We start from the raw sequence: 113529 nt of genomic DNA on the forward strand, positions 1-113529 counted from the left end.
GCCTCGGTGCCGGGCGCCATCTGGAACTCGATCTCGACGCCGTCGATGGTGTGGGTCTCGCCCGTCACCTTGATGTCGAGCGTCGGCACGATCAGTGCCACCTCACCCGTCGACCCGACCTGTCCCAGGCCGCAGCCGACCTGCCCCTGCGGACCGCGGTCGAGCGCCGCGCCGTACATGTAGCCCGCCCGCCGCGCCATTGCCGTTCCGGCATAGACGTTTTCCTGTACCGCGTGCTCGGTGAAACCCTCCGGCGCGATGACCACGACGTGGCCGGCGTCGACCTCGGCCTGCGACGTCACGCCCAGCACGCCGCCGAAGTGGTCGGCGTGGCTGTGCGTGTAGATGACGGCCCGGACCGCACGGTCACCGCGGTGCGCGCGGTACAGCGCCAGCGCCGCCGCCGCGGTCTCGGTGGAGATCAGCGGGTCGATGACGATGATGCCGGTGTCACTCTCGATGAAGCTGATGTTCGACAGGTCCAGGCCGCGCACCTGATAGATGCCCGGCACCACCTCGTAGAGGCCCTGCTTGGCGCACAACTGCGACTGCCGCCACAGGCTCGGGTGCACGGTGTCCGGCGCGTCGCCGTTCAGGAAGTTGTAGGAGTCGTTGTCCCACACCACTCTTCCGTCGGCCGCGGTGACGACGCACGGTTCCATCGCGGCGATGAAGCCGCGGTCGGCGTCCTCGAAGTCCCGGGTGTCCGCGAACGGCAGCGTCGCGGTGTGGGCGCGGTTGGCGGCGGCAATGGCATCGGTGGGCGGCTTCTGCTCCATGCCGACCAACCTAGCGTCAATTTCCCGCGGGTCAGAGCTTATGAAGCACTACGTCCGACAACGTGCCATCGCCGACCGAGGCCGTCATGTAGGTGCAGTGCGGCTGGCGTCGGCGGTCGGTCGGCGAGCCGGGGTTGAGCAGCCGCAGTCCGGTTGTCGCGGTGCTGTCCCACGGAATGTGGCTGTGCCCGAACACCAGTACGTCGGTGTCGGGGTACAGCCGTGCCATGCGCGCGTCGCGGCCGGCCGACGCGCCGGTCTCGTGCGTGACAGTGAACCGGACGCCCTCGAGCGTCACGTCGGCCCGCTCGGGCAGACGGGCCCGCAGGTCGAGGCCGTCGTTGTTGCCCCAGCAGCCGACCAGCCGTGTCGCTCGCAGCTCGAGTTCGTCGAGCAGTGCGACGTCCACCCAGTCGCCGGCGTGCAACACCACGTCGGCGCGGGCCACCTCGTCCCAGACTCGCGCCGGCATGTCGCGGGCGCGCTTGGGCACGTGGGTGTCGGAGATAAGTAGTAGACGCATCCCGCTGCGGCTCAACTGATCTCGCCGCCGAAATACCGGCGTGGATTATCGACCAGCATGGTGGTGAGCTGTTGGTCGGTGACGCCGCGTTCGCGCAGTGCGGGCAGTACGTCGTCGCTGATGTGCGTCAAGTTCCAGTTGGGCACCGCGGCCAGTTTCCCCTCGTGCGAGAACCAGTCGATGAAACACGAACTGTCATGCGCCAGCACCATCTTCTCGGCGTATCCGCGTCTGGCGAGTTCCGCCACGGTGTCGACGCGCTGCTCGAACGGCAGCAGGATGTCGAGCCCGAAGCGGTCCATGCCGAGATACGAACCGGCATCGGCGAGCGCGCACAGGTAATCGAGATCGGTGCTGTCGCCCGAGTGCCCGATCACCACCTTCGTGAGGTCGACGCCCTCCTCCCCCAGCACTTTCTGCGCGACGAGCCCGGAGCGGCTGTGCACGTCGGTGTGCACGGTGATCGGCGCGCCGGTCTGCACGTGGGCCTGGCCGACGGCGCGCATCACCCGCTCGACGCCCGGCGTCAGTCCCTGATGCTCGATGGCGCATTTCAGGAAGGCCGCGCGCACGCCGGTACCGCCGATGCCCTCCCGGATATCCCTGACGAACAGCTCGACCATCGGCTCGGGGGTGTCGAACAGCAGGCCGGGACCGGTGTGCAGGAACTGGAACGGCACGTCGTTGTAGGTGTAGATGCCGGTCGCGACGACGATGTTGATGTCGACCTGCTCGTTGACCCGCTGAATCCGGGGCAGGTACCGGCCCAATCCGATCACCGTCGGGTCGACGATGGTGTCGATGCCACGCGATTTGCATTGGCGCAGTTGGTCTATCGCGTCGGCGACGCGGGCGTCCTCGTCCCATCGCGACGGATAGTCCGGGAAGTTCTGCCGGATCTCGTCGCTCAGGATGAACACGTGCTCATGCATGAGCGTGGCCCCGAGGCGGTCGACGGGCACCGGGCCCCTGACGGTCTGCACGTGCGTCATCACGGCCAGTCTGTGTCATGAGCGGTCGAGCATCAAGACCCTATATCAACTGAGTTGACAAGTACCGCGTGTTGCCAGTTAGCTGAGGTAACGTCCCACCCATCTGCGAACTGCAAAGGAGTGCCCCATGGATTGGAACTTCCTCGGCACCGACTGGCACCTGTTCGGCAAGCTGGCCGACGTCGCCCTGCTGACGCTGCTGTTCGCCGCGACGGTGATGTTCTTCTACATCCAGCGCCTGCGGAAACAACCGCAGTTGCCGATCGCCGAAAACGTCCGGGCCAAGCAGACGGTGCTCACGAAGGTCCGCAAGCGCCAGCCGATGACCGCTGAAGAGCTCGAATATGCCACCCAGGTGATCGACAATCAGCGGACGTTGATGACATTCGCAATTCCCCTGACGATCTTTTCGCTGGGGTGTTTCTACGTGCTCGGCAGTCTCGAGCAACTCCACGGCGCAACCCCTTCGGAGCGCACCTTTCTCGGGGTCATCGCCATGATCTCGTCCATCAATGTGACCACCCAGATCTTCCGCGTGATCAAGCTGAAAAAGCGGCTCGGAAACGTCACCTTGGTGGATTCTGGGAATTAGCTGGACGCTCTCACCTCGTCTTTCTATTCCACGGAATATGTGGAAAGCCGTGCGTGTCCAATCACTGATAGTGTTTACGCCGATTCATCTCAAGTTAGTTGATATACAACTCGCCGACGTCGAAAGGTGATCGAGTGAGCCAACGCTCTACCGCCCGACGATTCCTCGCACGAGCCTGGATGCCGTTGATCGCCCTCATCGCGATCGGCGTCGGCGTGCTGTGCATGGTCAAGGTCCACGAATTCTCCGAGCCTGGACCGGTGCTGGCCGTCAACCCGCCGCAGGCGCCCCCGGAGTTCACCCCCAAGACGCTCACCTACGAGGTGTTCGGCACCCTCGGGTCCGGCGGCCTGCTTTCGTACGTCGACATCAGCGGACACCCCCACAAGGTCGATCTCACCGAACTGCCGTGGTCGCACACCGAGACCACGACCCTCACCGTCGTCTCCGGCAGCATCTCGGTCCAGGTGCACGGCGGCACCGTCGGCTGCCGGATGAAGGTGAATGACGTTGTCCGCGACGAACAGTCCGACGAGCACGGCAACGCCGACGTCGCCTGCCGGGTGAAGTCCGCGTGACCGACACCGACACCGCCCCGATCGCCCGCCCGGCGCACAGCGCGGCCAAGCGCCCCTTCGTCCCCAGAATGGTTCGCCTGCTGGCGATTCCGATCATCGTCTTCTGGGCCCTGCTCGCGGTGGTCACCAATACCTTCGTGCCGAAGATCGAAGATGTCGCCGAGGAACTCGCCGGCCCGATGGTGCCGACCTACGCGCCGTCCCAGGTGGCCATGCTGGCCATCGGCAAGGAATTCCACGAGTCCACCTCCACCAGCCTGACGATGCTGGTGCTGGAAGCCGATCGCGGCCTGACCGAGCAGGACCGCGACTACTACGCGGGCCTGGTCCGCACGCTCAACGCCGACACCACGCACGTGCAGTACGTCATGGACACGTGGGGCAAGCCGATCACCGCCGCCGGCGCACAGAGCCTCGACGGCAAATCCGCCTACGTCCTGCTCCGCCTCGCCGGCGACATCGGGCAGATGGAGGCCAACAACTCGGTCGACGCCGTCAGGAAGATCGTCAAGGACTCCAATCCGCCTGCCGGACTGAAGGTTTACGTCAGTGGCGCGGCGCCGCTGGCGGCCGACACCGTCGAGATCGCCAACTCCAGCCTGAACAACATCACCATCGCGACGATGTTCCTGATCATCTTCATGCTGTTGCTGGTCTACCGCTCCGTCGTCACGATGCTGGTGCCGTTCTTCGGCGTGATCCTGCTGATGTTGTCGGTCAAGGGCGTCATCTCGGCGATCGGGCACTACGGCTTCATCCCGCTGTCGTCGTTCGCCACCAACATGGTCATCTCGCTGACCCTCGGCGCGGGTACCGACTACGGCATCTTCCTCATCGGCCGATATCACGAGGCCCGCCTGGCCGGACAAAGTCGTGAGGACGCGTATTACACCGCCTACAAGGGTGTTTCGCATGTCATCGTCGGCTCGGGTCTGACCATCGCCGGCGCCTGCGCGTGTCTGACGTTCGCTCGGCTGAACTATTTCCACACCATGGGCCCCGCCGTCGCGGTGAGCATGCTGATCACCATCGCCGGCGCCCTGACCATCGGACCCGCCCTGCTCAGCGTCGGCAGCCTCTTCGGGCTCTTCGACCCGAAACAGGAAGTCAAGGCGAAGCTGTACCGGCGCATCGGCACCGCCGTGGTGCGCTGGCCCAAGCCGATCCTCGTCGCCAGTGTCGCGGTCGTCTCGGTCGGCGCGGTGTTTGTGCCCACCTACCGCGTCAGCTACGACGACCGTACCTACCAGCCGCCAGATGCCCCGGCCAACCAGGGATTTCAGGCCGCCGACCGGCACTTCCCCAAGAGCAAGCTGTTCAGCGAGATGCTGATGGTCCAAGCCGACCACGACATGCGCAACTCGGCCGACTTCATCTCGCTGGACCGGGTGGCCAAGGCCCTGATCCGTCTGCCCGGTGTGGCGATGGTGCAGAGCATCACCCGCCCCATGGGACGGGCGCTCGAACACGCCTCCATTCCTTACCTTTTCACCACACAGGGCAGCGGCAACGGTCAGCAGCTGCCGTTCACCCAGCACAACAACGAGAACACCGCGAAGCAGGCGAAGATCACCGCGCACAGCATCGAGGTGCTGAAGAAGACGGCCGACCTGACCCAGACCCTCGCCGACGAGCTGCACAACACCGTGCTGACCCTCGAGGACATGGAGCAGGTCACCAACGACATGCGCGACGCGGTCGCCAACCTCGACGATTTCATGCGCCCGCTCCGCGCGTATTTCTATTGGGAACCACACTGTTTCGATATCCCGGTGTGCTGGTCGTTCCGGTCGCTGTTCGACGTGATCGACAAGGTCGACAACCTGGCGGCCGACATCGGCAAGGCCGTCGGATCCTTCGAGGTGATCGACAGCCTCATGCCGCAGATGGTGTCGCTGCTGCGCCAGACGGTCGCCGACAATCAGGCGTTGCTCGCGATCATCGTGAACAACTACGGCCCCACCGACATTCAGAACCGGAATACCGACCAGACCTTCGACGACATGATCAACGTCGGCAACGACTTCGACGCGTCGCGCAGTGATGACTTCTTCTACATTCCCCGCGAAGCGTTCGACAACGACGACATCAAAATCGGTATGTCACTGATGATGTCGCCCGATGGGCATGCTGCGCGCTTCATCGTCACCCACGAGGGCAACGCGATGGGGCCCGAGGGCATCGAGCACGTCGAACAGTTCCCCGACGCGATCAAGATCGCGCTCAAGGAGACGTCGCTGGCCGGGTCGAAGATCTACATCGGCGGATCCGGGTCCAACAACAAGGACATCCAGCTGTACGCCAAGAACGACCTGATGATCGCGGCCATCGCTGCCTTCGTCCTGATCTTCCTGATCATGATGATCATCACGCGATCCCTGGTGGCCGCCTTGGTGATTCCCGGCACGGTGGCGTTCTCCTACGCCGGCGCGTTCGGGCTGTCGGTGCTGATCTGGCAGCACCTGATCGGGCTACCCCTGCACTGGCTGATCCTGCCGCTGACCTTCATCGTGCTGGTGGCCGTCGGCTCGGACTACAACCTGCTGCTGGTCGCCCGGCTCAAGGAGGAAATCCACGCCGGCCTGAACACCGGCCTCATCCGCGCCCTCGGCAGCACTGGCGGCGTCGTGACCTCCGCGGGCCTGGTGTTCGCGTTCACCATGCTGGCCATGCTGTCCAGTGATCTGCGGACCATCGGCCAGATGGGGTCGACGGTCTGCATCGGCCTGCTGCTCGACACCCTGGTGGTGCGGTCGTTCATCGTGCCGTGTCTGGTGCGACTGCTGGGCCCCTGGTTCTGGTGGCCGACATTCGTCCGGCAGCGGCCGCTACGTCCGTACACGCCGGCCACCTTGACCCCGGCTAACACTGTGTAGTTGTCAAGGTGCGCAATGCTTTAGGTGTTATGCGGCTGTGTCGAGGCGCATGGTGCGGCGGTTGTATGCGGGGATCGGTTTTCGTTGCGGGTCGACGGCCGCGGGTGGGACGAGCCAGGGGTGTTTGTCCAGGCCCATGACGACGTCCCAGCCGTCGTGGTGGACGTTGGCGTGGCAGGCCGGGCACAGCAGGCAGCCGTTGGCTAGTGATGTCTCACCGTGGTGGGTCCAGTGGATGATGTGGTGGGCGTGGGTGCGTCCGGGTGGTGCGCCGCATTTGATGCAGCACTGATCCCGCAGATACAGCGCTTTGCGCAGGTGCGCCGGGAACAAACGTTTCTCCCGGCCCATGTCCAGGGGTACCTGTTCGCCGTCGACGATGATCGTGGTGACGGTGGTGTCGCAGCAGATTCGTTCCAGGGTCATGGTGCTGATCGACCCGATGAATTCCAACGCCGCCAGGTCTGGAGTGTCGGCGGGCACCGTCACCAGTAGCTGCGTGCGCGGCGCGGAAGCGACGTCCCCGCCGCGGGCGGCGATGTCCAACACGGCCTCTAACGCATCCGCCCGCCGCCTGCCCGCCGTGCGGGTGTCGGGGGTGCCGTCGGGTTCGGGCCGCGGTGCCGAGTGTTCCTCGATCGCTGCGACCAGCTTGGCGCCCACCTCCACGTCCAAGTCCGCGCGCACCTGCACCCGACCATCGGAGGTGACGCGGTGCTCGACGGTGTTGATCGACCGGTCCTCCGCGGCCGGCAACCCACCTTCGGCGGCCGCATGCCGGTTCCCCAAACGCCGCGCGCGTTTGTCGATGTCGGCGGGGGTGGCGCCAGAGAAGAACTGCCCCAGCAGATCGGTCACCTGCGCGAACCGGGCTTCTTCGTCTACCTCACCGGGTGCGCGGGCTTGGATGTGGTTGATGCCTTTGACGATCGCATCGACATGCTCCCCGGAGATCGCACCGTCGGCGGCATGGGCCGTGAGCGTGGGTAACGCCGGCAAGGCGCCCGATACCCGGATAAAGCGCTCGGCCACCGATGGCGCACACCCCAACGCCATCAACAACTCCCGCGACGTCCGGCCCTGCGCCGCCGCCACCCCGCGGCGATCCAGCACCCCGGTCAGCATCGCTGCCAGATGATCGATCACGCCACGCAGTGTCAGTAGCGTCCGCAGCACACCAAGTGCGGCATCCCCGGTGATGTCTTCGGAAATGACCACGCCGCGCAGGTGGTCGAGGAGAGCTTTGAGATCCGGTGCGATTCCCATAACACATCGTATCGAACATACGTGCTACTCCTCACCTTCTCGTGGGTAGCTGAGGGTGGAGCCCGCCCAGGCAGAGATAGATCATTGAGGTCAGTGTTCGGGCGGAGTGGTGGCCGTAGCCGCGGGCGTTGATGAGTCGGATTTTGGCGTTGATGCCTTCGAGGAGGGCGTTGGAGATGCCGAGTTCCACGGCGGCGATGACGGCGTCGAAGTGTTCCTGTAGTCGTTTGCCGAGTTCGATGAAGGACGGGATACGGCTGCGTTTGGCGGCGGTGATCCAGGCTTTGAGTCGTTGACGGGCGACACCGGGTTCGTGTGGGAGTCGATACAGGTCGCGCAGCTGTTCTTTGAGGGCCCAGGCCCGGCCGACGTGACGGTTCGCGCGGGCGATCTGGTTGACCAGTTCACGTTTGTTGTCGGTGAGTTTGTTTTCGCCGGTGCGCAGCGCCCATCGGGTCTGGCGCCACTGCGCTGAGGTCATGGCGACTTTGTCCGGTCCGCTGGCGGCGGCGGCGAAGACCCGGTCCAATGCCCGGTTGACCCATTGCATGATGTGGAACGGGTCAAAGCAGATGGTGGCTTCCGGTAGGTGGGTTCGGGTGGCTCCGCGGAACGCCTTGCTCACGTCCATGCTCACGGCGGTGATCGTCTCTAGTGTCGAATCAGGTTGTTGTTCATAGAATTTCGATAGCGATTCTTCACTGCGTCCGGGCTGGACTCCGATGACGGTGCCGGTGTCGTGGTCGCCGACGATGGTCAGATATTTGTGCGGGTGGCGGTAGCAGATTTCGTCGACGCCGATCCGGTACAGGTCTGTGAGTCGTCGTTGGTCGAGCAGTTCGTCGACACCGCGGTTGATGATGGCGGTGACCGATTCCCAGCCGCACCGCATGAGCGTGGCCACGGTGGTGCGGTCGGTGCGTTGGGCCAGCCAGAGCACCGTGTCTTCGAAGTCTCGGGTGAATCGGGCACCGGGACGAGCCCACGGCACCTGCTCGGTGACGATGCCGCAGCGTGGGCAGTTCGTGCGGCGGATGTCGTAGACCAGCCACAGTTTCTTGCAGGCCAGATCCACATGGCGCCAGCGCCGGCGCCGGCGGTCATAACCGGCCCGCACACGTTTGCCGCACGGGCAGCGCATCGAGCGGGCTTTAAGGCCGACGGTGACTTCGATATCGCGGTCGCCGATGGTGACATCGGTGACGTTGGCTCCGGGGACCTGAAGTATTCGGTTAAATGCAGTACTGACGCGCACGCGGATCGTTCCTGGCGGTTGAGGTTGGTGTGGTAACCCCGAAACCTAGAGGGACACCGCGTGCGCGTCCTTCAACTCGCCGCCGACACGCTCAAAACCCCAGGCGCACAACCTAAAATAGCCCCTGAACAGCGCAAAGGCGCCCACGAAAACCCGTGGAGCGCCACATACGTTCGAAAGGCAACGGATCTATCGCTCCGAACTTTCCGGCATGCCAGAGGGCGAGCCGCGAAGTGGCGGCTAGGTCACTGCGCGCTAGGCGAGAGAGCAAGCGCCGATCGCGACGCCCAACCGGCCTAGCCGCCGACCGCTTGCCGCAGCAGCTGCGGATCATGGGCGTTGACGAGGGACATATCAGGTTCATCCGAAGCCCAAAGTTCGCTCAGCCGTTGATGATTGGCCTGCACCTTCGCCCAGTCGAAGGCAACTGAGCGTTCCATCAGACGCAGGGCCCGCGGCGCGGTATTGCTGCCGTCGAGCTGGCCACGATGGTAGAAGCTGTCGCCGGCATGCAGAATCCAGCGGTCCCCCGCGTCGACGGCCACCGCGGCGTGCCCGCGCGTATGCCCGGGCAGGCTGATCAAGACGATGCCGTCAGCGATCTCGGCCAACTCTTTGGCGCCGGGGAAGCCGCGCCACGACTCCGAGGCCGCGGGCGAGTGCTCGACCAGGATCGGGCCGTGCGCGTGACCGGCCGGCAGGTAGCGCTGTTTCTCCACGAGCGTCTTCGGATGCAGTGCCGCGAATGCCTCGGCATCGGTGAGATGAACCTGCGCCCAAGGGAAGTCCGCCAGACCTCCCACGTGGTCGGCATCGAAGTGGGTCACGACGATGTGCCGCACGTCGCTGGGCTCGAACCCGAGGCGGCGAATTTGGTTGATGGCGGCTTCGTTCGGATCGAACACCGGGCGGACGTAGAAGCGGGCCGGGCCGAAGCGACTGCCCGGCGACTCGGCATCCCGCAGCCCCAACCCGGAGTCGACAAGCACGAGACCGCCCGGCGTTTCGACAAGGAGTACGTGGCAGACCAATCCGTCGGGCACGAACCGCGGATGCATGGTGCCGCAGTTGAGGTGGTGGACCCTCATGTCAGGTCAGCCGGGGCCGTCCCGATGAGCCGGGCATCGGGTTGGCTGGACATGGCCAGCAGCCCCCGCAGTCCGCGGATGACGGCGGGCCAGTTTCGCGGGTCACGCAGATTCAGGCCTCCCACAAGCTGTTTCAGCATCGTCAGCGTGTCGAAGTAGATGCGTTCGGCGACCAGGTCCTCGTTCTCGTCGAACACGAAATAGGCCGTCATCCGGGTGCGGTGCCGCGAGCCCGTCGCCGGGATGCCGCCGAGCGGGCCGAGATGCGTTCCGAGGAGCCAGAATTCGACGATCACGGCATCGGCGCTGTGTCGCAGCGCGATGATCTCGTGGTCCTGATCGGGAAACGCGACGCGGGTGTCGTGATAGTAGCCGCGCACATCGGCGTCACCGTCGTGGATGGTGAGCGTCGGGATGATCTCGTAGTGCGGATGCGGGAAGGTGGCCAGCACGTCGTCCCAGTCCTGTCGGACCTCGTCGTGGAAGTGGTCGAGGACGAGCTTTTCGCGCGCCTGCAACACCTCGACGGAAGGGATGGCGAAGCGGTGCGTCATGGCGTCCTCCTCGAACTGCAAAGTATTTCCACACCGTGGGATTAATCTGACGATAATCCCACGGTGTGGAAATTCGCAAGGGTCTGGGCCAGAATGAGGCCATGAGCGCGGCCACCCCGACTCCCCGCCGCGGACGGCCGCCGAAGGCGCTGGCACAGCTGACGCGATCGACGATCCGGGAAGCGGCGCTGACCGTCATCGACCAGGACGGCATCGCCGCGGTCAGCATGCGGTCCGTCAGCCGCCTGCTCGGCGTCGACGCCAAGAGCCTCTACCACCATGTCGCCGACAAGGACGATCTGCTGGACGCCGTCGCCGAACATCTGCTCGGGCAGCTGCGACCACCGGCACCCACCGGCGAGTTGCGGACCGACCTGCGGGCCCTCGCCTACGAGTTCCGGCGCGTGACCCTCGCCCACCCGGAGGCCGCGACGCTCGTGCTGACCCGGCAGATGACGACGCTCGCCGGACTCGCGCCCGTCGAGGCTCTCCTGTCGATCCTGCATCGGGCCGGCGCCGCCCCCGAGCTCGCCGTGCGACTCACCCGTGTCCTGGTGGCCGCCGTCGTCGGGATGCTGCTGCGCGAGGTGTCCGCCGGCCCCACCTTCGGCAGCGGAAAGTCCGCCGACATCGCTGCCCGGCAGGCCGAACTGGAAGATTCCGCGCTCCCGGAAGTGGTTGCGTGCGCACCATTTCTCGCCCGGTTCGACCGGGACCGGGAATTCGCGTCGGGCGTGGACTTGCTCGCGGATTTCGCCGCATTCCAGCTGGTGAGCCTGACATAGTGCTGCCATGCGGTTGCTGAGTGCTGTCGACACGATGTTCTACCGGATGGAGTCCGACCGGACGCCCATGCACATCGGCGCCCTGCTGACGTTCCGGCTGCCCGACGGCGCCGGGCCGGACTACGTCCGCACCCTGTACAACGCATTCGCCGAACTGTCGTTCCTGCCGTTCCCGTTCGACAGCGCCGTCGTCGACGGCCTGCTGCCCGAGTGGCGCGAGGTCCGCCCGGACCCGGAGTACCACGTCCGGCTGTCAGCGCTGCCGTACCCCGGAAGCGAGGCCGATCTGGGCACCCTGGTCGCCCGGCTGCACGCGCACCCGCTCGACATGCGCCGGCCACTGTGGGAAGCACACTTCATCGAGGGCCTGTCCGACGGTCGCTTCGCCATGTACTTCAAGGCCCACCACTGTGCGGTGGACGGCATGGGCGCGATCAACACCATCAAGAAGTGGTTGAGCACCGAGCCGGACCGCTACGTGCCGCTGTCCGAGGCCGGACCGAAGGCCGAGGTGCCCGACCGCAACCGGGTCGCGTCGGTCGCCTACGAGCTGTGGAACCGGACGACGGACGGCGTCGCGGGTTCTGCCGAGTTGGTGAAGAGCCTGGTCGGCATGATCGGCGGCGACAACAGCCACGTCGGCGCCACGCTGGGCACGCCGCGCGCGCCGTTCAACGCCACCCTCACGCCGCAGCGCCGGCTCGCGGTCGAGGTGCTCGAACTGGGCCGCCTCAAGGCCATCGCCAAGGCCACCGAGACAACCGTCAACGACGTGACACTCGCCGTGTGTGGCGCGGCGCTGCGCCGCTACCTCGACGAGCAGGGCGAGCTGCCCGAGCAGACGCTGACCGCCTCGGTGCCGGTGGGCTGGGAGCGCGACGAGGACACCTTGAATGCGGCCGCGGGCTTCGTCTGCCCTTTGGCGACAACAGAATCGGACCCGTTGCAGCGGCTGGCGGTGATCAACGCCTCGACCACGCGCGGTAAGAAGGAACTGCTCGCGATGTCACCGAATGCCCTGAACCACTACACGTTGATGGGGTTGCTGCCACTGACGATCGGGCAGAAAACCGGTGCGCTGACCAAGATTCCGCCGTTGTTCAACCTCACGGTGTCCAACGTGGTCCTGACCAGAGAACCGCTGTACCTCGGTGGCGCACAGCTGGAATTGATCGCTCCGGTCTCTTTCCTGTGCGACGGCTACGGACTGAACATCACCCTGGTCGGCTACACCGACAAGGTCATCCTCGGCTTCGTCGGCTGCCGAGACACCATGCCGCATCTGCAGCGCCTGGCGGTCTACTCCCGCGAGGCGCTCGACGAATTGGAGCGGGCCGCCGCATAGGCCGCTGATAGAATCTCGATCCGTGATCGAGTCTTCGTCGGTGAGCCAGCCGGCTGTTCGCACCGCGGTGCAGCGCCGCGGCATCGAACGCACCCAGGCGATCCTCGATTCCGCCGAGACGATCCTCGCCGAACAAGGTTATGCCGCAGCAACTCTCAAGGCGATCGGCGAGCATGCCGGCATCCCGACGGCATCGCTCTACCACTACTTCGCGGACCGGAGGCAGGTCGAGGCCGAGCTCGTGCGGCGCCACATCCCGGTCATCGACGAGCGCTTCGCGGCATCGCTGTACGGCAACAAGATCCGGACGCTGCGCGACGGCGTCGACGCGATGATCGACCCACTGCTCGCCTACTTCCGGGAGAATCCCGGATTCGTGCAGCTGTGGTTCGCGGGCCGCAGCGCGACACTGTCCGAGCTGGGTGGGTTGTTCGACGAATCCTGGGCAGACAAGCTGTGGCACTTCCTCATCGAGCACGAACTCATCACCGCAGCGACCCCGTTGTTCGCCGTCCAGTTGATGTTCGAGGTCGGTGATCGGCTCTTCGACGTGGCGTTCCAGCGCTCCCCCAAGGGCGATGACGCCACCATGGACGAGGGTCGGCGCATGCTCACCGCGTACCTGACGACATTCGCCCCATCAGGTACCAGGTCCGCATGACCCCCTTCCCCTTGACCTCGACGGCACCCCGCTCCTCCAGCACGAATGCGTCCTTGAGCCGCTCATAGACGTTGTGCGGCACCTGGATTCGACCCTCGACATCGGTGGTTTCCATGCGGGCGGCGACGTTGACCGCGTCGCCCCACACGTCGTAGAAGAACTTGCGTGCGCCCACCACACCCGCGACCACCGGTCCGGCCGCCAGTCCGATGCGCAGTGGCACCCGCCGCCCGTTGGGGTCCGTCAGCTCGGCCACCGCGCCGACCATGTCGAGAGCCAGATCGGCCAGCGCCTCCAGATGGTCGGGCCGCGGCTCGGGAACCCCGCTGACGATCATGTAGGAGTCGCCGCTCGTCTTGATCTTCTCCAGGCCATGGCGGTCCACCAGGGTGTCGAGGTCGGTGTAGAGGCCATCGAGGAACCGGACCAACTCGGTCGGCGTGGTATCGCTTGCGCGCTGGGTGAATCCGGCGATATCGGCGAACAGCACCGAGGCGTCGTCGTAGCTGTCAGCGATGACGTCGCGGTGCGGATCCTTCAACCGCTGAGCGATCTTCGAGGGCAAGATGTTGGCCAGCAGCGACTCGGAGCGCTCGTATTCGGCAGCCAAAGCCGATTCCGCGCGGCTGATTTCACGCAGTGCGTACCAGACGGTCGCGAGGACGAGCACCCATGAGGAAATTACCGAGATGAGGAATCCGGCAGTCGTGACCCACAGCGGCTGGACACCGGTGTCCGCGGGCACCAGGTACTGGAGCGCGATGATGAGTGCCGCACCCACCGCCGCCACCGCCGATGCCACCACGATGTGCTCGATCCCCAGGATCAGCACCACCAGCGAAGCGGCGACCAGGAAGTACAGCTGCTGGCCGGAACCTCTTCCGACATAAACGGTCACGAGCGTCGTCAAGGAGTACGCGATACCGATGAAGGTCAGCGGCGCGACGAGTTCGCCGTACCGGTACAAGCGGGGAATCGCGAGATAGACCGGGGCGCACACGACGGCGAGGCCACCGATCCAGATGCCGGCCTCGCCGGCGAGCATCGACAGCGTCCCGAGGAACGCGGCGACGACGGCACCGATCCTGGCGGCCACCGTGAGGACGCGTCGGCGGCGCGCCAGACTCTCGGCGGACGCAGCCTTCGGCGACATGATCCGCAGCCTAGCGCCGAAAGCGCACGTCACCGCGGGCATTGACAGTGCATCCGCGCGAAACCTAAACTCGATTTCGATTCGATATTGGCTTTGAGTATTACAGGGCGATCCCCATCAGAAGGAGAAGAACATGGCCAACACCCGACGGCGGGTCGTCTTCATCGGCGCGGCCGGTGAGATGTGTCGCCTGGCCATCGAACGGTTCGCGGTAGCCGCCGGCGACTGGGAGCTCGCGCTCTACGACATCCGGCCAGAACTGCTCGAGCCGCTGATCAAGAAGCTGCCGAGTGGGCTGGCGACGGCCGCCCGGCTCGATCTGTATGACCGCGACGGCCTGCGCACCGCCATCGACGGCGCGGCACTCGTCGTGCTCGGCGCCGGCCCGTACAACCGCACCGCCGGTCCGGTGATGGAAGCCTGCCTGGCCGCCGGGGTGCCGTACCTCGATTTCGATGACGACATCGAAAGCACCTTGCACGCACTGACTCTGGGCGACGCCGCCAAGGCGGCCGGCGTTCCGATGTACATCGGCTGCGGCGCCTCGCCCGGCATCACGAACGTGCTGGCCGCCGACGCCGCCGCCGAACTGGACACCGTCGAGAACATCGACGTCTATTGGGTGGTCGGCGACGAGCGTGGTTCGATCGGTCGCGCGGTGCTCGACCACATGCTGCGCGTCGCCGCGGGTCCCTGCATGACGTGGGAGAACGGCGGACCGGTCATGCACCAGTCCTGGCTGGAGACCCGGTGGACGGACCTGGGCGGCGGGCTGGGCCTGACGTTGGTGCACGAGACGGCCCATCCCGAACCCGTGACACTGCCGCGGAAGTACCCCGATGCCAAGAACATTCGTTGTTTCGGCGGCCTGGACCCGGCGCCCTACAACGGCCTGGTCCGGGGCGTCGGCCTGGCCGTGCAGAAGGGTCAGATACCCGTCGAGAAGGCCATCGACTTCCTGGAATCCCTGCTCACCGGCGGAGTGGGCAGTGTCGCCGGCTGGCGCCACGGCCTGGCGGGAATGTGGGACCTGGTGCGCACGGGTGAGTCGACGCGCCTCGAGCTGCTCACGTTCCTCGCCAAAGCTGCAGCGGGCCACACCTTTCCGTACAAATCTGGGCTGAAGGTCGAGGTGACCGGCCTCAAGGACGGCATCCCCACCGTCGCCAGCCGCCGCACGCCGGTCGCAGGCCCAGGCACCTATCTGTTCACCGACATGGCGGCCGCAACGGGCACCGCGTGCGCCGCGTTCATGGTGGTGGCACTCGAATCCGGCAGCCGCGCCGGGGTTTTCACGCCCGAGGAATGGGCCGAACCGGCGCAGTTCTACTCGGCACTGAAGCGGGTCGGCACGCCGAGCGCCGAACTTCCCGTCGGCGCGCACTAGAGGGGCTGGTCATGGATCTGAAGACCGCGTTGTACGCACTCGCCGACATCTTCATGATCGTCGCCGGTTTCACGTACGGCTTCAAGTTCATTCGGAACTACCAGAACTACCTGCTGGGCCTCGAGTGGATCATCGTCGCGTCGTCCGGCACCAACTTCCTGGTGTATGGGCTGGTCGGCGCCGACGAAACCAGTCCGATGTTCCACGCGGCGTTCTTTCTCGACGCCTTCTCGCGGTCGATCGGCATCACCGTGATCCTCGTCCTGGGCCTGATGAAGGTCACGCACGGGTACCGGCCGTCGATCGCCGTCGACATCGGAGTGTTCGGGCTCGCGGTCATCGGCGGACTCGTGATGTCGTTGTTCGCCGCGGATTTCGGCGTGGCCGGGGCCATCTTCTACGTGGTCATGAACGCCCTGACGACGCTGTTCCTGTTCTACTTCGCCTGGCGACTGTGGCGGATCGGCGCACAAGGTAACGCGATGGCCGTCGCCGCCGTGACGATCGCGGCGGCTGCCATTGCCGGAATGTACGACTTCTACCGCATCCCGGGCGACGATCAGCACCACACGGTCTTCTACATCCTGGCGCTGACCACCTGGGCGGCGCAGATGACGGTGTATTACTACGGTTACCGCGCGCTGGACAATCACACCGCGCGAATCCCGGCCGAAAAGGCTTTTACCGCATAGCACTTCGCAGACAGTGACGGCCCGCGGGTACATCCCGCGGGCCGTTTCTGCACTTCGTCAGTACGCGCCGTCGGCCAGTCCGGCAGCGATGCTCCGGGCCGCGTGCGCACCGGTGTCCATGGCACCTTCGATGGCGCCGGCCTCGACCCCGGCAATGTCGCTGCCGGCGAAGTGGATTCGCCCATGGGCTTCCCGCAGCTGCGCGGCACCGCCGGTGAAGTGTCCCGGCCGGTGCACCATGAATCCGCCCTTGGAGAATTCGTCGGTAACCCAGTCATGGCAGGCGGTTTCGCGCACCTCGATGTCGGCAATGAACGCCCGCAACGCCTGCTGCACCGCGGCGGGATCGTTGGCGTCGATCGCGGCGCCCGTGGAGCACAGACACATGATGAACGTGTCGCCGTCTTCGTGGTACTCCACCCGTGCGGCGTTGATGGGGTTCTGTCCCAGCGGCGCGACGGCCTGGAACGGCTCGAGTACGCCCTTGGCCCGCACCCAGATTTTGGAGCCCACGATCGGATTCTTCTCCTCGATCATGCGACGCGACGCCGCCGGGACCTCGGGGGTGATGGCGATGTCCCCCAAGGTGTTCAGCGGCACCGCGACGACGGCCGCACGCGCCCGGATCCGCTGACCGTCTCGCGTGGTGACGGTGACGCCGGCACCGTCGTCCTCGACTGCGGCGATCGGAGTCGACAACCTCACCTTCGCCGTCGACTCCGCCATGATGGCGTCGAGCAGCCTTCTGGTGCCGCCCTCGATGGGCCAGGTGCCGGCTGTCTCGAAGAACGCCGCCCAACTGCCGAAGTATGTCGCCACGCACGAAAGGAACTGGGCGACACCGTGATCTTCGTAGGACGTCACCAGCGCAGCCATGGCACCGTCGAGCAGGTCATGCTCGTAGGGCGGCAGATTCAGTGCGTTGAGCCGGTCGGCAATGGTCTCTTTCTCGATTGCGCTGGTGTCAACGAGGCCGATTTCGAACGGTTGCGGGAACACAGCACGAGCGTCGGCGAAGAACTGATTCATCAGCGGCTCGAGCGCCGCGCCGTACTCCTCGGGTAACGCCGAATGCGTTGCGCCTTCGGCAATCCAGTACATCGTGGTGGGCACGACAGGGATCTGGAGTGGAATGTTGTGCCGCTGCAGTTCCTGCCACATGTTGGGCTGCGTCCAGTGCACATAGGTGCCCCCGTACTCCAACTGCCGGCCCAGGCCGGGACCGGTCCACGTGCGGCCGCCGACCCGGTCGCGTGCCTCGAGCAGCACCACCGAGTGCCCTTTGAGGCTCAGGTCGCGCGCCGCGATGACGCCGGCGAAGCCACCGCCGATCACCGCGACGTCGTATTGATCTGTCATTGTTGCTCCCATCAAAGGCGAATTCGATTCGTGTTCGACTTTAGGTAGTGCGCCGGGCGCCGTCAATGAAGGCGGCTATGCTCTCGAAAGATGCCCACCACCCCGCCTTCAAGCGCCGGACGGTCCCGTCCGGCAGCAGTTCAGCGCCGCGGCGTGGAGCGCACACAGGCGCTCCTCGACGCGGCCGAAACGCTGCTCAGCGAGCAGGGCTACGCGGCCGCCACGCTCAAAGCCGTCGGCGAGCTGGCCGGCATCCCGACCGCGTCGGTCTACCACTACTTCGCGGACCGTCATCAGCTCGAAGCCGAACTCGTGCAACGGCATATCGCCGCGCTCGACGACATCCTGACGGCTGCGCTCGAGCGCAGCCGCGCCCGCACCCTGCGCGGCGCCATCAACGTGCTGATCGACACCATGGTCGACTACTTCCGTGAGCACCGCAGCCTGATCGCGCTGTGGTTCGTCGAACGCACGTCTGCCGTTGGCGAATCCGCCCGCGCTGCCGACGAAGCGTGGGCCGAACAGTTCTGGCGGTACCTCATCGAGCGCGAGCTGTTGCATCCGGACACACCGGTCCTGGTCGTACTGCTGACCTTCGAAGCCGGCAACCGACTTCTCGACGTCGCCTTCCGACAGTCGCCGACCGGCGACGAGGTCGTCATCGATGAAGTGCGACGGATGAGTACCGCCTATCTGGAGACCTACGCCCCCACCAAGCGGGCGCGCTGAGTCAGCCCGCCGCGGCCGCGATGGCGTCGCTGAGCATGCGCGCGCACAGCGCGATGTAGTCCGCGCGGGAAATGACGACGTCGCCGGCAGCGAGCGCGACCGCGGCATCCACCTGGCCGCCGACGAGTACCCGCGTCGCCATCGCCAGACGGCCGGTCGTCCGGTCGTCCATGGGGCCGACGACGGCGGCCACCTGCTCGGTCACGAACGCGACGTACTGATCGGTTGCCACCCGCTTGCGCGCCGCGACAGCCGCGACGCCGGCGGATTCGGCGTACAACCGCGCCCTGGGTACATCGCTGATGATGACGTCGTAGAACACGGCCAGCGCGGCGCTCGCCCGCTCGACGATGTCGGGCCCGCAGGCGTCCACGGCCGCCAGCGTCTGCGTGAAAACGTCCCGCATCACGTCGTCGAACAGGGCGGCGAGCAGCTCGTCACGGTTCGCGAAATGCTCGTAGAAGTACCGCTGGCTGAGCCGCGCCCGCCGACAGACGGTGTTCATCCGCAACCCGGCGACGCCCACCTCCGCGACTTCGTCCAGGCCCGCCGCGATCAGGCGATTCCGGCGTTCCTGCACGCGCTGATCGGCCTTCACACCACGGAAAGGCCGCGTCACGGTCGTCATATCTCAATCTTGACACAGCGCTGTTCCAGGAACACCATTGTTCCTACTTCGGGCCCGAACCGGCCACCATCCACAGCACGCCAAGAAAGGCCGCCGATGAACCTCACCGACCGATTCCAGGACCTGATCGACCGCGGCGTCGCCCCGACGCTCGACCAGCTCGACGCGCTGTACGACGACGCGTCCGCCGTCGGCGTCGACGATGTGCTCGGCGAATGGGCGGGCGGCGTGTTCGGCCTGGGCCACCCCGCCGAAGCGCAGCTGGAGGCGATCAAATGGGCCGGCAAGTCCTTCGGCGCCGCCGATGACGTCGCACCGATCGTCTGCTTCGACGACGCGGGACGCCGTTTCGTGAACCCCATCTTCGGGGGCGCGAGCCTGCGGCTGACGGACTACCGCGGCAGCGCAACCGCCACGATGACCTACCACGACCTGCCGATGGCGGATCATTTCCGGAAGATCTCCGACACCATCCTCATCGGGGCGATGGAAGCGCCGGGGCAGAGCCGGGCCGGCTACTTCTACCTGACCCGGATGGACACCATCGAGCGGCCGCGCAATCCCGAGTTCGTCTCGTGCGAACCGGCCCGCACCGCGGACGCCGCTGTCCTGCGCGCACCGGGCCAACCGTTCGAGGTCACCCAGGTCGAGCTCGAAAGTCCGCGCCCCGACGAGGTTCTCGTGCGTATCGAGGCGGTCGGCATCTGTCACAGCGACCTCGTGATCGCCGGAATGGCTCAGCCCCAACAACTTCCGATGGTTCTCGGCCATGAAGGCGCGGGCGTCATCGAGGCCGTCGGGACCGATGTGACGGACCTCCAGCCCGGCGATCACGTCGTGCTCAGCTACGCGTGGTGCGGCGAGTGCACCAACTGCAGACGCGACCGGATGGCGTACTGCTCGCGGTCCAACATGCTCAACCTCACCGGCGCCCGGCTCGACGGCAGCGGTGGCATGCGGATCGGCACCACGCCGGTGCATGCCCGCTTCTGCGGCCAATCCTCTTTCGCCACATACGCTCTCGCCGTCGCTCACACCGTGGTACGCGTCCCGAAGGACGTGCCGTTCGACGTACTCGCTCCCCTCGGTTGCGGCGTCCAGACCGGCGCGGGCACGGTACTGAACGCGCTGCGCCCCGAGCCGGGTTCATCGATCGCGGTGTTCGCCGCGGGCTCGGTGGGGCTGTCGGCCATCATGGCCGCGAAGGTGGCCGGCTGCGAACGGATCATCGCCGTGGACCCCAAACCGCAACGGCGGGAGCTTGCGGTGTCGTTGGGCGCCACCGACGCCGTCGATCCCGCCTACGCCAGAAGCGCCGTCCGGTCCGGCGTCGACTACGCCGTCGACTGCATCGGCAAACCGGAATCCGCGCGCGCCGCAATCGCCAGCCTGGCGTCGCCCGGCGTCTGCGCCGTCGTCGGCCTGCAGGGCCTGAGCACCCCCATCCAGGTCGACCTCGCGAAGCTCGTCGGCAAGGGTCAGACCCTCTGCGGTGTCGTCGAAGGCCAGGCGGTGCCACGCCGCTTCATCCCGACGCTCATCGACCTGTACCGCAGCGGTGCGCTACCCGTCGACCGCTTGATCACCACGTTCGGGCTCGACGAGATCAACGACGCCATCGCGGCGACGCAACGCGGAGATGTCGTCAAAGCCGTGTTGCTGCCGGCGGGACCGCGTCGGTAGCCGGGATGTCTGGTCACCGCCCGAGTCGTCGCAGCAAGTTCGTTCAGCGTCTGCTCTACATGTTCTTCCGGCCGATGTTCGTCATCGGCGAACCCAGCGGCATCCAACTGGCGGCGTTGCGGTTCGTGGTCGAACAGTTCGCTCCTCGGCCCGATCGCGGCACCGACGTCGAATCGACCGTCGAAAACGGCGTCCGTTGCGCCTGGGTCACCGCAGACGGCGCCGGCCGCGACGGCGTGGTGCTCTACCTGCATGGTGGCGGCTATTTCGTCGGCTCCGCACACGCAGCAGCCGGGACTGCCGCGCGGATCTCTGCTGCCAGCGGACTACGCGTCTGCGTGCCCGACTACTGCCTGTTGCCCGAACATCCGGTCCCGGCTGCGGCTGATGACGCTGTCGCCGTCTACCGCGCGCTGCTGGCAGCTGGTGTCGACCCCGCCACCCTGGTGGTGGCGGGCGATTCGGCCGGCGGCCATCTCGCGGCGTGCCTGGTCAACGAGGTGAAGGACAGTGGATTGCCGCTGCCGCGAGCCGTGGTGCTGTGGTCGCCGGTGATCGATCCGCTCGGCCAAGCGGCCATCGCCGCCGACCGAAGGCGACGCGACGCCGTTCTCGCCGTCCCGTTCTGGGCGCCGGCGTTGCGAAAGCATCTCACCGATGCCCGCGAGGCCACTCGCATGAACCCACTCGCCGACGTCGACCACCGGTGGTCGCGGTGGACGATGATCTACGAAGCGCCGCAGGGCAATTGCGTCAGGCGGCAGCACCAGGGGACCCGCTGGAACGCATCCAGTCGTACACGGCGGCCTTGATTGACTGGTTCTGCTCAGGCCTCATCGTCACGCCGTCCGACGAACTCGTCGCGCCGCTGCGGGAGGCCATTGCACACGGTTGCCGATCCGGCTGCGTCTCATCGCGCGATCCAGATGGCGACGCGCAGGCCATATTTCATCTCGTCCTCGGCGTGCTCGTCACGCACACCACCATCGGCCGGCCGGCGTCCCGCAAGGAACTCGAAATGGCGGTCATGGGGACAATCAGGGGCGCCCTCAGGGTGCGCTGACGAGACCGCACTCACCCGCCAACGACAACAGGCCAGAAGCGTGAGCTTCTGGCCTGTTGTTTGTGGTGCGCCCGAAGGGATTCGAACCCCTAACCTTCTGATCCGTAGTCAGATGCTCTATCCGTTGAGCTACGGGCGCATGGGTACAACTATTCAGTTATGTGGCGGAGGCGAGAGGATTTGAACCTCCGGTCCCCTGTAAGGGGGACAACTCATTAGCAGTGAGTCCCATTCGGCCGCTCTGGCACGCCTCCTGAACGATCCGAGGGTACCGGACTCTTGCACCCCGGAACCGCCGAGGGCATACGGTACACAGTCAAGGCCGTCGATGGCAAAGCGCGACGCCAGGGCCACATTCGCCAGACACCTAGACTGTCCCGGGTGACCGCCCGTCTGCGCCCCGAAATGGACGCCCTGCCTGCCTACACCCCCGGCCGCACAGTGCCCGGCGCCATCAAGATCGCCAGCAACGAGACGGTCGACGGACCGCTGCCCAGCGTCCGGAAAGCCATCGTCAAAGCGATGGACAACATCAACCGCTACCCGGACAACGGCTACGCCGCGCTGCGGGAACGGCTGGCGGCCCATGTCGGGTTCGCGGCCAACCAGATTTCGGTCGGCTGCGGGTCGGTGAGCCTGTGCCAGCAGCTCATCCAGATCACCGCCTCGGTCGGCGATGAGGTGCTGTTCGCGTGGCGCAGCTTCGAGATCTACCCACTGCAGGTCCGCACCGCCGGGGCGACGCCGGTGCCCGTCCCGCTGGCGGATCACACGCATGATCTGGACGCCATGCTGGCCGCGATCACCGACCGCACGCGACTGATCTTCGTCTGCAACCCCAACAACCCCACCTCGACGGTCGTCGACCCGGTGAAACTGGCCGAGTTCGTCGCCAAGGTCCCGCCGCACATTCTCGTCGTTCTCGACGAGGCCTACGTGGAGTACATCCGCGACGGCCTGCTGCCGGACAGCCTGGCGCTGGTGCGCAAGCACCCGAATGTCGTCGTCCTGCGCACCTTCTCCAAGGCGTACGGGCTGGCCGGGCTGCGCATCGGCTACGCCGTCGCCCAAGAGGACATCGTCACGGCCCTGGGCAAGGTGTACGTGCCGTTCACGGCGACCAGCGTCAGCCAGGCCGCGGCCATCGCCTGCCTGGACGCCGCCGACGAACTGCTGGCGCGTACCGACGCGGTGGTGGCCGAGCGGGCCCGGGTCAGCGCCGCCCTGCGCGACGCCGGCTTCGAGCTGCCCGATTCACAGGCCAACTTCGTCTGGCTGCCCCTGAGCCCGGAAGACACCGCCGACTTCGTCGACGCCGCCGCCGACAACAAGCTGCTGGTGCGGCCCTACGGCGGCGAGGGCGTGCGCGTCACCGTCACGGTGCCGCACGAGAACGACCTGTTCCTCGACTTCGCGATCAGGTGGCGCGGCGGCCGGTGAAGCCGATCAGCTGATCCAGTGCACTCGCGTCGGCCGGTACCTCGACGGGATCGTCGAACCCGACGGCCGCGCGCGCCGCGGGGCTGATCGCCGCTCGGGTCAACCCCAGCACGTACTCGGCCAGGTCGTCCGGGGCGTCCACTTCGCGGCCGACGGCGGTGGCGTAGTCCCAGGCATGGACCAGGAATTCGAGCGGCAGGATGCCGGCGATCATGGCGGCGGGCATCTCACCCGGCCCCGCCGCGACGGTGCCCTCCAGCCCCCTGCTGCGCCACGCCGCCAGTGCGGGCCGCGCCGCAGCGCTCACCTGGTCGATGATCGGGGCGCTGGCGTCCCGCTCGGGCAGCTGCGCGCCGGCGATCCCGCCGATGACGGTGATCGAGTTCATCAAGTGGTCGGTGAGGGCCGCCACATCGAACTCGGTGCACGGTGTCTGCCGTGTCGCATCGTCAGGCCCGAGACCGGCCAACACCCGCTCGAGCACGTCCAGACTGGCCTCACCGGCCTCGATCACATCGGACGGAATCGTCATGGACGAGACGCTACGCCCAGGTTGACCGGCTAGCCTGCCGATCATGGCTGAAACCCCGGGAAGCTTCGAATCGCTTTCTATCGAGACCAAGGACCACGTCGCACAGGTGACACTGCTCGGCCCCGGCAAGGGCAACGCCATGGGCCCGGCCTTCTGGGCCGAACTGCCCGTGGCATTCGCCGCCCTGGACGCCGACCCCGACGTGCGGGCCATCGTGCTCACCGGGTCGGGCAACAACTTCAGCTACGGACTGGACCTGCCCGCCATGGGCGGCCTGCTGGCACCGCTGCTGGCCGGTGGGCTGGCCAAGGAACGCGCCGACTTCCACACCGCGCTGCGGGCCATGCAACAGGCCATCACCGCCGTCGCCGACTGCCGGACCCCCACCATCGCCTCCATCCAGGGCTGGTGCATCGGCGGCGGCGTCGATCTGATCTCGGCGGTCGACATCCGCTACGCGAGCGCCGACGCCAAGTTCTCGGTGCGTGAGGTCAAGCTCGCCATCGTCGCCGACGTGGGCTCACTGGCCCGGTTGCCGCTGATCCTCAACGACGGACATCTGCGCGAATTGGCGTTGACCGGCAAGGACTTCGACGCTGCCCGCGCCGAGAAGATCGGCCTGGTCAACGACGTCTACGCCGACGCCGACGCGTCGCTGGCCGCCGCGCACGAGACCGCCCGCGAGATCGCCGCCAACCCGCCGCTGACGGTGCGCGGTGTCAAGGATGTGCTGGATGAGCAACGCACGGAACGGGTTTCGGCCAGCCTGCGGTACGTGGCGGCGTGGAACTCGGCGTTCATCGCGTCGAAGGACCTGAGCGAAGGCATCACCGCGATGTTCGAGAAGCGCGCGCCGGAATTCAAGGGCGAGTAGGGACCGATCACCTTGAGCCTCAACTACATCGAAGCGATTGTGGTCGGTGCGTTCCAGGGTGTCACCGAGCTGTTCCCGGTCTCGAGCCTGGGCCACTCGATCCTGGTACCGGCCCTCGTCGGCGGTCAATGGGCCCAGGACCTGAGCATGACGGCCGAGAAGTCGCCCTACCTCGCGTTCCTGGTCGCCGTGCACGTCGCGACGGCCGTGGCGCTGCTGGTGTTCTTCTGGCGGGACTGGGTGGCGGTCGCCGGTGGTCTGGTGTCGTCGATCAAGAACCGGAAGATCACCACGTCCGCCGAGCGACTGGCGTGGCTGCTGATCCTGGCGACCGTCCCCGTCGGCATCGCCGGGCTGGCGCTGGACCACGCACTGCGCACAACGCTGGGCAAGCCGATCCCGGCCGCGGCGTTCCTGGCGATCAACGGCGTCGTTCTCTTTGCGGGCGAACGGCTTCGGCACCGCACGGCCTCGGCCGTGCCCGCCGCCGAACATTCGGAAGGCCTCAACGACTCCGACGAACGGTTGGCCCGGCTCCCGATCCCGGAGGCCATGGGCATCGGCGCGGCTCAGATTCTGGCGCTGCTACCCGGCATCAGCCGGTCGGGCGCCACCATGGTCGCCGGCGTGCTGCGCGGTTTGTCGCATGAGGACGCCGCACGGTTCTCGTTCCTCTTGGCGACGCCGGTGATCCTGGCCGCGGGGGCGCTGAAGATTCCGGAGCTGTTCGGACCGGCCGGCGACGGCATCGGCGGCCAGGTGCTGGCCGGCAGCGCGGCCGCTTTCGTCGCGGCGTATCTGTCGGTGCGGTTCCTGGTGAAGTACTTCGAGACCCGCACGCTGACACCATTCGCGATCTACTGCGTGGTGGCCGGACTGGGCAGTTTGGCCTGGCTGACGCTGCACTGAGCGCGGTCGCGTTCCCCACCTGAAGACGAGTTGCCCTGGGCTGTAACCCGGCTGCCTATCTGTCAGTGGCAGCCAGCCCATGGCAACTCGTCTCGAGGGGAAAGAGAACCGCAGTGCCCCAACTCAATCGCGCGTGCGTCGTCACCATCGTGGTCGCGGGAACCGCATTTCTCGGCGCCTGCTCCAGGGTCGACGCCGCTAAGCCGACGTCCACCCTCGATCCCACCACCCCGCCTGCGCCCGCGAAGCTGACGAGCGCGGACTTCATGGCCGTGTGTCAGGGCGCAACACAATCACGCGCCGCCAGCTACCGCCCGGATACCAAGTCCCACAAGACGATTCTCTTCACTCCGCTGGGCCACGACCTTGTCGAGGACACCAGCACGTTGCCGTCCGACTGGACGGTGCAATTCGATGCGGACCGCAACACCTATGCCGCCATCGACACCGTGGTCTGCGTGGAAACCAAAACCGAGCAATCCGTCAAGGAATGCACCGGCTACCAGGACAACGGGCGCCCGACCGCCAACAAGGTCGACCTTCGGACCACCGTCTACGCCGTCTCGGTCCGGGCGGCCGCGACCGGGACAGAGCTCGGCAGCACCGAGTTGTCCGATTCGGACACCACCTGCCCGATGTTCATGTCTTTCGATGACGACACGCAGACCAAGACGTACAACGTGCCGCCGCCCAAAGACGACCTGATCGCCTTCGCGAAGCCCTTCGTCCAGCCCTGAATTCTCCTGCAGCACAATCGGAGTACTCGCATGCCCAAAATCAGCCGGGCGGCCGTCGGCGCTGCCGTGGGTGCCCTCATCGCGGCGGCGACAGCGGTGGCCGGGCCGGCCGAGGCCATAGGTGGTCCCGGTGGCTTCGGCAACGCACAAGGCACCATCAATGCGCTTCAGGCGCAAGGGTTCACCGTGCTGCTCAATGGCGCCGCGGTCTATCCCCTATCCGGATGCAAGGTCCTCGGCATCGAGGGGCTGCGCAACGACAACGTCGATTCCGCGGGCGCCATTATCGACCGGACGAAGATGACCGTTGCGTGGGTGGACATCTCGTGTAAGGGCGGCTAGGAGCGTGGGTCGGTAACGGCTCGGGTGGGGTGTAGCGCGAGCGTGCGGTCAGATCGCAAATTCGTGGGCAGAGGCGCTCTGGTTGCACCGTCGGATCGCCAAGTGCTGGGCACTTGACAAGCAAATGTCTTGTGGACGTTGACTGTGCACTGCCGTAGAAAAAGTACGAGTACCCAACTGCGTAGACGCACAGTCATCCGCAAAAATCGATGAGGACCCCATCCTTATTACCGACCCGCGTCCCTAATTCACCGACCCGTGCAGGTTCTTCGCCGTGGGGCTGGTCTCGACGGTGGCGGGGTCCGGATAGGTGCCGAGCACCCGATCGGAGGTGCCCGACGTCGTGACCGAGAACCAGTAGTGCTCGTTCTTGAAATGGTGCAGGCGATGATTGCGCCACACCGCCTTGTAGAAGCGATGGCGCGGCTTGTAGTCGGTGTGGACGAGGTAGTGCGTCCACTCATAGCCCATCAGGATCAGCGATTCGACCACGATGAACGACAGCGTGGCCGAAACCGGCGCACCCACCAGGGCGCCGATGCCCAGCGGCAACGCCACGATCGCCGCGATCAGCCACGGCAGCGTCGGGGTCGGGATGAACACCAGGTCGATCTCGCGGGGATTCGCGTGGTGCCGTCGATGGTCGCGGGCGACGAGGGTGTCCACTGTTACGCGGCCGAGTTTCCGAGGTCGCCAGTGCAGGATGAAGACGTGAATCACCCACTCCACGAACGGGAACAGCAGCGCGAGTACCAGGGGCGCCCACAGGTCGCGTAGCGCCAGGCCGCCGACGGCGATCCGCGCTGCGACCGCCCCGACCACGAGCGTCAGGATCATCCACGGCGTCGGATGACGCCAGAACTCGCGGGCCGCCTGGCCGAGGGTCACGCCCCGGGTACCGGTGATCGTCACTGCGCCTCCATCTGGTCGAGAAATTCGGTGAGCACCGTCGTGGCGCCGCCGAGCACGGTCGACGCGGCTCGGCGCGCTTTCAGCGCGGAGCCCGACGTCACCGCCTCGGCGAGCTTGCGGTACCCGGCCGCGGGTTCGGCGGCGGCCACGGCGTCGGCGACGACCGCGAGCATCGGTTCGTACACCCGGCGCATCCCGTTGAAGATCAGCGTCATCGCGATCGAATTCGCCCCGGTGACAAGGCAATCCCAGAAATCAAGGGCGGCCAGCTGTTGCGTCGGCCCGCTCTGCGCGCGCTCGATGTCGGCGAGGGCCCGCGCCAGTGGTTCGGCGAGACCGCTCCCCGACCGCGCCGCCGCCCGTTCGGCGATCCACGGGCCGAGGTACTCCCGCACCTCCAGGACGCTGCGCACCACCGACGGGTTCACCATCGCCCCGTCGGGCGCCTCCACCAGCAGGTAGGGCAGTAGATCAAGGCCGCCTGTGCGGGTGATGTCGTTGACGACGGCGCCGTCACCCTGCCGGACATCGAGATGCCCGGACGCCACCAGCCGCTGGATCGCCTCACGCACCACGGGCCGCGAAACGCCCAGCACCTCGGCCAGCTTGCGTTCACTCGGCAGGCGCGAGCCCGGCGGCTGGGCGCCCGCGACGAGCTGCTTGAGCAGCTGGTCGTGCACCTCGTCCGCTGCCGAGCGCCGCTTGATCGACGTCAACTCCATGACGACGACAGTAACCCGCCAAAGGTAAGAGGTCTAGTGGTCTTACCAATTAAAGCGACGTCGTCGACGCAGGCGTGATCTCGATGTAGGCCATCGGAATATCGAACGCGGAGCTGCTCTTGTCGAGCGTCCGCTCGAACAGCTTCATGGCCGGCGACCAGTTGGCGGCGATCACTGCGTCGGCGTGCGCATGCTCGGCCTCCGGCAGGATGCGGGCGATGCCGGCCGCCGGTTGTCCCGTCGGCTTGCCCCGAAGATTGCACGGCACCACCACCACGCGCGGATCGTTGCGCAGCCGCTTCACCTTCCCCGTTGACGCGTCCGTGCGGATGTACAACTTCCCTTCGGCCACACCGTGATTGATCGGGCTGGGCATGGCCTCACCGGACCGCTTGAACGTGACCAGCACGATCTGCCGCGCTTGGTCGAAGCCCGAAAAATCAGCGGCGGTCGGCTCCCCGATATCGAAGGCCTCCCGGTGGCGCAGTTTGTCCATGCCCCGAAACATCAACTTGCTCATGGCCGAAACCGCGTTACTGGGCATCTTCTCGTCCGATCACTCTGACAACAACCAGGTCTTCACAGCCCAGTCGGTTACCGCGCCGCCGACGACGAACGGGTCAGCCGCCGCGAACCGCTCGGCGGCGTCCTTGTCGGTGAACACGGCCAGTGCCCCGAACTCCCCCGGCGCGGCGTCCTGCACCGGACCGAGCATGAGCAGGACTCCCGGCTGTTCCTTCCGGAACCGATCGGCGTGCGCCTGGTGCGCCGGAAACAGCTCGGGCACCTTCGCGCGTGCCTGCTCCGTCGACGAATAGACCAGCAGGTAGCGCGGCAGCCACTGAGCCGTCATAACCGCAGCCTAATCCGGACATTGAATTCATCGTGGGCCCAACGGTCGAACCCCGACGCCGACGCAAATAAAGTCTGCGGCGTGACTGCTTCCGTGACTTCCCTCAACGCGATCACCGATGCCACCCGTGCGGCCGTCTCCGACAATCCCGCCGCGGCCGCCGTGGTGTTCAAGGCCTCGGCGCAGCCGGAAGGCACCGTCGGCAGCGAGATCACGCTCGGCAAGTACCAGGTACACGTCGACGAGCCGCCGGCACTCGGCGGGCAGAACACGGCACCCAACCCGGTCGAGTACTACCTGGCATCGCTGCTGTCGTGCCAGGTGGTGACCTACCGGTTCTGGGCCGAGCGGCTCGGCATCCAGGTCGACTCCCTCAGCGCCAGCGCCGAAGGCGACCTCGATGTGCGCGGCTTCTTCGGGCTGGACGACAACGTCCGACCCGGCTTTCAGCAGATCCGGGTGACCGTCAACGTCTCGGGCCCGGAGACCGCCGAGCGGTACCGCGAACTGCAGGACGCGGTGGATGCGCACTGCCCGGTGCTGGATCTGACGACCGCCGCGACCCCGGTGCACACGCAGCTGACCATCGGATGACTACCTGAGGGCAGCACCTGTCGTCGCGCCCAGGCGCGTGGCGTCCGGTGTTGTGCCGGTCCACCCGCGGTAGGCGCGGTAGAAGGAACTGGTGTCCTTGTAGCCGACCAGCAGTGCGATCTGGGCCACGCTGGTATCGCCGGTAGTGAGGTAATGGTGGGCAAGGCTTTCCCGAGTTCGGCGCAGTAGCCGCCGATCGCATTGTCAATAGCTACGCCGCGTTCATCGGGGATATGACCAGGGCCGCAATGCTCGCTTACCGCATTGATGATGACGTCCATCCGAGCATCACTCTGCTCGATCGTGGGATTGTTGGCGCTGCGCAGGGCCTCAAGAAGTGCCGGCGCTCGGCGTCCAAGCTCTTCTTCAATCACGACGCGGTGCGCGGGTTCAACCGCGTCAAGAACGTTGGTCATCTGCGCCAGTCTGATTTCTCGTGATTTAGTCCCACAACACCGACGCATGCAAGAACAGTCCCCAGCTAAACGCCGCACCGTAATCGCGCCCTTCCCATTCGAATTCGCGGCCTTCGTGCGCGGGGAGGATCTTGTCGAAAAAAGGCCTCCTATCAGTGCTGCTTGCTGGACCAAAAGCTTCAGCGAATTCTGATAAGTCCATACTCCACGGCTGCTGTTCCCCGCGGAGACGCAGCCTTCTGCGCCTTCCCTCTGGCTCGGCGATACTCCGCCGACTCGAGTCCACCGTCGTCGTCGGAGGTAGCAGTGAAGACGAAGTCGGGCCACAACACACTGCGGTAGGTCAATGATCGGGTATCAGGGTCCCCTGCATCTCCGACGAGATGTTTGAGGCGCTCGAATCTGGTCGATTCGTCGTCGAACAGGCCAGCGATGCGCTGATGGATGTCTTCAGCATCATCGAAGGACAGCCCCTCGCTGGTGCCGTTCACCCCGGGGACGCGAGAGCTGCGCAGCTCGACTGCGCCGACGTTCGCCTGCTTGGCGGCGGCGATCCACGCGGTCTCGGCCGCGTGCCACGAGCCGTCGCGGGCGACGAGTGCAGCGGCAGCCGAACCGGGGATCAGCTGCACGTGCCCACCCATCCGCGCGTAACGCAGCGCGTCTGCGTCATCCATTACAGGCTCGGGCGGGAGCTGCACCGGCGGCGCAGGAGGCGGTGCGATCCCGAGGCCCAGCGGGTCGTAGTCGCGGGGTCGGGCTGATGCAGTTGTGCGTTGAGCTTCGCCATCTCCACGTCGTGCCGCCACGCCTCGTCCGCCTGCGCGTACCCGGTCTTGGCTTCGTCGGCGGCGGCGCCTGTCTTCAACGCGGGCAGGACGATCAGGCCGCCGATGACGCCACCGACCACCAGCCCGGCCACGCCACCGAAGGCGTAGCCCAGGGCGATGGTGCCCAGGCCGATGCCGAACCAGCCGATGCTGCGCTCGCTGCGCTTGTCTGCGCGGTACGCCCCGGCCCGGGCGGTGCCCGGCTGCAGCGTTTGGCTGCGGTCGCTCTTGTCGCGGTTCGCCATTACGGCGATCACTCCCATCGCGATGAGACCCACGCCTAGGAAGTGCCACAACGACAGGTCGGGCAGCTTCTCCGCGAATCCCGCCACGCCGGTTTTCGGCGGCTCGGGTGGGCACGTCACCGCGAGGGTGGCGGGATCGGCGACGCACGGATCAGCGGCGGCTGGCCCCGCGGTGCCACACACCACCGCCGCGAAAGTAGCGACGGCAGCGAGCCGAAGAATGTTTGCTGTAGTGCTCATGCCTCCAGCTGTACAGCACGTTTGCACGTTGCGCAAGGAGCGCGCTGAAGGTTGCTTCAGCGTGTCCCGCGACTCATTCTCTGAAACAGAGAGTAGAGACAGCATGCTGACGTCGATGCATGTCACAGCAGCATTCTCTGTTTCAGAGAATGGTGCCGAGTCGCCTCCGGTGAATCCGAGGGTGCACCTTGCGCACCGTGCGAACGTGAGGTACGAATGACATTACTCTAGATGGGCTATTAACTTTGCTACACAACGTGTAGTTGAGAGAAGGCACGATGACCGACAACGGCGAGTACACGGGGCCGGCGCAGCACCCGCACCGCGGGCTCTTCGCGCGCCTGCGTGATTGGTGGCTGATGCGGAAAGTGGGCCGGCGATGAGCACCGCCGCGATGGTGCGGGCGGTGCAGGACCAGGCGCTGGCCGACGGGCACACCGCCGCGACGGTCGCGGTGTACGGCGGGTTGGTACGGACGATGTCGCACTTGCTTGGCGGTGATGCGGACCTCGACCATCTTCCCGAGGACGCCGTGCTGCAAGCCGGGATCGCAGAGGTGCCGACCGACACGGTGGCCTACATGGCCGAGTGGCTCCTCCGGAACGCGGAGTGAATCACGAACGCCGCGGACGTGCTGGACCAGCTGGACGAACTCGAGGATGCCTTCCCCGTGATCCCGGCCGGCGCCGAGGCGTACCGCCGCGCGGCCGAGGAGCTGGTGCTCGCTGCCGGCCACTGCTGCGCGGCGGTGAGCTGGGGCGGCACAGAGGCGGTCTTCGAGTTCGTGCGCCTCTACACCGAATGCGATCCCGACCTCCACGCGCTCATCGCGCGCGACGCGGTGGCCACCGCTGCGTTGCGACAGCTGTCCGACGACGAGCTCCGCGGCGTGCGCGGGTGGGTGCGCGAGAACTGGGTCGAGATCGACCAGCTGGCGACGCAGGCTGCTGCCTGATCTCATTCCCCGCGTGACGGGGCTGCTTACTGCTGAGGGTCCAGGCGATGGCGGCGGACTCGATCGCCTGATGTTCAACCCAGTCCGAGGTGCTCGCGAACGACCGCGATGTCCCGCGTTCGGTCACGCACGATCCGCCGCGATCTCACGGTGAAGGCAGCCTTCTCGATCACGACGAGACGCAGCCCGCGCTCGAGGATCAGGGCGCGCTTGCGTGCGTCGTAGATGCGGCGCTGCTGGCCGCGGTCGACCCCGGAGACGGTCTGGCGCCGGTCGAACAACTCCACCGCTTCCGAGTGCTGCTCCTCCTGGAACTCCACAACGAGACCCAGATCGGGCCAGTACCCGTCGACGGGGAGTGTCGACCCGCGGGGTCGCTTGGCGGACGGGTCTCCCCGCAGCCAATCGAACCTCGCCTGCCGGACGCCGGGCGCGCCGATAACTGCGTCGCACAGGTCGAGAACGTAGTACTCGTCTGAGTCCGCGCGGCTCACCCAACCTCAAACCCCCACTTGATCGCACGGGCGAGACTCGGCGAGTAGTACGCGCGGTCGGCCGTCTCCTTGAACCTCAACGAGCCGGGGTGTTCCGGGAACAGCAGGTACGTAGTGTCCGGCTTGACGGTCCGCGGCTTCACGAACGGCCACGCAAGGCGGCGCGCGTCGAGATACCGCGCCGTGAGCACCTTCTCCGCGTCGGCGCCGAGTCCGATGATGAGCCGCGGCCCGACGACGTCCAACTCCTCGTGGAGGAAGTGTCGGCAGTTGTCGATCTCGTACGAATGCGATTTCCGATCGTTGACGGGGTGACAGTGCACCACGTTCGTGATGAACAGCTCGCTCTTCTTACGGTCCGCGCGCTCCAACGCATCGTCGATGTAGCCACCGCTGCCCCCGGTGAACGGGATGCCTGACTCCATGCACTTGCGGCACAGGCTCTGACCGACGATCGCCACCGGGGCATCCGCCGCTCCGTACCCAGGAGCTGAAGCGGTCACCTTCGGCTCGTTCATCCCCGGACACTTGCGGCACTCGCTGATGCGGGCGGCGATGAGGTTCAGCTGTTGTCGTCGGTTATCGCGTGCCATCGCGGGATCGTCTCATTGGCTGCCGACAACCCACAGCCGAATCACAGGTGCAGTGGTTGTTCCCGCCTTTGGGTCACGTGCGATCAGCCGCGGCGGGCAAGTAGGGTTACCTCCCGTTGAGGCTCAACTGCCAGACGGCGCGGCCCCACCCGCAGTCACCGTGATCGCGCCGTTCGCCGTCATCTGCTCCAACACTTTCACCGCGCTCAGGTTGGCACTCGCCTCCCGATCTCCGGACTTCGCGTATGCGCACTGTTTGTCCTGAGACAGCAACTTCGCCTTCCGACCGGTGAACGACACTCCGCCCTCCGTCCCGGTCTCGATCGGACCCAGCTCCCACGCTCCCCCGGTACAGCTCACGCCGCCGAAGATGATTATGTGCGCCCCGGTGGCCGATCCCCCCGCTGCGAGTGCCTGTGCGTCAGATTCCAGATGCGAGTCACCCTCAGGTTCCATGAGCACCTCGCGGATCGTGTACTTCGTCTGGTAGCCGCGCGCCGCCCAGCCAGTTGGAATGACGAGCCCGAGTGATCCATCGTTCAGCTGGAACATCTGCTGCGCCGCCGCGGTAGGCGACGACGAGGTTGACGACGTGTCACCACAGCCCGCCGCCAGCACCCCCGACGCGGCGAGTACAGCGGCGATCACTGACGGCTTCATCTCGGCTCCCCGGGTTGCTTCACAGCCCGCGGACGCGGACACTCCGCCGAACCGTATGTGGCCGGTGGCCCTTCACACCATCGTCCGATCGGCGGACACCGGCTATCTGACGCGCTTACGCCAGATTCACCCCAGCGCGTCGGTGACCCGTGCGACGCTTTCGCGCATGACGCACACCGCCGCGCAGTTGCAGGCCCTTACCGCCCGCTGCGAGCAGTTCCGTGGCGAGGAGGCCCCGGAAGGCTACCCGAACAGCTTGGCCCTCTGCATCGTCGACAGCGTGCAGTCGACGGGCGTGCGATACCCGAGCGTCAAGCAGGTGGTCGCGCGCTACAAGGCGTACCGCCGCGATCGGAACGGCGACCCGAGCACCGACGGCATCCCGGAGCTCCTCCAGACGTTCGACGACTGCGACGGCCCGGCCGGCTGGGCCGAGAAGATCGGCAACGGGCACCGCACCAGCACCCGCGCAGGGGCACCACTCAAGTCTGTTGCGATCCAGCAGGTGGCCCAGGCGCTCGACGGGTTCGGCATCTACACGACTCAGGATCTGCGCGACCGCGCCGACGACGAGGCTTACTTCGCCGAGGTGCGCAGGGCCTGGTGTCGGGTGGTCGGTCAGAGGTCCGGGATCACGTGGAGGTACGCCGGGATGCTGGCCGGGGTGGACGGGGTGAAACCGGACCGGATGATCTGTCGGTTCGTCACGCAGTCGCTAGACCCGGGGCAGCGGCGCCGCAGCGTCGACACCGAGTTCGCCTACGGCATCGTGATGGCCGCGGCCGGGGAGCTGGGCATGACGGCGTTCGCGCTGGATCACGCGATCTGGCAGTACCAGCGGGGCCGGCGGTAAGCCAATTCCGTAGGCGCACATGGTGGCCCGCCGCCTTGAGGTGAGCTGGTTGTCGTACCCCGCTGTCAGTATCTGCTCGTGTTCCCGATCGCCGACAGCCCGTACGCGCAACACGTCGCGCTGTGGGTTGCAGGCGGGGATCAGACCGCGTTCACCGACGCGTTGGCCGCGCACGAGACGGCCTCGTGGACAGGAGGGTGCACCGGTTACGTCGACGAGTCCATGGCGACGTTCGACCACCAGGAGCACTGGATCGCGCGTTGCCTTGCGCGCCAAGGACATAACGTCATCGCCCTGCCGTCGCGTCCGCTCGCCGGCCTGCGCTCCCCCGACGCCGCCGTGAGCGGGCTGCTGACCGAGTTCAAGACCTACACGGGTCTGGATCCGCGGCAGCTGCTGATCAGGGTCGGCCAAGCGCGTCCGCAAGCCGACCGCGTGGTGGTCGGGGTTGAGGCGCAGTGGGGTATCACGTTGGTACGTGAGGTGTTCGCGGTGGCCATCGATTCGGCTCGCCGACGCACCATGCGGGCGGTGATGTTCATCGGAGCCGACTTCCAGCTCGAGTGGGGCGACTGGAACCCATGCTTCACGGATTCCGTGGATACCACTCACCCGACGGCCAAGGGCGGGTCGGGGGCGGCTCCCGACCATGTGCTCTGCCGGCCGAGCCGGCGAGTTGTCCAGTCTCCCACCGCATCACCGACGTGAAAGGGATGGTCACCACGATGGATCTTCTGCGGCGCAACTACGACCTGGTCGCCACCGTCGGTACCGGGGCCACCTTCGTGACGCTCGGCGCTCCATGGTGGCTGTGGTCCGCGTACGGCGTCATGGTGACGTTCCAGATCGGCAACCGTGTCGTTCGCGGTTGGTCGCGCTGAACCGTTCACCTCGGTGGTGTCACCCCAGCCTCGTACGATTTCTACCCATGCACGCGCTGTTCTCGGCCGGCGGCCTACCGCTCATGCCGTAGCCCCGCCCCGCGGCGATCTGCGGACTCGGTGGGGCTGCCCGTCTGAGGAGGACCGCCGTGTGCCGTACCGATGCCCACACGCCCTACCGTGTCCGCGTAGCCCGCCGCGAGATCGCGGTGCGCGCCGTCCACCGCTGCGTGGGCGGTGTGTGCGACTTGCCCGCCCTCGATCCCGACTGGTCGATCGGGCGTATCGGCCGCTGCTACCACGATTTCGTCTACACCGGCACCAACGTCTGCTCGTGCTGGATGTGCCACTGGCACTCGCGTCCGGAGGTGCGCCGAGCGGCGGTGCGAGCTGAGCTTCGGGCTGTGGCCCGTGAGTGGAACGCCGCCAAGGTGGAAGCGTGAAGACGTTACAGACTGGACAGCTCGGCTGGGAGGAGCAGCTGGCCGTATTTCTGCTCTGCTATCTGCACCAGCTCATCCATCGACCCGACCCCGGTAAGCAGGATCGCCGGCCGCCACGGCTCCGCGTGCTTCCACAGCACAGCCATGCCGGTTTCCGGGATGAAGTACGCCATGGCACCGAAGGTGTCGTCGCGGCCGGGGACGCCGATCCTCGTGCTCTGGGATGGGTCTCCGCCGGGTGGGACCTGAAACACCAGCCCCTGCTCGCCGTTCGGTCCGGTGGTGAACTCGCCTTCCGTGTACCACGGCCCTGACCCCGCCGGATCGCTGTGAAACCGGAATGGTTGGGTCGCATCGCCGCTCGCGCGGGTCGTGTACCCGCCGACGCTTGGGATGTCATCGAACAGCACGATCGTCATCATCGTGGAGACCAGCCGCTGCTCCGGTGGAAAGCCGGGCAGCGCCGCGTACTGGTGCTGGAACGCCCGGAATGCGTCGGCGTCACCGATCCAGAGCCGACTCAGGTTCGAGCTGTCCTCGACTTCACCTCCGGTGATCCGCCACAGCTGCGGGTCGAGTGCGCGCTTGGCGATCAGGAACGACTTGGAGACCTTCATCGCGTCGTGTTCGGCGCTGTACTTGCGGAGTTCCTCCACGATCTCGGTCAAGGGTCTGCCCCGGAGTCCGGTCACGTACCGGATCGCGGTCGCCGGGTTGTCGCCGGCCGCTGCAACGGCGATGTCGTCGTCGACGATCACGATCTTGAGGCACGGGTGGGTGGGCGGGTTCACACGGTCGTCGCAACACTCATGAATGTGAGGGGTTGCGGCGATCGTGTCGTTTTCGGGGGAACGTTCTCGGCGTGATGATCAGCTAGCAAAGCTGATCGACGAGGGCGTGTCGGTGCGGGAAGCGGCGCAGGCATTGAGGTTGTCGGAGCCACGGGTGTATGCGATCTTGCGGGCGATGGGGCAGCCGCTGGGTCCACTGAGACCGGGCATGTGTGGCGTTGATCCGGTTCAGGTGGCCGATGTGTTCATCAAGACCGGCTCGGTGAACGCGGCCGCCAAGGCGGTCGGTCGGGCGCATTCCACAGTTCGGAAGGTGCTCGTTGATCAGGGCTTGATCGAGCCCGAGCGGCAGCGGCGGGGTAAGTCCGCTGCGCGGGCTCGGTTCTTTGCACTGCTCAATGAAGGTTGGTCTGTCACGCGGGCGGCCCGTGAGGTTGAGGTCCATGTCAAGACAGGCCAGCGTTGGCGGTACGGGGACCGGCGAGTCGGCAACACGCGGGTGCATCCCGATGGCACGGTCAGCGATGCCGCCACCGGCAGGCGGTACACACGACCGGTGAAAACCCGTGCAGCCCATATTGAAACCACATCTGATGACGAGTCGGCTAGCAGGTATTTGCAGCTTGCTGATCGGCTGGCGATCGCTGATGGACTGGCCGCCGGGCTGGCCCGCACCGCGATCGCCGACATGATCGGCCGGCATAAGTCCACGGTGTCCCGCGAAATCACCGAGCGCAGTATCGAGGGCCTGTATCTGCCGTATCAGGCCGATGCGGCGGCCGCAGTGGCCCGGTCACGGCCGAAAGAGTCCAAACTGGTCACCAACCAGAGGCTGCGGGAACAGGTCGAACAGGGGCTGGATCAGCGGTGGTCCCCGGAAGAGATTTCGCATCGCCTGGTCAAGGACTTTCCAGACGACGAGAGCATGCGGGTGAGCCACGAAACGATCTATCAAGCCCTGTATTTTCAGGCCCGTGGTGGGCTGAAAAAGGAAGTGGCTCAAGCACTTCGGTCCGGCCGCACCACACGCAAACCGCAACGCAAACCCGGCGAACGCTACCAGCGGTTCGTCGACCCGATGCTCATGATCGCCGACCGGCCCGACATCGAGGATCGGGCGGTACCCGGGCACTGGGAGGGCGACCTGATCATGGGTGAACTCAACAAGACCGCGATCGGCACCCTGGTCGAACGCACCACCCGCTACACGATGCTGGTGCACCTGCCCGGCAGCCATGACGCTGAAACGGTTCGCGACGGGCTGATCGCCACCATGATGACCCTGCCCGAGCATCTGCGGGGATCGCTGACCTGGGACCAAGGCGCCGAGATGGCCGGACACAAGGGATTCACCACAGCCACCGACATGCAGGTCTACTTCTGCGATCCGGCCAGCCCGTGGCAGCGCGGCACCAACGAGAACACCAACGGCCTGCTGCGCCAGTACTTCCCCAAAGGCACCGACCTGAGTGTGTTCGGACCCGAAGACCTCGAACACGTCGCCCAGCAACTCAACGGACGCCCACGTAAAACGCTCGACTGGGACACCCCAGCCGAGCGCTTGCGTGATCTACTACTGACTCAATAACCAGCAGTGTTGCGACGACCCCTAGAAACCGCCGGTGTAGATGCGCCGCGTCTGGGTGACGTCTCCGTAGACAGTCACCTTGGTGTCCGCGACCATCGTGATGCGCCCGTCGGTGCCGGCGAGGATCTCCGCGATCACGAACGTCACGGCGGCTGCTTGAACGCGGACGGCATCCGCCGACCGTAGCGCCGCCGTACGTCAGGATTCAGGAACCGGCGGCGTGTCGGATCGCTGGTTCTCCACCGCGACCTGTCGGCCTCCGGCTCTAGGCTGCGATAGCGGCTGAGCTGAGGAGGAACCTGAGGTGAACAAGGCCGAGCGACTGTGGCGCCTGCGAGACGGAGTGCTGGCGTGGCTGTACGAACTGCGGATCGAAGGACAGACCATCTCCCAGGCGCTACCGGAACCGTTCATGGCCGCGACCGCGTGGTCCGATGCGGAGGTCACCCACCAGGAGTTGAACGCGGCGGTCGAGTGGCTTATGGAGGAGGGCTACGTGAATGGCCATGGCACCATGCAGCGGGTCGTTATCCGGCCGCGCCTGACCCCTTACGGCGAGAAGTATGCAGCGTCTGGCCGATCCGTCCGAGACCTCCCGGGAGTAATTGAAGTGAACAGTCCCTACCTGCACATCGAGGGCAGCAGCGGCGTCGCCGTCGCGTTCGGAAGCAACAACGTCACGCAGAACGTCAACGTTCAACAGAAGGTCGAGCAGGCCCGAGCCCTCGCCGGGGCGATCGAGCGGGCGCTACCCGCCATCGCCGACGAGCAGGTGCGCTCTGACGCCGAACAGCTGGCGCTGGAGATTCGGGCCGAGTCGCAATCGGCAGAGCCGAAGCAGGGAAAGTTCAAGGAACTGGCCACGAAGGCGATGACAGCGATCGCCACTGCGGCCGGGACAGAATTCGGCAAGGCGATCATCGACACAGCGCTTCCGCTGCTGTCTTGAGGTCGTCTGCCAACGTCGGATAGCTGTACTGGACACAGGCTGACCCCGGGACCGGATCGACCAGTCCCGGGGCCGGCGGTCAGCTACCGACGCCCTTCTGTCCGCTGTCCCTGGTCCGTTCCTGCCGACAACGCGGGCAATCACCGCACCGCTGCGACGGGTCAGCTCCCAGCGGGATGAACTGGGCGTGGTAGCCGGGGTGGTTGCAGTATCCGCAGATCACCATGGTGCGGTTCTCCTGATTCTTAGTGGGGTGAGTGACACGGACGTGCCCTTCAGCCCTTCATGTGCGAACCCGCGCCGAACACAGTGCCGGCGTTCCGACCGAGTGCGTGCACCCCTCCGAAGTAGCGTTTTCCGGCATGACGAACACAAGCAGTGAAGTGACGGCAACCGAGCGGTTCTTCGAGGCATCAGGGCCGATGGCGACATCGCTTTTGAAGTGCAACGCGCACCGCTACCGCGAGTGCCTGATGTCCGACCGGGGCGCAGTCACGATGTGGCTCAGCTCCGGGGAGGTGGAACACATCGCCGGCACCCGCTACCTCGACATTGAGCGGCTGCGTGGCGAAGAGAACGAGGGCGCAGTCGAGGTCATCTATCTCGGCGTGGTGCTGCGGTCGTACCCGGCCGGTACATGGAAGCGATGGGAGTCCGTCGAAACCGTCGACCCGTTTACCGTCTGACCTGTCGGACCCGCTGGCTACCGTGGATTCAGCCGCACCGCGGCGGCATTTCGACTCCACGGGAGAACTCATGACCTTCGACGAACTCCGCGCCCTCATCGCCAACTCGCATGCGCGTGACTGGCAGCGAATCAAGCTGATGGGGCCGACCTACCGCGACCGCTTCGGCGCATGGAGCAGTCCCGCCGACGGCACCTCCGGCCTCGACCACGACACCCACGCCGAGTTGGCCGTGTACCGGCCGGACATCGATCTCACGATCGCGTACGGGATGCCACAGAGCCAGCACGGGCACAGCTTGACGTTCAAGTGGTCGGAGGCGTTCCCCGACTCCGAGATCCGCGAGATCAGCATCGCCGACATCTTCTGGCGCGGCTCGTTGGTGGACCGCGTCAATTACGTCTACGTGGATGGCGGCCGTGGGATCGTACCGATCGGCGGCGGGCACCAGGGGCTGCGCATCAACCGGTACCAACTCGCGGTGGCGCGGCTCCTCAGCGGTATAGCGGACTACGACGAGTGGGAGCGATACTTCGGCGCGGTGCCGTTTGAGCTGCAGGATTGAAGTGGCGCTCCACCTCATCGATCTTCGCCCCGGGGACGCCGGCAGTCGCTGGTGGATGCCTCCGTTCGACCAGGCCGTGGAATACGAGCACCCGCACTGGTGGAACCGCCAGCTCGGCGACGACCCGTGGTGCCTTCAGGTGATCGAGGACGACACCGAGGTCGCGCGGGTCGAGTTCGACGACCCGGGCGGCATCAACCCGCAGTACGCGAACGTCCCTGAGTTGGGCGACGACCGGCTGGAGATCCAGTTCATCGAAGTATCCACTGCGGCTCGTGGCCGCGGCGTTGGAACGCAGCTGGTGCGGGACCTGATGGAGAGGCATCCGGATCGGCGGCTGTTCGCGTACAGCGAGGGCGCGGACCGATTCTGGTCGAGGCTCGGATGGGAGCCGTTCGTGCACCCGGCGGGCGGCTACCGCACCCTGTTCATCCAGCCTGCTGGCGAGGTTTAGAACCTGCCACAGAATGCCTCCGGTCGCCTTCTCATCCACTCCCAGATCTCATATTTGTAATGGTGTATGACGATTGTACGATTTGCGTAATACACAACTACGGATGGAGTCGGCGTGGCCGTTCTTAATATCCGCGTGGAGGACCGGATTCGTGACCAGCTCAAGGAGTTGGCCGACGCGGAGGGGGTGTCACTCAGCGAGTACGTGCGCGATCTGGTCCTGGCTGCGGTGGTCCCGGTGTTCGAGCGGGAAGTCGAGCCCGGCGAAGAGCCCGCACCGGAAACTATGCGACTTGCCGACCGGCAGGTCCTTGCCCTGCTCCACCGCATCCTCGCGCGAGTGCTGCCCGAGGACTCCAACGACATTGATGGAGACGCCGAGTATCAGCTGGAACGTGCGCAGGTGATCGAGGCGGGCTTCACCGGGGAGTACTGGCGCGAAGTCGCAGGGTTCCGGACTGAGCTGTCCAAGCGTGACTGCGACCGGGTGCTGGACATCCTCGACATGTTCCGCGTGATCACCTACAGCATCCAGCGGTTGGCGAAGGACGGAGTCGCCGTCAGCGATGAGCTGAGCTACGACTTGGAGTTCCACGGCTTCGACTTCCGCGACGGGCTCGAGGGGCAGATGGCCGACTATGTCAAGTTCCTGATGAGCGACGGCCGGTGGGCTGAACTGCAGCCGCAGGTGGACCGTAACGACCGCGGCAACTCGCACCACAAGGTGCTGGACACGTACCAGCGGATGCTTGCCGAGCACCGCCGCATCATGGACAGCCGCGGCCGCGGGTTCCGCCGCGATGACTACCTGCTGTCCCTGGAGGAGCTGGAGCAGATCGCCGCGGCTCGGATCCACCCGTCACACCGTGGGTAACGCAGCGCAGCGAGAGCGGGAACGAAGGGCCGCTGAGGGGATGCTGGCGCAGGCATATGCGCGAGCGCCTGGTGGCTACGTTGCGTTCCTTGACGAGACGTTCCAGCTCGACGACTCGGACAAGAACCGAGAGCGGACCGGGTTCCCCTCCCCCGCACCTGGTCACGGCGAAGGAGCAGTAGCCATCACCCGGTTCTCCACGGCGCAAATGGCCGAACTGAACGACGCCGTCAAACCCCGCCTCGCGGATGTGTACTCCCGGTGCGCGCCGCTGCTCAGCAAGCGAGGCCAGCAGATCGTCGACCGTGCGCTGAAGAAGGGCACAGTCGGCGGGGATGTCGGCATGCAGACGCTGCTCGAACCGGCGATGCTTCTCAGCCTCGTCGCCGACAGTGACGCGATGTACGAGCTGGCGGCGGTGGTCACCGACATCCCGTTCATCGGCGACTACGGCCTCTGGGCTCCGTGTGAGGCGGTCATCGCCGCCGCGTACCGGGTGCTCACCCGCGACAGCGACCCCCGGGCTACCAAGGTCGAACTGTGGTTGTCGCTGCCGGAGAACGGCGGCGAACCCGGGCCACCGGTGGTTCATCAGGCGATGACGAACCGGCTGAACGGCCTTCTCGTGGAACAGATTCAGTCTGACGCGTACGCGCCGCCTCTGAAGCTGCCGCAGTTCTCCTACGTGATCGGGAAGCTGCGGGAACTGGCGGTGATGTGGGCGTTCGGCGGATCCGTGGCGTGGCCGCGTGAACGGATCGACGAAGCTATCGCGGCGGTGAGGGTGCAAGTCGCCGACTTCGTCGTGCCGCAGTGACCGGCCCCGCGTGGGACGGCCGTCCACTGCGGCTTCCGGCACCACCGGACCCGGAGCACGCCGCCGAGCTGGCGCAACGCGCCGTCGATGCCGCGCGAAACGTCTCCGGCATCGACCTCGATTACACCCCAGAGTCGCTGAGGCTGGTGGACGAAGTCTTGGACAGCTTCCGGGAGCCGGGTTCGGACGCGGTGGCCGAGACCATCTTCGTGTTCGGCTGCTACGTCGGGGAGGTACTCGTCCGGAACGCTGGCTACGAGTGGGCGCGAACCCCGCCGGAGATCACCCGCATCTTCATGCCGCTCACCGTGTTCCGTGCGTCCACCGCGTCGCGGGTGAATCCGATCGGGAAGGCCTTCAAGCGGGTCGACAACGGCCCAATCGACGACATCCCGTACTTCTACCAACTCTTCAGCGACGTCGATCTCTGACCCGACCAGAGGTAACCAGCACAAGTTCGAGTTCCTTGAGTACTTCCGCGACACGACCGTCCCGGCGCCGCAACCGGCCGCGTGCTCGCAGCGACGCATGAACGGGCCGGTCTAGACGTGCGTGCGGCGGCGCGAGCTTCGGGCTTCACTGCCTTAGTCTCAAGTTCCCAAACTGACGTGGACAGCCGCTGAAGGAGTCCGTGTGCTTGAAATGGTAGTGACTTGGCATCCGGGTGCAGGTGGTAGCAGCTTGCGCACCGGCAGCCGTGCGATCGCGCCCGCCCTGCTGTACGCAGACAAATTAGTTGTGTGGTCCGATGAGCGCGACCATGCCCTGGAGGCCGCAGACTACTTTGAGTTACTAGACGTCTCCGAGGACATAGTCGAATTCGAGGGACTCGACTCGTCCTATCTTGGTGAAGATAACGGGCTCTTCACAGATGAGGGTGTAGAGGTGGTTGGCGCGTCGTTGCCGGGATAGAGGTCGAGGTCTCTCGAAAATGAGGGTTCCTACACTCCTCATCCGAAAGACCTCGACGTGCCTGACGCTACCGGTCGGGCGGGCTTCGCCTGCGCTGACCTGACGACTTTCTGCCGCCTCGACGAACTTGGGCTGCAGGTGACCGGACAACGCCTTGAGCCCGGCCGTGCTGTGCTGGCGTGCCGGGTGACCGACGAGGACCGGTGGTGTCGTCGCTGCGGCGAAGAAGGCATCCCACGCGACAGCCTCACCCGTACTCTGGCCCATGAGCCGTTCGGGTGGCGCCCCACCACACTGCTGGTGACCATCCGTCGCTACCGGTGCGCCGGCTGCGCCCACGTGTGGCGACAAGACACCACCAGGATGGCCGAACCACGTGCCAAGCTGTCGCGGCGTGCTCTGCGGTGGGCGCTGGAAGCCATTGTCTGCCAGCATCTATCCGTGGCTCGCATCGCCGAAGCGCTCGCGGTGTCGTGGAACACCGCCAACAACGCGGTGCTGGCAGAAGGCCGACGGGTGCTGATCGCCGATCCGGCCCGTTTCGACGGCGTGGCGGTGATCGGCGTCGATGAGCACGTCTGGCGGCACACCCGTCGCGGTGACAGGTACGTCACCGTCATCATCGATCTCACCCCTGTGCGTGACGGGACCGGTCCGGCTCGGCTGCTCGACATGGTCGAGGGTCGCTCAAAAAAGGCGTTTCAGGACTGGTTGGCCGAGCGGCCGCAGGACTGGCGTGACGGCGTGGACGTTGTTGCTATGGATGGCTTCTCCGGGTTCAAGACCGCTACCGCCGAGGAACTGCCCGAGGCGGCGACGGTGATGGACCCTTTCCACGTGGTGCGCCTGGCTGGCAACGCCCTCGATGAGTGCCGCCGCCGGGTGCAGCTGGCGACATGTGGGCACCGCGGCCGCAAGTCCGACCCGCTCTACACCTGCCGACGCACCCTGCACACCGGTGCCGATCTGCTCACCGACCGCCAGCGCACCCGGCTGGCCGCCTTGTTCGCCGCCGACGCCCACGCAGAAGTCGAGGCCACCTGGCAGATGTATCAGCGCACCGTGGCCGCGTATCGTGAACCCGACCGCACGAAAGGCCGCACGATGATGGCGGCGCTGATCACCACGCTGAGCACCGGCGTTCCCAAGCCGCTGACCGAACTGATCACCCTGGGACGGACCCTGAAGAAGCGTGCCGCCGACGTGCTGGCCTACTTCGACCGCCCCGGCACCTCCAACGGGCCCACCGAAGCGATCAACGGCCGCCTCGAACACCTGCGCGGATCCGCGCTGGGCTTCCGCAACCTCACCAACTACATCGCCCGGTCACTGCTCGAGACCGGAGGCTTCCGAACTCAGCTCCTTGCACCTCGGCAGTGAAGAGTCCTCAACGCATATTCGACGCGGCCAGAGCGTCATTGGTCTCGGTCACCGAGAAACGATCGGGGTGCCAGCCTCGGGGCAGCCAGTCGCGCATCTCCTGCGCACCCAGCCCCATCGGTGTTGCCCGCGGGTCGTACCCGCCACGAACCCACGCAGCCAATTCCTCATAGCCGCCCAAGCCACCACAATCCTCCGGCGGGCAGGCCATCTTGCCCGCCAGGCACACCGGAGCCGAAGGTGGATCATCGAGAACGTCTTCGACCACCAGCACGTGCTCCCATCCGTCGCCGAAGTCGTAGTCATAGAACAACCGGTCGCCCTTACCGGAGACCACCTGATCCAGGCGCACACCGTCCTCGACGAGACCGTCGTCGCCTTCGCTGAGATCAAATCTGGTGACGAAGTAGACACGGGTACGCCGGTCCGCCCCGACACCGAACTTATGCAGATGACCGTCCTGCCAGCCCATCGCAACCTGCAGCACGTCATGCAGCTCATCGAGCACGAGGTCACCCGGCAGGACCAGACGACGCCAGATCGGCGGCTTGGCGTACATCAGGTCGACCCGCACCCGGAAACCCCGCACACGCTCCGGCACAGCTCCCACCTCGGGTGTCGGTTCATCGAACACTCCCGCGAACAAATCCCGGCCAGCATCGGCCATCAGCTGTTGCAGCATCGACAGGTCCACACCACCCCCGGACACCGCGCTCTTCCTCTTACTCTTCCGCTTCTCCTCCGGCACACACCCAGCCAACCAGACACCCCAATCACAGGCCGACAGCAGCTGACCGTTCTACACCCTCAATCATGAAGAGCCAGATAACGTGCTGGTCGGATTGGATGAGCCGGCCAATGAGATGGTCGTTGAGTGGCACTCAAACGAAATCTCAAAGCTATCGGTTGATGATGTCGACGGAATCTGGCAGCACGTGCAGGTCATGCAGGATATAAATCGAGATTCCGTGATTGATTTCGTCTTCGACAGTCTTCTGCCAAGAGACTACGATCTCTTTTCGGAAATACTTGATCGCGTCAGGCGTACTCCGTATACGCATATGAAATCCGACGAGTGTGTGAGCGAAGTATTACTCGCCAATCATATTATCCAGACCCAAGGGCGCATCGGGCTTCTTGATGACTTGCGCGGCAATATCGACATCAGGGCGACGCAGTTCGGGAAAGACAACTTGGTCTCCTACGCCCAAACGCTGAATGCTCAGGGATCTTTGGGTGTCGGCGCGATTCAACGTTTGCCGTCCATTCGTCAGATTGAATGGACGGAGGTGTGGCACGCGCGGGAACAATTACAAGCCCCGCTTCGTCGATTCCGGTCCGCGACTCTGGAGCTTGTCAAAGGGCAGGTTGCACACCCCGTCGACGAAGAATTTGCCGCATTCGTTGATTTCACATGGCAGTCGAAAATGTCGCCAGCGATAGAAGAGGTGGAAGAACTTGTGCGGGAAAAATCGCTCCGCCAAATGTTCTTCTTGAACGCACTGGGTGATCTGAAAACGTACGCGGGACCCGGCATTGGAATCGCTGTCGCGGAGACTATCAACGTGGCAGGTTGGGTAGGCGCCTCCGTTGGCGCGGCTACTGCTGCCGGTAAGCTAGCTGCGGATTTCATCAAGGCGCGAAGAGAAGTAGCCAAGCACAATTTCTTCTACCTCTACGAAATCGAGCGGCGAGCAGCGAAAGCACTTCCCGAGTAATTTGCCGGGGATGGGGGTGGCGTTCGCCGGGTTCACGATCATGCCGCGTTCTCCTTCGCCTCGCGGTAGTTGTAGACGCTCTGCCTCGAGATGCCGTACTCCGCGGCGAGCTTCGTCGCGGACTCACCCGCCGCGAGCCGCGCCCGCAGCTCAGCAGCCTGCTCACCCGTCGGCTTCGCCTTCCTCCCCTTGTAGACCCCGCGCGCCTTGGCCAACGCGATGCCCTCCCTCTGCCGCTCGAGGATGAGGGAGCGCTCGAACTCGGCGACGGCCCCGAGCATGGTCAGGAGCAGGTTGTTCATCGGGGAGTCGTCCCCGGCGAAGGCCAGCCCCTCCTTGAGGAACTCGACGCGGACGCCGCGGGCGGTGAGCTCGCGGACGATGCGGCGGAGGTCGTCGACATTGCGGGCGAGCCGGTCCATGCTGTGCACGACGAAGGTGTCGCCATCGCGCAGGAACCGCAGCGCCTCGGCAAGTGCCGGCCGGTCGGTGCTCCTGCCGGAGGCCTTGTCCTCGAAGACGCGATCCACCGGAACACCGTCGAGCTGCCGCTCGGTGTTCTGGTCGGCAGTACTGACTCGCAGATACCCGACTCGTTCGCCCACGGTGCGTCCCCGGCTTGATGTGTCGAGTTAGCCTCTGAGACCTGCCGCGACACTGTGTCCATCAATGCGATTCGGACCCTAGATGTGCGCACTGACAGAAACCGGCCCGCGACGCGTTTGGGTACACCCCAGATGTACGACACGATCACTGTTTCGCGCGAGTGTGCCCCGGCGTCTCGATACTCGCCAGAAGAGTGCGGCGGGCGAACTACCGTGAGCCCATGACTCAGGGTTGGCCAGCCGGTGCTCATCACGTCGCGTACGACAAACTGCCGGATGTTCTGTGGGACGGCTCTTCTCACCATGCGCGCCTTGTGCATGAGTTGTATCCCGGCGAGGCTGCCTGGGACGCACAGCGGGTGGCGATCTCCATAGGAACCGCTGTGGAGCTTCTCCTCAAGCACGCGCTGGCACGTCAGAGTTTCCACCTGCTGCCCGACAAGTACGCGGTCGAGACAGCACTGACGCTGGACGACAAGGGAACCATGCAGGACCACCTGCCACAGCTGACGACGGTCACGGGACTGGTCGCCTTCGACCGAGCAAACGCTCAGTGCAGCCTGAAGCTGAATAAGAAGGACTTCGAATCGATCTTCCAGGTCCGAAACGCAGCCATTCACCTCGGAGTCGCGTCGACAAAGGCCAACGAGGCCGCGCTCAAGAAGATGGTGCTGCTCACCGACGAGGTGTTCACGCACCTAGGCACCGAACGTTCGGAACAGGTTCGGTATTGGGGTGGCGAGGAGGCGGAGAAGTTCGTCCGCGCGATCGTCGACGAAGCGGTCACCGAGGCGAAGGCCCGGTATGAGCAGATGGTGCGCCGAGCTAGGGAGGACTACCAGAGGCTGGAGCGGAGCCTGGTTGATGCGGGCAGAGCGGAGATCATCAAGCAGTACGCGCTGGTGCCGCCGACGATCGATTCGGTCCGAGAGGAGGCCTCGCCGCACGAATGCCCCGCGTGCCAGAACATGGGCTGGGTGGTCTACGAGGTGCACCGCGGGCATCCGATGGTCGAGTACTCGGATACCGGGGAATACGGGTACGAACCCGCCGGTGCTGCATATGTCGAACGGGAAGGCTCTGCCGACCGGTTCGAGTGCGGAGTGTGCCGACTCAAGCTGGATCGCCGGGAGCATCTCGTCGAGGCTGGGGTGCCGCTGGAGATCGAGCTGGAAGCGGACGACGCGACGGAACAGGAGATAAGCGACTTCGAGGAAGCTCAAGTCGAGTCCTACTTCGAGCGGATGAGTGACGAGATGCGTGGGAAGTAGTCTCGTGCTGACTCGGGTGCTCAGTTCCGGTTGAGGCCGAACTCCTGAGTCATCAGCGCCCGCTTGTAGTGGGACTCTGATTCGTTAACTTCCGAGGGCGAGGTGCTGGGGCCGAACACGCGCAGGATGCTGAATCTGAAGTGCCGGGCATGGTCGGTCTTGCCGCCGCCGGCTCCGATGCTGATCTTGGCGAGTTCCTTGAGCGCGTGGTTGCCACCGTGACCGTCCTGTGCGTACGACCTCCACCGCTGCAGTATCCGCTCGGCGCCATCGGCTTTCCCGACGTACTGCTTGCCGTTGGAGGAGTCGGTGATCAGGTAGATGCCCTGCACCTGTGACAGCGCGGCCCGCCAGTCGGCGTAGCGGCGATCCGACACCATCTCGCCGAGCTCGTGGAAGGTGAGCAGCACCTTGTCGAACCCCGGAAACGGAACGTGATCGCGGTCGGCGATCTCGAGGACAGGCATGCCCGCCACGCGGGAAGCGCGGCGGTGCCAGACCCGCGGGGTGTCCCACTCCACGACGAGTCGGTTGACGAGCGGAGTCAGGAAGTCGCTGCGGTGCAGATCGAAGTATCGGACGTCGGCCGTGCGCTCGGCGGTGATCTCGCCGCGGTTCTCGAACACTCCCCACAACCGGGACCGTTTCTTACCGTCGGCGACCAGGACCACCCAGAACCGCTCCGGTTCGGGAGGGAATTGGCGGGGTGAGGCGCCTTGGAACCGCGTGTATCGCCGAACCTTGTCCTCGGTCAGATCCTCCGGCCCGCGCAGACCCAACTCCTCCCCCGTGTTGAAGCTGTGCCGGATCACGCGGATGTCGTCGAGGCTGATGGGCGGGTCGTGCTCGGCGCCGAGCGCGGCAAGCACGTGGCCGAGTGTCAGAAAAGCGCCAGCGACAGGGGCATCGCCCTCGTCAGGGGCGGGGTTGATGTCCAGGTTCCCCACAGGGAGCAGACTACGGCCAGAGTCGCGGTACGAGACTGAGTTCGAAGTTCATGACCGGCCGTCGCGCAAGTCGACCCTGCGGCGACCGGCCAGCCTCATAGTGTGTCGGCATGTCGGTCCCCTACGTGTTGCAAGCCGCCCCCGATGTCATCGAGCTGTGGTCGACGGTCCGCCTGCCGTTCGAACCGCGCGACTGGGTGCTCGACATGCGCAACGACTTGCGCCGAGCGCTGCGCGACTCAGCTGCGAAGTCGGGTGGGAACCTGCACGCGGTGTACAGCGCAGCCGACGACGGCGCATTTGTCGATACCGAGAACGTCTTGCTCTACAACGTAGGGAGCGCCGCGCTCCGCCCACTGATGGCACGTTCGGTGACCTTCGAACGCGGCTACGAGATGCCGCCGCCACCGTCGGGCAGCGGACTTACCGAAGGTGCGACCCTGCACTACCAGCGCTACCGCGAGGCGCGCGACGACGCGTACGAGTTCTGGAAACCTGGAAAGCAAGTGGCCGCGTTCACCGGGGTCCCCGTGGACTCCGTTACCGGCAAGCCCGCCCCGGTGTGGAAGGCGATACGGGACTTCGCGGCGCCACCAGCCGAGACCGCCACTGCGCCAACACGATTCCTTCTCAAGGTCCACGTAACGGACACGAGAAAGGACAGGCCCGCGAACTCGTTGGCCGACATCGTGAAGCCGACCCTCGACGGCATCATCAGCGCCTATCACAGCCACGAGGGCTCCGACGGCGTCGTCGAAGCTCAGCGGCTCGAGGTGGCGGGGCTGGGATCGGCGGAGACGCTGCGGGACCAGCTTCATGATCGGCGATGGGCCGCACTCGGGGGCAGGCGACTGTTGTCATCGTTCGGCCCGACGGGAGTGCAGTGGAACCCCGCCGACGACTTCTGCGTCGCCGCCCACATCACCCTCAGCACCGGCCGTTCCGTCGCGGACGGCCACCATGCCCGGTGGCGACTGTCGGGCGAGCTGGCGGAGGCCATCCCCGTGCGTAAGGGCTGACGCCCGGGTCCCTCTCTGTTAATTTGCCCGGGCAGTCGGTCGCGCAGGCTGGAATGGGAGATGCGATCGAAGTGATCCTTCGTACGTCTGGCCGGGCCTACATTCAGTTGCACACGGACGGACTATCGGAGGGCGGGCGGCGTGAGCGAGCGGAGACGGCCGACCATGGGTGAGCGCGGTGCGCTGCCCGATCCCATACGCGGCATCCGCTACGGGATCGAAGAACCGTGCGGCGATGTCCCTGCGTGGCGGCAGAACAATCCACAGCAACGACCCGAGCCGAAGCCGCCCAGCCTGTGGGATCGAATCCGGGGCTGGTTCACGTAGGAGTCGATGAGGCGACCTCATGCGGTGATTATTGGAGCGACGTCAGTCGACCAGCACACGTGTGAGTCGCAGTAATCAGGCCACGAGAGCGAGGACGGTGGCCACCATCTGGATCGCGCCGCCCGCGGCGATGAGGGCCGTGGCCAACTGCTGGTCGTGGAGCAGCGCCGGCACGACCTTCGACTCCTGCTGCCCCGGGTAGAGAAGGCCGTCGTCCTGGTACCGCGGGTTGTCGGGGCGGATGCGGACCATCAGAATCGACCCGATCAGCGTGACCAGAGCGCCTAGCGCGGCGGTGATCGCTGCGGCGAGCTTCACGGCCGTCTCCTTTCCGTTGCGCTCCCGGGGATGTCGTGGTCCGAGGAGCAGAGTCGAGGCCATCCGGGTGCGCCGTGCGGGTAGGCGGTCAGTCCAACTCCTCGCTGTACACGTCGCTCTCGCTGAGACCCGGCAGTCGCTCCGCGAGCAGGTTCTGCACCATGGTGCGCGCCCCGGTCTCGGAGGCGCTCGGCGCGCTCCAGGTCCGTTCGTGACCGGGGCGTTCGCGCACCGTCCAGGACACCACCCACAGCGGTGTGCCGGCTATCGCGGTGTGGTCATCGTCGTCGGCGGTGCGCGTGCTGAGTGCGACTCGGACTACACCCCGGCGCATCCCCATGCCGTGGACGGTACGCGGCGGGTGCGACACCGGAGTTGGGATCGGTAGCGCCGCGGTGGTGGTGCGCTTCGTCCATGTGGTGGACGATTCCGGTGGTGGTCATCGCGTTCGACGTGGCGCTCATCGCCCTGTTCGCAACCGTCAAGCGACGGGGGCTTCGGCGCTTTGGACCTGCCCGCCGCGGAAGGTTCGGGTCTGCTGCCGGCGCCGGCTGGACGGCCGGTGCAGACTCCTCGGGTTACAGCGACGGAGGCCATGTAGGCCACGGAGGCCACTCAGGTTGCGGGGGCGGGCACAGCGGGTGCGGGGGCGGAAGCAGTTGTGGCGGGGGCGGCTGCGGCGGTGGCTGCTGATGATCGCGCTGCGGAGGGCGGGCAGCTCGGGATTGTCAGGACCTACGCCCCGTCGACGGTGCCCCGCCCAGCACCTCGCGCCCGCCGAACAACAGCTCTGGGTTCTTGACGAGCCCGCGGGACTTGCCGGTCGGCCCCTTCTGTCGCGGCGGCCGCAGGGCCTTCTTCTGGATCTGCAGCGCCCGCTCGTAGAGACGCCGGTACTCGGGTCCCTTTTCTACGAGGCGTGCTGCCTCGTTCACGATCTCGTGGAGTCGCGCGAGGCCTTTGCCTTGGAGCGGCTGTTTGGCCGCCAGCCCGGACAGCTCGCGGTGGGTGTGACCGAGCCATCCGCCGCCTTTCCCAACTGGAGGCTTCGCGCCGGGTGACGGAACACCGGCCTCGCGGGTCCGGGTACGAACCGCGGACACGCGGCGTAGAAGGTCGAGGAGTCCTTCGGACCGGTCGTTACGAGACCGCTGCCGCAGCCGGGCCGCGAGGCTGTCGAGCATCCGGATCTCGCCTGAGGTGAGGGGACGGTCGGCGGGGATCAGCTCGACGCGTGCCACCACTAGGGCGATCTCTTCGAGCTTCGGATTCGGGCGCCACGGCTTTTTGCTCTGCATGGTGGGGTCAGCGTAAGCGGAGGGACCGACGCCGCGGTGGGGCTCGCGGTGATCCGGCTAAGAGCAGCTGTCACACTCGCCGGTGACTGGCAACTCGATGCGGCAAGTCGGACACAGCTTCGGTTCCGGCGGCTCGACCTGTTCCTTACGGCGCGCTCTGGACGGGAACCCGATACCGAGGCACGCCGCGCACGTGCAGCCGCCCGGGTGGCCGCGGGCGTAGAGATCCGGAGGAGCACCTCTGCTCCCCATCGTGCGCCGTCGACCCATCAGACGCCTCCTCCGACGAGACACCAGTACACGGTCGGTCACCGCAGCGTAAGCCGAAGGCCCGACGCGGTGGTGATGTTCGCGGCGGTCAGGCAGCTCTCGCGAGACCTACTCCTCCTGCGGCTTCCTCTTCTTCACGGGTGGCTTCGGCCGCAGCTGCGACCAGTCCACCGTCACCGTCCGCTTGCCCGCGTCCTCCGGGTCCGGCTGCGGAGGTAGGACACGGAAGACGAGGTAGCCATCCACGCCCTTCGGGTTCGGGCGGCCGTCTCGGCGGAGTTCTACGCGGTGGGGGCGGCCGCCCTCGGGCCACTTCTCGGTCAAGTACGGGACGAACTCTGCGGGGTCGCGCAGCGGGATGGACTCGGCGGGGTCGAGATCGTCGAGACAGAAAGGGACCCAGGTCTCGCGGAAGCGCGGCGGCATGGCTGCATTCTCTAAAACAGAGAACTCCGGGAGGAAGTGGGTAGGGCTCGGCGGGTGGGTCCTCTACCTGTTTTGCTGACGCACCCGATCGAAGCTCCACCGGATCGCCGCGGCCAGATTCGCTTTGTACCCGGCCTCGAGTTCGTTGTCGTGCTGGCGCTGTATCCACGACGGATGCTTCGCGGCGAAGACGAGCGGCACGCCCCCTGGAAGCCGCCCCCGCGGCGGCTCGAAGGGTGGCACCGACACTCGCGCTCGCGGGTAGAAGAACGACACGACACGTTCGGCGTCGCGGCCCAACGTGATCACCAGTCGGGGGCGCACGATCTCAAGCTCGCGGTGGAGGAACGGTGCGCAGTTGACGATCTCGTGCTGATGAGACGCGCGGTTCTTGGGCTGATTTTGACAGCGGATTCGAGAGTCGTTTGATCACGAATTCGGGAGTCGTTGAGGGCGCCTGGGCTGCCAGATTGCTCACGAATTCGGGAGTCACTGATGCTGGGCTCGGACCCGGTGCCGCCGCTTCACATTCTCGACTCAAGGCTGGCGGGTCACCGCGAGCGCTGTCCCGAGAATCCATACGAACAAGAAGGCCGGCATTGCCGTGATCGAGAGGCCCTGCAGGGAAAGTGGGCCTTCCTCGACGATGAATGCGGCGAGCAGGAGTGGGTGTACTGCGGCGGCTGCGATCGCAAGATGTGCGGTGTATAGGGGTAGCACTCTGTGGCGGTATACCGCGATGGCGAATGAGCCGAGCGCCACGACGGTGGGCATCCCTGACATCGCCAACAGTCCAAAGGTCAAGTCGTAGAGCAGTGTTGACAGCTCTGCGGTGTGTTCCCGGTAAAGCAAGAGGTTGAACGCGGTGAAGCCGCTGAGCAAGAGGATCACACAGCCGAAGAAGCTGGCGGCAAAGCACACCGGCAGCGTTGATCGCGTGGGCAGCCGATCGCGCAGGTAAGTCCAGAGCCCGGCACCGAAGACAAACCATAGGGTGACGCCCACAGTGTTGAGCAGCTGAGTAACGACCAGCTGATCATGGTGGTCCACCGCCCACACCGCCACATCAGTGCCCGACGTCTGGGTTTGCGGGTAGGACCAGATCGGATACACCGGCAAGGTCAACGCCGGCAGCGCAAACCCGATCACGCCGCTCCATCGGGTCACGCGTGCCGAACTCCCATAGGCCGGTGTCTCGGCGCTCGTCACGTTGCTGTCGTTCATGGCAGCCCCCTCAGTGGCAATCTGACCAGTGGACAGTTCTTCGAACTGTCGTCAGCATGCCCGATCCGAGGAAACTTATCAATGGTCAGATTGCTCGGTAGGCTGCCCATATGGCTTCAACTGCGCGGTCGCGGCCGTATCACCACGGGCAGCTTGAGCGGGCGGCGATCGACGGTGCCATCAAGGAGGTGGAGGGCGTCGGAGTTGCTGCGGTAAGCATGCGCCGTATCGCCCGCCATGCTGGCGTGTCCCACTCAGCACTGGCTTATCAGTTCGGTGACAAGGCCGGCATCTTCACTGCGGTAGCGACCGAGGGGTTCGGCCTGCAGGCAGAAATGCTCCGTGCGGCCGCGACGGGCCCGGCCGGATTCCTGTTGGGCGGCCATGCCTATGTGAAATTTGCCCTTACCCACCGGGGCTACTTCGAGGTGATGTTCCGCCCTTACCTGTACCGCGGCGACGACCCGAAGCTGTTGGTCGCCAAGAACGCGGCATTCGATATTTTGTATGGCACGGCCCGATCCGGTCTGACATTGCACCGCTCGGAACCGGTCACCGACGAAGCTGTCCGTGCACTCGCCATGGCGGGGTGGTCACTGTCTCACGGGTTGGCCACACTGGCGTTGACGGCCAACATTAGTGAGCAGATCGACACGGACCCCTCGGTTCTGGCTGGGCAAATGATGCAGGGCGTTATCGCCTTGGCTGAACTGGCCAAACAGGTATCGACTGATCAGAGGTAACAGTCGAGGACCGCAGCGCATGCGCGGTGAAGCTGATCCAGTCGATGAGCAGCGCGGCGTCATAACCAGCATGGTTATAACCGTTGGCCTGTAAGTGCGCCACCAGCAGCGTAGCGATGGAATCGCTACGCAAGAACTCGTCGAGGACGGTGAGCACTTCTGCGAGGTTGGCCAGCTCGCCATCGCTGACCGCGGTGCGGGTCCTCGCTGGTCGGTCCGAATCCTCAATCACTTGGCTGGCTCGGTCTGATCGGTGGTCTTGGCGCGGGTCTGTGCCAGGCGGAAGGAGTCGGTGCCGGTTTCGATGATGTTGCCGCCGAAGGTGAGTCGGTCCACGATCGCTGCGCACAACCTCGGGTCGCTGAACGTTTTGGTCCAGCCGGAGAAACTCTCATTGGACGCGATCGCCACCGATGCCTTCTCTTCGCGTTCGGTGAGCACCTGAAACAGCAGTTCAGCGCCGCGGCGATCCAGTTCCATGTAGCCCAACTCGTCGATGCAGAGCAGATCAACCCGGCCGTAGCGGGCGATGGTCTTGGACAGCTGTTTGTCGTCGGAGGCTTCGACGAGTTCGTTGACCAGCTTGGTGGCCAGGGTGTACTTCACCCGATAGCCGGCCATCGCCGCCTCGGTGCCCAACGCGATCAGCAGATGGCTCTTGCCGGTGCCGGAATCGCCGATCAAACACAGCGGCAACCCTTTCTTGACCCATTCGCATTTCGCCAAGGTGTGCACTGCGGCGGCATCGACGTGCGGATTGGCGTCGAAGTCCCAGGCCCGCAACGACTTATCGCGGGGAAACCCGGCGGCTTTGATCCGCCGCGTCGCGCGGCGCCGGGCTCGGTCATCGCATTCGGCCATCAACAGCTCGGCCAGGAATCCGCGGTAGGACATCTGCTCGGCGGCGGCCTCATCGGCCAGCTCGGCGAAGTTGGCGCGGATCGTCGGTAGACGCAGCATCCGGCAGGCCTGCTCGACCGCGGCGTCGGAGGCCTGCTCGGTCAATCCGCGCCGGTGCGGCAGGCTGGTGCTCACAGAAGTCGTAGTGGTCATGGCGTGGCGGTGTCCTTCCTGGGGGTGCGCAGCAGGGCGTCGTAAGCCGCCACCGAGGGCAGCGGGCGGGAATCAATGGGTAACGCGGCCAGCCGCCTTGCGGTCAACGACGCCACCGCCTCGGTGTCATCGCCGGTTTCGCGGTGTTCATCTGACAGTTCAGAGGTGCTGTCCTCAGCGGCCTTTCGCGCTTCCAGGACCACGGCATCGGCGGTGAGCGCTCCGGCGGCCAGGGCGCGGGCCAACCCGATGACCACCACCTCGTGCGGTAGGTGCCGGTGCGCCAGGAGTACGCCGATCAGTTCGCGGGTGCCGGCGGCGTCACCGTGAGTCTTGCGTGCCGCGGCCCACCAGGCGTCGTGCACCGGGGTGAAACGCCCAACCGCGCGGGCCTGCTCCAACGCCGTCGACCCCGGCAGGGCACCGGGTTTGCGCAGCAGGATCTCCAGGTAGTGATCCAATTCCAGCCGGGTTTCGGCCTTGCCCGGCAAGCGTTCATGGGTCGCGACCAGCTGGCGGTCGCAGTACACCTCCAGGTGCGAGGCGTGCAGCTGCACCCGAACTTGGCGGCCGGCGAACCGGACCGGTACCGAATACCGGTTGGTGCGCACCGTGATCTGACTGTGCCGATCCACCCGCAGGTTGAACCAACGGCCGGTCTCGAACGCGGCATCCGGCAGCGGCGAGAGCAATGGCGCCTCGACGGTGAACAGTTCACCGACAGTGCGGACCCGGGAACCGATGCGCCGGTCGAGGTCATCGGCGTCCCATTTGTCGATCATGGCGTCGAGTTCGGCGATCGATTCGACCTGCGGGACCGGGACGAAGTGATTGCGGCGAAACCAGCCGATCTGGCCTTCCACGCCGCCTTTCTCGTGGGCGCCTTCGATGCCCGGCTGACAATAGAAAGCCTCCACCGCGTAGTGGGAGCGAAACGCCACCCAGCGGTCGTTTTCCACCCGGTGCCGTGACAACCCCAGCACCGCCGACACCGCCGATTTCAGGTTGTCGTAACGGATTCGGCCGAATGGCACCCCACCAAGAACCTCGAAGGCGTGCACGTGGCCTTCCAGGAACGCTTCCTGGCCGGCGGACAGGAACACCCGGTGGACCGCGCGGCCGGAGAACGACAGGCGTAGCGAGAACAACGTGCACGTGACCGGCTGGCCGCGTAGTTCGATCACCACATCGCCGAAGTCGACCTCGGCTTCCTCGCCGGGCCGGTGCGATTGCGGGACGAACACCTCGACCGGGGCGCGGCCGGATTCGGCCAGGACCTCCCCGCGGCGCACCGACATATACGCCCGCACCCGCGAATACGACACGTCGGCTTGGTGCTCCTCGCGCAGCCGGTCGAAGATCCGCTTGGCCGTGTGGCGTTGTTTGCGCGGGGCGGTCAGATCGGCGCGCAGCCAACCGTCGATGACCTCGCGGTAGTCATCGATCTTGCTGCCCCGGCTGGGATAGTGCTTACGTTCCGAAGGCCACGCCGACCCCAGCGCTTTGTGCACCGTCGTCCACGACACCCGGTACTCGCGCTGAATCGCCCGCGCCGACTTCCCGGCGCGGGCATCCCGGCGAATCGCCGCATACAACTCCACCTTGGACGCCGAAGGCCGCACACCGGTATCCAACCCGCGCCACATGGACAGCCCGTGACTCCCGAATTCACAGTCAACGACTCCGCCTCGACAACACCGACTCCGAAATTCGTGATCAAACGACTCTCGAATCAGTAGTCAAAGTCATTGGGCGGATGGCAGTGCACCGCGTTGCTGATGAACACCTGCTTCTTCGTGAGGCCGGCGAGCGCGATGCCCTCGTCGATCAGGTCGCCGCTCCCTTCGGTGAACGGGATCTGGCTCTCCATACACTTCTCGCACAGGCTCTGCCCGACCAGAGCCACCGGTGACGTCAGGCACCCGTAGCCGGGCGCAGACGCGGTGACGCCGGGGATGTTCATGCCGTCGCAGCGGCGACAGTTGGCGATCTCGGTGTCGAGGGTGATCTTGAGCCTTCGCCGCGAGGCGTCGATGTCGTGCTCCACCGCGTTCGAGCTCATCGGTGGAGTGTAGGTAGGGCGAGGTCAGCGGCGGCGTGGATCACGAGCCACACTTTCACGTTCCGTATTCGGGTACATCGTGGTTCGGTGCCTTCTACCGAGGACCCGTGAACCGGCCCACGTATTGGATCGGTCGGAGCTCGAAGTGTGTCTCGTCGACAGGCCCGTGGTGCTCCGTGAAGCTGGCAGCCGTCCCGAGGTTCAGGTCGATGCCGTGGAAGATCCAGATCGAGTACCTGTCCGGGTGGTCACGCGAGTGCATCAATTCGCGGAGCGTTATGAAGAAGGCTGGGTCCGCTGATCGGGTTCCCTTCACCTCGAAGCGTCCGGCGCCCGAGCCTCAGCGGGTGGATCACACCATCGGCCATCAACTTGTAGAAGTGTGTCGGCCCAACCCTCAGCGCCTTAACCGCCTCCGGAATGCTCAGCAGGGTCAGGTCGTCATGGTCGATGGGTTCCGCAGCTACGTCCATGCCGCCAGACGGTATGCCCCCGCGTGAATACCGGTGGCTGAAATAGGTATAGCTTTTCACGCCAAATCCGCAACGAGCTATACCCGAAACATCAGGAACGGCAACGGGATAACCCGTTGCCGGTGACGGTGCAGAAGACGTTGCCGGCAGGCTATGCCGCCTCGCTGATGATGTGGTCGACCTCCGCAGCCGGGATCAACCTCCGCCTGCCGAGCCTGATCGACCGCAGCTCCCCCGACCGCAGCTGCGAGTAGATCAGCGACCGCCTCACCTTCAGTCGGTCGGCAGCTTCTTCCACGGTTAGTACCGTCGCGGTGCCGCAGCGGGTGCGGGTTCACTTTGCGTCGCCGCCAAAACCGCGGCGATCGTCGCGGCCAGCGCGGCCGGGTCTGTGGTGCTCATACCTGCAATCCGATCACGCGTTTCCGATTCCGACGAACGATCCGTACGACACGCCGAAACACGTCGGTGCACACCGAGAACGTCACCGCTCACCCCACACCCTGGGCGACAGCAGCGCCGCCGCAGACGCCAACGACTCCCGGGAGGTGTGTGCGTAAGTGCGCATCGCCAGCACACCGTCAGCGTGCCCAAGCTACGCCGCGATCGTCGCTGTGGGTGCACCTCGCAGGTGCAAGAGCGTCGCCGCGGTGTGCCGGGATGCATGAAGGCGGCGGTGCGGGACACCGGCGAACATCAGCGACCTGTTCCACCACGCGTTCAGTGCGCGGGGGCTGACCGGGCGGCCGTACGGATGCGCGATCACGTAGCCGTCGTTCGGCCCCTCCCACAGCTCACCCGCCACGAGTCGCGTTGTCCGCTGCTCACGCCGGACTCTGCGCAGGATGGGGATCAGGTGCGGAGGCACGTCGAGTTCCCTTGCGCTGGAGAGCGTCTTGGCGTCGTCCTGCTCGATCACACCTTGCGCCGTTGACACCCTCGTTGCCCGGATCGCGAGCGTCGGAACCTCGGCGTCGAGGGTGATCGCGGACCATCGTAGCCCGGCCAGTTCACCGCGGCGCAGGCCAGGCAGTGCGAGATGCACGAAGAGCTCTCGTAGATGCGCGTGCTCAATCTCCCGCACCACCTTCGGAGCGGCGTCGGCCGGCGGAGCAGACACCGCGTGGGCGTCAACGAGCTGCTCGACTTCGACTTCGGACAACACATCATCGAGCTTCAGGTCCGGTGCACCCGACGGCCGACGCAGCGGCTCCACGAGGTCGATCACATTCCTCGGCAAGATGCCTTGAGCCTGAAGGTCTTTCCACACGGACCGCCACCGCGCCAGCATGGGGTTGATGCTCGTGCGCGCCCACAAACCGCGTGGTCCGGTGCCGTCACGGAGCTCGACGACGAGCTTCTCCACGTCCGCCTTGACGATCTTCTGCACCGGGCGGTCGCCGTACTTCTCGATGACTGGAGCGAGCGCGGCGGTGTACGCGGCGTGGGTGGTGGGCTTGATTCGCTTGCCCGCCAGCCACTGTTCGCACGCCGCCTTCACCGTGAGTTGTGACGGCGCGGTGCACGTTCCGGCTGCTCGTTCTGCAGTGACGGTGGCGTGCGCGTCTATCGCTTCTTTCAACGTGCGGAACCTCCGGCGGCGTTGATGCCGCGCGCCGTTGGGGCCTGTTACTTCGAGCCTTACCTCGTACCGACGGCCGGACGGGAACTCGCGCACCGTCACGTAACTCGGGATCTTCATGCGTCTACCTCACCCTAGAAATTCGGTGAGACCAGCCGCGCGGAACGACACGCCGACACAGCTCGCGGGACCGATTCCGGCCCCCATGTGTCATGTTGAGTCACCTTCGGAGACGGCCGCTCCGGGTCCGATACTTGATGGGCGGCATATCCGCTGGTGTTGGCGGTGGCGGAGGGATTTGAACCCCCGGTTGGGTTTAACCAACTCTCGCTTTCAAGGCGAGTGCATTAGGCCGCTCTGCCACGCCACCGCGGAACAGCCTAAGGGGTCGGGGCTCGAGCAGGCTCGGAGGGTCCGTGTGTAGCGTTGCCTCCATGCGCGCCATCGTCGTCGAATCCCCAGGTCAGCTGGCATGGTCCGAGGTACCGGAGGTGACGGCCGCCGATGGCGAAGTCGTCATCGACGTGACGACCGCCGGGGTGAACCGGGCCGACCTGCTGCAAGCCGCCGGCCTCTATCCCCCGCCGCCGGGCGCCAGCGAAATCCTCGGGCTGGAGGTCTCGGGCGTCATCTCCGCCGTCGGCGCCGGCGTCGAGAACTGGGCTGTCAGTGACGAGGTGTGCGCGCTGCTCGCGGGCGGTGGCTATGCCGAGAAGGTGGCAGTGCCGGCAGCCCAGGTCATGCCGATCCCGGCGGGTGTGGGGCTGCATCATGCCGCCGGCCTGCCGGAGGTCGCCGCGACGGTGTGGTCCAACCTGGGCATGACCGCCCACCTGAGCGCCGGCCAGCTGGTGCTGCTGCACGGCGGCGCGAGCGGTATCGGCACGCATGCCATCCAGGTCGCGCACGCGCTGGGCGCCCGCGTCGCGGTCACCGCGTCACTCGAAAAGCTCGAGCTCTGCCGCGAACTCGGCGCCGACATCCTGATCAACTACCGCGACGAGGACTTCGTCGAGCGGGTGGCGGAGGCGGGCGGCGCCGACGTCATCTTCGACATCATGGGAGCCTCGTACCTGGACCGGAACATTGACGCGCTCGCCCCCGACGGCCGCGTGGTGATCATCGGCATGCAGGGCGGCGTCAAGGGCGAGCTGAATATCGCCAAGCTCCTGGCCAAGCGGGCCGGCGTCATCGGCACCGCGTTGCGCTCGCGCCCGCTGGACGGGCCGTCCGGCAAGGCCGCGGTGATTTCCGAAGTGGTGCAACATGTTTGGCCCATGATCGCCGACGGCCGGGTGCGTCCGATCATCGGTACCGAGCTGCCCATCGAGCAGGCGGGAACAGCCCACCAGCTCCTGCAGGAAGGCGCCGTGTCCGGCAAAGTGCTTCTGCGGGTGCGGGATTAGGTTGACGGTGTGACGTTCACCTACACCGCGCCGGTCCGTTATCTCGAGGTCGACCAGCAGGGCGTGGTCTTCAACATGTGGTACCTGGCCTACATGGACGAGGCCTTCGGCGCGTTCGTCGCGCAGACGGCGTCGTGGCGCGACATCTTCGAAGCGGGCGTCGACGCCCAGGTGGTCCACACCGAACTGGACTGGTCGGGCTCTCTGAAGTGGGGCGACCAGATTCACGTCGACGTCACGGTGCCCGCCCGGGGACGCACCTCGTTCACCGTCGAATTCCTCATCCACGCAGGCGATTCCACGCGGCCCATCGTCACCGCAAAGACCGTCTACGTCTGCATCGCGACCGATGGCTCCGGGAAGGTCGAACCTCCGCAGCTGCTGCGCGACGCGCTGGACTACGCGTAACTAACCGAGCGAGGCCAGCGCGCGGACCAGCTGATCCACTTCAGCCGTGGTGGTGTAGTGCCCGAGGCCGACCGTGACGGCGCCGCCGATGTCATTGACACCGATGGCCTCCAGCACCCGGGAGTTGCCGTCAGACACGGCCAGCACGCCGTTGTCGGCGAGCCGGCTGATCACGGTGTCGGCGGGCACGCCCTGCACCGCGAAGCTCAGCACCGGAATGGCGGCCTCGGGCGCGCCGAGCACCATGACCAACGGCAGCGACCGCAGCGAGTTACGCAGGTACCCGAACACCCGTCCCAGGTAGGCCTCCGCCGACTGCATGGAGCGCGCGAGCCGTTCGCGGCGGGTGCCGGTGGCGGCGTCGTCCAGGTTGGCCAGGTACTCGATGCTGGCGACGACGCCACCGAGCAGGCCGAACTGGTGCGCGCCGACTTCCAGACGCGCGGCGCCCGTGGCATTCGGATCGAGTGACACCGCCGCCAAGGTGTCGATCATCGCCGGATCCCGGAAAACGAGCGCACCGATCGGCGGGCCACCCCACGCGATCGCGTTGAGCGCCACCACGTCGGCGTCGACGTCGTTGATGTCCAGCAGGCGGTACGGCGCGGCCACGGAGTGGTCGACGACGACCATGCCACCGTTCTCCCGCGCCATCTTGGTCACGGGCCGCAGATCGGTGACGGTGCCGAGCTTCGAGGATGCCGACGTGATCGCGATCAGCCGGGTCGGCCGGGTGATGAGCGTCTCCCACTGCCAGCTGGGCAGTTCGCCGGTCTCGATGTCGACCTCGGCCCACTTCACCTTGGCGCCATAGCGATTCGCGGCCCGCAGCCACGGGGCGATGTTGGCCTCGTCGTCCAGGCGGGTGACGACCACTTCGTAGCCCAGGCCCGACCGCGACGCCGACGCCTCGGCCAGCGAGTTCAGCAGCACGGCCCGGTCGGCGCCGAACACCACGCCACGCGGGTCGCCGCCGACGAGATCGGCGACCGCCTGGCGCGCTGCGGTCAGAACCGCCGCGCTGCGCTGAGCGGCCGGATGCGGGCCGGCGGCCGAGGACATGGAACCGCGGAAGGCGGTCGAAACGGTGGTCGCTACCGAGTCCGGCAGCAGCATTCCGGTCGGGGCGTCGAAGTGCACCCAGCCGCCGCCCAATGACGGGTGCAGACCGCGCACCCGGGCGACGTCGTATGCCATGCCATGCCAACCTTCGAGCGATTCAGGCCTGCCAGCCAAATTTTTCCGGCGGGCGTGCCCCGCTGCACACCGGCGAAAGCCGGGCCACCCGAACAGCCATACTAGTGCAGTGAACTTGGCGTCTGGCGTCCTTGTCGCCCTGTTGATCATGGTGATCCCTGGAGCAATCACCGCTCGCGTAGCACAGCTAACCTGGCCCGTTGCCGTCGCGGTCGGCCCCGCAGTGACCTACGGCATCGTAGCTTTGGCCGTCGTCCCACTCGGTGCCGTCGGCGTCCCATGGAACGGCTGGACGGCTTTGCTGGCGTTCGTCATCGTGGTAGCGGTGGTTGCCGCGCTTCGTCGTGCGCTGCGGCGCTACCGGGACACCGCGGCGGAAGCCCTCGCGATCGGCCGCGGCCCGGCCCTGTTCGTCGCCGCGGGCATTCTCGTCGGCGCGACGGCGATCGCAATTTCAGCAATCCTCGGCATGCCGCATTGGCAATCCATTCCGAGCACCTGGGACTCGGTCTGGCACGGAAACACCATCCGCTGGATTCTCGACGTCGGTCAGGCGTCACCGCTGCACATGGGTGAGCTTCGCAATGTCGAGACGCACGCGTTGCTGTACTACCCGTCGACATTCCACGCGCTCGCCGCCGTCTTCTGCCAACTCACCGGCGCGGCCCCGACCACGGCCTACACCCTGCACTCCCTGGCGGCCTCGATCTGGCTTTTCCCCGTCAGCGCGGCGAGCCTGACGTGGGCCATGGTCCGGCCGTACAAGTGCCAGCGCTGGAGCGCCGGTGCCGCCGCCGCGGCTGCTGCACTCGCGGCATCGTTCACCGCGCTCCCGTACGTCGAGTTCGACGTTGCCGCCGTCCCCAACCTGGTGGCCTACGGCCTCGCCGGGCCCACGACCGTGCTGATCATGTCGTGCCTGCGGCACCGCGACCGGATCCCGCTGGCCGTCATCGCGCTGATCGGGGTGTTCTCCACCCACATCACGGGTGGCGTCGTCGTCGTCACCTTCGTCGGCGCCTGGTGGCTGTGCGACACCCTCCGCAACCCCGTGCGGGGTCGGCTCGCCGACTTCGTGACCCTTGCGGCCGTCGCCGTGCCGTCGCTGCTGCTGTTGCTGCCCCAGTCCGTCGGGGTGCTGGCGCAGGCCGACATCATCGTCGGTCATGCGTTCGTCACCCACTTGAGCCGGCTGCGGACGCTGTTCAACGCGATCGTTCAGCACACCCGCCACCTCAACGACTACCCGATCCAGAACATCCTGATCGCGCTCGGCGGTATCGGCGGTCTGATCCTGCTGATCAAGCGGGTCTGGTGGCCGGCCGCGGTCTGGGTGCTGCTGATGGTCGCGATCGTGCATTCGGGTGCGCCGTTCGGTGGCCCGATCGGCGCGCTGATCGGGCCGTACGCCGACCTCTACTACAGCGACCCGCGCCGGTTGTCCGCCGTCGTGACCCTGCTGATCACGCCGTTCGCCGGCATCGCGTTGTTCGCCGTCATCACCTTCGCCGTCGGTTGGGTGCAGAAACGTGCGCCCCGGACAGAGCGGTTCTGGGCCGTGGTGACAGTGGCCCTGCTCGTGTTTTCGACTGTCGGCCTGGCGTGGCATTACTTCCCGCGGCACCGCTACCTGATCGGCCAGAAGTACGACCAGATCATGGTCAACGACAAGAACCTGCAGGCCTTTGCCTACCTGGCGACGCTGCCCGGCGCCAAGAACACCTTGATCGGCAACGCCAACACCGACGGCACGTCGTGGATGTACGCGGTCGCCGGCCTGCATCCGCTGTGGACCCACTACGACTATCCGCAGCAACAGGGCCCCGGCTACCACCGCTTCATCTTCTGGGCCTACGCCGACGACGCCGACACCGATCGGCGGATCGCGGAGGCCGTGCACGCCCTGAACATCAAGTACGTGATCACCAGCTCGACCATCGTCAAGGGGTTCGTCATGCCCGACGGACTAGTGTCGCTGGATAGGTCGAAGTCGTGGGCGAAGATCTACGACAATGGGCGGTCCCGCATCTACGAGTGGCGCGGCGACGCCGCACCGGCGAACAGATAGGAACACTGCAGGCATGACGCTGAAACCAGAAGACGACGACGACAACATCGAGGTCATCGGCGGGGACCTGGCATTGGGCGGGGAACCGGGACCGGACTCCGACCAGGGCGACGAAGGCAAATCGCTGACCGACCTGGTCGAGCAGCCGGCCAAGGTCATGCGCATCGGCACCATGATCAAGCAGCTGCTGGAAGAAGTACGCTCCGCGCCGCTCGACGAGGCCAGCCGGAACCGCTTGCGCGACATCCACCGGTCGAGCATCCAGGAGCTCGAGGACGGCCTCGCCCCGGAACTGACCGAGGAGCTGGAACGGCTGTCACTGCCGTTCTCCGAGGAGAAGGTGCCGTCGGCCGCCGAGCTGCGCATCGCGCAGGCCCAGCTGGTCGGCTGGCTCGAGGGCCTGTTCCACGGCATCCAGACGGCCCTGTTCGCTCAGCAGATGGCCGCCCGCGCACAGCTCGAGCAGATGCGCCAGGGCGCCCTGCCGCCCGGCGCCGACGGTGGCCGCGGCCCGTTCCAGTCCGGCACCGGCCAGTACCTGTAGACCGTGACGGAACCGCACATCTCCACGCAGAACGCGTGGGTCGAATTCCCGATCTTCGACGCGAAATCCCGTTCGCTCAAGAAGGCCTTCCTGGGCAAGGCCGGCGGCGGGATCAACCGCAACGAGTCGAATGTCGTTGTGATCGAAGCGCTTCGGGACATCACGATGTCGCTCAAGATGGGCGACCGGGTGGGACTGGTCGGGCACAACGGCGCCGGCAAGTCGACGCTGCTGCGCCTGCTGTCGGGCATCTACGAACCGACGCGCGGTTCGGCGACCGTCCGCGGCCGCGTGGCCCCGGTCTTCGATCTGGGTGTCGGCATGGACCCGGAGATCTCCGGTTTCGAGAACATCATCATCCGCGGTCTGTTCCTCGGACAGACCCGCAAGCAGATGCTGGCCAAGGTCGATGAGATCGCCGAGTTCACCGAACTCGGCGAGTACCTCTCGATGCCACTGCGCACCTACTCCACCGGTATGCGCGTGCGCCTGGCCATGGGTGTCGTCACCAGCATCGACCCCGAGATCCTGCTGCTCGACGAGGGCATCGGCGCGGTGGACGCGGAGTTCCTGAAAAAAGCGCGCACCCGGCTGCAAGCCTTGGTGGAACGCTCCGGAATCCTGGTGTTCGCAAGCCATTCCAACGAATTCCTGGCCCGGCTGTGCCAGACCGCGATGTGGGTCGACCACGGCACCATCCGCATGACCGGCGGCATCGAGGACGTCGTCCGCGCCTATGAGGGCGAGGACGCGGCACGGCACGTGCGCGAGGTGCTCGAAGAGAACGAGCGCGAGCGCCAGGCGTGACCGACATGTTGTGCGCGGTGATCGTCACCCACCGGCGGCCGGAGCTGTTGGCGAAATCTCTTGCCGTGGTGTGCTCCCAGACGCGACTGCCCGACCACGTCGTCGTCGTCGACAACGACAACGATCCGGCGGTGCGGGCTCTTGTCGAGTCCCAGCCGGTCGCGACGACGTACCTCGGATCGGCCCGGAACCTCGGCGGCGCAGGCGGTTTCGCCCTGGGCATCCTGCATGCCCTGGCGCTGGGCGCCGAGTGGGTGTGGCTGGCCGACGACGACGGGCGGCCCGCCGACTCGTCGGTGCTGGCGACGCTGTTGGACTGTGCGGCCAAGCACGACCTGGCCGAGGTGTCGCCCATGGTCTGCGACCTGAACGAGCCTGCCCGACTGGCCTTTCCGTTGCGCCGCGGGTTGGTGTGGCGGCGGTATGTGTCGGAGTTGCAGGTCGATAAAGACGCCGGCGTCGACCTACTGCCCGGGATCGCGTCGTTGTTCAACGGTGCGCTGTTCCGCGCCGCGACACTGGAAGCCGTTGGCGTACCGGACATTCGGCTGTTCGTCCGAGGTGACGAGGTCGAGGTGCACCGTCGGCTGGTCCGCTCCGGTCTGCCGTTCGGCACCTGCCTGAACGCGGTGTATCTGCACCCGCAGGGGTCCGACGAGTTCAAGCCGATCCTCGGCGGGCGCATGCACACGCAGTACCCCGACGATGCCACCAAGCGCTATTTCACCTACCGCAACCGCGGATATCTACAGTCCCAACCGGGCTTGCGGAAGCTGGTCCCCCAGGAGTGGGTGCGGTTCGGGTGGTACTTCCTGATCACCCGGCGTGATCCGGCCGGGCTGCGCGACTGGATGCGGTTGCGCCGCTTGGGACGAGACGAGAAGTTCAGCAGGCCCGGTTCGGGCGGACCCACTACAGGAGGGCAGCGATGACGTTCACCGACGCGGCCGCGCAGTCCAAGACGCTGCGCCGCGCCTGGGCCGACCTGGTGACCGGCTTCGGCAAGCGCGAACTCTGGCTGCACCTGGGCTGGCAGGACATCAAGCAGCGCTACCGGCGCTCGGTGCTCGGTCCCATCTGGATCACCATCGCGACAGGCACCATGGCCGTCGCGCTCGGCGGCCTGTACTCCCAGCTGTTCCATCTGCCACTGGCCGAGCACCTGCCCTACGTGACGCTGGGCCTGATCATCTGGAACCTGATCAACGCGTCGATCCTCGAAGGCGCCGACGTGTTCATCGCCAATGAGGGCCTCATCAAACAACTTCCGACGCCGCTGTCGGTGCACGTCTACCGGCTGGTGTGGCGCCAGGTGCTGCTGTTCGCGCACAACATCATCATCTTCGTGATCATCGCGATCATCTTTCCCAAGCCATGGTCCTGGGCCGACCTGTCGGTGATCCCGGCGCTGGCGCTGATCGTGGCCAATTGTGTCTGGGTCGCCTTGTGTTTCGGCATCCTGGCCACGCGGTACCGGGACATCAGCCCGCTGCTCGCGAGCCTGGTTCAGCTGCTGTTCTACATCACCCCGATCATCTGGAACGACCAGACGCTGCGCCTCCAGGGCGCGGGCACCTGGTCGAAAATCATTGAGCTGAACCCACTTCTGCACTACGTGGACATCGTCCGCGCGCCGCTGCTGGGCGAGCCCCAGGAGTTGCGGCACTGGGTCGTGGTGATCACGTTGACGGTGCTGGGCTGGGTCGTCGCGGCGATGGCGATGCGGCAGTACCGCGCCCGCGTGCCGTACTGGGTGTAGTTCGCCTCCGCACCGATCCGGCGTGCGGATTCGGCTGATGAGGTGTCGCGTACGTCACTGCGCGCGCTTAGCTGGTTGTTTCCACGGATCCGGCCGGTCACCTCAGCGTCACCTCAGGTTCGGTGGCGCGGAGTTCAATTGGGGCGACCGGCTTTCCGCGTTCCAACAGGAGCAACCATGACCATCACCGAAAACCCCACCACCAACGACACCGCGAACGGGCAGGTCATCGAGGCCGAGCTCGTCCAGACCGCCGAGGCTGCCGCCGAAGAAGCCACCAACACCGGCCTCGCCATCCGCGAGGTGCTGAGCGGCGTGCTGGAGCGTCAGCTCGACGCCGGCCACAGCCTCACCCGCCAGCTGGTCAGCGCGACCTCGGCCGCCACCGAAGCGGTCGTCGAGTCGCCTGCCAAGGTGATCTCCTCCATCCGCGACGGCGCCACCCTGCCGGACGCGGTGAGCGAGACCGGTTCCGCCGTTCAGGACGTGCTGGCCGAGTCGGGTCGCGACATCCGCAGCGCTGTCGGCGAGTACGTCGGCCGTAATGCGGTGGGCCCCAACGCCATCATCGCCGGCGCGTCGCAGGTGGCCGGCTCGCTGGTGCGCGCGCAGGGTGCCCTGACCGCGACCGCCGTGGACGGCCTGTTCACCGTCGCCGGCACCGCGGCCCAGGGCGTCGAAGACGTGCGTGAGGTCGCCACCCGCGAGTGGAGCGAGCTGCGCACGACCGCCACCTCGGCCCGCGAGGCCATCGAAGCGCAGGTTTCCGCTTCACGCGAGAGCATCCGGGACGCTTTCGACACGACTGCCTGATTACTGCGACGCTCGGGATCGGTCGGAGTACGGGCCGATCCCGAGCACCCGCAGATCCGGGCGGGTGGCTGCGCCCGGCCTCAGCGCATCACTGCTTCTTACTCACCGCCGGCCTTGGCCGCGCGGTGCGTGCCCTTGCTCGCACCCTTGCCGGCCGAATCGTGCGAACGGCCGCTGCCGCTGCCCGAGTCAGACGCAGAGCTGTCCCCGCCCTTCGCCTTTCCGGCGCCCCGCTTGGGCTTCGTGGTGCCCTTGCGAGTCGACGTCGTCGACGCATCATCGGCCCCCTTGGCACCGCCCGCGGTCGACGCCCCCGTACCGGCGTCAGTACTGCTCGACGGCTTCGCGCCGGGCGTCGGGTGATCCGGCTTCGCCGCGGGCGCGCTCGAAGCAGCGGCGCCATCGCCATCAGCCGCGGAAGCCGATGACCCCGCGTTGTCGGATGCGGCGGTCTTGGCCGGTGCGGAGTCGACATCGGTACCAGCCGCGGCGGTTGTCGTCGCCCCACTCTCGGCGACCGGCGCCGTCTTGCCGGCTGCGGTCTTGTCAGACGCCGCCTTCTCCGCCGACACCGTCGAAACCGCTGCGAGCGACTTCGTCTCGACAGCCGGCTTGGCGGTGGGTGTTGCCGTCGACAACGCGACCATGGTCGGCGCCGGCGACGGGACACTGGCAGCGGCCACAGGCGGCGGAGTCACTGGTTTGATCGCAGTTGCGATGATGCCCAACGCATTTCGCAGCCCTTGCACGATGCCGTTCGGCCCGAGGATGCCCGCGCCGTCACCGTTGTACCCATTGAGCACCGCGCCGGTGATGGCCCCCGGCATGGCAACGATCGCGTTCACGACCGCAGCCAGATTCCTCGCGTTGAGCCCGTTGACGATGTTCTGGAGTCCATCGCCGGTGGCTGTCACGACGTCACTCATCACCGCAAGCAACGGGAATCCAGCCGCCAGGACCCAACCCGCGCCGCTCGGTGAGGTGATGGCGGTGTCGATCACATTGAGCATGTTCTGCACCGGCTTACGGAACGCGGCTTGAACATCGGTGAGGATGCTGGTGGTCAGGATCGGCAGCACGAACGGCGTCAGTACCGCGCTGTACAGCGTCTGCACCGCGTCGGCGACGTGCCCGGCGGCGAGCTGTTGGAATGCCTGCTTCAGGGCCTCCGGCGTCGTGCCCAACTGCTGACCGACCGCAACCAGATAGTCCCGGACAGACCCGCCGACGGCGACGGCACTGGCGATCTGATTCCGCACCACCTGACCGAGGACGGGGGCCGGGTCCGCGATCACCTCGGTGACGAGACCTTTCGTGTTCTGCAGAGCCTCGGTGATGATCTGCCCCCACTGGGTGATCGGGTTCACCTGCGCCGTGAGTTGGACCGCACTGGCGTGGAATGCCGGCAGGTGCAGGTCTGGCAGAGGCTGATGCGTGACGGGAGAAACGGCGATGACGCCGGCCCCGATCAGCGCAACGCCAGTCGTGAGGCTGGAGCGAACAGCATGTTGCATGGTGCTTTCCCCTGAACGGTTGGTGTGATGTTGACCACAGAACCATAAAGGGATATTGCCAACAATTTGACAGAAATCAGCCGATAGAACGTGTTCCAGTTTCCATAAATGGCCACCCCGAGCGCCCATTTGTGCTGAACTTATTAGCTGGTCAACTCAGCATTTACTCGCCGGACGTGCAGTTAGATGCATTCATAATTGACTGTTTCGTCAGATATTTGGGTCACCCGCCCCGCGCCAAGGCAATTGCTACCAATTGGAAATATTGCGCAAGCTACTGGTCGCCCGCAGCGCTCAAGGGTTGCACAGATTCGCTCGCTACGCAGAGGCGGCCCGCCGCGCCGACAATCCGCACGACACACCCTCACGGTCAGCGCAGCACCGCCAGGCCGGAGCGGGAGGAGTTGCTACACGATCAGCCGATCCGGACGCCCCCTCAGGTTCCGAAGACCGCGCGGACAGCGGCTTCATCGCCGTCGACTTCGACGATCCCGAGTGCACGGGCGTCGCTGAGGCTGAGAGCGCCCGCGGCGAGACCGAGGATGCAGGCGGGGATGGCAACGACGGAGGCGTCGAGCGGGCGACCGTCATGTGGACCGACGTCGAAGCCTGAACGCGTGGCGCGCAGTTGCAGGGTCTGGTCGCCGACCACGAGGCCGATCGTCACGGCGGAGCGGACCTTGACCCGGCCGTTGAGGAGCGCCGGGACGGCGAGGGTCAGCCACTCCGGCCGGAAGGAATCACTGTCGGCGGGACCGCTGATCATCAGCGGCGTGGACCAGCGGAGCAGGCTCTCGATCGGCTGGCGCAGCTGCGCGCCCCACGGCGTCAGGGTGTACTCGACCGCACTGCCCTCGCCGGCCAGCCGCCGCTCGACGACGCCCGTGGCCTCGAGGTCCCGGAGCCGATCCGCGAGCAGGTTGGTCGCGATACCCGGGAGCCGGGCGATCAGATCGCGGTAGCGGCCGGGTGCGATGAGAAGTTCGCGAACGATCAGCAGATTCCATCTGTCGCCGACGATTTCGAGCGAACGGGCGAGCCCACAGTATTGGTCGTAGCTTCGCATTGCCGTCCTTATACTTGAGTTTCTCAAGTGATTATGAGATGTTCAAGCATACCCGGAAGCCGATCCGAACAGGGGTTGCCATGACCGACACCGCTTCGACCACACGGCCCGCCTGGGTCGACGACGAACTGTTCCCGTTCGAGAGCCACTTCATCGAGATCGACGGCCACACCGTGCACTACGTGGACGAAGGATCCGGCCCCACACTGTTGATGCTGCACGGCAACCCGACCTGGTCATTCCTCTTCCGCGATGTAATCAACTTGCTGCGCAAGGACTTTCGGTGCATCGCCCTCGACTACCCCGGCTTCGGGCTGTCGACGCCGAGACCCGGCTACCGGTACCTGCCCGAGGAGCACGCCGACGTCGTCACCGCGTTCGTCGACGCCCTGGACCTCGAGGACCTCACGCTGGTCGGCCAGGACTGGGGCGGCATGATCGGTATCGCGGTGGCGCAGCGGCGGCCGGAGGTATTCCAACGGCTGGTACTGGCGAATACCTGGGCTTGGCCGGTCAACGGAGATCTGCATTTCGAAGCGTTCGGCCGCATCATGGGCGGGCTTCCGACACGCTTCCTGGTCCGTCAGTTCAATCTGCTGGTCAACGCCTTCATCCCCACCGGCCACCGCAGGCGCAAGCTCAGCGACGCCGAGATGGATCACTACCGCCGCGCGCTGGACACCGCGGACCGGCGCCAGGCGTCCGCCGTCCTTCCCGGCCGGGTGCTGGCGAGCCGCGACTTCTTCACGGAGGTCGAAGCCGGGCTGCCGAACATCGCACATCTGCCGACCCTCATCATCTGGGGCGACGCCGACATCGCCTTCCGCGCCCAGGAGCGCGAGCGGCTGGAGGCGACGTTCCCCGACCACACGACGGTGATCGTCGAGGGCGCCGGAACCTATGTCGAGTCCGACGCCCCCGAGGAATTCGCCGCTGCGGTCCGCGCGTTCAGCGACGGCGCGGGACGGCCTTCCGCGTAGCGGCGTTCAACCGGTTCCACGAGTTGATGACGGCGGCCATGCCGACGACGTGCGCGAGCTCGCGCTCGGTGAACACGGCGGCCGCCTGGGCGTAGACGCCGTCGGGAACCGGGCCGTGGCTCAGATCGGTGATGGCTTCGGTGATGGCCAGCGCGGCCCGCTCGCGCTCGGTGAACAGGTCGCCGGCTTCCTCCCACGCCGCGACCAGGGCCAGGCGCTGCTCGGTCTCGCCGAAACGGCGCGCGTCATGGACGTGCATGTCGAGGCAGAAGGCGCAGTGGTTCATCTGCGAGGCGCGAATCTTGATGAGTTCGCCGATGGTCGAATCGAGCTCCTTCGACGCGGCGTTGCTGAAGGCCATCATCCCGGCGTACAGCTCGGGAGCCGCCTCGTAGATATCGATCCGCTTGGCGTGGGCGGTGGTGGTCGGTGCGTTGAGTGTCTCGGTCATGCCATCCACGCTAGTCATCAAAAACCCGCGACCATGGTTCAATTTCTCTGTGGTTTCATGGGCCAATTCTGCGGCGGGCGGTGCCGGACTGGACCTGCATCTGGACCTCGGCCAGGCCGTCCAACCGGGCCGTCGCGGCACTCGCGACCAGCTGATCCAGGCGCTCAGAGACGCGGTCCGGTCACGCCGCCTGCCGGCCGGCACCATGCTGCCGCCCTCCCGGTCACTGGCCGCCGACCTCGGCTTGGCCCGCAACACCGTCGCCGAGGCATATGCCGAATTGGTCGCCGAAGGCTGGCTGGGCTCCCGCCAGGGCGCGGGCACGTGGGTGATCGGCTCGCACACCGACTCGGCTCCGGCCACCCAGCGCGCCCAGCCGGGCACGCCTACCCACAACCTGATGCCCGGTTCGGGAAACGTCGCGGCCTTCCCACGGCAGGCCTGGCTGGCGTCGGCCCGACGGGCCCTGACCAACGCCCCGACAGAGGCGCTGCGCATCGGCGACGCCCGCGGCCGCCACGAACTGCGCGCGGCCCTGGCCACGTATCTGGCCCGGGCCCGCGGCGTGCGCACCACGGCCGAATCGATCGTCATCTGCGCCGGCACGCGGCACGCCGTCGAGTTGCTGTCAAAAGTGTTCGCGCCGAACACCATTGCCGTCGAGAACTACGGGCTGTTCCTGTTCCGGGACGCCATCGCCGGCAATGGGGCCGGCACCGTGCCGATCCGGATCGATGACCACGGCGCCGTCGTCGACGATCTCGAAAAGACCAGCGCCGCAGCGGTTCTGCTCACACCGGCGCACCATTTCCCCCACGGGGTACCACTGCATCCCACCCGGCGCACCCGCGCCCTCGATTGGGCCATCCACACGAAAAGCTATGTCCTGGAAGATGACTACGACGGCGAGTTCCGTTACGACCGGCAACCGGTAGGCTCGATGCAGGGCCTGGATCCCGATCGGGTGGCCTACCTGGGCTCGGCCAGCAAGAGCCTGGCGCCGGTGCTGCGGCTGGGCTGGATGGTGTTGCCCGACAACCTGATCGACCCTGTCCTGGCGGCGGCGGGCGGGCAGCAGTTCTACGTCAACGCCATCGACCAGCTGACCATGGCCGACTTCATCGAATCCGGCCAGTACGACAAGCACATTCGCCGCATGCGCAACAGCTACCGGCGCCGGCGCGACGCGCTCGCGGCAAGGCTGTCGGGTCTGGATGTCGAGATCAGTGGCCTGTCCGCCGGACTGCACGCCCTGATCCGACTGCCCGACGGCACAGAACATGAGGTCATGCGGCGCGCAGCCGACGCCGGCATCGCGTTGTCCGGGCTGGCGCTGCTGCGGCATCCCGACGCGGCGGACACTCCGCCCCAGGACGGCGTGGTGGTGAGTTTCGGCACTCCCGCCGATCACGACTTCAACGCGGCGCTCGACGCGTTGCACGACGTGCTGAAGGCCGTCAGCCGCTGAGCGCCGCCAGCTCCGCCTTCAGATTCGTCCGTGCCGCGTCCTCCCACAGCCGCCGCCCCTCATCGGTGCGGTACAGCGACGGCCCGGCGAGCATCGCCGCGATCATCCGGCCGCGCCACAGACCGAAATCCGCGTCGCTGACATGGCCGTACTCGGCCCGCACCCGCGCGGTGTTGTGTTGGTAGTCGGCCGGCGGCACGGCCAGCACCGCCAGGTCGGCGTCGGACAGCACCTGGCCGTTGTGATCGTCGGCTGCGGGATCGTGGGCGATGGTCACCCGCACCAGGCGGCCCACCTCCGCCACGAATGCCGGGTCCACCCCCAGATCGGTGAGGTCGGACTCCGCCAGCAGGGCGCTGTTCTCCTCGTCGTCGGACTGCCCCGCGTACACCGCGTCGTGGTACCAGGCCGCCAGGCGGACCGCGTCGGGATCGTCGGCGAACTCCTCCAGGGCGTCCACTCCGGACAGGATGCCGCGCAGGTGGCTGAGGTCGTGGTAACTGCGGTGCGGCTCGGCCCACCGGCCGAGCAGCGACGCCCCGACGTCGTCGACGCGAGGCGACGACGAATGCCGCGCCAGCAGGGTGTGCCATGCCTGAAGCAAATCGGTCACGTGTCCATGGTGCACGTAAGCTGCCCGGGTGGCCGAGCCAGTGGACATCCCCGCCGAACACCATACAGAACACAGCGCCGAGAAAGCCGTCGAGGCGTCGCTGGGCCTGGTGACGCAGGCGTGGCGGTTCATCGTGACGGGCGGCCTGTCCGCGATCGTCGATTACGGGCTGTACGTACTGCTCAGCTTCGTTTTCGTGGCCAACGGCATGCCGGACGCGCGGGCCACACTCATCGCGAAGACGCTCAGCTTCATCGCCGGCACGACGACGGCCTATCTGATCAACCGGCGCTGGACCTTCCAGGCCGAACCGAGCCGGGCGCGCTTCATCGCGGTTGTGATCTTGTACGCAGTCACCTTCGGTCTGCAGGTCGGCATCAATCAGCTGTTCTATCTGCAATTCGCCGGCGAGTCGTGGCGACGACCTGTGGCCTTTGTCATTGCCCAGGGCACGGCCACCGTCATCAACTTCGTGGTGCAGCGAACCGTGATTTTCCGGCTGAAGTGAGGTTGGCCGGTACCCTTTGACCGTTATGTCTACCCAGCCTGACGCCACGCTGCCCCTGACGCGCCGCGCCCTCACCGGGTTCGGCCGCACGGCACCGTCCGTGGCAAACGTGCTGTCCACACCCGATGTGTCAGTGATCGCCGAGGCGGTCAAGCGGGTGGCGGACGCAAACTCTTCCAGCCCCGCCCACCTGCGGCGAGGCATCCTCGGCCGCGGTCTCGGCCGGTCCTACGGTGACCAGGCGTGCAACGGCGGCGGCATCGTCGTCGACATGACGGCGCTCAACCGGATCCATTCGATCAGCTCCGAGACCGCCATCGCCGACGTCGACGCCGGGGTCAGCCTCGACCAGCTGATGAAGGCCGCGCTGCCGTTCGGGCTGTGGGTTCCGGTGCTGCCGGGCACCCGGCAGGTCACGGTCGGCGGCGCGATCGCCTCCGACATCCACGGCAAGAACCACCACAGCGCGGGCAGCTTCGGCAACCACGTGCTGTCGCTGGACCTGCTGATGGCCGACGGTGAGGTGCACACCATCACGCCCGACGGACCGGACAGTGAGCTGTTCTGGGCCACCGTCGCCGGCAACGGACTGACGGGCATCGTGATCCGGGCGCGCATCAAGATGACGCGCACCGAGAGCGCCTACTTCATCGCCGACGGCATCGCGACGCACGATCTCGAAGAGACCGTCGCCGTGCACCAGGACGGCAGCGAGGACAACTACACGTACTCGAGCGCGTGGTTCGACCTCATCAGCCCGGAGCCCAAGCTCGGCCGTGCCGCGGTGAGCCGCGGCAGCCTGGCCAAGGTCGATCAGCTGCCGGCCAAGCTGGCCAAGGATCCGCTGAAGTTCACCGCGCCCCAACTGCCGGCGATTCCGAACCTGTTCCCGGTCAGCTTCATGAACAAGCTCTCGCTGTCCATGATCGGCGAGGCGTTCTACCGCATGAGCGGCAACTACCAGGGCAAGATCGTCAACCTGACGCAGTTCTACCACATGCTCGACATCACCTCGGGCTGGCAATATGCCTATGGCCCAGCGGGTTTCGCGCAGCACCAGTTCCTGGTTCCGCCCGATGCGCTCGAAGAGTTCAAGGGCATCATCCGCTGGATGCACACGCAGAAGCAGTACTCGGCGCTGAACGTCTTCAAGCTGTTCGGCCCGGGCAACAAGGCGCCGCTGAGCTTCCCGATGCAGGGCTGGAACGTCGCCCTCGACTTCCCGAACCGGCCGGGCGTCAACGAGTTCCTCAACGAACTCGACAAGCGCGCAATGGAATTCGGCGGTCGGGTGTACACCGCCAAGGACTCCCGCGTCAGCGCCGAGAGCTTCCACAAGATGTACCCGCGGATCGACGAGTGGATCGCCACCCGCCGCAAAGCCGACCCGAACGGCGTGTTCGCCTCCGACATGGCCCGCCGCCTCGAACTTCTCTAGGAGACTCAGTGATTGACGCAACCGGCAACCCGCAGACCATTCTGCTGTTCGGCGGTACCTCGGAGATCGGCCTGGCCATCGTCGAGCGCTACCTCAAGAACGCCAAGGCCCGCGTGATCCTCGCCGACCTGCCGAACGCCCCCAAGCGCGACGCGGCCATCGCCCAGATCGAGGCAGCCGGCGCCAAGGAGGTTGTTTACCTCGACTTCGACGCGCTGGACACCAAATCGCACCCGGCCGTCATCGAATCCGCTTGGGAGCAGGGCGATGTCGACGTCGCGATCGTCGCGTTCGGTGTCCTGGGCGACGCCGAGGAACTGTGGCAGAACCAGTCCAAGGCCGTCCTGACCGCCCAGATCAACTACACCGCAGCGGTTTCCGTCGGCGTGCTGGTCGGCGACAAGATGAAGGCACAGGGTTTCGGGCAGATCATCGCCATGTCGTCGGTCGCCGGCGAACGGGTCCGCCGTTCCAACTTCGTGTACGGCTCCACCAAGGCCGGCCTCGACGGCTTCTACCTGGGCCTCGGAGAGGCGTTGCGGGAGTTCGGGGTTCGCGTTCTGGTCATCCGCCCCGGCCAGGTGCGCACCACCACGACGCTGGAGCACTGGAAGGCCACCGGCGCCAAGGAGGCGCCGTTCACGGTCGACAAGGAAGACGTCGCCAACCAGGCCGTCGCTGCCGCCGCCAAGGGCAAGGAGCTCATCTGGGCGCCCAATCCGGTGCGCTACCTGATGGCCGTCATCCGGCATATCCCCCGGTCGATCTTCCGCAAACTTCCGCTCTGATGCGCAGCGCGCTGGCCGCAAGCGCCAGGGTGAGCGGCCAGATGCTGGCCGCCATGGCACTGGCGGTGATCATCGCGGTCATTGCGCTGCAAGCGATTGCGCGCGTGCAATGGCCGGCGTTCAACTCGTCGAACCAGTTGCATGCCCTGACCACCGCCGGCCAGTGCGCCGTGCTCGTCGGGCTACTGCTCGCGGGGTGGGCGTGGCGTCGCGGCTGGCGCAAGAGCGCCAAGGTCGCGGCCACGTCGCTCCTGGCGGCGTTCTCGGTCGTCACCCTCGGCATGCCGTTGGGCGCGACGAAGCTGTACCTGTTCGGCATCTCGGTCGACCAGCAGTTCCGCACCGAATACCTGACGCGGCTCACGGATACCGCTGTGCCGCACGACATGACGTACCTGGGTCTGCCGCCGTACTACCCGTCGGGCTGGTTCTGGCTCGGCGGCCGGGCGGCCGCGCTGACCGGCACGCCGGCGTGGGAGATGTTCAAGCCGTGGGCGATCGTCACGATCACCGCGGCGATCGTGGCCGCATTCGTGTTGTGGACGGCCATGATTCGCTTCGAGTACGCCCTGGCGGTGACGACGGCCACCGCGGCCGTCACGCTGGCGTACTCCTCCACCGAGCCCTACTCGGCCGTCGTCGTGGTGCTCATACCGCCGGTCGTCGTGCTGGCCTGGTCGGGACTCAAGGCCAGCGGTCGGGGCTGGGCCGCAATCATCGGTACCGGGATCTTCCTCGGCGCGGCCGCGTTGTTCTACACACTGTTTCTCGGCTACCTCGCCCTCACGTTTGCACTCATGGCGCTGTTGCTCGCCGTATCCCGGCGCCAACTCCAGCCGCTGATCCGGCTGGCCGTCATCGCCGTCATCTCCGGCGCCATCGCGGCGATTCACTGGGCACCGTATCTTTTGGCAACGCTCCACCACCCCGCGGACAAATCCACCGCTCTGCACTACCTGCCGATGGCCGGCGCGCAGCTGACCTTCCCGATGCTCGACGCCACCCTGCTGGGCGTCATGTGCCTCGTCGGCACGCTGTGGCTGGTGGTCAAGGGCCGCAGCTCGACACGCGCTGCCGCGCTGGGCATGGCGGTCGTGTCGGTGTACGCGTGGTCGCTGCTGTCGATGCTGGCCACCCTGGCCCGCACCACGCTGCTGTCGTTCCGGCTGCAGCCCACCCTGCTGGTGCTGCTCGTCGCGGCCGGCACCTTCGGCTTCCTGGAAGCTGCCCGCGCGCTGGCCAACCGGTACGCGCAGCCGACCACCAACCGGATCATCGCGGTGGCCGCCGTCATCGGCGCCATCGGCGCGGTGTCGTTCAGTCAGGCGATCCCGGACATCCTGCGGGCCGACATCGCCGTCGCCTACACCGACACCGACGGCTCCGGCCAGCGCGCCGACCGTCGTCCCCCGGGCTCCGAGCGGTACTACCAGGAGATCGACCGCAAGATCACCGCCGCGACGGGCAAGCCCCGCAACGAGACCGTCGTGATGACCGCCGACTACAGCTTCCTGTCCTATTACCCCTACTACGGGTTCCAGGGCCTGACGTCGCACTACGCGAACCCGCTGGCGCAGTTCAAGGAGCGCTCAGGCGCCATCGAGAGCTGGGCGACCATGACCGACCCCGACGCCTTCGCCAAGGCGCTCGACACGCTGCCGTGGCCGGCGCCGACGGTGTTCCTGATGCGCCATGGCGGCACCGGCACCTACACGCTGCGCCTGGCCGAGGACGTCTACCCCAACCAGCCCAACGTGCGGCGCTACCAGGTGGCGCTCGACGAGCGGCTGTTCGACAGCAAGCACTGGCAGGTCACCGATATCGGCCCGTTTGTGCTGGCCATCCGTAGCGGCCACTAACATCTAGGCCCGTGGCCGGGGAACCTGAGGTAGAGCGCAATCACCGCACAGCGCGGTGGATCGCGATCGTGGCCGGACTGCTCGGCGCGTTCCTGGCGATGGCGACGCCGCTGCTGCCGGTCACCCAGACCACGGCGCAGCTGAATTGGCCGCAGGCGGGCGTGCTCAAGAGCGTCGACGCGCCGCTGATCGGCTACGTGGCCACCGACCTCGACATCACCATCCCGTGTTCGGCGGCGGCCGGCCTCACTGGCCCGGCCACCACACTGCTGTCCACCGTGCCCAAGCAGGCACCCAAGGCCGTCGACCGTGGCCTGCTGATCGAGCGCGTCGGCGGCGACCTGCTGGTGATCGTCCGCAACACCCCGGTCGTCAGCGCACCGCTGACCCAGGTGCTCAGCCCCGCGTGCAAGGAACTGCGATTCACCGCACATGCCGACAAGGTCACCGGCGAGATCGTCGGCCTCGTGCAGGGACCGAAGGACAAGAACCCCGGCAAGCCACTGCGCGGTGAGCTCACCGGCTACGACTTCCGCCCGCAGATCGTCGGCGTCTTCACCGACCTGTCCGGTGCGGCGCCGCCGGGGCTGACGTTCTCGGCGACCATCGACTCGCGCTACAGCACGGCCCCGACCCTGCTGAAGATGCTGGCGATGATCTTCGGCGTGGTGCTGACCGTCGTCGCACTCAGCGCCCTGCACGTGCTGGACCGCGCCGACGGCGTCCCGCACAAACGCTTCCTGCCATCGCGCTGGTGGTCGGTGAAACCGCTGGACGGCGTCGTGATCACGACGTTGGTGTGGTGGCACTTCGTCGGCGCCAACACCTCGGACGACGGCTACATCCTCACCATGGCCCGGGTCTCCGAGCACGCCGGCTACATGGCCAACTACTACCGCTGGTTCGGCACCCCCGAAGCGCCGTTCGGCTGGTACTACGACCTGCTGGCGCTGTGGGCGCACGTCTCCACATCGAGCATCTGGATGCGCCTGCCCACGCTCCTGATGGCCCTGGCGTGCTGGTGGGTGATCAGCCGCGAGGTGCTCCCCCGGCTCGGCCACGCGGTCAAGAACAGCCGCGCCGCCGCCTGGACGGCCGCCGGCATGTTCCTGGCGTTCTGGCTGCCGCTCAACAACGGCATCCGGCCGGAGCCCATCATCGCGCTCGGCATCCTCCTGACCTGGTGCTCGGTGGAACGCGGCGTCGCGACCAGCCGGCTGCTGCCGGTGGCCATCGCCATCATCATCGGTGCCCTGACGTTGTTCTCCGGCCCGACGGGTATCGCCGCGATCGGCGCCCTGCTGGTCGCCGTCGGCCCGCTGAAAACGATTGTGGCGCGGCATACTTCGCGCTTCGGTTATCTGGCTCTGCTGGCACCGATCCTCGCCGCGGGCACAGTGACGGCGATCCTGATCTTCCGCGACCAGACGCTGGCCGCCGAGCTCGACGCCAGCTCCTTCAAGACCACCGTCGGCCCCGCGCTGAGCTGGTTCGACGAGCACATCCGCTACGAGCGCCTGTTCACCACCAGCCCCGACGGCTCGGTGGCCCGCCGGTTCGCGGTGCTGACGCTGCTGCTGGCGTTGGCAGTGTCGCTCGCAATGTCGTTGCGCAAGGGGCGAATTCCGGGCACCGCCGCCGGGCCGGCCCGCCGCATCGTCGGCATCACGATCATCTCGTTCCTGGCGATGATGTTCACGCCCACCAAGTGGACGCACCACTTCGGCGTGTTCGCCGGGCTGGCCGGTTCGCTGGGCGCGCTGGCCGCCATCGCGGTCAGCACCGTGGCCATGCGCTCACGCCGCAACCGGGCGATGTTCGCCGCGACGGTCCTGTTCGTCATGGCCCTGTCGTTCGCCACGGTGAACGGCTGGTGGTACGTCTCGAACTTCGGTGTGCCGTGGTCGAATCAGTTCCCCGAGTGGCACTTCGGCTTCACCACGTTCCTGTTCGGGCTGTCGTTCCTTACGCTCCTGTGGGCAGCGTGGCTGCACTTCTACGACCACGATCCCGAGCGGCCGGTCAGTCGCCGGATTCCCCAGGCGCCCTTGGCAATTGCGTCGTGGATCGTGGTGTTCTTCGAGGTGCTGTCACTGACCCTCGGCATGACGCAACAGTGGCCGGCCTGGTCAGTGGGTCGTTCGAACCTGCAGGCGCTGACCGGTAAGACCTGCGGCCTGGCCGACGACGTCATGGTCGAACAGGACACCAACGCCGGCAAGCTCGTGCCGCAGTCCGGGACGGTCGGCGACGCCCTCGGCGCGGGTAGCGCAGAAGGCTTCACCCCCAACGGAATTCCCGCCGACGTCTCCGCGGACCCGGTCATGGAACCGCCCGGCGGCACCAACTTCGCCGACAACGACGGCGGCCCCGTCAGCGGTGCGGAACCGGGTACCGAAGGCGGCACCACCTTTGCGGCCGGAGTGAACGGTTCAAAGGCCCGGCTGCCCTACAACCTCGATCCGGCCACCACCCCGGTGCTCGGCAGTTGGCGCCCCGGCGTACAGATCCCGGCGCGGATGCGCTCGGGCTGGTACAAACTGCCGCCGCGCGATCAGGCCGGACCGCTGCTCGTCGTCGCCGCTGCGGGCCGTTTCAATCAGGGCGAGGTACGCGTCGAGTACGCCACCGACGCCCAGGCCGCGGCCGGCAAGATCGCCGGCGCGGTCGGCTTCGCCGATGTCGGTGCCGCACCCGCCTGGCGCAATCTGCGCGCCCCGATGGCCGCCATCCCGGCCGACGCCACCCTGATCCGCATCGTCGCCACCGACGACGACCTCGCGCCGCAGCACTGGATCGCCCTGACCCCGCCGCGCATCCCGAAGCTGCGCACGTTGCAGGACGTCGTCGGCTCGAAGGACCCGGTGATGCTGGACTGGCTCGTCGGCCTGGCGTTCCCGTGCCAGCGGCCGTTCGGTCACAACAACGGCGTCACCGAGGTGCCCAAGTGGCGCATCCTGCCGGACCGCTTCGGCGCCGAGGCCAACTCGCCCGTCATGGACTACCTCGGCGGCGGGCCGCTCGGCATCACCGAGCTGCTGTTCAAGGCCACCCCGGTGCCGACGTATCTGAAGGACGACTGGTTCCGGGACTGGGGCTCGCTGCAGCAGTTCACGCAGTACTACCCCGACGCGCAGCCGGCCCAGATCGACCTCGGGAAGGCCACGCGCAGCGGGCTGTGGGCCCCGGCGCCGCTGCGGCACTCGTAGTCAGTGGCCGCCGGATGGCCGCCGGGCGTGTCGGCTCTGCTGCCACATGTTTGAGCTGTCCCGGGAGCGAGCACGCCATTCCTGACCAGGTGGCGGTGAACCGGCCCAGAAATCGCCGTGCCGTCAGTCTCGCCGCCGACATATTTGTCGCGATCGTGCGCACCCGGAAGTGGCGCACGACAAGTACGCCGTCCGGCTGTCTGCCCAGGGCAGCAAGCTCTATTGAGGGTCACATTCCGGCCAACTAGCTCGACATTCCCCGTCAGTGGCCCAGGCCACATATAACTGTCGCCTAGTCTTGAGCCTCGTGCCTGCCAGGACTGCCCGTCTCGTCGCGATCATCGCGGGCCTTGCCGGTCTGCTGCTCTGCGCGCTGACCCCACTGCTGCCCGTCAAGCAGACGACCGCGACCATCTTGTGGCCCCAGGCCCCCGGTGCCAGCGGAAACGTCTCCGATCTCACCGCCCCGCTGGTGTCGGGTGCGCCGCTGGCGCTGGATGTCTCCATCCCGTGCTCGGCCATCGCCACCGTGCCGGCGGCCGGTGGTCTGGTGTTCTCGACGATCCCACCGGACGGCATCGACGCCAGCCGCAACGGCCTGTTCGTGCGCGCCAACGCCGCGGACGTCGTCGTCGCTTTCCGGGACACCGTCGCCGCGGTCGCCAAGCGGTCCGACATCGCCGCCGGGAAGTGCAGCAACCTGCATCTCTGGGCGACCAACGGCGGCGTCGGCGCCGACTTCATCGGCCTGCCGGGAGCCGCCGGCACCGGCAGTGTGGAGAAGAAGCCCCAGGTGGCCGGCATCTTCACCGGCCTCAAGGTGCCCGCACAGCCCGGCTTGTCCGCGCGCGTCGACGTCGACACCCGGTTCATCGTGGTCCCGACGTTCGTGAAGTCGGCCGCCATGGCGCTCGGTGTGCTGCTGACGCTGGTCTCGATCGCCGCGCTGGCACTGCTGGACCGCCTGGACGGCCGCCGTGTGCACGACGGCTGGCAGCGCTTCTGGAAGGTCAGCCGCTGGCACTGGCTCGCGGACATCGCGGTGTTCGCCGGCCTCGGAGGCTGGCACCTGATCGGCGCCATCTCCTCCGACGACGGCTACAACCTGACCATCGCGCGGGTCTCCAGCCAGGCCGGCTATGTCGCCAACTACTACCGCTACTTCGGCACCTCCGAGGCGCCGTTCGACTGGTACCAGTCGGTGCTCGCCCATATGGCGAGCATCAGCACCGCCGGCGTGTGGATGCGGCTGCCCGCACTGCTGGCCGGCATCGCGACCTGGACGCTGCTGTCTCGCTGGGTGCTGCCGCGGCTCGGCCCCGGCGCCCGCGGGGTGTCGTCGAACGCAATCGCGATCTGGACCGCGGCGGCTGTCTTCCTGGCGGCCTGGTACCCGTTCAACAACGGCCTGCGCCCCGAGCCGCTGATCGCCTTCGGTGTCATCGCGACCTGGGTTCTCATCGAGTACGCCATCGCCACCCGGCGCCTGGCGCCCGCGGCGGTCGCGATCATCGTGGCGGCGTTCACCGCGACGACGGCGCCGCAGGGCCTGATCGCGCTGGCCCCGCTGCTCGTCGGCGCCCGCGCGCTGGTCCGCACGGTCCGCAGCCGCCGGGCCGGGACGGGCCTGCTGGCCCCGATCGCGACGCTGGCCGCCTCGGCGTCGCTGATCCTGACGGTGATCTTCCGGAACCAGACCCTGGCGACCGTGGCCGAGTCGGCGCGCATCAAGTACACCGTCGGCCCGACCATCTCCTGGTACCAGGAATTCCTGCGCTACTACTTCCTCACGGTCGAAGACAGCGTCGACAGCTCCATGACCCGCCGCTTCTCCGTGCTGATCCTGCTGCTGTGCCTGTTCGCCACCCTCGCCCTCCTGCTGCGCAAAGGCCGGGTCCCCGGCCTGGCCAGCGGTCCGGTGTGGCGCCTGCTCGGCAGCACCATGCTCGGCCTGCTGCTCCTGCACTTCACCCCGACCAAGTGGGCCGTGCAGTTCGGTGCGTTCGCGGGCCTCTCCGGTGCGTTCGGGGCGATCATCGCCTTCGCGTTCGCGACGGTCGGGCTGCACAGCCGGCGGAACCTGGCGCTGTACGTGACGGCACTGCTGTTCGTGCTGGCCTGGGCGACGTCCGGGATCAACGGCTGGTTCTACGTCGGCAACTACGGCGTGCCGTGGTTCGACCGGCAGCCCGTGCTGGCCGGCCACCCCGTCACCTCGATGTTCCTGGTGCTGGCGATCATCTCCGCCCTGCTTGCGGGCTGGCTGCACTTCCGCATCGACTACGCCGGGCACACCGAGGTCGCGGAGACCCGCCGCAACCGGGCGCTGGCGTCGACGCCGCTGCTGATCGTCGCGGTGATCATGGTCGTGCTCGAGGTCGGCTCGATGGCCAAGGGCTTCGTGCAGCGCTACCCGCAGTACACGACCGCGCGGGCCAACCTGGATGCGCTCGGGTTGTCCGACAAGAGCTGCGCGATGGCCAACGACGTGCTGGTCGAAGCCGACACCAATGCCGGCACGCTGCAGCCGGTGCCCGGCCAGACGTGGGGCAAGTACGGACCGCTGGGCGGCGAGAACCCCGTCGGCTTCACGCCGAACGGGATCAGCGACTCGCTCGCACCGCCGCATCCGGTGGTCGCGAACCCCGGCACCGTGAACTCCGACGGGTCGCCCAACAAGCCCAACGTCGGCGTCGCCTTCGCGGCCGGCACCGGTGGCGGCTACGGCCCGACGGGTGTCAACGGCTCCAACGTGTTCCTGCCGTTCGGCCTGGACCCCGCCCGCACCCCGGTGATGGGCAGCTTCAAGGAGAACGGCGTCGCCGCCAAGGCCACCTCCGCCTGGTACCAACTGCCGCCGCGCAGTGCGGACCGGCCGCTCGTGACCGTCGCCGCGGCCGGTGCCATCTGGTACTACGACGAAGAGCACGAGTTCCACTACGGCCAGTCGCTCAAGCTCCAGTGGGGCGTGCACCGGCCGGACGGCAGCTACCAGGCCCTCGCCGAGGTGCAGCCCATCGACACCTTCGCCCAATATGCTTGGCGCAACCTGCGATTCCCGCTCGCGTGGGCACCGCCGGAGGCCAACGTCGCCCGCATCGTGGCCGACGATCCGAACCTGTCGGAGGACCAGTGGTTCGGGTTCACGCCGCCGCGGGTCCCGACGCTGCAGACCGCGCAGCAGTTCCTGGGTTCGCAGACGCCGATCCTCATGGACATCGCCACCGCCGCGAACTTCCCGTGCCAGCGCCCGTTCTCCGAGCATCTCGGTGTCGCGGAGCTGCCGCAGTACCGCATCCTGCCCAACACCAAGCAGGTCGTGGTGTCGTCGAACATGTGGCAGTCCGCGCAGAAGGGTGGCCCGTTCCTGTTCATCCAGGCGCTGTTGCGCACGTCGACCATCCCCACCTACCTGCGCAATGACTGGTACCGAGATTGGGGCTCCATCGAACGGTACGACCCGGTGGTGCCGCCGTCAGTGGCGCCGCCCGCAGCGATTGACCAAGGCACCATGACCGTCAACGGCTGGAGCCGCCGCGGCCCGATCAGGGCCCTGCCATGAAGCCCGATCAGGGTCTTCCGATGACCGGGACGGGAATGAACGCACAGCAAGTCAAGGTCACCCGGTGGGTGGCCATCGTCGCGGGCCTGATCGGCTTCGTGCTGTCGGCACTGACGCCGCTGCTGCCGGTGGTACAGACGACAGCGCAGCTGAACTGGCCGCAGCAGGGCCAGTTCGGCAACGTGACGGCGCCGCTGATCTCGCAGACGCCGGTGACGATGACGGCGACCATCCCCTGCGACGTGCTGCAGACGCTGCCGCCCTCGGGCGGGCTGGTGTTCGGCACGGTACCCAAGGACGGCAAGCAGGCCGCACTGAACGGCCTGCTGGTCAACGTGTCCAGCAGCCGCGTCGACATCACCGACCGCAACGTGGTGATCGCCAGCGTGCCGCGGCTGAAAGCCATTGGTAATCCCGGTTGTTCGCGCATCGAGATCATCTCCGACAAGAACGGCACCTTCGCGACGTTCGTCGGGCTGACCGGCACCGACGGCAAGGAACTGCGCACCGGGTTCGCCGACCCGAACCTGCGGCCCACCGTCGTCGGCATCTTCACCGACCTCAAGGGCGCTGCTCCGCAGGGACTTTCGGTGTCCGCCACCATCGACACCCGGTTCATCAACCGGCCGACCATCATCAAGTACACCGCCATGTTCGGCGGCATCGCGGCGACCATCGTTGCGCTGCTGGCACTTTGGCGGCTGGACCGCCTCGACGGCCGTCGCATGCAGCGCCTCATCCCGAGCCGCTGGCGGACCTTCAACATCGTCGACGGCGTCGTGATCGGCGGGTTCCTGCTGTGGCATGTGCTGGGCGCCGGGTCATCTGACGACGGCTACATCCTGGGCATGGCGCGCGTCGCGCCGCATGCGCAGTACATGATCAACTACTTCCGCTGGTTCGGTAGCCCCGAGGATCCGTTCGGCTGGTACTACAACGTGCTGGCCCTGATGACGCACGTCAGCGACGCCAGCATCTGGATCCGCCTGCCGGACTTGATCTGTGCGCTGATCTGCTGGCTGTTGCTGTCCCGCGAGGTGCTCCCCCGCCTCGGACCCGCAGTCGTGGGCAGCAAGGCCGCCATGTGGGCCGCGGGCCTGGTCCTGATGGCCGCGTGGATGCCGTTCGACAACGGCCTGCGCCCCGAAGGCCAGATCGCCACCGGCGCCCTGATCACCTACGTCCTGATCGAACGTGCCATCGGCACCAGCCGGCTGACCCCGGCGGCGCTCGCCATCATCAGTGCGGCGTTCACCCTCGGGATCCAGCCGACCGGCCTGATCGCCGTGGCGGCGCTGCTCGCCGGTGGCCGACCGATTCTGCGCATCCTGGTGAAGCGGCGCCGCGAGGTCGGCACCTGGCCGCTGGTGCTCCCACTGCTGGCCGCCGGTTTCGTCGTCCTCACCGTGGTGTTCGTCAACCAGACCGCGGCAGGCGTGTTGGAGGCCACCAGGATTCGCACCGCGATCGGCCCGAGCCAGGCCTGGTACACCGAGAACCTGCGGTACTACTACCTGTTCCTGCCGACGGTCGACGGCTCGATGACCCGGCGCTTCGGCTTCCTGTTGACCGCGCTGAGCCTGTTCACATCGATGTTCATGATCCTGCGGCGCAAGCGGGTTCCCGGTATCGCCCGCGGACCGGTGTGGCGCCTGATGGGCATCATCTTCGCCACCATGTTCTGCCTGATGTTCACCCCCACCAAGTGGGTGCACCACTTCGGCCTGTTCGCGGCCGTGGGCGCCGCGATGGCCGCGGTGGCCACCGTGCTGGTGTCGCGGTCGGTACTGAAGTCGGCGCGTAACCGCATGGCCGTCACCTCGGCGGTGCTGTTCCTGCTGGCGCTGGTTTCGGCCACCACCAACGGCTGGTGGTACGTGTCCAGTTACGGCGTGCCGTTCAACAACGACATGGTCGCTGTCGGCGGAATCAAGCTCAGCACAATCTTTTTGGCGCTGTTCGTGATCACCGCGGTGTGGGCGTTCTGGCTGCACTTCAACAGCGACCGTCCCGAAGGCCGCCTCACCCGACTGGTCACGGCGGCCCCGATTCCCCTGGCCGCCGCGTTCATGGTGGTGGTGTGCGTGGCATCGATGGCGATCGGCGCGGTGCGCGAGTACCCGACGTACTCGAACCTGGCGAGCAATCTGCGCGCGCTGAAGGGCGGCTGCGGGCTGGCCGACAACGTGCTGGTCGAGCCGGATTCGAACGCCGGTTTCCTGACGCCGCAGCCCGGTGAGTACGGGCCGCTCGGCGCGCTGGGCGGCGTGGGCCCCGTCGGCTTCACCCCCAATGGCGTGCCGGATCGTATTGTCGCCGAGGCGATTCGGCAGGACTTCCCGATGCCGGGCACTGACGCGGACTGGGACGCCGCGACGAAGCTCAAGACACCGGGTATCAACGGTTCGACGGTGCCGCTGCCCTACGGCTTGGACCCCGCGCGGGTGCCGGTCGCCGGCACGTACATCACGGGACCGCACTCGCAGGCCAAGCTGACGTCGGCCTGGTACGGCTTGCCGGCCGCCGACGCCGCGCATCCGCTCGTGGTCGTCACGGCCGCCGGCACCATCACCGGCTACAGCTCGCTCAAGGGCCGCACCGAGGGGCAGACCGTCGAGCTGGAGTACGGCCGCACCGGCCCCGACGGGCACCCCGTCGCCGGCGGACGCGTCGCACCCTACGACATCGGCCCCACCCCGTCGTGGCGCAACCTGCGCTTCGACCGTCGCGAGATTCCGGCCGACGCCACCTACGTCCGCGTTGTGGCGGTGAACCTTTCGCTCAACGAGGGCGACTGGATCGCCGTCACCCCGCCGCGCGTGCCCGAGCTCAAGACCGTCGAGCAGTTCATCGGCAAGACCCAGCCGGTGCTGATGGACTGGGCTGTCGGCCTGGCGTTCCCGTGCCAGCAGCCGATGCTGGTGCGCAACGGCGTGACCGAGGTGCCGAAGTTCCGCATCACACCGGACTACACCGCCAAGAAGCAGGACACCGACACCTGGCAGGACGGCATCAACGGCGGCCTGCTGGGCATCACCGACGTCCTGCTGAAGGCCCACGTGATGTCGACGTACCTGTCCGACGACTGGGGCCGGGACTGGGGCTCGCTGCGTCAGTTCACGACCGTCGTCGACGCGACGACGGCCGAGCTGGACCTGGGCACCGCGGTCCACAGCGGGCTGTGGTCACCGGGGAAGATGCGGATCAAGCCCTAGCTCACTGCGCCGGATGGCCAGTTGTCACACGCTTTCGTCGGAAAGCTGTGATGACTGGCCATTCGGCGTTTGTGGGTATGCCCGTCTGATGGCGCGCCGAGGCGCCCTTGACAGATTCCCAATAAAACACAATCATTAGCAATCAAATCCAAGTGTTGCAGATCACAGATCGAGGGAGGTGTCGTGGCATCCACAGGACCCGCCTCCCGCGATGCTGCGGGCGCTCTCTACGCCGACCAGCGCAAACAGCAGCTACTCGAGATGCTTCGCCGCGATGGTCGAATCGACGCCGCCCGGACGGCGTTGGAGCTCGGCGTGACGGGCGAGACCATCCGCAAGGACCTCATCCTGCTGGAGCGCCAGGGCCTGTTGCGGCGGGTGCACGGTGGCGCGGTACGCGTCGACTACCTCCCCTACGAACCTGCCGTCGAGACCCGGACCGAGTTCCTCGCCGAGAAGGCCCGCATCGCCAAGGCCGCGCTCGCACATCTTCCGGAACGTGGATCGGTTCTGATCGACGCCGGGTCCACCACCGCGCAGCTGGTCGAGCAGTTTCCCGGCGACCGCGAACTCACCGTGTACACCAACTCGTTGACGCAGGCACTGACCCTGCTCAACCGGCCACTGCTGACGGTCTACACATTGGGCGGCCGGGTCCGGTCGAAGACCTTTGCCGAGGTGGACGATTGGGCGGCCCGCGCGCTCGCCGAGATCAACGTCGACGTCGCCTTCCTGGGCGCCAACGGCATCAGCATCGACCGCGGGCTCACCACCCCCGCCCCGTCTGAAGCCGCCGTGAAACGACGCATGCTCGCGTGCGCACACCGCCGCATCCTGCTCGCCGACCACAGCAAGTTCGGGGCCGTCAGCGGCGCCCAGTACGGCCGGCTGGAAGACATCCAGCTGCTGATCACCGACACCGGCGTCGACAGCCGGCAACTCTCCGAGCTTTCCGCCGCCGGCGTGACCGTGGAGCAGGCGTGATATCTGCCGCCAACGCAACAACTTTCGCCAATCCATGAGTTCACCAGCCGTCGCCCGCTGCCCAGAAGGAGAATGCACATGGCCGATCCGAAAATCCTCGGTCTGGTCCTGGCCGGAGGCGAAGGCAAACGGCTGTCCCCACTGACACTCGACCGAGCCAAGCCCGCGGTGCCGTTCGCCGGACTGTACCGACTCGTCGACTTCGCGCTCTCGAATCTGGTCAACGCCGGCGTACTGCGGATCGCCGTCCTCACGCAGTACAAGAGCCACAGCCTCGATCGCCACATCACCACGACGTGGCGAATGAGCAGCCTGCTCGGCAACTACGTGACTCCCGTACCCGCCCAACAGCGTCTGGGCCCGCAGTGGTACACGGGTTCGGCCAACGCCATCCACCAGTCACTGAACCTCATTCACGACGAAAAGCCCGATCTCGTTGCGGTTTTCGGCGCCGATCACGTGTACCGCATGGACCCGCGGCAGATGATCAAGCAGCACCTCGACGGTGGCGCCGGCGCCACCGTCGCCGGAATCCGGGTGCCGCGTGGCGAGGCGAGTGCCTTCGGCGTGATCAAAACCGCGGGCGACGGACGGCAGGTCGAGGCGTTCCTGGAGAAACCCAGCGACCCGCCGGGCCTACCCGACGCCCCCGACGAATCGTTCGTCTCGATGGGCAACTATGTCTTCTCGACCGAGGTACTCATCGATGCGCTACATGCCGACGCCGCCGACGAGTTCAGCAAGCACGACATGGGTGGCGACATCATGCCGATGATGGTCGAACAGGGCCGCGCCCAGGTCTACGACTTTCAGAGCAACCAGGTCCCGGGCACCCATGCCGAGAACAGCGGTTACTGGCGCGACGTCGGAACGTTGGACTCCTACTACGACTCCCACATGGACCTGTGCGCCGTGGTCCCGGCTTTCGACTTGTACAACAGCGCGTGGCCGATCCTGACGCACATTCCGCCCCACCCACCGGCGAAGTTCGTCCACGATGATGGCGACCGGGTCGGCCGCGCCGTCAACAGCGTCATCTCCAACGGCGTGATCATCTCCGGCGCGCTGGTCCGAGAATCGGTCCTGTCACCTGGTGTTCGCGTCGAGGAGCACGCCACGGTGGACCGCTCGGTGATCCTGGACAACACCGTGATCGGCGCACATGCCTTGGTCCGCAACGCCATTGTCGACAAGAACGTCGTGATTCCGGCCGGCGCCCAGGTCGGCGTCGACAAGGAGCATGACAGGGCACGCGGCTTCGTCATCTCCGACGGCGGGGTGACGGTCGTCGGTAAAGGCCAACGGGTCACCGCATGACCAACAACCGAGTAGGAAGCAGGAGGTAGAACATGATCGGGAAGCGAACCGCGTTGCCACTGCCCGCACCGGCGATCCGGCCGGTGGCCGACGAATGGGAATGGCAGGAGTCTGCCCGTTGCCGCTCAATGGATTCCAGCGTCTTCTTTCACCCCGACAACGAACGGGGCCGGGCGCGTAGACAACGCGAACAACGCGCCAAAGAGATTTGTCGCCAATGTCCGGTGAAGGCCCCGTGCGCCGCCTTTGCACTGCTGTCCGGCGAGCCGTACGGCATCTGGGGTGGCGTATCTGAATCCGAACGTCTTGCTGCGCTGGGTATTTCAGATCCGCGCGCGGCCGGAAACCTGAGTACGTCGAAGCGCCGGGAGGCCCGACGCGCCGGACTGGCTGCTGCGAGCGGTGAATAGGAATAGCGCCACACCGCCGGGAACACTGAACTCACTCGTGGTCGGTGACGGCACTGCGCACGCACTCCCGCAGCCACTGGTGGCGACGATCGAGTTCGAACGCAGGATGCCAGATCATCCGGTAGGGCATCGTCGCGATCTCGGCCGGCGCGGGCAGCAGGCGTAGTTCAGAGCCGGCGATCCAAGCGTCGACAAATCGACCGGGAAGTGTTGCCACCAAATCGGTTCCATGAAGCATCGGAAGCGTCGCGGTGTGATACGGCACCGTGACCACCGCCCGGCGGACCCTGCCCAGCTCCGCGATGCGGTAATCGATATCGGGCTGCACCCCATCCGCCACGTCCACGACCACGTGGCCGAACTCGAGATACTCCTCAAGGGTTATCGCGCCTCGCGCCGCCAGCGGATGCCCTTCGGATACAACGCACTTGAAGTGCTCGGTGACGAGCTGAGTGGCGTTCAGATCGTCCGGCGTGTGGCCCCCGTAGAGCCCCAGATCGACCGCGCCACGGCGGATCTGATCCTCGATCCCGTCGGGGCGCCAGCTGCGGAAACGTATTGTCGTGCCAGGTGACTGCGATCGGATCAAGCGTGCGATGGCAGGGCCGTAGGTGTGGACAGCGTAGTCACTCCCGGCGATGTGGACCGGCTGCGTTGACGCGCCGGGATCGAACTCCGCTGGCGCCAGGAGGGTTTCGAGCAGCGGTATCAGCGTGGTGAGCTGGCGGTGAATGTCCTCGGCACGGGCCGACAGCCGGAATCCGTCCGGATCGCGAACGAGCAGCGGGTCATCGAGCAGTCTGCGCAGCCGCTGCAGGGCGCGGCTCATGGCAGGTTGGCTGAGCCCGATTCGGGACGCAGCGCGCGATACCTGCCGTTCCTCGAGCAGTGCGACCAATGGTGTCAGCAGATTCAAGTCTGCCCGCTCGGTATGCGTCGTGAGCATAGCGAATATCATAGATATGCATGTGACAAATGGTCGGTGCGCGAGCAGGCTTGGAGCCATGAAGATTTCCGGCAACACCATTTTCATCCCGGGTGCCACGAGCGGCATCGGGCTCGCGTTGGCAATCGCCCTGCGGGACAAAGGAAACAACGTCATCATCGGCGGCCGCCGCGAACAGCTGCTCCGCCAGATCACCGCCGAACATCCCGGGATCGATGCGGTCCGTATCGACACCGCGGACCCCGACAGCATCCAAGCCGTGGCCACTCAGGTGCTGGCCGAGCATCCCGATGTGAACGTGGTGATCACCATGGCCGGGGTGATGAAGATCGAAGACTGGCACGCACCGGAGAGCTTCCTGGCTGCGGCAGAAACGACCATCAACACCAACGTGCTGGGCACGATCCGGCTCATCGCCGCATTCATCGAACATCTGCAGACCCAACCCGCTGCCACTGTCATCACCGTGTCGTCAGGCCTGGGATTCACTCCGCTGAAGGTGACTCCGAGCTACAACGCCTCCAAAGCTGCCATCCACCTGCTGACCGAGACGCTGCGGCTGCAATTCGCCGGTTCCTCGGTGGAATTCAAGGAACTCCAGCCGCCCGCGGTGCGGACCGACCTGGTGCCCGGGCAGCGCGACAGCGAGTGGGCCATGCCGCTCGAGCAGTTCGTGAGCGAAGTCGTCGCGATCCTCGAGAACCAGCCGGCTGCCGATGAGATTCAGGTCGAGAACGTCAAGTTCTTACGTTATGCCGAAGTGCGCGGTGAGTACGACCATGCGGTGGCCGTTCTCAACTCGGCCGACCCGCACAGCAACTGACCGGACGGCCGACTCAGGCCACGCCGACCGCTTCGGCCGGCTGGGCGGGTTCGATCACAGGCAGCGGGGTCCGGATGTAGCGCGTCCAGGTCAGCGTCAGGGCGGCGATGTAGAAGGTGACGAACACCCAGAACGCCGCGGTGGCAGAACCACTGGACAGGTAGGACTGCCGCAACGCCAGGTTGATGCCCACGCCTCCCAGCGCGCCGATGGCACCGGCGAAGCCGATGAGGGCGCCGGACATCCCGCGGGACCAGTTCTGCCGGTCGATCTTGCTGCCCACCACCGAGTGGCTGCGGGCCTCGAAGATCGACGGGATCATCTTGTACACCGAACCGTTGCCGATACCCGACAGGATGAACAGCGCGACGAAGCCGACGATGAAGCCGGTCAGGGTGGCCGCGTCGACGGCACCGCCAGTGTGGTCGTGGTAGGTCGACACCGAAATCAGCAGTGCGCCAAACACGATCATGCCGGCGAAGGCTGCCACGGTCACGCGAGCACCGCCGATGCGGTCGGCGAGCTTCCCGCCGTAGACCCGGGCCACCGAACCGAGCAGCGGACCCACGAACGCGATCTGAGCCGCGTGCAGCGCCGCCTGCGCGGCACTCTGGCCACCCGCGACGAAGTTGATCTGCAGGACCTGGCTGAAGGCGAACGAGAAGCCGATGAACGAGCCGAACGTCCCGATGTACAGGAAAGCGATGCTCCAGGTGTCCGGCTCGGTCAGGATGGCACGCATCGCCCCGGAGTCGATTCGGTGCTGTGCAAGGTTGTTCATGAACAAAGCGGCACCGATCGCGGCGACAGCCAACAGGACAAGGTAGATCGCGCACACCCAGTGGGGTGCGCGGTTACCCGCCACGGCGATCACCAGCAGGCCCACCACCTGAATGGCCGGCACACCGAGATTGCCTCCGCCGGCGTTGATTCCGAGCGCCCAGCCCTTGAGTCGCTGCGGGTAGAACGCGTTGATGTTGGTCATCGACGACGCGAAGTTGCCACCACCGAGGCCGGCGAGTGCCGCACACACGAGATACGGCCACAACGGAAGCCCCGGATGCGCCAGCAGCCACATGCTGCCCAGCGTCGGAACGAAGAGCACGAGCGCGGAGAAGACGGTCCAGTTGCGGCCACCGAAGGTCGCGGTCGCCATCGTGTACGGGATGCGCAGGCAGCCACCCACGAGAGTCGCGGTGGCGGCCAGCAGGAACTTGTCCCCGGCGGTGAAGCCGTACACGGACTGCGGCATGAACAACACCATGACCGACCACATGGTCCAGACCGAGAGCCCGATGTGCTCCGCGATCACCGACCAGATCAGGTTCCGCCGGGCGACATTCTTGTTACCGGCCTCCCAGGCAACGATGTCTTCGGGGTCCCAGTCAGTAATGGTTCGAGATCGAAACATGTTGCAAACATAGAATTTTCATGTTTCCCCGAGGCTCCGAGCGATGACCCGGCGGTGACAATTCACTCACCCGCAGGCGGGTCATCGTGTGAGGCGTCTCAAACGCCGAACGTGAAGTAGATGACCAAGATTCGGCGATTTCTCGCTCTTGACGTTCGGCACAGCAGCAGGATCTAGACCCAGCGACTGCGAGGAGGCGGCGCCTGCGGCGTCACCCAGGCCTTCGCGTACCGACTGTTGCTGGCGCGCTGCGGGTCCCGGCTGCGGTAGACGACGTACGGCCGCACCAGGTACCCGACCGGGGCGCTGAACATGTGCACCAGCCGCGTGTAGGGCCAGATACCGAAAAGCGTCAGGACGATGAGCACGTGCACCTGGAAGGACAGGGGCGCTGTCGACATCAATTCGGGCGTCGGGTGCGGAGTGAAAAGACTCCGTAGCCAAGGGGATACGGTCTCCCGGTAGTTGTATGCCGACACCACGTTGCCCAGGGTGTTGACCATGCCGGTGACCAGTGCGCCGACCAGCAGCAGGTACATGAGCTTGTCACTGACGGTGGTGGCAGCGCGTACGGCGGGCACCTTCGTACGGCGGTACAACAGGATGGCGGCGCCGGCGATCACCGCGAACCCCGCCGGCGCACCCATCCCGATCGCCATCAGGTGATAGGTGTGTTCGGAAATGCCGATCGCCGAAGTCCACGATTCCGGGATGAGCAGGCCGACTACGTGTCCGCCCAGCACGCCGAGGATGCCGAAGTGGAACAGTGGGCTGCCGAGCCGCAGCAGTCGGCTCTCGTAGATCTGCGATGACCTTGTGGTCCAGCCGAATTGGTCGGTCCGGTAGCGCCAGATGTGCCCCAACACGAACGACGTGAAGGCGATGTACGGCAACGTCATCCACAAGAGGTTGGTCATCGTCTGCCTCCAGTCATGGCGGGATCCATCATCATCGGATCCATGCCGAACGGATCCAGGCCGACGTCCTCCTCTGGCGGGCCGTCGGCGGCGAGTTCAGTGATGCGCCGGCGATCGGCGGTGTTGATCGGCGGCAGGGTCGCCAGGACCGCGGCCAGCAGAGCGGCATATGGAGAACCGCTGTCCTGCAACGACAGCCGCAACAGCTCGAGAACCGGCACGTGCTCGGCCAGGAGTCGTTCGCCGCGCGCCTGGTCGACGGTGGCGGCGAATTCGAGCACCAGCGGCAGGTAGTCGGGCAGCTCTTCGTCGCCGATGGTGATGTCCGCCTGCCGATAGGCGTGCTTGAACCGCAGCAGCGCCATCCCTCTCTTGCGGGTGTCGCCGTAGGCGTAATACGTCAGGTGCAGGCTCGTCCGTCGGCGCATGTCGAACGTCTCGACGTACCGGGTGGCGCGCTCGGTGGCGTTGGTCTCGCAGAAGTACCACAGGAAGTCGGTCACGTGAGTGCGGATCGGCTCCGGCAGTTCACCTGCGGCAGCAGCCAGTTCGTCGGTGAGGGCGCATGTTTCGGCGGTCGGGTAGTCGAGCAACAGCGCCGTGATGCGCCACACCAGCCGTTGCTGGTGCTCGGACAGGTCCGGACCGGTCGCCGTCCGGCGCCCCAGGGACAGGAGCTTCATCGGCTCGGCACCAGTCCGTCGGGACTGCGGCCGTCCCAGTTGAGCAGGTTGACCCGCGTCGGATCGTCCTTCGGCACAGCACTGTTGGTGTCGACGAGGTGGAACTTGTCAGCCATCGCGTCGAAGGCCGACATTCCCGGACCACCGTCACCGTCGAGGCTGCAGCCGGTGGCGATCGCGTCGAGTCGGTGCGCGTCGGAACCCGCACCGCTCGGAATGACGTATCGGTCTTGGTATTTGGCGATGGCCAGCAGCCGGTACATCGACTCGATCTCCTCGCCGGTGAGTCGCACCGACTCGGGAATGGTCTCGTCGAACTCCTCGCCGAGGTTCGCCGACCGCATGTAGGCGCGCATGGCGGCCAGTCGCTGTAAGGCCGCCCGGACGGGCCCGACCTCCCCCGCGGTGAACAGCTCGGCGAGGTACTCGATCGGGATCCGCAGCGTGTCGATGGCGCCGAACAGGTTGTTCTTGTTCTCGCCGTCGTGGCCGGTTTCCTTGAGGATGTCCACCACCGGCGACAGCGGAGGGACGTACCAGACCATCGGCATGGTGCGGTATTCCGGGTGCAACGGCAGCGCCACCTGGTAATCGACGATCAGCCGGTAGACCGGTGAATTCTGCGCAGCCTCAATCCATTCGGGCGAGATGCCGGCTCGCTCGGCCTCGGCGACCACGCGCGGGTCGTGCGGGTTGAGGAACACCCCGAGCTGCGACGGATACAGGTCCTTTTCATCGGTGACCGACGCCGCTTCCAGCACCTTGTCGGCGTCGTAGAGCATCACACCGATGTACCGCAGCCGGCCGACGCACGTCTCGGAGCAGACCGTCGGGATACCCACCTCGACACGGGGGTAACAGAAGGTGCACTTCTCGGCCTTGCCGGTCTTGTGGTTGAAGTAGATCTTCTTGTACGGGCAGCCGGTGACGCACTGGCGCCAGCCGCGGCACTTGTCCTGATCCACCAGGACGATGCCGTCCTCGGCACGCTTGTAGATGGCGCCCGACGGGCACGCCGCGGCACAGGCCGGGTTCAGGCAGTGCTCGCAGATCCGCGGCAGGTAGAACATGAACGTCTGCTCGAATTCGAGCTTGACCTTCTGGCTGACCTCTTCGACCTTGGCCAGCAACGGATCCCGGCCCACCTGCTCGGGTCCGCCGCCGAGATCGTCGTCCCAGTTGGCGCCCCAGGTGACCTTGGTGTCCTGCCCGGTGATCAGCGACTTGGGCCGGGCCACGGGCGTCGTGTCCATCAATGGCGACGACAGCAGGTTGTCGTAGTCGTACGTCCACGGGTCATAGTAGTCGCTGACCGTGGGCAGGTCCGGATTGGCGAAGATGTTCAGCAGCCGCTTGAACCGCGAGCCCGATCTGAGCGTGAGCTTGCCGCGCTTGTTGAGCGTCCACCCGCCCTTCCAGCGCTCCTGGTCCTGGTACTGGCGCGGATAGCCCTGCCCGGGGCGGGTTTCCACATTGTTGAACCAGACGTACTCGACACCGCTGCGGTTGGTCCACGCCTGCTTGCAGGTGACGCTGCAGGTGTGACAGCCGATGCACTTGTCGAGGTTCATCACCATCGCAAGTTGCGCCATGACTCTCATAGGTCAGTACTCCACTTCTTGCGAACGGCGACGGATCGTCGTCACCTCGTCGCGCTGATTACCCGTGGGGCCGTGGTAGTTCAGTGCGAAGGACTGCTGGGCATAGCCGCCGATCAAGTGCGTGGGCTTGATCATGATGCGGGTCAGGGCGTTGTGAATACCGCCGCGCTTGCCGGTCTTCTCGGTACGCGGCACGTCGACCGCCTTGTCCTGGGCGTGGTACATGAAGACCAGGCCCTCGGGCATCCGGTGGCTGACGATCGCGCGCGCGTTCACCACACCGTTGCGGTTGGTGCACTCGATCCAGTCGTTGTCCTTCACCCCGATCTTGGCGGCGTCGACATCCGACATCCAGATCGCCTGTCCACCACGGGAAAGCGTGAGCATGTACAGGTTGTCCTGGTACGCCGAGTGGATGGACCACTTGGAGTGCGGTGTCAGGTAGCGGACGGTGATGCCACCACTGGTGTCACCGACGGCCGGCTCGTCGAACAATGCGGTCATGTCCAACGGCGGGCGGAACGTCGGCAACTGCTCCCCCATCTCGTCCATCCAGTCGTGGTCGAGATAGAAGTGCTGGCGCCCGGTGAGGGTGTGCCACGGCTTGAGCCGCTCGGTGTTGATGGTGAAAGGTGAATAGCGCCGGCCACCGGTTTCGGACCCCGACCACTCCGGCGAGGTGTTGACCGGCATGGGCCGGGACTGGGTGTCCGCGAAGGTGATTCGCTTGCCTTCGTTCTCGGCGGCCAGGTCGACGAGTTCGGTTCCCGTCCGACGCTGCAGGGCCTCAAAGCCCTCCACCGCCAGGCGGCCGTTGGTGGTGCCGGACAGCGCGAGGATGGCTTCGGCCGCGTGCGTGTCCTTGGCCAGCGACGGCCGTCCCGCCGCGACGCCACGATCGGACACTCCGTTGACGCCGGCCAGGTACTCGACTTCGGCATCGGGGTGGGTGGTGACGCCCTTGACCGTCAGACCCAGCGTTTCGACGAGGGGGCCGAGCGCGGCCATCTTGTCGGCCAGCGCCGGGTAGTCGCGTTCCACCGTCACCAGGCGCGGCATGGTCTTTCCCGGAATCGGTTCGCATTCGCCGGCTTTCCAGTCCAGAACCTTTCCGCCGGGCTGGGCGGTGGCGTCGGAGCTGTCGTGGGCCAGCGGCATCGCGACGATGTCCTTGCGCTTACCCAGGTGCTTCTCGGCGAGCCAGGAGAAGCCGCGGGCGATCCGGTGAAAGGCGTCGAAGTCGGTCTTGGTTTCCCACGGCGGCGAGATGGCCGGCGAGAAGGCGTGGACGAAAGGATGCATGTCGGTACTCGAGAGGTCGTGCTTCTCGTACCACGTCGCGGCCGGGAGCACGATGTCCGAGTACAGCGTCGTGCTGGTGTTGCGGAAGTCCAAGGACAGCAGCAGATCCAGCTTCCCTGCCGGTGCCTCGTCGCGCCAGCGCACATCCTGCGGATGTACGCCGTCCTCATCGCTGGCCGCCACGTTGTTGTCGGCGCCCAGCAGGTGCTTGAGGAAGTACTCGTTGCCTTTCGCCGACGAGCCCAGCAGGTTCGACCGCCACACCGTCAGGCAGCGCGGGAAATTCTCCGGAGCATCCGGGTCCTCGCAGGCGAACTGCAGGTGCCCGGACTTCAGGCCGTCCAGTACATGCTGTGCAGCGTCCTTGCCCTGACGCTCGGCTTCGTCGGCCAGATCCAGCGGATTACGGTTGAACGTCGGGTAACTCGGCATCCACCCCAGCCGGCTCGCGAGAGCGATGTTGTCCGCCGCGGTGCGGCCCGCCAGCATGCCGGTGGCGAGCGGTGAGGTCATCGGCTCGGTGGTGAACCTGTCGTAGCGCCACTGGTCGGTGGCCAGGTACCAGAAAACGGTGCCCTGCATCTGGCGCGGTGCCCGCTGCCAGTCCAGCCCGAATGCCAGTGTCCCCCAGCCTGTTACCGGACGACACTTCTCCTGGCCGACGTAGTGTGCCCAGCCGCCGCCGTTGACGCCCTGACAGCCGGTGAGCATCACAAGAGACAGGAACGAGCGGTAGATCTGATCCGAATGGAACCAGTGATTCGTGCCGGCACCCATGAGGATCATCGAGCGGCCTTTGGAACGCTCTGCGTTGTCGGCGAATTCGCGCGCGATACGCTCCGCGGCCTGCGCCGGCACGCCGGTGATGGCCTGCTGCCACGCCGGGGTGTACGGCTCGGTGGCGTCGTCGTAGCCGGTGGGCCAAGTGCCCGGCAGACCGTCACGGGCCACGCCGTACTGGGCAAGCATGAGGTCGAAGACCGTGGTGACACGCTGTCCCGCAACGATTCTGGTCGGGACGCCGCGCTCCAGGACGCCGGGCTGGTCGGTATCGAACCGAGGGAGTGCAACGGTAGCGACATCATTGGCGCCACCGTGCAGCGTGAGGAGGGGGTCGACCCCCTGCAGGTCCAGGTTCCATTTTCCTTCACCGGAGGCGGTGAAGCGATGGCCCAGGGACCCGTTCGGCACCACCGGGGCGCCGTCGGCGTCGAGCAGTACCGGCTTGGAGACCGCGGCTTCCGTGTCCGCGTGTTCGCCGCCGAGATCCGCTGCGGTGAGGAACTTTCCGGGCACCAACCGGCCGTCGCGCTCGGTCAGAGCGACCAGGAACGGCAGGTCGGTGTACTTCTTGACGTAGTCGGTGAAGTACGGGGTGTTCTTCTCGACGAAGAACTCCTTGAGGATGACGTGGCCCATCGACATCGCGAGCGCGGCGTCGGTACCCGGGTGGGCCGGCAGCCATTCGTCGGCGAACTTGGTGTTGTCGGCGTAATCCGGCGACACCACAACGACTTTCTGGCCGCGGTAGCGCGCCTCGGTCATGTAGTGCGCGTCGGGCGTGCGCGTGACGGGGACGTTCGAGCCCCACATGATCAGATAGCCGGCGTCGAACCAGTCGGCGGATTCGGGGACGTCGGTCTGGTCACCGAACACCTGCGGCGATGCCACCGGCAGGTCGGCGTACCAGTCGTAGAACGACAGCATCGACCCGCCCATGAGCGAAATGAACCGTGCCCCAACGGCATGACTCACCATCGACATGGCGGGGATCGGTGAGAAGCCCGCGACACGGTCCGGGCCGTAGGTCTTGACGGTGTAGACGTGGGCGGCCGCGGCGATCTCGGCGGCCTCCCACCACTCGGCGCGGACGAAGCCGCCGCGGCCGCGCGCCGACTTGTAGGCCTTGGCCTTCACCGGGTCCTCGACGACGTCGGCCCAGGCCAGCACCGGGTCCTGCAACCGTTCCTTGGCTTCGCGGTAGTAGTCGAGCAGGAGACCCCGGACGTACGGATAACGCACGCGCGCAGGCGAATACGTGTACCAGGAGAAGGACGCGCCACGAGGGCAGCCGCGCGGCTCGTATTCGGGCTTGTCGGCGCCGATCGACGGGTAGTCGGTTTGTTGCGACTCCCAGGTGATCACGCCGTCCTTGACGTAGATCTTCCACGAGCACGAACCGGTGCAGTTGACGCCATGCGTGGAGCGCACCACCTTGTCGTGGGCCCAGCGGTCGCGATAGAAGTCGTCCGCCGAGCGCCCGCCGACCTTGTGGATCGTGCGCTGGTCCCCGGAGATCTCGCCGCGGTGAAAGTACTTGGACAGTCGCAACAACGCATCGCCGGACGTCGCCGGGCTTCCTGCCAACTCGGCCACAAAGCCCTCCTTTCGAGCCGTCGAAACATGAGGCTAGAACCGGCCGAACGACTGTCAAAAGAACGCACAGAACCCCTCTGAGCCTGTGCGACCGCGTTAACAGGGCTGTCATGTCCTGAAACAGACGCGATTTCGGCATCGTGGTTTCTACCTGCGAAGATTCGCCCGTCAGGACTGACGCGCAGCAGCCGGTGTGCGTCACCCGTCACATTGCCGCGGCCGTGCGCCCCGGATTTCTTATCAGCGCGGTAACAAACCGGAGGCGGTGCCCGGAACGGTAGATCCCCTTCCACAGACAACCCTCACGCGCGATTCCGCCGCCTACAAAATCGACGTACACCACGCCTTCGGACGGGCTCTGGCCATCACCGCCGGGCGAGTCAACCATCATCACCGGCCTACTCGGTGAGGTCCTCGCCGAATACACCGACCCGCACCCGGCCTACGCCCGGCAACCGTCGGCCGCGCTCGCCGGTGTCCTGAGACCTCACCACAAAAATGCGAAAACCCACCGTTGCGAGTCGAACATATGTTCGATATAGTGTGTTATGGGAATCGCACCGGAACTCACCACCAGCCTCGACACCCTCCGCGGCGTGCAGGTCCCCGACGACATGCCCGCGGGCGACATTCTGGAGGCGCTGCCGTACGTGGTGAAGCTGCGCAATGTGATCGATCATCTGGCAGCGATGGTGACCGGGGTGCTGGATCGCCGCGGGGTCGCGGCCGCGCAGGGACGGACGTCGCGGGAGGTGTTGATGGCGTTGGGGTGTGCCCCGTCGGTGGCACAGCGACTGGTGCGTGTCGGCGGCGCGTTGCCAATGTTGCCGACCCTCGCTGCGCACGCTCGCGATGGGGCGATCTCCGGTGAGCATGTGGATGCGATCGTCAAAGGCATCAACCACATCCAAGCCCGCGCACCCGGTGAGGTGGACGAGGAGACCCGGTTCGCGCAGGTGACCGATCTGTTGGGGCAGTTCTTCTCCGGCGCCACCCCCGCAGACATCGACAAACGCGCCCGCCGGCTGGGCAACCGGGTCGCCGCCGCCGAAGGGGGCCTGCCGGCCGCCGAGGATCGGTCGGTCAACACCGTCGAGCACCGCGTCACCTCCGATGGTCGGGTGCAGGTGCGCGCGGACTTGGACGTGGAGGTGGGCGCCAAGCTGGTCGCAGCGATCGAGGAACACTCGGCACCGCGGCCAGAACCCGACGGCACCCCCGACACCCGCACGGCGGGCAGGCGGCGGGCCGACGCGCTGGAAGCGGTGCTGGACATCGCCGCCCGCGGCGGCGACACCGCGTCCGCGCCGCGCACCCAACTGCTGATCACCGTGCCCGCCGACGCCCCCGACCTGGCCACACTGGAATTCATCGGATCGATCAGCACCATGACCCTGGAACGAATCTGCTGCGACACCACCGTCACCACCATGATCGTCGACGGCGAACACGTACCCCTCGATATGGGGCGCGAGAAACGCCTGTTCCCGGCGCACCTACGCAAAGCGCTCTATCACCGCGATGAATGCTGCATCAAATGCGGCGCCCCACCCGGACGCACCCACGCCCACCACATCATCCACTGGACCCACCACGGTGAGACCTCACTAGCCAACGGCTGCCTGCTGTGCCCAGCCTGCCACGCCAACGTCCACCACGACGGCTGGGACGTCGTCATGGGCCTGGACAAACACCCCTGGCTCATCCCACCCGCGGCCGTCGACCCACACCGAAAACCCATCCCCGCATACAACCGCCGCACCATGCACCTCGACACAGCCGCCTAACACGCAAAGCATTGCGCACCTTGACAACTCAATAGAGAACCTGGCCCTCATGTTCGCGCGGCGGGTCGAATTCGCATCCGCCGCGCGAACATCACGGCTCGCCAATTTCGGCAGCGCCTAGGGTGTCCCGATGAAGTCGACGCCGGCGGTGATCGCCGGGCGATGCCGCAGAATCCGGTAGTGGGCCAGCCGGCCCAGGCCCTTCGTGGTCTCGAGCCGCGCGCCAGGCCACACCTCTGCGATCTCGACACTGGACGAGTAGGGGCTGTCCGGATCATCCGGATCGTGGATGAGCAGTAGCGGCCGGTCGCCGGCGTATTTGGCCGACGCGGTGATGTCGGTGCCCAGCAGCGGCATGCCGAGCCGTCGGTCCAGGCGCCGGTGCAGGCGGTCCCGGATCCGCGGCCCGAAGTTGTGGCGTTCGGCGAAAGCGTCCAGGTACCAGGTGAAGTCGCCCATCGGGGCGAGGAACACCAAGCGCCCCGTCTGCGCACCGCGCGCCGCGGCCAGCGCCGCCGCCTTTGCACCCAGCGAATGACCGACTACGGCGTGCGCCGGCCCGTGCTGAGCGATGACGGCCCGCACTGCTTCCGCGCACTCGACGATGGTGGTGCGGCCCGGCGCCAGTGCCCCCGGCTCCGAATCGTGGTGGCTGGGGAGGTCGAACGCGATGACCCGATACCCCGCCGCGACAAGGGGTTTGACGAAAACCGCCATGTGCGCCCGGCACCCGCCCCAGCCGTGTACCAGGTAGACCAACGGGCCCGAACCCCACGACTGCCCGGCAATGCGGTGGCCGTCCCACGCCGCTTCAAACGGCGTGCTGTCCGGCAGACCGGGCGGCATCTTGGTGCTCAGGTCGACGTCCGGAACCGTGCACCACAATTCGGTGGCCCAGCGAGCTCCGATCGCGGGCGCGAACCGCTCCAGCCACCAGAAGGCCCGGCGCGTTCGGGCCGGGACCGGGGGGAGCACACCGGCATCGGTGTCGGTCACCGCTTCGCCGTTTCGAGCCTGACCGGCACGCGATTCCGTCAATGCCATGCGTCAACCACCTTGGTACGAAGAGTGTCATCCTGCGACGACCGTCGCTGACGGTCTGGCACTACCCACGACGGCCCCATCGCAAACATCGGCCACCAGACGCAAATGTCCCCCAAACACTGTGTGTCGGGGGACATTTGAGTCAGCTCGCGCGAGATCAGAGTGGCGTCAGGCCGTGCTTGCGGGCGATGCGGTCGTGCTTCTGCTTGTCGCGCAACAACTTCAGCGACTTGCGCAGCAGCAGCCGGGACTCGTGCGGCTGGATCACGGCATCGATGTAGCCACGTTCTGCCGCGGTCCACGGAATCGCCATGTTGGCGTTGTAGCCCTCGATGAAGTCCGCCTTGATCTTCTGCACCTCGGGCGCATTCGGATCGGGGAAGCGCTTCACCAGCAGCTGCGCCGCACCCTGGGCACCGATCACCGCGATGCGTGCGGTCGGCCAGGCGAAGTTGAGGTCGGCCGACAGCTGCTTCGAGCCCATGACGGCGTAACCACCGCCGTAGGCCTTACGGATCACGAACGTCACCTTCGGCACGTCGGCCTCGACGATGGCGTTGAAGAAGCGGCCACCGCGCTTGATGATGCCGCCGGTCTCCTCGGCGACACCCGGCAGGGCGCCGGGGGTGTCGACGACGAAAACCAAAGGCAGGTTGAAGGAGTCGCAGAACCGGATGAACCCGGCCGCCTTGTCGGAGGCCTCGTTACCGATGGCGCCCGCCATGAACAGCGGCTGGTTGGCGATGACGCCGACCGGCCGGCCGTCGACCCGCGCGAACGCGGTGATCATCTCCGGAGCGCGCTGTTCGGCGATCTCGAAGATGTCGCCGTCGTCGAACATGCGGAGCAGGATGTCCATCATGTCGTAGCCGGCGTTGTCGGCGTCCGGCACGATCTTGTCCAGCTCGAAGTCGCTGGGCGTCAGCTCCGGCTCCAGGCCCGGGTTGACGATCGGCGGGTCGTCCCAGGTGTTGGCAGGCAGGAAGCTCAGGTAGTCGCGGACGTACTGGAAGGCGGCGGCCTCGTCCTCGACGACCTTGTGGATGTTGCCGCGCTGCGCCTGGACATCCGCGCCACCGAGCTCGTCGAAGGTCACGTCCTCGCCGGTGACGTCCTTGATGACGTCCGGGCCGGTGATGAACATGTAGCCCTGATCGCGCACGGCCACCAACAGGTCGGTCTGGATCGGCGAGTACACCGCACCACCGGCGCACTTGCCGAGGATGATCGAGATCTCCGGCACCGTGCCGCGCAGCATCTCGTGGCGGCGGCCGAGCTCGGCGTACCAGGCCAGCGAGGTGACGGCGTCCTGGATGCGGGCACCCGCGGAGTCGTTGATGCCGATGATCGGGCAGCCGACCATGGCCACCCACTCCATCAGCTTGGCGACCTTGCGGCCGAACATCTCGCCGACCGAGCCCTGGAACACCGTCTGGTCATGGCTGAACACCGCGACCGGACGGCCGTCGATGGTGGCGTGGCCGGTCACCACACCGTCGCCGTACAGCGCGTTCGGGTCGCCGGGCGTCTTGGCGAGCGCGCCGATCTCGAAGAAGCTGCCCGGGTCGACGAGCGCGTGGATGCGGGCGCGGGCCGACGGAATGCCCTTCTTGTCGCGCCGCGCCTTGGCCTTCTCGTCACCGGGATCGGCTGCCAGCTCCAGCTTTCGGCGAAGCTCTGCGAGCTTCTCTGCCGTCGTGGCAGGGCTGCGCTGTTCGGTAACTTCAGTCACGGTTCTCCTACTACTTCCCGGCCTGGATCTGGTTGATGGCCTGGCTCATGTGCGCCCCGACCTTGGCAATGTACGGCTCGTCGATGGCCTGGATGTGCTCGCCGCCGATATTCACGACCTCGAGATCGGGCGCGAACTCGCCCCATCCGCCGTCGGGCTGACGGGTCGCGTACGCAGGTTCGAACACGATCGCGTCGTCGTGGTAACGGTCCGCCATGTAGAGCACGACGTGGCCGTCATACGGCTGGATGTCGATGGTGTCCAGCGCGCGGTTGTCGAGATACGACGTGCGCTGGTGCTCGATGATGCCGCCCGGGATCTGCACGCCGCTCTGCGCGACGATGTCCAGCACGAACTTCACCTGGCCCTCGTCGTCGAGCTTCTCCAGCTCCTCGTACGGAATCTCCGGAATCTCGACGTTGAAGGTGCGCTCGGCGAAGCGGGCATAGCGATCCCAGCGGGCTCGCATACCGGCCTGGCTCTTGTCGATCGGCGTGCCGGGTCGCACGCAGTCGATCAACCCGACGTACTGCACATCGGCACCGGCCTGCTTGAGCCCGATGGCGCACGCGTATGCCAGCGCCCCACCCAGCGACCAACCGGCCAGCACGAACGGGCCCTTGTGCATCTCCAGCAGCTTCGGCACGTACTCGGCGGCGCGCTCCTCGATGGAGCCTTCGACGCGTTCGATGCCGTAGACCGGGATGTCCTCGGGCAGGCGCTTCAACAGCGGCTCGTAGACCACCGTCGAGCCACCGGCCGGGTGGAAGACGAACAGGGGTACCTGCGACCCACCTTCTTTCGGTGCCCGCAGGGTGCGGACGAAGCCGTCCACCACGCCGTCTTCCAGCTGATCACGCACGATCGTGGACAGCTCTTCGATCGTCTTGGCCGTCCGCACCTGCTCGACCGTCACGATGCCCTCGGCGCGCTCGGAAAGCCGCTCGGACAGTTTGGTCGCGGTCGCGTCGTCGACGGCCGGCAGCTCGTTGAAGATGCCACCCGGTGACTTGCCGGTGACGATCGCCCACGTCGCGAAGGTGACGCGCTCAGCCGCATCGCGCGGCGGCACGTCGGCGCCGAGCGCCTCGGTGACCGCCTCCTGCGTGAGGACCTTGGCGGCAGCCGCCGCAGCGGTCGCCTGGCTCGGTCCGGCCGGTCCCGACGGGTTCGTCGGCGGCGGCGGGACGGCCGCCGGGCCGGCGGGGTTCGTCGGGGGCGGCGGAACCTCCAGCGCGACAGCGGAGTCCGTGGCGATCTCGGCCGCCGCCGGCTTGTCGTCGTCCTTGTCGGCCAGCGGGTGCCCGGCCTCGGCCAGCTTGGCCTCCAGCTCGGCGACCGTCGTCGCGCCACCCATCAATTCGGCCTGCGCGGCGGCGATCTCCTCGGCCGTCTGCCCCTTCTGTGCCTCGGCAAGCTGGCCGACCTCGTCGCGGTGCTCGATGGCGTAGTGGATCAGCTTCTCCACCGCGTACAGGTTGGCGTCACGCACCGCGGTCAGCTGGATCGGAGGCAGGTCGAAGTCGTACTCGACGCGGTTCTTGATCCGGACCGCCATCAGCGAGTCCAGACCCAGCTCGATCAGCGGCACCTCCCACGGCAGGTCCTCAGGCTCGTAGCCCATGGCGCCGCCGACGATGGCACCCAACCGGTCCGCGACGGTCTCGCCGGAATCCGGCGACCACTTCTTGAAACCGGCGGCCAGGCCGGCGCCCGCGGTCAGGTTGTCCTGCAGGATGGCGGCGTCGTCTTCGGGTTCCGGTGCGGCGGCGGCGGTTTCGGCCACTGATGCGCCGACGGCGGCCGGCAGGGCCGCACCACCCATGGCGACCGGCAGCGCCGCACCATCACCACCGCGGGTGACGACGGCGTCGTACACCAGGGTGAAGGACTCGCCCATGCGGGCGTGCACCTGCACCGTGCCGCCACCGGGGTGCCGGGTCAGCGTGGTGACCAAGCGCGCGCCCTCGCCCGGGATGGCGCGCTGCTCGTAAGCGGTCAGCGTGGCATCCGGAAGCACCTGTGTTGCAGCGGCTTTCACCAGCTTGCTCAGTGCAGCGGCGTCGACCTCGCCGCGCGGGGCGTACTCCCACACGTGCCGGCCGTCCGGGGTGGCGACGTGGCTGCCCGGCTCGATGGCCGAGCTGTCGGCGGTGAAGTTGGCGTCCAGCCAGTGCGGCTTGCGCTTGAAGCGCGTCGGCGGGATGGGCGCGTAATCGACGGCCGGGTCCTTGGCCGGCGAGAACAGCGTCCGGAAGTCCAGATCATGGCCGTGCACGAACAGCTGAGCCATGGCATTGGTCATGGAGTCGACCTCGTCCTGCTTGCGGGCGAGGGTCGGGATCAGCTGGCCATCGTGCAGGCCGGCCGACATGGTGGTGAGCCCAACCTGCATGAGCGCCACCGGGTTCGGGGCCAGCTCGAGGAACGTGGTGTGCCCGTTGTCGACGGCGGCGCGGATGCCGTGGGTGAAGTAGACGCTGTGCCGCAGTCCCTTCTTCCAGTACTCGACATCGTGGATCGGGTCACTGCCGGCACGCAGGAAGCTGCCTTCGTGGACGGTCGAGTAGTAGCCGGTTTCCAGTGGCCGCGGCTCGATGCCCTGGATCTCCGCCAGCAGCTCGCCGAGCAGCGGGTCCATCTGCTGCGTGTGGCTGGCGCCCTTGGTCTGCATCTTGCGGGCGAACTTGCCCTCGGCTTCGGCGCGGGCGATGATCGCGTCGACCTGCTCCGGCGGGCCGCCGATGACGGTCTGGGTCGGGGCGGCGTACACGCACACCTCGAGGCCCGGGAAGTCGGCGAAGACCGTCTTGATCTCCTCGGCCGAGTACTCGACCAGCGCCATCAGGCGGATGTACTCGCCGAACAGCATGGCCTCGCCCTCACCCATGAGGTGCGCGCGCGAGCAGATGGTGCGGGTGGCGTCGGCCAGCGACAGGCCACCGGAGAAGTAGGCGGCGGCCGCCTCACCGAGCGACTGACCAATCACCGCACCGGGCTTCGCGCCGTGGGCCTTCAGCAGCTCGCCGAGCGCGATCTGCAGCGCGAAGATCACCGTCTGGACGACCTCGATGGGGTATTCGCAGGTCTCGTTGGTGTAGTCGATGGCGTCGTCGAGGATCAGTTCGACGACGGAGTAGCCGCGCTCGTCCTGGATGTGCGCGTCGACCTTGTTGATCCACTCGGCGAAGATCGGATCGTTCAGGTACAGGCTCTTGCCCATCTTGCGGTGCTGCGCACCGAAACCGGCGAGCACCCACACCGGGCCGTTGGTGACCGGACCGTCGGCGGCGAGCACCAGTGGGCTCTGCTTGCCCTCGGCCAGCGACCGCAGACCCTTGACGGCTTCGTCGTGGTCGTGGGCGAGAATCACCGCGCGCGAACGCCCGTGGTTACGCCGGGACAGCGAGCGGCCGATCGACTCCAGCGAGTAGGACCGGCCCGTTTCACTGTCGATCCAGTCCGCCAGCTCAGCGGCGGCGGACTTCTTGCGCGAGGTCAGGAACCCCGAAACCGCAAGCGGGACAATGCGCTTGACCGGCTCGGCAGCCTCCAGTTCGGCGCGGCCGGCCTCGATCAGCTCCAGCGCCCGCTCGGTCAGGCCGGGGAGCTCGGGCTCGTCGTCGGTCCCGTAGCCGTAGAACTCGGCGTCACCACGAGAATCAAAGGAGTCGTCGCCGCTCTCTGAATCTCTTCGCGCAAGCGGCTCATCGGCGAACTCGCCGTACTCGTCCATCTTGACGCCACCGACGTAGACGGCGCCCGCATCCGAGGCCGGCTTCTCCTCGGCCACAACCTCTTTCGGCTCCGGCTCGACGAGGTCACTGGGCAGCACCTGACGCATGACGATGTGCGCGTTGGCGCCACCGAAACCGAAACCGGAGACACCGGCGATGGCGTGACCGCTGTAACGCGGCCAGTCCGACAGCTCGGCGTTGACCTTGAGGTGTTCCTTGTCGAAGTCGATGTACGGGTTGGGGCCCGCGTAGTTGATCGACGGCGGCAGCTTGTCGTGGTACAGCGCCAGCGTCATCTTCGCGACGCTGGCCGCACCGGCGGCCGACTCCAGGTGTCCCACATTGGATTTCACGGCGCCCAGCAGCGCCGGCTTGTCGGCGGCGCGGCCACGGCCCACGACGCGGCCGAGCGCGTCGGCCTCGATCGGGTCACCCAGGATGGTGCCGGTACCGTGCGCCTCGATGTAATCGACGGTCTTCGGGTCGACGCCGGCGTCCTTGTAGGCCTTGCGCAGCACCGCTTCCTGCGCGTCGGGGTTCGGGGCCAGCATGCCGTTGGAGCGGCCGTCGTGGTTGATGGCCGAACCGGTGATCACCGCGAGGATCTCGTCACCGTCGCGACGGGCGTCGGCGACGCGCTTGAGCACGACCATGCCGCCACCCTCGGAACGGGCGTAGCCGTCGGCATCGGAGCTGAACGACTTGATGCGGCCGTCCGGCGCCAGGACGCCGCCGACCTCGTCGAAGCCGACCGTCACCATCGGGGTCACCAGGGCGTTGACACCACCGGCGACGACGACGCTGGCCTCACCCGAGCGCAGCGCCTTGACGCCCTCGTGGATCGCGACCAGCGACGACGAACACGCGGTGTCGATGGCCATCGACGGCCCGCGGAAGTCGAAGAAGTACGACACCCGGTTGGCGATGATGGAGCTCGCGGTGCCGGTGATGGCGTACGGGTGCGTGATCGACGGGTCGGACACCGACAGGAAGCTGTAGTCGTTGGTCGAGCTACCGACGAACACGCCTACCGACTCGCCGCGCAGCGACGACGCCGGGATACGGGCGAACTCCAGTGCCTCCCAGGTCAATTCGAGCGCCATCCGCTGCTGCGGATCGATGTTGTCGGCTTCCATCTTGGCCAGCGCGAAGAACTCGGCGTCGAAGCCCTTGATGTCCGACAGGTAGCCGCCGCGGGTGCGGGCCTTGGCCACGCGCTCGGCGATCCGGGGCTCGGACAGGAACTCTTCCCAGCGGCCCTCGGGCAGGTCGGTGATGGCGTCGCGGCCTTCGACCAGCGCCCGCCACATCTCGTCGGGCGTGTTCATGTCACCCGGGAAGCGGGTGGCCAGGCCGACAATCGCGATGTTCATCGCGTCGTCGTCGGCGTCGCGGGACCAGTCCTCGGCGTTCGCGGCGTCCGTGTCTTCCTCGGGCTCGCCCTCGACGATGACCTGCGCCAGCGACTCGATGGTCGGGTGCCGGAACGCCACCGTGGCGGTCAGCGTGACACCGGTGAGGTCCTCGATATCGGACGCCATGGCGACCGCGTCGCGCGACGCCAGGCCGAGCTCGACCATCGGCACCGACTCGTTGATGGAGTCCGCCGGCTGACCGGTGGCATTGGCCACCCAGTTGCGCAGCCACTCCCGCATCTCCGGCACGGACATGCCGTTAGCCCGAGCGGGAACCTGCCCCTCCTGCGGCGAAGTGTCGATTTCGTTCGAATTGTCTTCGGTGTCAGTCATTTTCACTGTTCACTTTCGCCGCCGGACAGGGTTGCCGGGTGTGGGTCAGTTCAGATCGTCGGGGAAGGCGTTGGCCACCTTGCCGCTGCGCAGCGTGCCGTCCAGGTACGCCGCACGGGTGGCCCGGCGGCCGATCTTGCCGCTGGAGGTGCGCGGGATGGCGCCGGCCGCGGT

Annotated in this window: 114 protein-coding genes and 3 tRNA genes (2 of these 117 running past the window's edge); 61 read left to right on the top strand and 56 right to left on the bottom strand. The window is 66.4% G+C overall.

The window, feature by feature from the left end; translation table 11 throughout:
* The 3 genes in view from ACZ5IQ_RS27245 to ACZ5IQ_RS27255 are tightly spaced (at most 31 nt apart) and all read right to left on the bottom strand, a layout consistent with a single transcriptional unit that may run on beyond the window.
* A protein-coding gene (locus ACZ5IQ_RS27245; RefSeq protein ID WP_318983946.1) for an alkyl/aryl-sulfatase crosses the window boundary here: on the bottom strand, positions 1-779 show its 5' portion. It extends 1099 nt beyond the left edge of the window; the window shows 779 of its 1878 coding nt (coding positions 1-779); the start codon lies at positions 777-779; its stop codon lies off the left edge, out of view.
* Positions 780-810: 31 nt separating this feature from the next.
* The gene (locus tag ACZ5IQ_RS27250; RefSeq protein ID WP_346415894.1) at positions 811-1302 is read right to left on the bottom strand and encodes a metallophosphoesterase family protein; all 492 of its coding nucleotides are present in this window, start codon (positions 1300-1302) and stop codon (positions 811-813) included.
* Between the two features lie 11 nt (positions 1303-1313).
* A complete protein-coding gene (locus ACZ5IQ_RS27255; RefSeq protein ID WP_346415895.1) occupies positions 1314-2294 on the bottom strand; it encodes a phosphotriesterase family protein in 981 nt (326 codons plus the stop codon).
* Between the two features lie 127 nt (positions 2295-2421).
* Here ACZ5IQ_RS27255 and ACZ5IQ_RS27260 point away from each other — a divergent pair, with 127 nt between their 5' ends.
* From ACZ5IQ_RS27260 to ACZ5IQ_RS27270, 3 genes are all read left to right on the top strand, one after another.
* A complete protein-coding gene (locus tag ACZ5IQ_RS27260; RefSeq protein ID WP_029119091.1) occupies positions 2422-2886 on the top strand; it encodes a hypothetical protein in 465 nt (154 codons plus the stop codon).
* Between the two features lie 179 nt (positions 2887-3065).
* Positions 3066-3464, top strand: a complete 399-nt coding sequence (locus tag ACZ5IQ_RS27265) for an MmpS family transport accessory protein (protein WP_029119092.1) — start codon at positions 3066-3068, stop codon at positions 3462-3464.
* Between the two features lie 68 nt (positions 3465-3532).
* A complete protein-coding gene (locus ACZ5IQ_RS27270) occupies positions 3533-6340 on the top strand; it encodes an MMPL/RND family transporter (RefSeq protein ID WP_406774126.1) in 2808 nt (935 codons plus the stop codon).
* 27 nt (positions 6341-6367) lie between these two features.
* Here ACZ5IQ_RS27270 and ACZ5IQ_RS27275 read toward each other — a convergent pair whose 3' ends face one another.
* From ACZ5IQ_RS27275 to ACZ5IQ_RS27290, 4 genes are all read right to left on the bottom strand, one after another.
* On the bottom strand, positions 6368-7606 hold the full coding sequence (locus ACZ5IQ_RS27275) for an HNH endonuclease (protein WP_406802841.1): 1239 nt from the start codon (positions 7604-7606) through the stop codon (positions 6368-6370).
* Positions 7607-7637: 31 nt separating this feature from the next.
* The gene (locus ACZ5IQ_RS27280; protein ID WP_212806588.1) at positions 7638-8861 is read right to left on the bottom strand and encodes an ISL3 family transposase; all 1224 of its coding nucleotides are present in this window, start codon (positions 8859-8861) and stop codon (positions 7638-7640) included.
* 296 nt (positions 8862-9157) lie between these two features.
* Positions 9158-9949: an MBL fold metallo-hydrolase gene (locus ACZ5IQ_RS27285; RefSeq protein ID WP_406784107.1), complete on the bottom strand. Its 792-nt coding sequence runs from the start codon at positions 9947-9949 to the stop codon at positions 9158-9160.
* Positions 9946-10503, bottom strand: coding sequence for an ester cyclase (locus ACZ5IQ_RS27290; protein WP_464480537.1), 558 nt, complete (start codon positions 10501-10503; stop codon positions 9946-9948). The genes ACZ5IQ_RS27285 and ACZ5IQ_RS27290 overlap by 4 nt, the downstream gene beginning before the upstream one ends.
* A gap of 101 nt (positions 10504-10604) precedes the next feature.
* Between ACZ5IQ_RS27290 and ACZ5IQ_RS27295 the strand changes: the two genes are divergently transcribed.
* Genes ACZ5IQ_RS27295 through ACZ5IQ_RS27305 form a run of 3 tightly spaced genes read left to right on the top strand, consistent with a single transcriptional unit; the run spans position 10605 to position 13294 of the window.
* On the top strand, positions 10605-11288 hold the full coding sequence (locus tag ACZ5IQ_RS27295) for a TetR/AcrR family transcriptional regulator (RefSeq protein WP_464480538.1): 684 nt from the start codon (positions 10605-10607) through the stop codon (positions 11286-11288).
* 7 nt (positions 11289-11295) lie between these two features.
* Entirely contained in the window at positions 11296-12633 is a 1338-nt protein-coding gene (locus ACZ5IQ_RS27300) for a WS/DGAT/MGAT family O-acyltransferase (RefSeq protein WP_318983950.1), read from the top strand.
* 22 nt (positions 12634-12655) lie between these two features.
* On the top strand, positions 12656-13294 hold the full coding sequence (locus ACZ5IQ_RS27305; protein WP_464480539.1) for a TetR/AcrR family transcriptional regulator: 639 nt from the start codon (positions 12656-12658) through the stop codon (positions 13292-13294).
* Here ACZ5IQ_RS27305 and ACZ5IQ_RS27310 read toward each other — a convergent pair.
* Positions 13245-14447, bottom strand: coding sequence for an adenylate/guanylate cyclase domain-containing protein (locus tag ACZ5IQ_RS27310; protein WP_464480540.1), 1203 nt, complete (start codon positions 14445-14447; stop codon positions 13245-13247). The genes ACZ5IQ_RS27305 and ACZ5IQ_RS27310 overlap by 50 nt on opposite strands.
* Positions 14448-14580: 133 nt before the next feature.
* Between ACZ5IQ_RS27310 and ACZ5IQ_RS27315 the strand changes: the two genes are divergently transcribed.
* Positions 14581-15834, top strand: coding sequence for a saccharopine dehydrogenase family protein (locus ACZ5IQ_RS27315; RefSeq protein WP_406784102.1), 1254 nt, complete (start codon positions 14581-14583; stop codon positions 15832-15834).
* Between the two features lie 11 nt (positions 15835-15845).
* A complete protein-coding gene (locus ACZ5IQ_RS27320; protein ID WP_406784101.1) occupies positions 15846-16526 on the top strand; it encodes a transporter in 681 nt (226 codons plus the stop codon).
* Between the two features lie 57 nt (positions 16527-16583).
* On the opposite strand, the gene ACZ5IQ_RS27325 is transcribed toward ACZ5IQ_RS27320, so the two are convergent.
* Positions 16584-17885, bottom strand: coding sequence for a flavin monoamine oxidase family protein (locus ACZ5IQ_RS27325; protein WP_406784100.1), 1302 nt, complete (start codon positions 17883-17885; stop codon positions 16584-16586).
* 90 nt (positions 17886-17975) lie between these two features.
* Here ACZ5IQ_RS27325 and ACZ5IQ_RS27330 point away from each other — a divergent pair, with 90 nt between their 5' ends.
* The gene (locus ACZ5IQ_RS27330) at positions 17976-18614 is read left to right on the top strand and encodes a TetR/AcrR family transcriptional regulator (protein WP_406784099.1); all 639 of its coding nucleotides are present in this window, start codon (positions 17976-17978) and stop codon (positions 18612-18614) included.
* 1 nt (position 18615) lies between these two features.
* Here the strand turns inward: ACZ5IQ_RS27330 and ACZ5IQ_RS27335 are convergent, their stop codons facing one another.
* Positions 18616-19242, bottom strand: coding sequence for a TetR/AcrR family transcriptional regulator (locus ACZ5IQ_RS27335; RefSeq protein WP_406784098.1), 627 nt, complete (start codon positions 19240-19242; stop codon positions 18616-18618).
* A 96-nt stretch (positions 19243-19338) separates the two neighbouring features.
* On the opposite strand from ACZ5IQ_RS27335, the gene ACZ5IQ_RS27340 reads away from it, so the two are divergent.
* From ACZ5IQ_RS27340 to ACZ5IQ_RS27350, 3 genes are read left to right on the top strand one after another with little or no spacing between them, the layout of a single operon-like run.
* Positions 19339-20925, top strand: a complete 1587-nt coding sequence (locus ACZ5IQ_RS27340; protein ID WP_406784097.1) for an alcohol dehydrogenase catalytic domain-containing protein — start codon at positions 19339-19341, stop codon at positions 20923-20925.
* A 5-nt stretch (positions 20926-20930) separates the two neighbouring features.
* Positions 20931-21737, top strand: coding sequence for an alpha/beta hydrolase (locus ACZ5IQ_RS27345; RefSeq protein WP_406784096.1), 807 nt, complete (start codon positions 20931-20933; stop codon positions 21735-21737).
* Positions 21734-21988, top strand: a complete 255-nt coding sequence (locus ACZ5IQ_RS27350) for a hypothetical protein (protein ID WP_406784095.1) — start codon at positions 21734-21736, stop codon at positions 21986-21988. Before ACZ5IQ_RS27345 ends, ACZ5IQ_RS27350 begins: the two co-directional genes overlap by 4 nt.
* Before the next feature lie 63 nt (positions 21989-22051).
* On the opposite strand, the gene ACZ5IQ_RS27355 is transcribed toward ACZ5IQ_RS27350, so the two are convergent.
* Together ACZ5IQ_RS27355 and ACZ5IQ_RS27360 are read right to left on the bottom strand one after the other, a co-directional pair.
* Positions 22052-22127 (bottom strand) — tRNA-Arg (locus ACZ5IQ_RS27355).
* Positions 22128-22150: 23 nt separating this feature from the next.
* Positions 22151-22242, bottom strand: a tRNA-Ser gene (locus ACZ5IQ_RS27360).
* Between the two features lie 127 nt (positions 22243-22369).
* Here ACZ5IQ_RS27360 and ACZ5IQ_RS27365 point away from each other — a divergent pair.
* Positions 22370-23428: a pyridoxal phosphate-dependent aminotransferase gene (locus tag ACZ5IQ_RS27365; protein WP_061005025.1), complete on the top strand. Its 1059-nt coding sequence runs from the start codon at positions 22370-22372 to the stop codon at positions 23426-23428.
* Here ACZ5IQ_RS27365 and ACZ5IQ_RS27370 read toward each other — a convergent pair.
* Positions 23406-23960 (bottom strand): TIGR03086 family metal-binding protein, encoded by a 555-nt coding sequence (locus ACZ5IQ_RS27370; protein ID WP_061005027.1) that lies wholly within the window; start codon positions 23958-23960, stop codon positions 23406-23408. The two genes, ACZ5IQ_RS27365 and ACZ5IQ_RS27370, sit on opposite strands and share 23 nt — an antisense overlap.
* Before the next feature lie 43 nt (positions 23961-24003).
* On the opposite strand from ACZ5IQ_RS27370, the gene ACZ5IQ_RS27375 reads away from it, so the two are divergent.
* From ACZ5IQ_RS27375 to ACZ5IQ_RS27390, 4 genes are all read left to right on the top strand, one after another.
* Positions 24004-24834, top strand: a complete 831-nt coding sequence (locus ACZ5IQ_RS27375) for a crotonase/enoyl-CoA hydratase family protein (RefSeq protein WP_064859386.1) — start codon at positions 24004-24006, stop codon at positions 24832-24834.
* Positions 24835-24840: 6 nt separating this feature from the next.
* Positions 24841-25743 (top strand): undecaprenyl-diphosphate phosphatase, encoded by a 903-nt coding sequence (locus ACZ5IQ_RS27380; protein WP_464481512.1) that lies wholly within the window; start codon positions 24841-24843, stop codon positions 25741-25743.
* 113 nt (positions 25744-25856) lie between these two features.
* Positions 25857-26480 (top strand): hypothetical protein, encoded by a 624-nt coding sequence (locus ACZ5IQ_RS27385; protein WP_131808771.1) that lies wholly within the window; start codon positions 25857-25859, stop codon positions 26478-26480.
* 30 nt (positions 26481-26510) lie between these two features.
* Positions 26511-26822 carry a hypothetical protein gene (locus tag ACZ5IQ_RS27390; protein ID WP_464480541.1) on the top strand — a complete coding sequence of 104 codons (312 nt, stop codon included), beginning with the start codon at positions 26511-26513 and terminating at the stop codon, positions 26820-26822.
* A 243-nt stretch (positions 26823-27065) separates the two neighbouring features.
* Here ACZ5IQ_RS27390 and ACZ5IQ_RS27395 read toward each other — a convergent pair whose 3' ends face one another.
* The 4 genes from ACZ5IQ_RS27395 to ACZ5IQ_RS27410 are packed head-to-tail and all read right to left on the bottom strand — an operon-like array spanning position 27066 to position 29309.
* Positions 27066-27734, bottom strand: a complete 669-nt coding sequence (locus tag ACZ5IQ_RS27395; RefSeq protein ID WP_061005037.1) for a sterol desaturase family protein — start codon at positions 27732-27734, stop codon at positions 27066-27068.
* Complete coding sequence (locus ACZ5IQ_RS27400) at positions 27731-28456, bottom strand: FadR/GntR family transcriptional regulator (RefSeq protein ID WP_061005039.1); 726 nt, start codon at positions 28454-28456, stop codon at positions 27731-27733. The genes ACZ5IQ_RS27395 and ACZ5IQ_RS27400 overlap by 4 nt, the downstream gene beginning before the upstream one ends.
* 49 nt (positions 28457-28505) lie before the next feature.
* Positions 28506-28976: a PPOX class F420-dependent oxidoreductase gene (locus tag ACZ5IQ_RS27405; RefSeq protein WP_110783943.1), complete on the bottom strand. Its 471-nt coding sequence runs from the start codon at positions 28974-28976 to the stop codon at positions 28506-28508.
* Between the two features lie 36 nt (positions 28977-29012).
* Positions 29013-29309 (bottom strand): YciI family protein, encoded by a 297-nt coding sequence (locus ACZ5IQ_RS27410; RefSeq protein ID WP_061005043.1) that lies wholly within the window; start codon positions 29307-29309, stop codon positions 29013-29015.
* An 81-nt stretch (positions 29310-29390) separates the two neighbouring features.
* Here ACZ5IQ_RS27410 and ACZ5IQ_RS27415 point away from each other — a divergent pair, with 81 nt between their 5' ends.
* Positions 29391-29903, top strand: a complete 513-nt coding sequence (locus ACZ5IQ_RS27415; protein ID WP_061005045.1) for an OsmC family protein — start codon at positions 29391-29393, stop codon at positions 29901-29903.
* On the opposite strand, the gene ACZ5IQ_RS27420 is transcribed toward ACZ5IQ_RS27415, so the two are convergent.
* Entirely contained in the window at positions 29904-30089 is a 186-nt protein-coding gene (locus ACZ5IQ_RS27420; protein WP_082761750.1) for a helix-turn-helix domain-containing protein, read from the bottom strand.
* A 62-nt stretch (positions 30090-30151) separates the two neighbouring features.
* Here ACZ5IQ_RS27420 and ACZ5IQ_RS27425 point away from each other — a divergent pair, with 62 nt between their 5' ends.
* Positions 30152-30343, top strand: coding sequence for a hypothetical protein (locus ACZ5IQ_RS27425; RefSeq protein ID WP_464480542.1), 192 nt, complete (start codon positions 30152-30154; stop codon positions 30341-30343).
* A gap of 155 nt (positions 30344-30498) precedes the next feature.
* On the opposite strand, the gene ACZ5IQ_RS27430 is transcribed toward ACZ5IQ_RS27425, so the two are convergent.
* Both ACZ5IQ_RS27430 and ACZ5IQ_RS27435 read right to left on the bottom strand, forming a co-directional pair.
* Positions 30499-30996, bottom strand: coding sequence for a hypothetical protein (locus ACZ5IQ_RS27430; RefSeq protein ID WP_061005049.1), 498 nt, complete (start codon positions 30994-30996; stop codon positions 30499-30501).
* Positions 30996-31634, bottom strand: coding sequence for a hypothetical protein (locus ACZ5IQ_RS27435; RefSeq protein WP_131808773.1), 639 nt, complete (start codon positions 31632-31634; stop codon positions 30996-30998). Before ACZ5IQ_RS27435 ends, ACZ5IQ_RS27430 begins: the two co-directional genes overlap by 1 nt.
* A 379-nt stretch (positions 31635-32013) precedes the next feature.
* On the opposite strand from ACZ5IQ_RS27435, the gene ACZ5IQ_RS27440 reads away from it, so the two are divergent.
* Complete coding sequence (locus tag ACZ5IQ_RS27440) at positions 32014-32247, top strand: hypothetical protein (RefSeq protein ID WP_061005053.1); 234 nt, start codon at positions 32014-32016, stop codon at positions 32245-32247.
* Positions 32248-32265: 18 nt separating this feature from the next.
* Positions 32266-32589, top strand: coding sequence for a hypothetical protein (locus tag ACZ5IQ_RS27445; protein WP_061005054.1), 324 nt, complete (start codon positions 32266-32268; stop codon positions 32587-32589).
* A 74-nt stretch (positions 32590-32663) separates the two neighbouring features.
* Here the strand turns inward: ACZ5IQ_RS27445 and ACZ5IQ_RS27450 are convergent, their stop codons facing one another.
* The 3 genes from ACZ5IQ_RS27450 to ACZ5IQ_RS27460 form a co-directional block, all read right to left on the bottom strand.
* Positions 32664-33083, bottom strand: coding sequence for a hypothetical protein (locus tag ACZ5IQ_RS27450; protein WP_061005056.1), 420 nt, complete (start codon positions 33081-33083; stop codon positions 32664-32666).
* On the bottom strand, positions 33080-33676 hold the full coding sequence (locus tag ACZ5IQ_RS27455; protein ID WP_061005058.1) for a uracil-DNA glycosylase family protein: 597 nt from the start codon (positions 33674-33676) through the stop codon (positions 33080-33082). The genes ACZ5IQ_RS27450 and ACZ5IQ_RS27455 overlap by 4 nt, the downstream gene beginning before the upstream one ends.
* Before the next feature lie 123 nt (positions 33677-33799).
* Positions 33800-34336: a hypothetical protein gene (locus tag ACZ5IQ_RS27460; protein WP_061009449.1), complete on the bottom strand. Its 537-nt coding sequence runs from the start codon at positions 34334-34336 to the stop codon at positions 33800-33802.
* Positions 34337-34502: 166 nt separating this feature from the next.
* Here ACZ5IQ_RS27460 and ACZ5IQ_RS27465 point away from each other — a divergent pair, with 166 nt between their 5' ends.
* The 4 genes from ACZ5IQ_RS27465 (at position 34503) to ACZ5IQ_RS27480 (ending at position 36513) form a co-directional block, all read left to right on the top strand.
* Positions 34503-35189 carry a hypothetical protein gene (locus ACZ5IQ_RS27465; protein WP_061005080.1) on the top strand — a complete coding sequence of 229 codons (687 nt, stop codon included), beginning with the start codon at positions 34503-34505 and terminating at the stop codon, positions 35187-35189.
* A gap of 78 nt (positions 35190-35267) precedes the next feature.
* Positions 35268-35897 (top strand): hypothetical protein, encoded by a 630-nt coding sequence (locus ACZ5IQ_RS27470; protein WP_061005061.1) that lies wholly within the window; start codon positions 35268-35270, stop codon positions 35895-35897.
* 17 nt (positions 35898-35914) lie between these two features.
* Entirely contained in the window at positions 35915-36070 is a 156-nt protein-coding gene (locus ACZ5IQ_RS27475) for a hypothetical protein (RefSeq protein WP_162563559.1), read from the top strand.
* A gap of 149 nt (positions 36071-36219) precedes the next feature.
* On the top strand, positions 36220-36513 hold the full coding sequence (locus ACZ5IQ_RS27480) for a hypothetical protein (protein ID WP_061005063.1): 294 nt from the start codon (positions 36220-36222) through the stop codon (positions 36511-36513).
* A 5-nt stretch (positions 36514-36518) separates the two neighbouring features.
* On the opposite strand, the gene ACZ5IQ_RS27485 is transcribed toward ACZ5IQ_RS27480, so the two are convergent.
* A complete protein-coding gene (locus tag ACZ5IQ_RS27485) occupies positions 36519-37304 on the bottom strand; it encodes a hypothetical protein (protein WP_406802848.1) in 786 nt (261 codons plus the stop codon).
* Positions 37305-37695: 391 nt separating this feature from the next.
* Between ACZ5IQ_RS27485 and ACZ5IQ_RS27490 the strand changes: the two genes are divergently transcribed.
* Positions 37696-38892 carry an IS30 family transposase gene (locus ACZ5IQ_RS27490; RefSeq protein ID WP_110767089.1) on the top strand — a complete coding sequence of 399 codons (1197 nt, stop codon included), beginning with the start codon at positions 37696-37698 and terminating at the stop codon, positions 38890-38892.
* A 21-nt stretch (positions 38893-38913) separates the two neighbouring features.
* On the opposite strand, the gene ACZ5IQ_RS27495 is transcribed toward ACZ5IQ_RS27490, so the two are convergent.
* Complete coding sequence (locus tag ACZ5IQ_RS27495) at positions 38914-39039, bottom strand: hypothetical protein (protein WP_267886874.1); 126 nt, start codon at positions 39037-39039, stop codon at positions 38914-38916.
* Positions 39040-39196: 157 nt separating this feature from the next.
* On the opposite strand from ACZ5IQ_RS27495, the gene ACZ5IQ_RS27500 reads away from it, so the two are divergent.
* The 9 genes from ACZ5IQ_RS27500 to ACZ5IQ_RS27540 all read left to right on the top strand — a co-directional run bounded on the left by ACZ5IQ_RS27500 (position 39197) and on the right by ACZ5IQ_RS27540 (position 45528).
* Entirely contained in the window at positions 39197-39841 is a 645-nt protein-coding gene (locus ACZ5IQ_RS27500) for a hypothetical protein (RefSeq protein WP_061006115.1), read from the top strand.
* 362 nt (positions 39842-40203) lie between these two features.
* Positions 40204-40527: a hypothetical protein gene (locus tag ACZ5IQ_RS27505; protein WP_061006116.1), complete on the top strand. Its 324-nt coding sequence runs from the start codon at positions 40204-40206 to the stop codon at positions 40525-40527.
* A gap of 70 nt (positions 40528-40597) precedes the next feature.
* On the top strand, positions 40598-41092 hold the full coding sequence (locus ACZ5IQ_RS27510) for a hypothetical protein (protein WP_061006117.1): 495 nt from the start codon (positions 40598-40600) through the stop codon (positions 41090-41092).
* A gap of 55 nt (positions 41093-41147) precedes the next feature.
* Positions 41148-41546: a GNAT family N-acetyltransferase gene (locus ACZ5IQ_RS27515; protein ID WP_234789594.1), complete on the top strand. Its 399-nt coding sequence runs from the start codon at positions 41148-41150 to the stop codon at positions 41544-41546.
* A 114-nt stretch (positions 41547-41660) separates the two neighbouring features.
* Complete coding sequence (locus ACZ5IQ_RS27520) at positions 41661-42419, top strand: YfbU family protein (RefSeq protein ID WP_061006119.1); 759 nt, start codon at positions 41661-41663, stop codon at positions 42417-42419.
* 40 nt (positions 42420-42459) lie between these two features.
* Positions 42460-43236, top strand: a complete 777-nt coding sequence (locus tag ACZ5IQ_RS27525; protein WP_234785298.1) for a hypothetical protein — start codon at positions 42460-42462, stop codon at positions 43234-43236.
* Positions 43233-43667: a hypothetical protein gene (locus tag ACZ5IQ_RS27530; RefSeq protein WP_204158502.1), complete on the top strand. Its 435-nt coding sequence runs from the start codon at positions 43233-43235 to the stop codon at positions 43665-43667. The genes ACZ5IQ_RS27525 and ACZ5IQ_RS27530 overlap by 4 nt, the downstream gene beginning before the upstream one ends.
* Positions 43668-43869: 202 nt before the next feature.
* Entirely contained in the window at positions 43870-44148 is a 279-nt protein-coding gene (locus ACZ5IQ_RS27535) for a hypothetical protein (protein WP_464480543.1), read from the top strand.
* Positions 44149-44205: 57 nt separating this feature from the next.
* Entirely contained in the window at positions 44206-45528 is a 1323-nt protein-coding gene (locus tag ACZ5IQ_RS27540) for an ISL3 family transposase (protein WP_052545499.1), read from the top strand.
* Positions 45529-45535: 7 nt separating this feature from the next.
* Here ACZ5IQ_RS27540 and ACZ5IQ_RS27545 read toward each other — a convergent pair whose 3' ends face one another.
* On the bottom strand, positions 45536-46237 hold the full coding sequence (locus ACZ5IQ_RS27545) for a plasmid pRiA4b ORF-3 family protein (protein WP_052583420.1): 702 nt from the start codon (positions 46235-46237) through the stop codon (positions 45536-45538).
* A gap of 121 nt (positions 46238-46358) precedes the next feature.
* Here ACZ5IQ_RS27545 and ACZ5IQ_RS27550 point away from each other — a divergent pair, with 121 nt between their 5' ends.
* A complete protein-coding gene (locus ACZ5IQ_RS27550; protein WP_464480544.1) occupies positions 46359-47246 on the top strand; it encodes a hypothetical protein in 888 nt (295 codons plus the stop codon).
* Positions 47247-47284: 38 nt separating this feature from the next.
* On the opposite strand, the gene ACZ5IQ_RS27555 is transcribed toward ACZ5IQ_RS27550, so the two are convergent.
* Positions 47285-47851 carry a recombinase family protein gene (locus ACZ5IQ_RS27555; protein ID WP_061006121.1) on the bottom strand — a complete coding sequence of 189 codons (567 nt, stop codon included), beginning with the start codon at positions 47849-47851 and terminating at the stop codon, positions 47285-47287.
* A 221-nt stretch (positions 47852-48072) separates the two neighbouring features.
* On the opposite strand from ACZ5IQ_RS27555, the gene ACZ5IQ_RS27560 reads away from it, so the two are divergent.
* Positions 48073-49122, top strand: a complete 1050-nt coding sequence (locus tag ACZ5IQ_RS27560) for a hypothetical protein (protein ID WP_162563606.1) — start codon at positions 48073-48075, stop codon at positions 49120-49122.
* A gap of 20 nt (positions 49123-49142) precedes the next feature.
* Here ACZ5IQ_RS27560 and ACZ5IQ_RS27565 read toward each other — a convergent pair whose 3' ends face one another.
* A complete protein-coding gene (locus tag ACZ5IQ_RS27565; RefSeq protein ID WP_234785299.1) occupies positions 49143-50069 on the bottom strand; it encodes a GIY-YIG nuclease family protein in 927 nt (308 codons plus the stop codon).
* Between the two features lie 110 nt (positions 50070-50179).
* Between ACZ5IQ_RS27565 and ACZ5IQ_RS27570 the strand changes: the two genes are divergently transcribed.
* Positions 50180-51088, top strand: a complete 909-nt coding sequence (locus tag ACZ5IQ_RS27570) for a hypothetical protein (RefSeq protein ID WP_061006123.1) — start codon at positions 50180-50182, stop codon at positions 51086-51088.
* 402 nt (positions 51089-51490) lie between these two features.
* On the opposite strand, the gene ACZ5IQ_RS27575 is transcribed toward ACZ5IQ_RS27570, so the two are convergent.
* The 6 genes from ACZ5IQ_RS27575 to ACZ5IQ_RS27600 all read right to left on the bottom strand — a co-directional run bounded on the left by ACZ5IQ_RS27575 (position 51491) and on the right by ACZ5IQ_RS27600 (position 54951).
* Positions 51491-51733 carry a hypothetical protein gene (locus tag ACZ5IQ_RS27575; RefSeq protein ID WP_162563608.1) on the bottom strand — a complete coding sequence of 81 codons (243 nt, stop codon included), beginning with the start codon at positions 51731-51733 and terminating at the stop codon, positions 51491-51493.
* A gap of 88 nt (positions 51734-51821) precedes the next feature.
* Entirely contained in the window at positions 51822-52073 is a 252-nt protein-coding gene (locus ACZ5IQ_RS27580; protein ID WP_162563609.1) for a hypothetical protein, read from the bottom strand.
* 388 nt (positions 52074-52461) lie between these two features.
* Positions 52462-53031: a hypothetical protein gene (locus ACZ5IQ_RS27585; RefSeq protein WP_061006253.1), complete on the bottom strand. Its 570-nt coding sequence runs from the start codon at positions 53029-53031 to the stop codon at positions 52462-52464.
* Positions 53032-53409: 378 nt separating this feature from the next.
* Positions 53410-53727: a hypothetical protein gene (locus ACZ5IQ_RS27590; protein WP_061006252.1), complete on the bottom strand. Its 318-nt coding sequence runs from the start codon at positions 53725-53727 to the stop codon at positions 53410-53412.
* Positions 53728-53790: 63 nt separating this feature from the next.
* The gene (locus ACZ5IQ_RS27595) at positions 53791-54141 is read right to left on the bottom strand and encodes a uracil-DNA glycosylase family protein (protein ID WP_082761689.1); all 351 of its coding nucleotides are present in this window, start codon (positions 54139-54141) and stop codon (positions 53791-53793) included.
* A 123-nt stretch (positions 54142-54264) separates the two neighbouring features.
* The gene (locus ACZ5IQ_RS27600) at positions 54265-54951 is read right to left on the bottom strand and encodes a hypothetical protein (protein WP_406802783.1); all 687 of its coding nucleotides are present in this window, start codon (positions 54949-54951) and stop codon (positions 54265-54267) included.
* A 110-nt stretch (positions 54952-55061) separates the two neighbouring features.
* On the opposite strand from ACZ5IQ_RS27600, the gene ACZ5IQ_RS27605 reads away from it, so the two are divergent.
* On the top strand, positions 55062-55694 hold the full coding sequence (locus ACZ5IQ_RS27605) for a TetR/AcrR family transcriptional regulator (protein ID WP_406802784.1): 633 nt from the start codon (positions 55062-55064) through the stop codon (positions 55692-55694).
* A gap of 228 nt (positions 55695-55922) precedes the next feature.
* On the opposite strand, the gene istB is transcribed toward ACZ5IQ_RS27605, so the two are convergent.
* The 7 genes from istB to ACZ5IQ_RS27640 form a co-directional block, all read right to left on the bottom strand.
* Positions 55923-56747 carry an IS21-like element helper ATPase IstB gene (gene istB, locus ACZ5IQ_RS27610; RefSeq protein WP_406802785.1) on the bottom strand — a complete coding sequence of 275 codons (825 nt, stop codon included), beginning with the start codon at positions 56745-56747 and terminating at the stop codon, positions 55923-55925.
* Positions 56744-58393: an IS21 family transposase gene (istA, locus tag ACZ5IQ_RS27615; RefSeq protein ID WP_464480545.1), complete on the bottom strand. Its 1650-nt coding sequence runs from the start codon at positions 58391-58393 to the stop codon at positions 56744-56746. The genes istB and istA overlap by 4 nt, the downstream gene beginning before the upstream one ends.
* An 86-nt stretch (positions 58394-58479) precedes the next feature.
* Positions 58480-58809 carry a uracil-DNA glycosylase family protein gene (locus ACZ5IQ_RS27620; RefSeq protein WP_082761690.1) on the bottom strand — a complete coding sequence of 110 codons (330 nt, stop codon included), beginning with the start codon at positions 58807-58809 and terminating at the stop codon, positions 58480-58482.
* A 248-nt stretch (positions 58810-59057) separates the two neighbouring features.
* Positions 59058-59282, bottom strand: a complete 225-nt coding sequence (locus ACZ5IQ_RS27625; protein WP_061006247.1) for a helix-turn-helix transcriptional regulator — start codon at positions 59280-59282, stop codon at positions 59058-59060.
* A gap of 151 nt (positions 59283-59433) precedes the next feature.
* Positions 59434-59580, bottom strand: coding sequence for an excisionase family DNA-binding protein (locus tag ACZ5IQ_RS27630; protein ID WP_082761691.1), 147 nt, complete (start codon positions 59578-59580; stop codon positions 59434-59436).
* A gap of 297 nt (positions 59581-59877) precedes the next feature.
* Entirely contained in the window at positions 59878-60984 is a 1107-nt protein-coding gene (locus tag ACZ5IQ_RS27635) for a tyrosine-type recombinase/integrase (protein ID WP_082761692.1), read from the bottom strand.
* A gap of 160 nt (positions 60985-61144) precedes the next feature.
* Positions 61145-61234: transfer RNA gene (locus ACZ5IQ_RS27640), tRNA-Ser, on the bottom strand.
* Positions 61235-61298: 64 nt separating this feature from the next.
* On the opposite strand from ACZ5IQ_RS27640, the gene ACZ5IQ_RS27645 reads away from it, so the two are divergent.
* Entirely contained in the window at positions 61299-62270 is a 972-nt protein-coding gene (locus ACZ5IQ_RS27645; RefSeq protein ID WP_464480546.1) for an NAD(P)H-quinone oxidoreductase, read from the top strand.
* A 9-nt stretch (positions 62271-62279) separates the two neighbouring features.
* On the top strand, positions 62280-62678 hold the full coding sequence (locus ACZ5IQ_RS27650; protein ID WP_205848823.1) for an acyl-CoA thioesterase: 399 nt from the start codon (positions 62280-62282) through the stop codon (positions 62676-62678).
* On the opposite strand, the gene ACZ5IQ_RS27655 is transcribed toward ACZ5IQ_RS27650, so the two are convergent.
* Positions 62679-63875: a cysteine desulfurase-like protein gene (locus ACZ5IQ_RS27655; RefSeq protein WP_061006244.1), complete on the bottom strand. Its 1197-nt coding sequence runs from the start codon at positions 63873-63875 to the stop codon at positions 62679-62681.
* Positions 63876-63984: 109 nt separating this feature from the next.
* Here ACZ5IQ_RS27655 and ACZ5IQ_RS27660 point away from each other — a divergent pair, with 109 nt between their 5' ends.
* From ACZ5IQ_RS27660 to ACZ5IQ_RS27685, 6 genes are all read left to right on the top strand, one after another.
* The gene (locus ACZ5IQ_RS27660) at positions 63985-65943 is read left to right on the top strand and encodes a DUF6541 family protein (RefSeq protein WP_464480547.1); all 1959 of its coding nucleotides are present in this window, start codon (positions 63985-63987) and stop codon (positions 65941-65943) included.
* A 13-nt stretch (positions 65944-65956) separates the two neighbouring features.
* The gene (locus ACZ5IQ_RS27665) at positions 65957-66487 is read left to right on the top strand and encodes a bacterial proteasome activator family protein (RefSeq protein ID WP_061006242.1); all 531 of its coding nucleotides are present in this window, start codon (positions 65957-65959) and stop codon (positions 66485-66487) included.
* 3 nt (positions 66488-66490) lie between these two features.
* Positions 66491-67294, top strand: coding sequence for a galactan export ABC transporter ATP-binding subunit Wzt/RfbE (wzt, locus tag ACZ5IQ_RS27670; protein ID WP_061006241.1), 804 nt, complete (start codon positions 66491-66493; stop codon positions 67292-67294).
* Between the two features lie 5 nt (positions 67295-67299).
* Positions 67300-68226, top strand: a complete 927-nt coding sequence (gene glfT1, locus ACZ5IQ_RS27675; RefSeq protein ID WP_082761696.1) for a galactofuranosyltransferase GlfT1 — start codon at positions 67300-67302, stop codon at positions 68224-68226.
* Entirely contained in the window at positions 68223-69053 is an 831-nt protein-coding gene (gene wzm / locus ACZ5IQ_RS27680; RefSeq protein ID WP_135357459.1) for a galactan export ABC transporter permease subunit Wzm/RfbD, read from the top strand. Before glfT1 ends, wzm begins: the two co-directional genes overlap by 4 nt.
* 177 nt (positions 69054-69230) lie before the next feature.
* The gene (locus tag ACZ5IQ_RS27685; RefSeq protein WP_138251090.1) at positions 69231-69866 is read left to right on the top strand and encodes a hypothetical protein; all 636 of its coding nucleotides are present in this window, start codon (positions 69231-69233) and stop codon (positions 69864-69866) included.
* Between the two features lie 98 nt (positions 69867-69964).
* Here ACZ5IQ_RS27685 and ACZ5IQ_RS27690 read toward each other — a convergent pair whose 3' ends face one another.
* Together ACZ5IQ_RS27690 and ACZ5IQ_RS27695 are read right to left on the bottom strand one after the other, a co-directional pair.
* Complete coding sequence (locus ACZ5IQ_RS27690; protein ID WP_464480548.1) at positions 69965-71380, bottom strand: hypothetical protein; 1416 nt, start codon at positions 71378-71380, stop codon at positions 69965-69967.
* A 436-nt stretch (positions 71381-71816) separates the two neighbouring features.
* Positions 71817-72446, bottom strand: coding sequence for a winged helix-turn-helix transcriptional regulator (locus tag ACZ5IQ_RS27695; RefSeq protein ID WP_061006236.1), 630 nt, complete (start codon positions 72444-72446; stop codon positions 71817-71819).
* 80 nt (positions 72447-72526) lie between these two features.
* Here ACZ5IQ_RS27695 and ACZ5IQ_RS27700 point away from each other — a divergent pair, with 80 nt between their 5' ends.
* Positions 72527-73426 carry an alpha/beta fold hydrolase gene (locus ACZ5IQ_RS27700; protein WP_064861201.1) on the top strand — a complete coding sequence of 300 codons (900 nt, stop codon included), beginning with the start codon at positions 72527-72529 and terminating at the stop codon, positions 73424-73426.
* On the opposite strand, the gene ACZ5IQ_RS27705 is transcribed toward ACZ5IQ_RS27700, so the two are convergent.
* On the bottom strand, positions 73395-73877 hold the full coding sequence (locus ACZ5IQ_RS27705) for a carboxymuconolactone decarboxylase family protein (protein WP_064861200.1): 483 nt from the start codon (positions 73875-73877) through the stop codon (positions 73395-73397). The genes ACZ5IQ_RS27700 and ACZ5IQ_RS27705 overlap by 32 nt on opposite strands.
* Positions 73878-73926: 49 nt before the next feature.
* Here ACZ5IQ_RS27705 and pdxR point away from each other — a divergent pair, with 49 nt between their 5' ends.
* Positions 73927-75345: a MocR-like pyridoxine biosynthesis transcription factor PdxR gene (gene pdxR, locus ACZ5IQ_RS27710; RefSeq protein WP_464480549.1), complete on the top strand. Its 1419-nt coding sequence runs from the start codon at positions 73927-73929 to the stop codon at positions 75343-75345.
* On the opposite strand, the gene ACZ5IQ_RS27715 is transcribed toward pdxR, so the two are convergent.
* Complete coding sequence (locus ACZ5IQ_RS27715) at positions 75335-75958, bottom strand: HD domain-containing protein (RefSeq protein WP_406804100.1); 624 nt, start codon at positions 75956-75958, stop codon at positions 75335-75337. The two genes, pdxR and ACZ5IQ_RS27715, sit on opposite strands and share 11 nt — an antisense overlap.
* Positions 75959-76004: 46 nt before the next feature.
* On the opposite strand from ACZ5IQ_RS27715, the gene ACZ5IQ_RS27720 reads away from it, so the two are divergent.
* The 10 genes from ACZ5IQ_RS27720 to ACZ5IQ_RS27765 all read left to right on the top strand — a co-directional run bounded on the left by ACZ5IQ_RS27720 (position 76005) and on the right by ACZ5IQ_RS27765 (position 93248).
* Positions 76005-76466, top strand: coding sequence for a GtrA family protein (locus ACZ5IQ_RS27720; protein ID WP_133426285.1), 462 nt, complete (start codon positions 76005-76007; stop codon positions 76464-76466).
* Between the two features lie 25 nt (positions 76467-76491).
* Positions 76492-77904, top strand: coding sequence for an FAD-binding oxidoreductase (locus ACZ5IQ_RS27725; RefSeq protein ID WP_020099515.1), 1413 nt, complete (start codon positions 76492-76494; stop codon positions 77902-77904).
* Positions 77905-77912: 8 nt separating this feature from the next.
* A complete protein-coding gene (locus tag ACZ5IQ_RS27730; RefSeq protein ID WP_064861198.1) occupies positions 77913-78692 on the top strand; it encodes a decaprenylphospho-beta-D-erythro-pentofuranosid-2-ulose 2-reductase in 780 nt (259 codons plus the stop codon).
* Complete coding sequence (locus ACZ5IQ_RS27735) at positions 78692-80551, top strand: galactan 5-O-arabinofuranosyltransferase (protein ID WP_133426174.1); 1860 nt, start codon at positions 78692-78694, stop codon at positions 80549-80551. The genes ACZ5IQ_RS27730 and ACZ5IQ_RS27735 overlap by 1 nt, the downstream gene beginning before the upstream one ends.
* An 11-nt stretch (positions 80552-80562) precedes the next feature.
* Entirely contained in the window at positions 80563-83760 is a 3198-nt protein-coding gene (locus tag ACZ5IQ_RS27740) for an arabinosyltransferase domain-containing protein (RefSeq protein ID WP_464480550.1), read from the top strand.
* A 307-nt stretch (positions 83761-84067) separates the two neighbouring features.
* A complete protein-coding gene (locus ACZ5IQ_RS27745; RefSeq protein WP_346415249.1) occupies positions 84068-87322 on the top strand; it encodes an arabinosyltransferase domain-containing protein in 3255 nt (1084 codons plus the stop codon).
* Between the two features lie 20 nt (positions 87323-87342).
* Complete coding sequence (locus ACZ5IQ_RS27750; protein WP_464480551.1) at positions 87343-90537, top strand: arabinosyltransferase domain-containing protein; 3195 nt, start codon at positions 87343-87345, stop codon at positions 90535-90537.
* A gap of 183 nt (positions 90538-90720) precedes the next feature.
* Positions 90721-91521, top strand: a complete 801-nt coding sequence (locus tag ACZ5IQ_RS27755) for a DeoR/GlpR family DNA-binding transcription regulator (RefSeq protein ID WP_212807507.1) — start codon at positions 90721-90723, stop codon at positions 91519-91521.
* 78 nt (positions 91522-91599) lie between these two features.
* A complete protein-coding gene (glgC, locus tag ACZ5IQ_RS27760) occupies positions 91600-92838 on the top strand; it encodes a glucose-1-phosphate adenylyltransferase (protein ID WP_212807509.1) in 1239 nt (412 codons plus the stop codon).
* Positions 92839-92891: 53 nt separating this feature from the next.
* The gene (locus ACZ5IQ_RS27765; RefSeq protein ID WP_371824588.1) at positions 92892-93248 is read left to right on the top strand and encodes a WhiB family transcriptional regulator; all 357 of its coding nucleotides are present in this window, start codon (positions 92892-92894) and stop codon (positions 93246-93248) included.
* 31 nt (positions 93249-93279) lie between these two features.
* On the opposite strand, the gene ACZ5IQ_RS27770 is transcribed toward ACZ5IQ_RS27765, so the two are convergent.
* Positions 93280-94194, bottom strand: coding sequence for a LysR family transcriptional regulator (locus ACZ5IQ_RS27770; RefSeq protein WP_318983975.1), 915 nt, complete (start codon positions 94192-94194; stop codon positions 93280-93282).
* A gap of 58 nt (positions 94195-94252) precedes the next feature.
* On the opposite strand from ACZ5IQ_RS27770, the gene ACZ5IQ_RS27775 reads away from it, so the two are divergent.
* Positions 94253-95017: an SDR family oxidoreductase gene (locus tag ACZ5IQ_RS27775; RefSeq protein WP_318983976.1), complete on the top strand. Its 765-nt coding sequence runs from the start codon at positions 94253-94255 to the stop codon at positions 95015-95017.
* A gap of 13 nt (positions 95018-95030) precedes the next feature.
* Here the strand turns inward: ACZ5IQ_RS27775 and ACZ5IQ_RS27780 are convergent, their stop codons facing one another.
* From ACZ5IQ_RS27780 to ACZ5IQ_RS27800, 5 genes are all read right to left on the bottom strand, one after another.
* On the bottom strand, positions 95031-96428 hold the full coding sequence (locus ACZ5IQ_RS27780; RefSeq protein ID WP_318983977.1) for a nitrate/nitrite transporter: 1398 nt from the start codon (positions 96426-96428) through the stop codon (positions 95031-95033).
* A gap of 173 nt (positions 96429-96601) precedes the next feature.
* The gene (narI, locus tag ACZ5IQ_RS27785) at positions 96602-97345 is read right to left on the bottom strand and encodes a respiratory nitrate reductase subunit gamma (RefSeq protein ID WP_318983978.1); all 744 of its coding nucleotides are present in this window, start codon (positions 97343-97345) and stop codon (positions 96602-96604) included.
* Positions 97342-98028 (bottom strand): nitrate reductase molybdenum cofactor assembly chaperone, encoded by a 687-nt coding sequence (gene narJ / locus ACZ5IQ_RS27790; RefSeq protein WP_318983979.1) that lies wholly within the window; start codon positions 98026-98028, stop codon positions 97342-97344. The genes narI and narJ overlap by 4 nt, the downstream gene beginning before the upstream one ends.
* Positions 98025-99620, bottom strand: a complete 1596-nt coding sequence (narH, locus tag ACZ5IQ_RS27795; RefSeq protein ID WP_318983980.1) for a nitrate reductase subunit beta — start codon at positions 99618-99620, stop codon at positions 98025-98027. The genes narJ and narH overlap by 4 nt, the downstream gene beginning before the upstream one ends.
* Positions 99621-99632: 12 nt before the next feature.
* Complete coding sequence (locus ACZ5IQ_RS27800) at positions 99633-103298, bottom strand: nitrate reductase subunit alpha (RefSeq protein WP_406784112.1); 3666 nt, start codon at positions 103296-103298, stop codon at positions 99633-99635.
* A 557-nt stretch (positions 103299-103855) separates the two neighbouring features.
* On the opposite strand from ACZ5IQ_RS27800, the gene ACZ5IQ_RS27805 reads away from it, so the two are divergent.
* Positions 103856-105094, top strand: coding sequence for an HNH endonuclease (locus ACZ5IQ_RS27805; protein ID WP_318983982.1), 1239 nt, complete (start codon positions 103856-103858; stop codon positions 105092-105094).
* A gap of 117 nt (positions 105095-105211) precedes the next feature.
* On the opposite strand, the gene ACZ5IQ_RS27810 is transcribed toward ACZ5IQ_RS27805, so the two are convergent.
* The 4 genes from ACZ5IQ_RS27810 to fadD32 all read right to left on the bottom strand — a co-directional run.
* Positions 105212-106138, bottom strand: a complete 927-nt coding sequence (locus ACZ5IQ_RS27810) for an alpha/beta fold hydrolase (RefSeq protein ID WP_318983983.1) — start codon at positions 106136-106138, stop codon at positions 105212-105214.
* 157 nt (positions 106139-106295) lie between these two features.
* Positions 106296-107870, bottom strand: coding sequence for an acyl-CoA carboxylase subunit beta (locus ACZ5IQ_RS27815; protein WP_212807528.1), 1575 nt, complete (start codon positions 107868-107870; stop codon positions 106296-106298).
* A 10-nt stretch (positions 107871-107880) separates the two neighbouring features.
* Positions 107881-113355, bottom strand: a complete 5475-nt coding sequence (pks13, locus tag ACZ5IQ_RS27820) for a polyketide synthase Pks13 (protein WP_464480552.1) — start codon at positions 113353-113355, stop codon at positions 107881-107883.
* Between the two features lie 45 nt (positions 113356-113400).
* Positions 113401-113529, bottom strand: partial view of a long-chain-fatty-acid--AMP ligase FadD32 gene (fadD32, locus tag ACZ5IQ_RS27825; RefSeq protein WP_212807530.1) — the 3' portion only. The gene runs 1755 nt beyond the window's last position; 129 of the gene's 1884 nt are visible here — the last part of the coding sequence; its start codon lies beyond the right edge, outside the window; the stop codon is at positions 113401-113403.

Source organism: Mycobacterium toneyamaense (assembly GCF_055384815.1).

Coding starts and splice junctions, on each gene's coding strand:
- ACZ5IQ_RS27250 (WP_346415894.1), bottom strand. CDS start 1,302: ATGCGTCTACTACTTATCTCCGACACCCACGTGCCCAAGCGCGCCCGC.
- ACZ5IQ_RS27255 (WP_346415895.1), bottom strand. CDS start 2,294: ATGACGCACGTGCAGACCGTCAGGGGCCCGGTGCCCGTCGACCGCCTC.
- ACZ5IQ_RS27260 (WP_029119091.1), top strand. CDS start 2,422: ATGGATTGGAACTTCCTCGGCACCGACTGGCACCTGTTCGGCAAGCTG.
- ACZ5IQ_RS27265 (WP_029119092.1), top strand. CDS start 3,066: ATGCCGTTGATCGCCCTCATCGCGATCGGCGTCGGCGTGCTGTGCATG.
- ACZ5IQ_RS27270 (WP_406774126.1), top strand. CDS start 3,533: ATGGTTCGCCTGCTGGCGATTCCGATCATCGTCTTCTGGGCCCTGCTC.
- ACZ5IQ_RS27275 (WP_406802841.1), bottom strand. CDS start 7,606: ATGGGAATCGCACCGGATCTCAAAGCTCTCCTCGACCACCTGCGCGGC.
- ACZ5IQ_RS27285 (WP_406784107.1), bottom strand. CDS start 9,949: ATGAGGGTCCACCACCTCAACTGCGGCACCATGCATCCGCGGTTCGTG.
- ACZ5IQ_RS27290 (WP_464480537.1), bottom strand. CDS start 10,503: ATGACGCACCGCTTCGCCATCCCTTCCGTCGAGGTGTTGCAGGCGCGC.
- ACZ5IQ_RS27295 (WP_464480538.1), top strand. CDS start 10,605: ATGAGCGCGGCCACCCCGACTCCCCGCCGCGGACGGCCGCCGAAGGCG.
- ACZ5IQ_RS27300 (WP_318983950.1), top strand. CDS start 11,296: ATGCGGTTGCTGAGTGCTGTCGACACGATGTTCTACCGGATGGAGTCC.
- ACZ5IQ_RS27310 (WP_464480540.1), bottom strand. CDS start 14,447: ATGTCGCCGAAGGCTGCGTCCGCCGAGAGTCTGGCGCGCCGCCGACGC.
- ACZ5IQ_RS27315 (WP_406784102.1), top strand. CDS start 14,581: ATGGCCAACACCCGACGGCGGGTCGTCTTCATCGGCGCGGCCGGTGAG.
- ACZ5IQ_RS27320 (WP_406784101.1), top strand. CDS start 15,846: ATGGATCTGAAGACCGCGTTGTACGCACTCGCCGACATCTTCATGATC.
- ACZ5IQ_RS27325 (WP_406784100.1), bottom strand. CDS start 17,885: ATGACAGATCAATACGACGTCGCGGTGATCGGCGGTGGCTTCGCCGGC.
- ACZ5IQ_RS27330 (WP_406784099.1), top strand. CDS start 17,976: ATGCCCACCACCCCGCCTTCAAGCGCCGGACGGTCCCGTCCGGCAGCA.
- ACZ5IQ_RS27335 (WP_406784098.1), bottom strand. CDS start 19,242: ATGACGACCGTGACGCGGCCTTTCCGTGGTGTGAAGGCCGATCAGCGC.
- ACZ5IQ_RS27340 (WP_406784097.1), top strand. CDS start 19,339: ATGAACCTCACCGACCGATTCCAGGACCTGATCGACCGCGGCGTCGCC.
- ACZ5IQ_RS27345 (WP_406784096.1), top strand. CDS start 20,931: ATGTCTGGTCACCGCCCGAGTCGTCGCAGCAAGTTCGTTCAGCGTCTG.
- ACZ5IQ_RS27370 (WP_061005027.1), bottom strand. CDS start 23,960: ATGACGATTCCGTCCGATGTGATCGAGGCCGGTGAGGCCAGTCTGGAC.
- ACZ5IQ_RS27375 (WP_064859386.1), top strand. CDS start 24,004: ATGGCTGAAACCCCGGGAAGCTTCGAATCGCTTTCTATCGAGACCAAG.
- ACZ5IQ_RS27390 (WP_464480541.1), top strand. CDS start 26,511: ATGCCCAAAATCAGCCGGGCGGCCGTCGGCGCTGCCGTGGGTGCCCTC.
- ACZ5IQ_RS27400 (WP_061005039.1), bottom strand. CDS start 28,456: ATGGAGTTGACGTCGATCAAGCGGCGCTCGGCAGCGGACGAGGTGCAC.
- ACZ5IQ_RS27405 (WP_110783943.1), bottom strand. CDS start 28,976: ATGAGCAAGTTGATGTTTCGGGGCATGGACAAACTGCGCCACCGGGAG.
- ACZ5IQ_RS27410 (WP_061005043.1), bottom strand. CDS start 29,309: ATGACGGCTCAGTGGCTGCCGCGCTACCTGCTGGTCTATTCGTCGACG.
- ACZ5IQ_RS27425 (WP_464480542.1), top strand. CDS start 30,152: ATGCTCGCTTACCGCATTGATGATGACGTCCATCCGAGCATCACTCTG.
- ACZ5IQ_RS27430 (WP_061005049.1), bottom strand. CDS start 30,996: ATGGATGACGCAGACGCGCTGCGTTACGCGCGGATGGGTGGGCACGTG.
- ACZ5IQ_RS27435 (WP_131808773.1), bottom strand. CDS start 31,634: ATGAGCACTACAGCAAACATTCTTCGGCTCGCTGCCGTCGCTACTTTC.
- ACZ5IQ_RS27440 (WP_061005053.1), top strand. CDS start 32,014: ATGAGCACCGCCGCGATGGTGCGGGCGGTGCAGGACCAGGCGCTGGCC.
- ACZ5IQ_RS27455 (WP_061005058.1), bottom strand. CDS start 33,676: ATGGCACGCGATAACCGACGACAACAGCTGAACCTCATCGCCGCCCGC.
- ACZ5IQ_RS27460 (WP_061009449.1), bottom strand. CDS start 34,336: ATGAAGCCGTCAGTGATCGCCGCTGTACTCGCCGCGTCGGGGGTGCTG.
- ACZ5IQ_RS27465 (WP_061005080.1), top strand. CDS start 34,503: ATGACGCACACCGCCGCGCAGTTGCAGGCCCTTACCGCCCGCTGCGAG.
- ACZ5IQ_RS27475 (WP_162563559.1), top strand. CDS start 35,915: ATGGATCTTCTGCGGCGCAACTACGACCTGGTCGCCACCGTCGGTACC.
- ACZ5IQ_RS27505 (WP_061006116.1), top strand. CDS start 40,204: ATGACGAACACAAGCAGTGAAGTGACGGCAACCGAGCGGTTCTTCGAG.
- ACZ5IQ_RS27510 (WP_061006117.1), top strand. CDS start 40,598: ATGACCTTCGACGAACTCCGCGCCCTCATCGCCAACTCGCATGCGCGT.
- ACZ5IQ_RS27515 (WP_234789594.1), top strand. CDS start 41,148: ATGCCTCCGTTCGACCAGGCCGTGGAATACGAGCACCCGCACTGGTGG.
- ACZ5IQ_RS27525 (WP_234785298.1), top strand. CDS start 42,460: ATGCTGGCGCAGGCATATGCGCGAGCGCCTGGTGGCTACGTTGCGTTC.
- ACZ5IQ_RS27560 (WP_162563606.1), top strand. CDS start 48,073: ATGACTCAGGGTTGGCCAGCCGGTGCTCATCACGTCGCGTACGACAAA.
- ACZ5IQ_RS27570 (WP_061006123.1), top strand. CDS start 50,180: ATGTCGGTCCCCTACGTGTTGCAAGCCGCCCCCGATGTCATCGAGCTG.
- ACZ5IQ_RS27580 (WP_162563609.1), bottom strand. CDS start 52,073: ATGGGGATGCGCCGGGGTGTAGTCCGAGTCGCACTCAGCACGCGCACC.
- ACZ5IQ_RS27585 (WP_061006253.1), bottom strand. CDS start 53,031: ATGCAGAGCAAAAAGCCGTGGCGCCCGAATCCGAAGCTCGAAGAGATC.
- ACZ5IQ_RS27590 (WP_061006252.1), bottom strand. CDS start 53,727: ATGCCGCCGCGCTTCCGCGAGACCTGGGTCCCTTTCTGTCTCGACGAT.
- ACZ5IQ_RS27600 (WP_406802783.1), bottom strand. CDS start 54,951: ATGAACGACAGCAACGTGACGAGCGCCGAGACACCGGCCTATGGGAGT.
- ACZ5IQ_RS27605 (WP_406802784.1), top strand. CDS start 55,062: ATGGCTTCAACTGCGCGGTCGCGGCCGTATCACCACGGGCAGCTTGAG.
- istB (WP_406802785.1), bottom strand. CDS start 56,747: ATGACCACTACGACTTCTGTGAGCACCAGCCTGCCGCACCGGCGCGGA.
- istA (WP_464480545.1), bottom strand. CDS start 58,393: ATGTGGCGCGGGTTGGATACCGGTGTGCGGCCTTCGGCGTCCAAGGTG.
- ACZ5IQ_RS27620 (WP_082761690.1), bottom strand. CDS start 58,809: ATGAGCTCGAACGCGGTGGAGCACGACATCGACGCCTCGCGGCGAAGG.
- ACZ5IQ_RS27625 (WP_061006247.1), bottom strand. CDS start 59,282: ATGGACGTAGCTGCGGAACCCATCGACCATGACGACCTGACCCTGCTG.
- ACZ5IQ_RS27635 (WP_082761692.1), bottom strand. CDS start 60,984: ATGAAGATCCCGAGTTACGTGACGGTGCGCGAGTTCCCGTCCGGCCGT.
- ACZ5IQ_RS27645 (WP_464480546.1), top strand. CDS start 61,299: ATGCGCGCCATCGTCGTCGAATCCCCAGGTCAGCTGGCATGGTCCGAG.
- ACZ5IQ_RS27655 (WP_061006244.1), bottom strand. CDS start 63,875: ATGGCATACGACGTCGCCCGGGTGCGCGGTCTGCACCCGTCATTGGGC.
- ACZ5IQ_RS27665 (WP_061006242.1), top strand. CDS start 65,957: ATGACGCTGAAACCAGAAGACGACGACGACAACATCGAGGTCATCGGC.
- glfT1 (WP_082761696.1), top strand. CDS start 67,300: ATGTTGTGCGCGGTGATCGTCACCCACCGGCGGCCGGAGCTGTTGGCG.
- wzm (WP_135357459.1), top strand. CDS start 68,223: ATGACGTTCACCGACGCGGCCGCGCAGTCCAAGACGCTGCGCCGCGCC.
- ACZ5IQ_RS27685 (WP_138251090.1), top strand. CDS start 69,231: ATGACCATCACCGAAAACCCCACCACCAACGACACCGCGAACGGGCAG.
- ACZ5IQ_RS27690 (WP_464480548.1), bottom strand. CDS start 71,380: ATGCAACATGCTGTTCGCTCCAGCCTCACGACTGGCGTTGCGCTGATC.
- ACZ5IQ_RS27695 (WP_061006236.1), bottom strand. CDS start 72,446: ATGCGAAGCTACGACCAATACTGTGGGCTCGCCCGTTCGCTCGAAATC.
- ACZ5IQ_RS27700 (WP_064861201.1), top strand. CDS start 72,527: ATGACCGACACCGCTTCGACCACACGGCCCGCCTGGGTCGACGACGAA.
- ACZ5IQ_RS27705 (WP_064861200.1), bottom strand. CDS start 73,877: ATGACCGAGACACTCAACGCACCGACCACCACCGCCCACGCCAAGCGG.
- ACZ5IQ_RS27725 (WP_020099515.1), top strand. CDS start 76,492: ATGTCTACCCAGCCTGACGCCACGCTGCCCCTGACGCGCCGCGCCCTC.
- ACZ5IQ_RS27735 (WP_133426174.1), top strand. CDS start 78,692: ATGCGCAGCGCGCTGGCCGCAAGCGCCAGGGTGAGCGGCCAGATGCTG.
- ACZ5IQ_RS27750 (WP_464480551.1), top strand. CDS start 87,343: ATGACCGGGACGGGAATGAACGCACAGCAAGTCAAGGTCACCCGGTGG.
- glgC (WP_212807509.1), top strand. CDS start 91,600: ATGGCCGATCCGAAAATCCTCGGTCTGGTCCTGGCCGGAGGCGAAGGC.
- ACZ5IQ_RS27770 (WP_318983975.1), bottom strand. CDS start 94,194: ATGCTCACGACGCATACCGAGCGGGCAGACTTGAATCTGCTGACACCA.
- ACZ5IQ_RS27775 (WP_318983976.1), top strand. CDS start 94,253: ATGAAGATTTCCGGCAACACCATTTTCATCCCGGGTGCCACGAGCGGC.
- ACZ5IQ_RS27780 (WP_318983977.1), bottom strand. CDS start 96,428: ATGTTTCGATCTCGAACCATTACTGACTGGGACCCCGAAGACATCGTT.
- narI (WP_318983978.1), bottom strand. CDS start 97,345: ATGACCAACCTCTTGTGGATGACGTTGCCGTACATCGCCTTCACGTCG.
- narJ (WP_318983979.1), bottom strand. CDS start 98,028: ATGAAGCTCCTGTCCCTGGGGCGCCGGACGGCGACCGGTCCGGACCTG.
- narH (WP_318983980.1), bottom strand. CDS start 99,620: ATGGCGCAACTTGCGATGGTGATGAACCTCGACAAGTGCATCGGCTGT.
- ACZ5IQ_RS27805 (WP_318983982.1), top strand. CDS start 103,856: ATGGGAATCGCACCGGAACTCACCACCAGCCTCGACACCCTCCGCGGC.
- ACZ5IQ_RS27810 (WP_318983983.1), bottom strand. CDS start 106,138: ATGGCATTGACGGAATCGCGTGCCGGTCAGGCTCGAAACGGCGAAGCG.
- pks13 (WP_464480552.1), bottom strand. CDS start 113,355: ATGACTGACACCGAAGACAATTCGAACGAAATCGACACTTCGCCGCAG.